At 64.8% G+C, this 89,425-nt stretch carries 81 protein-coding genes and 6 pseudogenes (1 of these 87 cut by a window edge); 38 read left to right on the plus strand and 49 right to left on the minus strand.

All coding sequences use genetic code 11. The features are described from left to right. The 11 genes from ACODTB_RS19505 to ACODTB_RS19555 all read left to right on the plus strand — a co-directional run. On the plus strand, positions 1 to 2,298 hold the 3' portion of the coding sequence (locus ACODTB_RS19505) for a winged helix-turn-helix domain-containing protein (protein WP_488929645.1). 402 nt of this gene lie to the left of the window's left edge; only the last 2,298 of its 2,700 coding nucleotides appear in the window; its start codon lies beyond the left edge, outside the window; it ends in the stop codon at positions 2,296 to 2,298. A 147-nt stretch (positions 2,299 to 2,445) separates the two neighbouring features. After that, positions 2,446 to 3,405, plus strand: coding sequence for a Bug family tripartite tricarboxylate transporter substrate binding protein (locus tag ACODTB_RS19510; RefSeq protein ID WP_488929646.1), 960 nt, complete (start codon positions 2,446 to 2,448; stop codon positions 3,403 to 3,405). A 62-nt stretch (positions 3,406 to 3,467) separates the two neighbouring features. Next, entirely contained in the window at positions 3,468 to 4,910 is a 1,443-nt protein-coding gene (locus tag ACODTB_RS19515; RefSeq protein WP_488929647.1) for a 3-oxoacyl-[acyl-carrier-protein] synthase III C-terminal domain-containing protein, read from the plus strand. A 14-nt stretch (positions 4,911 to 4,924) separates the two neighbouring features. Further along, positions 4,925 to 6,124, plus strand: coding sequence for an acetyl-CoA acetyltransferase (locus ACODTB_RS19520; RefSeq protein ID WP_291112828.1), 1,200 nt, complete (start codon positions 4,925 to 4,927; stop codon positions 6,122 to 6,124). Positions 6,125 to 6,155: 31 nt separating this feature from the next. Then, positions 6,156 to 7,073, plus strand: coding sequence for an SDR family NAD(P)-dependent oxidoreductase (locus tag ACODTB_RS19525; protein WP_488929677.1), 918 nt, complete (start codon positions 6,156 to 6,158; stop codon positions 7,071 to 7,073). A 12-nt stretch (positions 7,074 to 7,085) separates the two neighbouring features. Next, complete coding sequence (locus ACODTB_RS19530) at positions 7,086 to 7,943, plus strand: MaoC family dehydratase (RefSeq protein WP_488929648.1); 858 nt, start codon at positions 7,086 to 7,088, stop codon at positions 7,941 to 7,943. Then, positions 7,940 to 9,112, plus strand: coding sequence for an acyl-CoA dehydrogenase family protein (locus ACODTB_RS19535; RefSeq protein WP_488929649.1), 1,173 nt, complete (start codon positions 7,940 to 7,942; stop codon positions 9,110 to 9,112). Before ACODTB_RS19530 ends, ACODTB_RS19535 begins: the two co-directional genes overlap by 4 nt. A 5-nt stretch (positions 9,113 to 9,117) precedes the next feature. Beyond that, positions 9,118 to 10,254, plus strand: coding sequence for an acyl-CoA dehydrogenase family protein (locus tag ACODTB_RS19540; RefSeq protein WP_488929650.1), 1,137 nt, complete (start codon positions 9,118 to 9,120; stop codon positions 10,252 to 10,254). A gap of 27 nt (positions 10,255 to 10,281) precedes the next feature. Continuing rightward, positions 10,282 to 11,832, plus strand: a complete 1,551-nt coding sequence (locus tag ACODTB_RS19545) for an acyl-CoA synthetase (RefSeq protein WP_291112832.1) — start codon at positions 10,282 to 10,284, stop codon at positions 11,830 to 11,832. Further along, a complete protein-coding gene (locus ACODTB_RS19550; RefSeq protein ID WP_488929651.1) occupies positions 11,829 to 12,917 on the plus strand; it encodes an MBL fold metallo-hydrolase in 1,089 nt (362 codons plus the stop codon). The genes ACODTB_RS19545 and ACODTB_RS19550 overlap by 4 nt, the downstream gene beginning before the upstream one ends. 3 nt (positions 12,918 to 12,920) lie before the next feature. Then, the gene (locus tag ACODTB_RS19555; RefSeq protein ID WP_488929652.1) at positions 12,921 to 13,751 is read left to right on the plus strand and encodes an enoyl-CoA hydratase/isomerase family protein; all 831 of its coding nucleotides are present in this window, start codon (positions 12,921 to 12,923) and stop codon (positions 13,749 to 13,751) included. A 4-nt stretch (positions 13,752 to 13,755) separates the two neighbouring features. Here the strand turns inward: ACODTB_RS19555 and ACODTB_RS19560 are convergent, their stop codons facing one another. Genes ACODTB_RS19560 through ACODTB_RS19585 form a run of 6 tightly spaced genes read right to left on the minus strand, consistent with a single transcriptional unit; the run spans position 13,756 to position 20,074 of the window. Then, positions 13,756 to 14,493, minus strand: a complete 738-nt coding sequence (locus tag ACODTB_RS19560; protein ID WP_291112835.1) for an IclR family transcriptional regulator — start codon at positions 14,491 to 14,493, stop codon at positions 13,756 to 13,758. A gap of 52 nt (positions 14,494 to 14,545) precedes the next feature. After that, the gene (locus ACODTB_RS19565) at positions 14,546 to 15,544 is read right to left on the minus strand and encodes an HpcH/HpaI aldolase/citrate lyase family protein (protein ID WP_488929653.1); all 999 of its coding nucleotides are present in this window, start codon (positions 15,542 to 15,544) and stop codon (positions 14,546 to 14,548) included. A 10-nt stretch (positions 15,545 to 15,554) separates the two neighbouring features. Next, on the minus strand, positions 15,555 to 16,646 hold the full coding sequence (locus ACODTB_RS19570) for a MaoC family dehydratase (protein WP_488929654.1): 1,092 nt from the start codon (positions 16,644 to 16,646) through the stop codon (positions 15,555 to 15,557). Beyond that, positions 16,643 to 17,809, minus strand: a complete 1,167-nt coding sequence (locus tag ACODTB_RS19575) for an acyl-CoA dehydrogenase family protein (RefSeq protein ID WP_488929655.1) — start codon at positions 17,807 to 17,809, stop codon at positions 16,643 to 16,645. The genes ACODTB_RS19570 and ACODTB_RS19575 overlap by 4 nt, the downstream gene beginning before the upstream one ends. A 23-nt stretch (positions 17,810 to 17,832) precedes the next feature. After that, entirely contained in the window at positions 17,833 to 19,050 is a 1,218-nt protein-coding gene (locus ACODTB_RS19580; protein ID WP_488929656.1) for a CaiB/BaiF CoA transferase family protein, read from the minus strand. Between the two features lie 13 nt (positions 19,051 to 19,063). Further along, a complete protein-coding gene (locus ACODTB_RS19585; RefSeq protein ID WP_291112843.1) occupies positions 19,064 to 20,074 on the minus strand; it encodes a Bug family tripartite tricarboxylate transporter substrate binding protein in 1,011 nt (336 codons plus the stop codon). A 140-nt stretch (positions 20,075 to 20,214) separates the two neighbouring features. On the opposite strand from ACODTB_RS19585, the gene ACODTB_RS19590 reads away from it, so the two are divergent. The 8 genes from ACODTB_RS19590 to ACODTB_RS19625 all read left to right on the plus strand — a co-directional run bounded on the left by ACODTB_RS19590 (position 20,215) and on the right by ACODTB_RS19625 (position 27,869). Next, positions 20,215 to 20,967 carry an IclR family transcriptional regulator gene (locus ACODTB_RS19590; protein ID WP_291112845.1) on the plus strand — a complete coding sequence of 251 codons (753 nt, stop codon included), beginning with the start codon at positions 20,215 to 20,217 and terminating at the stop codon, positions 20,965 to 20,967. A 16-nt stretch (positions 20,968 to 20,983) separates the two neighbouring features. Continuing rightward, complete coding sequence (locus ACODTB_RS19595) at positions 20,984 to 21,733, plus strand: SDR family NAD(P)-dependent oxidoreductase (protein WP_488929657.1); 750 nt, start codon at positions 20,984 to 20,986, stop codon at positions 21,731 to 21,733. Continuing rightward, a complete protein-coding gene (locus ACODTB_RS19600) occupies positions 21,726 to 22,895 on the plus strand; it encodes an acyl-CoA dehydrogenase family protein (protein ID WP_488929658.1) in 1,170 nt (389 codons plus the stop codon). The genes ACODTB_RS19595 and ACODTB_RS19600 overlap by 8 nt, the downstream gene beginning before the upstream one ends. A gap of 19 nt (positions 22,896 to 22,914) precedes the next feature. Continuing rightward, complete coding sequence (locus ACODTB_RS19605; protein ID WP_291112851.1) at positions 22,915 to 23,418, plus strand: MaoC family dehydratase; 504 nt, start codon at positions 22,915 to 22,917, stop codon at positions 23,416 to 23,418. Continuing rightward, positions 23,361 to 25,556, plus strand: coding sequence for an acetate--CoA ligase family protein (locus ACODTB_RS19610; RefSeq protein WP_488929659.1), 2,196 nt, complete (start codon positions 23,361 to 23,363; stop codon positions 25,554 to 25,556). The genes ACODTB_RS19605 and ACODTB_RS19610 overlap by 58 nt, the downstream gene beginning before the upstream one ends. Next, positions 25,550 to 26,320 carry a citryl-CoA lyase gene (locus ACODTB_RS19615; RefSeq protein ID WP_291112853.1) on the plus strand — a complete coding sequence of 257 codons (771 nt, stop codon included), beginning with the start codon at positions 25,550 to 25,552 and terminating at the stop codon, positions 26,318 to 26,320. The genes ACODTB_RS19610 and ACODTB_RS19615 overlap by 7 nt, the downstream gene beginning before the upstream one ends. Further along, positions 26,317 to 27,384, plus strand: a complete 1,068-nt coding sequence (locus tag ACODTB_RS19620; protein ID WP_488929660.1) for a CaiB/BaiF CoA transferase family protein — start codon at positions 26,317 to 26,319, stop codon at positions 27,382 to 27,384. Before ACODTB_RS19615 ends, ACODTB_RS19620 begins: the two co-directional genes overlap by 4 nt. Positions 27,385 to 27,614: 230 nt before the next feature. Further along, positions 27,615 to 27,869, plus strand: coding sequence for a hypothetical protein (locus ACODTB_RS19625; RefSeq protein WP_291112857.1), 255 nt, complete (start codon positions 27,615 to 27,617; stop codon positions 27,867 to 27,869). 116 nt (positions 27,870 to 27,985) lie between these two features. On the opposite strand, the gene ACODTB_RS19630 is transcribed toward ACODTB_RS19625, so the two are convergent. The 4 genes and pseudogenes from ACODTB_RS19630 to ACODTB_RS19645 all read right to left on the minus strand — a co-directional run bounded on the left by ACODTB_RS19630 (position 27,986) and on the right by ACODTB_RS19645 (position 30,470). Beyond that, the gene (locus ACODTB_RS19630; RefSeq protein ID WP_488929661.1) at positions 27,986 to 28,249 is read right to left on the minus strand and encodes a PAS domain-containing protein; all 264 of its coding nucleotides are present in this window, start codon (positions 28,247 to 28,249) and stop codon (positions 27,986 to 27,988) included. A 147-nt stretch (positions 28,250 to 28,396) separates the two neighbouring features. Further along, a pseudogene (locus ACODTB_RS19635) lies at positions 28,397 to 29,026 on the minus strand (site-specific integrase); the annotation flags it as partial. Then, positions 28,995 to 29,690 carry a glutathione S-transferase family protein gene (locus ACODTB_RS19640; protein WP_488929662.1) on the minus strand — a complete coding sequence of 232 codons (696 nt, stop codon included), beginning with the start codon at positions 29,688 to 29,690 and terminating at the stop codon, positions 28,995 to 28,997. The gene ACODTB_RS19640 and the pseudogene ACODTB_RS19635, both read right to left, overlap by 32 nt. Before the next feature lie 39 nt (positions 29,691 to 29,729). Then, the gene (locus tag ACODTB_RS19645) at positions 29,730 to 30,470 is read right to left on the minus strand and encodes an enoyl-CoA hydratase/isomerase family protein (protein ID WP_488929663.1); all 741 of its coding nucleotides are present in this window, start codon (positions 30,468 to 30,470) and stop codon (positions 29,730 to 29,732) included. A gap of 94 nt (positions 30,471 to 30,564) precedes the next feature. On the opposite strand from ACODTB_RS19645, the pseudogene ACODTB_RS19650 reads away from it, so the two are divergent. After that, positions 30,565 to 30,834 (plus strand): annotated as a pseudogene (locus ACODTB_RS19650) (IS21 family transposase); the annotation flags it as partial. Next, positions 30,827 to 30,958: pseudogene (locus ACODTB_RS19655) on the plus strand (ATP-binding protein); the annotation flags it as partial. The pseudogenes ACODTB_RS19650 and ACODTB_RS19655, both read left to right, overlap by 8 nt. Before the next feature lie 282 nt (positions 30,959 to 31,240). On the opposite strand, the gene ACODTB_RS19660 reads toward ACODTB_RS19655, so the two are convergent. The 12 genes from ACODTB_RS19660 to mltG form a co-directional block, all read right to left on the minus strand. Next, positions 31,241 to 32,071, minus strand: coding sequence for a TOBE domain-containing protein (locus ACODTB_RS19660; protein ID WP_488929664.1), 831 nt, complete (start codon positions 32,069 to 32,071; stop codon positions 31,241 to 31,243). Between the two features lie 10 nt (positions 32,072 to 32,081). After that, the gene (locus tag ACODTB_RS19665; RefSeq protein WP_488929665.1) at positions 32,082 to 32,831 is read right to left on the minus strand and encodes an ABC transporter ATP-binding protein; all 750 of its coding nucleotides are present in this window, start codon (positions 32,829 to 32,831) and stop codon (positions 32,082 to 32,084) included. Positions 32,832 to 32,862: 31 nt separating this feature from the next. Continuing rightward, entirely contained in the window at positions 32,863 to 33,537 is a 675-nt protein-coding gene (gene modB / locus ACODTB_RS19670) for a molybdate ABC transporter permease subunit (RefSeq protein ID WP_488929666.1), read from the minus strand. A gap of 21 nt (positions 33,538 to 33,558) precedes the next feature. Next, positions 33,559 to 34,314, minus strand: a complete 756-nt coding sequence (modA, locus tag ACODTB_RS19675; RefSeq protein WP_488929667.1) for a molybdate ABC transporter substrate-binding protein — start codon at positions 34,312 to 34,314, stop codon at positions 33,559 to 33,561. 216 nt (positions 34,315 to 34,530) lie between these two features. Continuing rightward, positions 34,531 to 36,042, minus strand: coding sequence for a tripartite tricarboxylate transporter permease (locus tag ACODTB_RS19680; RefSeq protein ID WP_488929668.1), 1,512 nt, complete (start codon positions 36,040 to 36,042; stop codon positions 34,531 to 34,533). Between the two features lie 16 nt (positions 36,043 to 36,058). Continuing rightward, positions 36,059 to 36,547, minus strand: coding sequence for a tripartite tricarboxylate transporter TctB family protein (locus tag ACODTB_RS19685; RefSeq protein ID WP_291119516.1), 489 nt, complete (start codon positions 36,545 to 36,547; stop codon positions 36,059 to 36,061). 120 nt (positions 36,548 to 36,667) lie between these two features. Beyond that, positions 36,668 to 37,348 (minus strand): ankyrin repeat domain-containing protein, encoded by a 681-nt coding sequence (locus ACODTB_RS19690; RefSeq protein WP_291119513.1) that lies wholly within the window; start codon positions 37,346 to 37,348, stop codon positions 36,668 to 36,670. After that, positions 37,345 to 38,187, minus strand: coding sequence for a TatD family hydrolase (locus ACODTB_RS19695; RefSeq protein ID WP_291119510.1), 843 nt, complete (start codon positions 38,185 to 38,187; stop codon positions 37,345 to 37,347). The genes ACODTB_RS19690 and ACODTB_RS19695 overlap by 4 nt, the downstream gene beginning before the upstream one ends. Before the next feature lie 76 nt (positions 38,188 to 38,263). Further along, entirely contained in the window at positions 38,264 to 38,635 is a 372-nt protein-coding gene (locus ACODTB_RS19700; protein WP_291119507.1) for a PilZ domain-containing protein, read from the minus strand. A gap of 55 nt (positions 38,636 to 38,690) precedes the next feature. Then, positions 38,691 to 39,716 (minus strand): DNA polymerase III subunit delta', encoded by a 1,026-nt coding sequence (locus ACODTB_RS19705; protein WP_291119504.1) that lies wholly within the window; start codon positions 39,714 to 39,716, stop codon positions 38,691 to 38,693. After that, the gene (tmk, locus tag ACODTB_RS19710) at positions 39,713 to 40,372 is read right to left on the minus strand and encodes a dTMP kinase (protein ID WP_291119502.1); all 660 of its coding nucleotides are present in this window, start codon (positions 40,370 to 40,372) and stop codon (positions 39,713 to 39,715) included. Before tmk ends, ACODTB_RS19705 begins: the two co-directional genes overlap by 4 nt. Before the next feature lie 31 nt (positions 40,373 to 40,403). Further along, positions 40,404 to 41,396, minus strand: coding sequence for an endolytic transglycosylase MltG (gene mltG, locus ACODTB_RS19715; RefSeq protein WP_291119500.1), 993 nt, complete (start codon positions 41,394 to 41,396; stop codon positions 40,404 to 40,406). 89 nt (positions 41,397 to 41,485) lie between these two features. Here mltG and ygfZ point away from each other — a divergent pair, with 89 nt between their 5' ends. Beyond that, entirely contained in the window at positions 41,486 to 42,430 is a 945-nt protein-coding gene (gene ygfZ, locus ACODTB_RS19720; RefSeq protein ID WP_291119498.1) for a CAF17-like 4Fe-4S cluster assembly/insertion protein YgfZ, read from the plus strand. 19 nt (positions 42,431 to 42,449) lie between these two features. Then, a complete protein-coding gene (locus tag ACODTB_RS19725; RefSeq protein WP_291119496.1) occupies positions 42,450 to 43,307 on the plus strand; it encodes an NRDE family protein in 858 nt (285 codons plus the stop codon). Positions 43,308 to 43,320: 13 nt separating this feature from the next. Here ACODTB_RS19725 and ACODTB_RS19730 read toward each other — a convergent pair whose 3' ends face one another. Together ACODTB_RS19730 and ACODTB_RS19735 are read right to left on the minus strand one after the other, a co-directional pair. Next, positions 43,321 to 44,184 (minus strand): YbgC/FadM family acyl-CoA thioesterase, encoded by an 864-nt coding sequence (locus ACODTB_RS19730; protein WP_291119493.1) that lies wholly within the window; start codon positions 44,182 to 44,184, stop codon positions 43,321 to 43,323. Between the two features lies 1 nt (position 44,185). Beyond that, complete coding sequence (locus ACODTB_RS19735; RefSeq protein WP_291119491.1) at positions 44,186 to 45,169, minus strand: alpha/beta hydrolase; 984 nt, start codon at positions 45,167 to 45,169, stop codon at positions 44,186 to 44,188. Positions 45,170 to 45,276: 107 nt separating this feature from the next. Between ACODTB_RS19735 and ACODTB_RS19740 the strand changes: the two genes are divergently transcribed. Next, positions 45,277 to 46,413 (plus strand): iron-containing alcohol dehydrogenase, encoded by a 1,137-nt coding sequence (locus ACODTB_RS19740; RefSeq protein ID WP_291119488.1) that lies wholly within the window; start codon positions 45,277 to 45,279, stop codon positions 46,411 to 46,413. Here the strand turns inward: ACODTB_RS19740 and trhO are convergent, their stop codons facing one another. The 5 genes from trhO to ACODTB_RS19765 form a co-directional block, all read right to left on the minus strand. After that, positions 46,414 to 47,346: an oxygen-dependent tRNA uridine(34) hydroxylase TrhO gene (gene trhO / locus ACODTB_RS19745; RefSeq protein WP_291119485.1), complete on the minus strand. Its 933-nt coding sequence runs from the start codon at positions 47,344 to 47,346 to the stop codon at positions 46,414 to 46,416. A gap of 21 nt (positions 47,347 to 47,367) precedes the next feature. Continuing rightward, entirely contained in the window at positions 47,368 to 48,462 is a 1,095-nt protein-coding gene (locus ACODTB_RS19750) for a patatin-like phospholipase family protein (RefSeq protein ID WP_291119482.1), read from the minus strand. A 40-nt stretch (positions 48,463 to 48,502) separates the two neighbouring features. Next, complete coding sequence (locus ACODTB_RS19755; protein ID WP_291119479.1) at positions 48,503 to 49,336, minus strand: HDOD domain-containing protein; 834 nt, start codon at positions 49,334 to 49,336, stop codon at positions 48,503 to 48,505. A gap of 82 nt (positions 49,337 to 49,418) precedes the next feature. Then, positions 49,419 to 50,246, minus strand: coding sequence for an HDOD domain-containing protein (locus ACODTB_RS19760; RefSeq protein WP_291119476.1), 828 nt, complete (start codon positions 50,244 to 50,246; stop codon positions 49,419 to 49,421). A 129-nt stretch (positions 50,247 to 50,375) separates the two neighbouring features. Next, a complete protein-coding gene (locus tag ACODTB_RS19765; RefSeq protein ID WP_291119473.1) occupies positions 50,376 to 52,748 on the minus strand; it encodes a Tex family protein in 2,373 nt (790 codons plus the stop codon). Positions 52,749 to 52,845: 97 nt separating this feature from the next. On the opposite strand from ACODTB_RS19765, the gene ACODTB_RS19770 reads away from it, so the two are divergent. Next, positions 52,846 to 53,907, plus strand: a complete 1,062-nt coding sequence (locus tag ACODTB_RS19770) for a DUF72 domain-containing protein (RefSeq protein ID WP_291119471.1) — start codon at positions 52,846 to 52,848, stop codon at positions 53,905 to 53,907. On the opposite strand, the pseudogene ACODTB_RS19775 reads toward ACODTB_RS19770, so the two are convergent. Together ACODTB_RS19775 and ACODTB_RS19780 are read right to left on the minus strand one after the other, a co-directional pair. Then, positions 53,881 to 55,104, minus strand: a pseudogene (locus ACODTB_RS19775) (MFS transporter); the annotation flags it as partial. The gene ACODTB_RS19770 and the pseudogene ACODTB_RS19775 sit on opposite strands and share 27 nt — an antisense overlap. Before the next feature lie 496 nt (positions 55,105 to 55,600). Then, positions 55,601 to 56,584, minus strand: coding sequence for an IS5 family transposase (locus ACODTB_RS19780; RefSeq protein ID WP_159607470.1), 984 nt, complete (start codon positions 56,582 to 56,584; stop codon positions 55,601 to 55,603). Between the two features lie 206 nt (positions 56,585 to 56,790). On the opposite strand from ACODTB_RS19780, the gene ACODTB_RS19785 reads away from it, so the two are divergent. The 4 genes from ACODTB_RS19785 (at position 56,791) to ACODTB_RS19800 (ending at position 60,365) form a co-directional block, all read left to right on the plus strand. Beyond that, positions 56,791 to 58,047, plus strand: a complete 1,257-nt coding sequence (locus tag ACODTB_RS19785; protein WP_488929669.1) for a PAS domain-containing sensor histidine kinase — start codon at positions 56,791 to 56,793, stop codon at positions 58,045 to 58,047. A 61-nt stretch (positions 58,048 to 58,108) separates the two neighbouring features. Further along, positions 58,109 to 58,534: a hypothetical protein gene (locus ACODTB_RS19790; RefSeq protein ID WP_488929670.1), complete on the plus strand. Its 426-nt coding sequence runs from the start codon at positions 58,109 to 58,111 to the stop codon at positions 58,532 to 58,534. Between the two features lie 375 nt (positions 58,535 to 58,909). Beyond that, positions 58,910 to 59,149 carry a hypothetical protein gene (locus ACODTB_RS19795; protein WP_488929671.1) on the plus strand — a complete coding sequence of 80 codons (240 nt, stop codon included), beginning with the start codon at positions 58,910 to 58,912 and terminating at the stop codon, positions 59,147 to 59,149. Positions 59,150 to 59,273: 124 nt separating this feature from the next. Then, complete coding sequence (locus ACODTB_RS19800) at positions 59,274 to 60,365, plus strand: MCP four helix bundle domain-containing protein (RefSeq protein WP_488929672.1); 1,092 nt, start codon at positions 59,274 to 59,276, stop codon at positions 60,363 to 60,365. Positions 60,366 to 60,367: 2 nt separating this feature from the next. Here the strand turns inward: ACODTB_RS19800 and ACODTB_RS19805 are convergent, their stop codons facing one another. The 9 genes from ACODTB_RS19805 to ACODTB_RS19845 all read right to left on the minus strand — a co-directional run bounded on the left by ACODTB_RS19805 (position 60,368) and on the right by ACODTB_RS19845 (position 70,517). Beyond that, positions 60,368 to 63,361 (minus strand): Tn3 family transposase, encoded by a 2,994-nt coding sequence (locus ACODTB_RS19805; RefSeq protein WP_488929673.1) that lies wholly within the window; start codon positions 63,359 to 63,361, stop codon positions 60,368 to 60,370. Between the two features lie 42 nt (positions 63,362 to 63,403). After that, positions 63,404 to 64,717, minus strand: a complete 1,314-nt coding sequence (locus tag ACODTB_RS19810; RefSeq protein WP_488929674.1) for a site-specific integrase — start codon at positions 64,715 to 64,717, stop codon at positions 63,404 to 63,406. Positions 64,718 to 64,869: 152 nt separating this feature from the next. Next, positions 64,870 to 65,775 carry a universal stress protein gene (locus tag ACODTB_RS19815; RefSeq protein ID WP_382157903.1) on the minus strand — a complete coding sequence of 302 codons (906 nt, stop codon included), beginning with the start codon at positions 65,773 to 65,775 and terminating at the stop codon, positions 64,870 to 64,872. A 36-nt stretch (positions 65,776 to 65,811) separates the two neighbouring features. Further along, positions 65,812 to 66,102, minus strand: a complete 291-nt coding sequence (locus ACODTB_RS19820) for a P-II family nitrogen regulator (protein WP_210931548.1) — start codon at positions 66,100 to 66,102, stop codon at positions 65,812 to 65,814. A 28-nt stretch (positions 66,103 to 66,130) separates the two neighbouring features. Beyond that, a complete protein-coding gene (locus tag ACODTB_RS19825; protein ID WP_210931550.1) occupies positions 66,131 to 67,069 on the minus strand; it encodes a sodium-dependent bicarbonate transport family permease in 939 nt (312 codons plus the stop codon). A 174-nt stretch (positions 67,070 to 67,243) separates the two neighbouring features. Next, positions 67,244 to 67,750 carry a universal stress protein gene (locus tag ACODTB_RS19830; RefSeq protein WP_210931552.1) on the minus strand — a complete coding sequence of 169 codons (507 nt, stop codon included), beginning with the start codon at positions 67,748 to 67,750 and terminating at the stop codon, positions 67,244 to 67,246. A gap of 383 nt (positions 67,751 to 68,133) precedes the next feature. After that, the gene (locus ACODTB_RS19835) at positions 68,134 to 69,144 is read right to left on the minus strand and encodes a TerC family protein (protein ID WP_210931554.1); all 1,011 of its coding nucleotides are present in this window, start codon (positions 69,142 to 69,144) and stop codon (positions 68,134 to 68,136) included. A gap of 306 nt (positions 69,145 to 69,450) precedes the next feature. Next, positions 69,451 to 70,131: a Bax inhibitor-1/YccA family protein gene (locus ACODTB_RS19840; protein WP_210931556.1), complete on the minus strand. Its 681-nt coding sequence runs from the start codon at positions 70,129 to 70,131 to the stop codon at positions 69,451 to 69,453. Next, entirely contained in the window at positions 70,128 to 70,517 is a 390-nt protein-coding gene (locus ACODTB_RS19845) for an HPF/RaiA family ribosome-associated protein (protein WP_382157905.1), read from the minus strand. The genes ACODTB_RS19840 and ACODTB_RS19845 overlap by 4 nt, the downstream gene beginning before the upstream one ends. Positions 70,518 to 70,656: 139 nt before the next feature. Here ACODTB_RS19845 and nhaR point away from each other — a divergent pair, with 139 nt between their 5' ends. The 3 genes from nhaR (at position 70,657) to ACODTB_RS19860 (ending at position 75,840) form a co-directional block, all read left to right on the plus strand. Then, entirely contained in the window at positions 70,657 to 71,589 is a 933-nt protein-coding gene (nhaR, locus tag ACODTB_RS19850) for a transcriptional activator NhaR (RefSeq protein WP_210931560.1), read from the plus strand. 198 nt (positions 71,590 to 71,787) lie between these two features. Then, a complete protein-coding gene (locus ACODTB_RS19855) occupies positions 71,788 to 74,754 on the plus strand; it encodes a Tn3 family transposase (RefSeq protein ID WP_382157907.1) in 2,967 nt (988 codons plus the stop codon). Positions 74,755 to 75,015: 261 nt separating this feature from the next. Continuing rightward, complete coding sequence (locus tag ACODTB_RS19860) at positions 75,016 to 75,840, plus strand: hypothetical protein (RefSeq protein WP_382157909.1); 825 nt, start codon at positions 75,016 to 75,018, stop codon at positions 75,838 to 75,840. A gap of 254 nt (positions 75,841 to 76,094) precedes the next feature. On the opposite strand, the gene ACODTB_RS19865 is transcribed toward ACODTB_RS19860, so the two are convergent. The 6 genes from ACODTB_RS19865 to ACODTB_RS19890 form a co-directional block, all read right to left on the minus strand. After that, positions 76,095 to 77,411, minus strand: a complete 1,317-nt coding sequence (locus ACODTB_RS19865; RefSeq protein ID WP_382157911.1) for a site-specific integrase — start codon at positions 77,409 to 77,411, stop codon at positions 76,095 to 76,097. 191 nt (positions 77,412 to 77,602) lie between these two features. Further along, a complete protein-coding gene (locus ACODTB_RS19870) occupies positions 77,603 to 78,526 on the minus strand; it encodes an MBL fold metallo-hydrolase (protein ID WP_382157913.1) in 924 nt (307 codons plus the stop codon). A 9-nt stretch (positions 78,527 to 78,535) separates the two neighbouring features. Further along, positions 78,536 to 78,991 carry a chromate resistance protein ChrB domain-containing protein gene (locus ACODTB_RS19875; protein WP_382157915.1) on the minus strand — a complete coding sequence of 152 codons (456 nt, stop codon included), beginning with the start codon at positions 78,989 to 78,991 and terminating at the stop codon, positions 78,536 to 78,538. Then, entirely contained in the window at positions 78,988 to 79,905 is a 918-nt protein-coding gene (locus tag ACODTB_RS19880) for a Fe-Mn family superoxide dismutase (RefSeq protein WP_382157917.1), read from the minus strand. Before ACODTB_RS19880 ends, ACODTB_RS19875 begins: the two co-directional genes overlap by 4 nt. An 11-nt stretch (positions 79,906 to 79,916) precedes the next feature. Continuing rightward, positions 79,917 to 81,263 carry a chromate efflux transporter gene (gene chrA / locus ACODTB_RS19885; RefSeq protein ID WP_382157919.1) on the minus strand — a complete coding sequence of 449 codons (1,347 nt, stop codon included), beginning with the start codon at positions 81,261 to 81,263 and terminating at the stop codon, positions 79,917 to 79,919. Next, the gene (locus ACODTB_RS19890) at positions 81,260 to 82,201 is read right to left on the minus strand and encodes a chromate resistance protein ChrB domain-containing protein (RefSeq protein ID WP_382157921.1); all 942 of its coding nucleotides are present in this window, start codon (positions 82,199 to 82,201) and stop codon (positions 81,260 to 81,262) included. The genes chrA and ACODTB_RS19890 overlap by 4 nt, the downstream gene beginning before the upstream one ends. A gap of 379 nt (positions 82,202 to 82,580) precedes the next feature. Between ACODTB_RS19890 and ACODTB_RS19895 the strand changes: the two genes are divergently transcribed. From ACODTB_RS19895 to ACODTB_RS19905, 3 genes are all read left to right on the plus strand, one after another. Next, the gene (locus tag ACODTB_RS19895; protein WP_382157923.1) at positions 82,581 to 83,051 is read left to right on the plus strand and encodes a hypothetical protein; all 471 of its coding nucleotides are present in this window, start codon (positions 82,581 to 82,583) and stop codon (positions 83,049 to 83,051) included. 606 nt (positions 83,052 to 83,657) lie between these two features. Beyond that, positions 83,658 to 83,930, plus strand: coding sequence for a hypothetical protein (locus ACODTB_RS19900; RefSeq protein WP_382157925.1), 273 nt, complete (start codon positions 83,658 to 83,660; stop codon positions 83,928 to 83,930). Between the two features lie 19 nt (positions 83,931 to 83,949). Continuing rightward, the gene (locus ACODTB_RS19905; RefSeq protein ID WP_382157927.1) at positions 83,950 to 84,816 is read left to right on the plus strand and encodes an energy transducer TonB; all 867 of its coding nucleotides are present in this window, start codon (positions 83,950 to 83,952) and stop codon (positions 84,814 to 84,816) included. A gap of 76 nt (positions 84,817 to 84,892) precedes the next feature. On the opposite strand, the gene ACODTB_RS19910 is transcribed toward ACODTB_RS19905, so the two are convergent. Together ACODTB_RS19910 and ACODTB_RS19915 are read right to left on the minus strand one after the other, a co-directional pair. After that, the gene (locus tag ACODTB_RS19910) at positions 84,893 to 85,222 is read right to left on the minus strand and encodes a helix-turn-helix domain-containing protein (RefSeq protein ID WP_382157929.1); all 330 of its coding nucleotides are present in this window, start codon (positions 85,220 to 85,222) and stop codon (positions 84,893 to 84,895) included. Beyond that, positions 85,219 to 85,602: a type II toxin-antitoxin system RelE/ParE family toxin gene (locus ACODTB_RS19915; protein ID WP_382157931.1), complete on the minus strand. Its 384-nt coding sequence runs from the start codon at positions 85,600 to 85,602 to the stop codon at positions 85,219 to 85,221. The genes ACODTB_RS19910 and ACODTB_RS19915 overlap by 4 nt, the downstream gene beginning before the upstream one ends. Positions 85,603 to 85,870: 268 nt before the next feature. On the opposite strand from ACODTB_RS19915, the gene ACODTB_RS19920 reads away from it, so the two are divergent. From ACODTB_RS19920 to ACODTB_RS19930, 3 genes and pseudogenes are all read left to right on the plus strand, one after another. After that, positions 85,871 to 86,962 (plus strand): DNA-binding protein, encoded by a 1,092-nt coding sequence (locus ACODTB_RS19920; protein ID WP_382157933.1) that lies wholly within the window; start codon positions 85,871 to 85,873, stop codon positions 86,960 to 86,962. 42 nt (positions 86,963 to 87,004) lie between these two features. Then, positions 87,005 to 87,553 (plus strand): annotated as a pseudogene (locus ACODTB_RS19925) (methyl-accepting chemotaxis protein); the annotation flags it as partial. Between the two features lie 164 nt (positions 87,554 to 87,717). Then, positions 87,718 to 88,058: pseudogene (locus tag ACODTB_RS19930) on the plus strand (transposase); the annotation flags it as partial. A gap of 58 nt (positions 88,059 to 88,116) precedes the next feature. On the opposite strand, the gene ACODTB_RS19935 reads toward ACODTB_RS19930, so the two are convergent. Then, positions 88,117 to 89,247 carry a cation efflux transmembrane domain-containing protein gene (locus tag ACODTB_RS19935; RefSeq protein WP_488929675.1) on the minus strand — a complete coding sequence of 377 codons (1,131 nt, stop codon included), beginning with the start codon at positions 89,245 to 89,247 and terminating at the stop codon, positions 88,117 to 88,119. Positions 89,248 to 89,425: the final 178 nt, after the last annotated feature.

Raw genomic sequence — 89,425 nt, forward strand, 5'->3', positions numbered from 1 at the left:
CTGCAGCACGTGCGCGACCCGCGCATCTTTCGTGCCATCCAGTGGCTGCTGGACTACGCACCGGCGCATTTCCATCTCGCCCTGAGTTCGCGCAGCGCGCTGCCGCTGTCCTTCGAGCGCATGCGCGCCAAGGCGCTGGTGACCGAGCTGGACATGCGCGACCTGCGTTTCAGCGCCGAAGAGTCCGAGCGCTACCTGCGCGAGCAGCTCGGCAGCATCGACCAGCACGACGCCCTCGCGCTGCACGAGCTCACCGATGGTTGGGTGGCTGGCCTGCAGTTGTTCGCGCTCGACCTGCGCACCCGGGAAGGTGGCAGCACCGCCGGTTACGCGCCGGTGCGCGTACGGGACGCGCAAGCCTTCGCCCGCTATTTCGAGCGCGAGGTGCTGGTGCGCCTGGCGCCGGAGGAGCTGGACATCTTGACCCGCGTGTCGGTCTGCAGCCGCTTCAGCGTGCCGCTGTGCGCCTCGCTCCTGAGCGACACCCAGCCCCTGCCGCGCGTGCGGGCCCGGCTCGCCCGGCTGGAGAAGGACAATTTCTTCATCACCCCGATCGCCAGCGGCGAGCGCGAGCCATGGTACCGCCTGCACCCCCTGCTGCGCGAGACCCTGCTCGCTCGCGTCGCGCAGTGGCCGGACGAGGATCGCCGGGCGCTGCACGTGGCCGCCTGCCGATGGTTCAACGCCCGGGGCGACGTGGAAGACGCGGTGTTCCACGCCGTGCAGGCCGGTGACATGGTGCAGGCGGTGGCCCTGGTGGAAGCCAGCGCGCACGACCTGCTCTCCAGCGGCGAGCTGTTGCAACTCGGGCAACTGCTGCACCACTTGCCGGCCGAGGCGATCGTTCGGCATTTCGACCTGCACCTGGCCCAGGCCTACCTGGCCATGTACGCCCGTGACTTCGACGCTTGCGAAGCCAGCCTGCGGCGCATGGAAGCACGCCGCGACACACTCGATACCCGCCAGCGCTACGACCTGTTGCTGCTGCGCTGCGGTCTGGCGGTGCAGCAGGACCGGCTCGACACGGTGCTCGAGCGCCGCGAAGCCTTGCAAGCGATCCCGCCCGATGCCGAGGACCTGGCCTGGACCAGCCGTGCCAACCTGCTGGCCTGGTCCTACATCCACCAGGGTGCGTACGAGCAGGCGAGGCGTGTTCTCGAAGAGGCGCAGGGCCGCAGCGGCGCCCAACTCAGCGCCATGCTGGGCCGTTGCATGGTTGCGGTGAGCCTGGGGCGCCAGGGCCGTTATAGCGAGGCCGAGCACCTCGCGCGCGAGGTGCTGCGCAGCGCCGAGCAGCGCGACACGGGGCATGGCGGTGTGGGCTGTATGGCCGCGGCCGTGCTGGCCGACGTACTGTACGAGACCGACGAGGTCGAGACAGCGCAAGCCTTGCTGGAGCCGCGCATTACCGCGATCGCGCGGCTAACATTGCCGGGCTTCGTGCTGCATGCGCTTTCCACGCTGGCCAGCGGCCACCGGTTGGCCGGCCGCACCGACCAGGCCTTGGCCAGCATCGAACGGCTGGAGGCGTACGCAGGGCGGTACCGTTTTGACCGCGTGCGGGCCCAGGCGCTGGGCCTGCGGTTGCGGCACCATCTCGCGCTGGGCGAGATGGACAACGCGCTGGGTGCCATGCAACGGCTGGAGCAGCTCGCGCAAGCGCATGCCGGCGACCGCTCGGTCACGGCGCGCATCGCCGACGGCCTTCAACGTGCCCAGATCGACGTGGCGCTCTACCAGCGGGATTTCGCCACGGCGGCGCGGCTTTTGAAAGCGCGTTTTTCCTCGAGCCGGCACGGGGGCGACAGGGCATCGGCCGCGCTGGAACTGCAGTGGGCGCTGGCGTGTTTCGGGTTGAACGAGCCCGGCGAAGCGCTCCAGCACCTGCTGTCTGGTTTGCGCACCGGCCACGCGTTCGGCCTGGTGCGCTCCATGCTCGACGTGTCTGCCGAGGTGCCGCGCATGCTGCGCGAGCGCCTTCCCCGGGAAAACCTGGAGCCAGTGCTGGCGTTCTATGTAGGGCGCCTGCTGGCAGCGGCCGAGCGGCCTCGCATGGCGCTGCCGAGCGGGGCAGGACAGCCGTCCGCCTCGCGCGCTGTGCTAGCCCTGCTGAGCGAGCGCGAGCACGAGGTATTGACGCTGGTGGCGCAGGCCATGCCCAACAAGAAGATAGCGCTCCTGCTCGGCGTGTCGCTCGACACCGTCAAGTTCCACCTCAAGAACATCTACGGCAAGCTGGGCGTGAGCGCCCGGGGCCAGGCCGTGGCGCGTCTGCGCGATCTCGACACCACGCGCTGATCCGCTGGCGCAACCCCGGGGCCTACCCCGCACACCTACACCAAAGGGGTAGTGTGTCGGGCTACCCAGGTGGCGATCATGCAGTCCTCGCATACGGACAGGACGGTCCTGCAGGCGAGAGTCCACAACACGGAATTGGAGACAACGATGAATCGCATTGCAAAAGCGGGCGTTGCCCTGCTGCTTAGCGTCGCGGCCAGCCTGGCTTTGGCCTTTCCAGACAGACCGGTGCGCATCGTGCTGCCCTACCCGGCGGGCGGCCCGACCGACGCCGTGGCGCGCAGCGTAGCCGAACGGCTCAGCGCGACCTGGGGGCAACCGGTCGTCGTGGAAAACCGCCCGGGCGCGAATGGCGCGATTGGCACGGAACTGGTGGCGAAAAGCCCGGCGGACGGCTACACCTTGCTGCTGCACTCGCCGGTCATGCTGTCCACCGAGATGACGCGGCCCACGGTGCGCTACCGCACGCTGAAGGATTTCAAGCCCGTTTCGCAGCTGTTCACGACGGCGGTGTTTTTGATGGCGAGCAATCTGAACACGCAGGGCGACCTGAAGGCGGTGGTGGCAACGCCGACGGCGCGCGCCGGTGAGCTGAACTACGGTACGCACGGCCCGGGCACCACCGGCCACTACATGGGCCGCCGCCTGGAGCGCACGGTGGGCGCGGAGATGACACATGTGCCCTTCACGGGCGACGCCACCATCCTCGCGGCCCTGCTGGGCGGGCACATCAAGCTGGGCATTCTGAGCGGTACCGGTGCGAAGAAGGCGCTGGAATCGGGCAAGGTGCGCGGCCTGGCGGTGGCCAGCGCCGAGCGCTCGCCCCTGATGCCGGAAATCCCCACGTTCCGGGAACAGGGCTTCCAGGGCTTCGACCGCGACAGCTGGGGCATGTTGCTCGCGCCCACCGGCACACCCGACGCGGTCGTGAACCAGATCGCCCGCGAGGTGGACCGTATCGTCAGGCAGCCCGAGGTGGCGCAGCAGTTCCTCGGCTTCGGCCTGAGCGCCAAGGGCGGCACGGCGGCCGATGCGCTGCACGTGGTCCAGGGCGACTTCGCCTACTGGAGCCGGCTGATCGAAGAGTTCGGCGTGCTCGCGCAGTGAGCTTTCGGCGCCACCCGCGGCATGGACCGCGCGGGGTGCCTCTTCCTCTGAAAGAAACCAAGATGTACGGAATCACCGGGCATGGCACCTACGTGCCCCGCCTTCGCATGCGCCGCGAAACCATCGCCGCCGCCCACCGCTGGATGGCGCCCGGCCTGGCGGCGGGCGCGAAAGGCCAGCGCGCCTTCTGCAGCTGGGACGAAGACAGCACCACCATGGCCGTGGAAGCCGCGCGCAAGGTGCTGGACGCGCAGGCGCGTTCCGCCGTGCGCTCGCTCACGGTCGCCACCACCCGCGCGGCCTTCGAAGACCTGCCGACCTCCAGCCTCGTGGCCAATGCCCTGGCACTGCCCGAGGCGCTCCGCGCGGCCGACCTGGGCCAGTCGCAGCGCGCTGGCGTGAGCGGCCTGCTGGCCCAGCTGCGTGCGGCCGATGGCCCAGCGCTCGTGATCGCCAGCGACCACCCCGGCGCCAAGGCAGCCAGCGCGCAGGAACTGAGCTACGGCGCGGGCGCGGCGGCCTTCTCGTTGGGCAGCGAGGGCGTGATCGCCCAGCTGATCGGCGCCCACAGCGTGTGGAACATGTTCGTCGACCACTTCCGCTCCAGCGAGTCGAAGCACGACTATTACTGGGAGGAGCGCTGGATCCGCGACGAGGGCTACGCCCGCATCGTGCCGGACGCCGTGGCCGCCGCGCTGAAGTCGGCCAACCTGGCACCCGCGCAGGTGAAACACTTCATCTTCGCCTCGCCGCTCAAGGGCAGCGGCGCGATGGTCGCCAAGCGCTGCGGCATCGCGGTGGACACGCTCGACAGCACGCTCGACGAGCAGTGCGGGTATGCCGGCGCCGCCCACCCGGCCCTGATGCTGGCTGACGCGCTCGAACGCTGCCAGCCCGGCGAGGTGCTGGTGCTGGTCGGCTTCGGCCAGGGATGCGACGTGCTGGTGCTGCGCGCCACCGACGCGATCCAGATCTACCAGACACGCGGCAGCGTGCGCGCCGCCCTGGCAGACGCCCAGGTGCACGGTGACTATCTGCGCATGCTTTCGTACGACAAGGGCATCGAACTGGAATGGGGCATGCGCGCGGAGAAGCCGATCAAGACGGCGCTGAGCGAGCAACATCGGTCGGCCGACCAGCTCGGCGCGATGGTGGCTTGCAAGTGCACGCGCTGCGGCACCGTGCAGTTTCCGCGCCTGGCGTACTGCGTGGGAGAAGGCTGCGGTGCACCGGCCGCCGAGAGCGCGCCTGTGCCCCTGAGCGACGTGCCGTCGAAGCTGCTGACCTGCACCGCCGACTGGCTGTCCTACCACCCCGCGCCCCCGCTGCACGTGGGTTTCGTGCAGTTCGACAACGGCGCACGGGTGCTGATGGAGATCGTCGATGTCGGCGCGGCCGGGCTCGACGTAGGCACGCCGCTGCGCATGACCTACCGCATCAAGGACGTGGACACCGCACGCGGCTACACACGCTATTTCTGGAAAGCCACGCCCCTGGCGGCGTGAGGAGCAGTACCACCATGGCAACAGGTATCAAGGACAAGGTCGCCATCATCGGCATGGGCTGCTCGCGCTTCGGCGAGCGTTACGACGCGGGCACGCACGACTTGATGGCGGAAGCCTTCAACGAGGCGCTGCAGGACGCCGGCATCGAGCGCAAACAGATCGACGCCGCGTGGTTCGGCTCCTGCCTCGACCAGATCAACATCGGCAACTCGGCCATTCCTGCGTCGCTGGCGCTGCGGCTCGACGGCATTCCCGTGAGCCGTATGGAGAATATGTGCGCCACCGGCACCGAGGCGCTGCGCGGCGCGGCCTACGCCGTTGCCTCCGGCGCGGTCGACATCGCCTTGGCCATCGGCGCGGAGAAGCTCAAGGACACCGGCTACGGCGGCCTGCCGCCGACCTACAAGGGCACGTTCAACGACCTGTGGATGCCGCTGGGCTCGGCGCCCGCCGGCTTTGCGCAGCTGGCCGATGGCTACCGCACGCGCTACGGGATTTCGAAGGAAGAACTCAAGCGCGCCATTGCCCGCGTGTCCTGGAAGAGCCACCAGAACGGCGTGCTCAGCCCCAAGGCGCACCTGCGCAAGGCCGTCACCATGGAGCAGATCCTGGGCGCGCCGATGATCGCTGACCCTCTCGGCCTGTTCGACTGCTGCGGCGTGAGCGACGGCGCGGCCTGCGCCATCGTGACCACGCCCGAGATCGCCCGCGCGCTCGGCCGCAAGGACATGGTGACCATAAAAGCGATTCAGTTGAGCGTGAGCTCGGGCATCGAGTCGACCACCCACACCTGGGACGGCAGCCACGTGCGCAACACCCGCAACGCCGCCAGCCGCGCCTACGCCGAAGCCGGCGTGACCGACCCGCGACAGCAGATCTCGCTGATGGAGGTGCACGACTGCTTCTCCATCACCGAGCTGGTCACCATGGAAGACCTGTTCATCTCCGAACCCGGCCGCGCCGTGCACGACGTGCTCGACGGTTTCTACGACCGCGAAGGCGGTGGTGTTCCCTGCCAGGTCGACGGCGGCCTCAAGTGCTTCGGCCACCCTATCGGCGCCTCGGGCCTGCGCATGGCCTACGAGGTCTACAACCAGCTGCAAGGCCGTGCGGGCGAACGCCAGTTGGCCAGCCCGAGCCTGGGCCTCACCCACAACCTGGGCGGTGTGCCGTACCAGGGCGTGGCCGCCGTGAGCCTGCTGGGCTTGCACTGAGTTTTCATATCTCTCGAACCGTTGAATGGACATGCACATGAAGTCGCTTGAAGGAAAAGTCATCATCGTGACCGGCGCGGGTGCCGGTGTGGGGCGCGGCATCGCGCGCGAGGCGGCACGCCAGGGCGCGAAGGTCGTGGTGAACGATCTGGGCGTGAAGATCGATGGCTCCGAGGCCAGTGCCGGCCCCGCGCAGGAAACCGTGGAGCTGATCCAAGCCGAAGGTGGTGTGGCTGTTGCCAACACCGACAGCGTGGCCGACTGGAGCGGCGCCCAGCGCATCGTGCAGCAGGCCATGGACCTCTACGGCCGCGTGGACGGCGTGGTGAACAACGCCGGCAACCTGCGCGACGCACTGTTCCACAAGATGACCGAGGACGAGTTCGACGCCGTGATCCGCGTGCACCTCAAGGGCAGCTGGAACGTGGCGCGCGCGGCCGCACCGCACTTCAAGGAACAGCAGAGCGGTGCCCTCGTGCACATGACCTCCACTTCGGGCCTGGTCGGCAATCTGGGCCAGGCCAACTACGCGGCGGCCAAGATGGGCATCGTCGGCCTGTCCAAATCCATCGCGGTGGACATGCAGAAGTTCGGCGTGCGCTCCAACTGCATCGCACCGTTCGCCTTCACCCGCATGGTCGGCAGCATCCCCACCGACACGCCCGAGAAGGCCGCGCGCATGAAGACGCTGATGAGCATGGAGTCCGACAAGATCGCGCCCTTCACGCTGGCGCTGCTGAGCGACGCGGCCAGAGATGTGACCGGGCAGATCTTCGGCGTGCGCAACAACGAGGTGTTCCTGTTCTCGCAACCGCGCCCGATCCGCACCATCCACGACGCGGCCGGCTGGACCGTGCAGGGCTGCATCGAGCGCGCCATTCCTTCGTTCAAGCCGTCGATGTCGCCGCTGGAACTTTCGCGCGACGTGTTCGCCTGGGACCCGATGTAAATCGAGCGCCGCATGATCGACCTCCACACCTTACTGCATCACCCCATTCCACAGGGGCGGCAAAAGCTCTCGCGCCACGCGGCCGCGCTGTACGCGCTGTCGGTCGGCCTGGGACAGGACCCGCTGGACACCCGGCAACTGGCCTACGTGGACCCGACCCGGGCCGATATGCCGATGCTGCCCTTCATGGCGGTCGTGCTCGCGCCTAATGGCCCGTGGATCGCGGACCCGGCGCTGGGCATCGACTACGGCAAAGTGGTGCACGGTGAACAGTCCATGCAGTTCGAGGCGCCGCTGCCCAGCGAGAGCGAGGTGGTCTCGACGCTGCGCGTGCTGAACGTGATCGACAAGGGCGAGAGCAAGGGCGCGCTCATGGTCACCGAAAAGGAACTGCGCGACGCGGTGTCGGGCCAGCGTTATGCGGTGCTGCGCAGCACGCTGTTCCTGCGCGGCAACGGCGGCTTCGGCGGACCCACGGGCCCGGTCCCACCGCTGGACGTGCCACCCGAGCGGGCACCCGACCACATTCTCGACATGCCGACGCGGCCCGAACAGGCGCTGTACTACCGCCTCAACGGCGACTTCAACCCGCTGCACGCCGACCCGGCGGTGGCGGCCAAGGCCGGCTACCCACGGCCCATTCTTCACGGCTTGTGCACCTTGGGCCTGTGCGGCCATGCGCTGCTGCGCACGCTGTGCGGGCACGACCCGGCGCGCCTGTTGTCGCTCGGCGCGCGTTTCAGCGCCCCGGTGCTGCCCGGCGACACCGTGCGCGTGGAGATGTGGGACGACGGCTCCTTCCGCGCGCGCGTGCTTGAACGCGACGCGCTCGTCATCAACAACGGCAAGGCCAGGATCCGCCCCGCATGAACCTCGACCTCGATCCCACCCAGGCGGCCTTCCGCGAGGAAGTGCGCACCTTCATCCGCGAGAACCTGCCCGACGAGGTGCGCCAGCGCCTGCGCCGGGGCCACGCGCCGCGCAAGCAGGACTCGGTGATGTGGCAGCGCCTGCTCAACACCCGCGGCTGGGCCGCGCCGCACTGGCCCAAGGAATACGGTGGCGCCGGCCTGGACGTGCCGCGCCGCCTGATCCTGATCGACGAGCTCTACCGCGCGCCCGCACCCCAGCCGATCGGCTTCAACATCAACATGCTGGGCACGGTGCTGCTGCGCTACGGCACCGAGGAACAGAAGCGCTTCTTCCTGCCCAAGCTGGCCAACCTGGACCTCCTGTTCTGCCAGGGCTTCTCGGAGCCGGGGTCGGGCTCGGACCTGGCCTCGCTGCGCACCCGCGCCGAACGCGACGGCGATCACTACCGCGTCAACGGCCAGAAAATCTGGACCACGAACGCGCACGTGGCCGACTGGATCTTCGCGCTCGTGCGCACCGAGCAGGCTGCGCGCAAGCAGGATGGCATTTCCTTCCTGCTGATCGACATGAAGAGCCCCGGCATCACGGTGCGCCCGATCGTGTCGATCGACGGCCAGCACCACCTCAACGAAGTCTTCTTCGACGACGTGCAAGTGCCCGTGGGCAACCTGGTCGGCGAAGAGGGCCGGGGCTGGGACTGCGCCAAGTTCCTGCTGGTCAACGAGCGCATCTCGGTCGCCAGCGTGGGCCAGTGCTGGGAGCGGCTGGACTATGCGCGCGAGCTGGCGAGCCAGCAAAAATCGAACGGCGAACGCCTGGTGGACGACCCCAAATTCGCCGCCGAACTGGCGGTGCTGGGCGCCGAGGTGCGCGCGCTGGAACTCACCGCCTGGCGCTGCCTGCTCGACCCGGACATCGACCGCACGCTGCCGGGTTTTGCCTCGGTGCTCAAGCTCAAGGGCTCGGAGCTGATCCAGGACATCACCATGCTGCTCGCCCGCGTCTCCGGCCTGAGCGGGCTGGAGCGCCGCAGCAACGACGGCGATGCCGCCCTGCACGGCGACGCGGCCACCGTGTCGCGCTACTTCTTCCACCGCGCCACCTCCATCTACGGTGGATCGAGCGAGGTCCAGAAGGACATCCTGGCCAAGACCATCCTGGGTTGAACCACATGAACTTTCACATCAGCGAAGAACACCAGCTCCTGTCGGAGAGCCTGTCGCGCCTGTTGGGCGACCAGGTCGGCTTCGAGCAGCGACGCGCCATTGCCGCGTCGGCCGAAGGTTGGAGTGCCGAGGTCTGGCGCCAGTTGGCCGATCTGGGCGTGCTCGCGCTCGGCATTCCCGAGGCCTACGGCGGCCTGAGCGAGGCCGCGGCCGACCGCCTGCCGGTGGCCCAGACTCTGGGCCGTGCGCTGTCGCTCGAACCCTACCTGGCCTCTGCGGTGCTGGGCAGCACCGCCGTGCTCCAGGCCGGCAGCGAGGCACAGAAAAACGCGCTGCTGCCCGCGCTGGCCAGCGGCGGTTTGCGCCTGGCCTGGGCGCACGACGAAAGCGGCGAGCGTCACAACCCGACGTGGGTGGACACCCGCGCCACGCACGAAGGCGCGAGCTGGCGGCTCGACGGCCACAAGGCGCTGGTGCTGCACGCGAACGCGGCCGGTCGTCTGGTGGTGAGCGCGCGCGTGGCAGGGCAGGGCGGTGCCACGCAAGGCATTGCGCTGTTCCTGGTCGACCCCGGCGCTGCCGGTGTGGCGTTGCGCCATTTCCGGCTCGTCGACGACACACCGGCGGCCGAGCTGACGCTGCAGGGCGCGGCCGCCGAGGCGCTCGGCGATCCCGCGGACGCAGCGCGCCAGGCCGCGGCCCTGCGGGCGGTGCTCGATGCCGGCACGGCGGCCGCCTGCGCTGGCATGGTCGGCGCCATGGAAGCCGCCTTCGAACTCACCACTGGCTACGTGAACACGCGCAAGCAGTTCGGCCGTCTTATCGGCGAATACCAGGCCCTGCGCCACCGGGTCGCTGAGATGCGGGTCGGCCTGGAGGTCTCGCGCACGATGGCTATGGCCGCCGCGCTGGCGGCCGACGGGGCCGGCTCGCCCGAGGCCACCACCGAACTGCTGCGCGCCAAGCTGGTCATTGGCCGGCAGGCCCGCATGGTGGGTCAAGCGGCCATACAGTCGCACGGGGGCATCGGCATGACCGAGGAATACGCGGTCGGCCATTGCCTGCGCCGCATCCACGTGCTCGACCAGCTCTTCGGCGATGCCGATGCGATGGCCGCGCGCCTGGCCCGCCTGGGCGCCTGACGACAACCACAGGAACCGAGTCTCACCATGTCTCTCACGCTCAGCCTTCAGCGCTCCATGCAGCTCACGCCGACGAAGACGGCGACCATCTTTGGCTCGCGCCGCCGCAGCTTCCAGGTCTACGGCGAACGGGTCGCCCGTCTGGCCGGTGCCCTGCGCGCGCTGGGCATGCAGCCGAACGAGCGCGTCGGCATCCTGGCGCTCAACTCTGATCGCTTCCTTGAATGCGTCATGGCCGTGTGGTGGGCTGGCGGTGTGCTGAACCCGGTGAACATCCGCTGGAGCGTGCCGGAGATCGTGTATTCGCTGGACGACTGCGACACGCGCATCCTGATCGTGGACGATGCCTTCGCGCCCCTGGCACCCCGGATCAGTGCCACCGCAAGGCACGCGCCGCTGTTCATCCATGCCGACGAAGACCAGACGCCCGTGGGCATGCACGCGTACGAAGCGCTGATCGACGCCCACGACGCCGTGGAAGACGCCGGACGCGGTGGTGACGACCTCGCCTGCATCATGTACACCGGTGGCACCACGGGCCACCCCAAGGGCGTGATGCAGTCGCACATGAACCTGTGGGCCGCGGCGGTGCAGCGCCTGGCGGAAACCCCCATCCTGCGCAACAGCACGGCGCTGCATGTCGTGCCGCTGTTCCACATTGCCGGGCTGGGCCGCATCGTCATGCAGTCCATTGCGGGCGAATGCCAGGCCGTGCTGCCGGGCTTCGACGCGCGCCAGGTGCTCGAGATCATCGAGCGCGACAAGGTCACCGACACCGTGATGGTGCCGACCATGATCCAGGCGGTGCTGAACCACCCCGATTTCCACAAGTTCGACCTCAGCAGCTTCAAGCGCCTAGGCTACGGCGCTTCGCCAAGCGCCAGCGTGATGGTCGAGCAGGCGGTTCGCCTGTTGCCCCATGTGGAGCTGTCCCATGCGTATGGGTTGACAGAGGCCTGCCCGGTGGTGTCCTCTAGCGGACCGGCGCACCACAGCGAAGCCGCGCGCAAGAGCGGCTTGTCACGCTCGGCCGGCCTGCCGGCCTTCGGGGTGCTGGTGCGCATCGTTGACGCCGATGGCAACGAGGTGCCGCGCGGCGTGGTGGGCGAGATCACGGCGCGTGGCCCGAACATCATGCTGGGATACTGGAACAAACCGGAAGAGACCGCGAGGGCCCTGCGCGACGGCTGGCTGTTCACCGGCGACGGCGGTTACATGGATGCCGAGGGCAACCTCTTCATCGTCGACCGCATCAAGGACATGATCGTCAGCGGTGGCGAGAACGTCTACTCGGCCGAGGTTGAAAACGCCATAGCCCAGCACCCGGCCGTGGCGATGTGCGCCGTGATCGGCATCCCACACGAGAAGTGGGGCGAGGCGGTGCACGCCGTGGTGGTGCGCAAGCCTGGCACCGAGCTGGACGAGGAGGCCGTGCGCGCGCACTGTCGCAAGCTGATCGCCAGCTACAAATGCCCCAAGACGGTGGTGTTCCGCGACGAGCTGCCGTTGTCGAGCGCCGGCAAGATCTTGAAGCGCGACCTGCGTGAACCGTACTGGCCTCGGAAGGCTGCGGTATGAGCGAGGTGTGTGTGTCGGATCGCGCGTCGCAACGCAAGGACCGCTTGCGTTACCCGTGCGGCGAGGCCCCGGCACCGGGCAGCGCGCTGGAGGTCGCACCCGGCGTTCTCTGGCAGCGCATACCGCTGTACAACGGCCAGACCATCAATGCCTGGGCGCTGCGCGACGGCGAAGGCTGGACGGTGGTCGACACCGGCATGTCGACCGAGGCCGGGCTGGCGGTGTGGCAGCAACTGCTCGCGCCGGAGGGGCCGCTGCAAGGCCGACCGGTCACCCGCGTGATCGCCACCCACCTGCACGCGGACCACGTCGGCATGGCGGGCTGGCTATGCAGCAAGTTCGACTGCGAGCTCTGGATGACGCAGGGCGAATACCAGCAGGCCAACCTGATGCATGCCCGCGCGGCGCAACCCATGCCGGTGCAGGATCTGGCCTTCTATGAGCGCGCAGGCTGGGACGCGCAGGCACTCGCCACCGTGGCACCGATGGGCCGCTACATGTCGCCGCTGCCGGCGTGCTACCGCCGCATCCGCGAAGGCGAGCGCATCCGCATTGGCGAGGACGACTGGCAGGTGCTGATCGGCAACGGGCATTCCAGCGAGCACGCCTGCCTGTACTGTGCGCCGCGAGGGCTGTTCATCTCGGGCGACCAGGTGCTGCCGCTGATCTCGTCCAACGTGTCGGTCTGGCCGCTGGAGCCGGCCGCCAACCCCATGCAGGACTGGCTCGCCTCGCTGGAGAAGGTCAGCCAGGCCATTCCCGATGACGTGCTGGTGCTGCCCGCGCACGACGATCCCTTCCACGGTTTGCACGCGCGCCTGGCGCAACTGGCGCGCAAACGCCACCGCGCGCTGGACCAGTTGCGCGAGGCTTTGCAGCGGCGCGAGCTGCGCGTGGTCGACACCTTTGACGCGGTGTTCGGGCGATCGAGCTTTGCCAACGCCTTCGTGCAACAGCTCGCCACCGGCGAGGCGGTGGCCTACCTCAACTACCTGATCGACCGGGGCGAGGCCTGTGCGCGCGAGGACGAGCGCGGCATCGCCTGGTATTGCGGTGCCGAGCCACATGTCTTGCAGAAGGCCTGACGCATGAACACCCCAAACACCATGGACCTGCGCGAAGCCACGCTGCGCATCGGCGAACACGGCGTGGCCGAGTTCACGCACCAGCGGCCGCAAGCGCGCAACGCGCTGAGCATGGCGATGCGGCAGGACTACCGGGACATGCTGGAGCGTGTCGAGAACGACCGCGCTATTCGCGCCCTGATCATCACCGGCTCGGGCGGCAGTTTCTGCGCCGGTGGCGACGTGAAGGGCATGGCCGCAATGCAGTCGGCCGAGGGCGCGGGGCCGAGCGGCGAGGCCCGCAGCCGCATCGGCGCCGACCACCATCGCTGGCTCGACCGTCTGCGCTCGCTGGACGTGCCGGTGATCGCGGCGGTGGACGGCCCGGCCTTCGGTGCCGGCGCGTCGCTCGCACTCATGGCCGACTTTGTGCTGGCCTCAAACCGCGCCACCTTCTGCATGGTGTTCGCCCGCATGGGCATGGTGCCGGACTTCGGCGCCTTCCACACCTTGCCCCGCCTGGTCGGGCTGGCCAGGGCCAAGGAACTCATGCTGACCGCGCGGCGCTTCGGCGCGGAAGAAGCGCGGGACATGGGCATCGTCTACGCGGTGCACGGGCCGGAGCAACTGCTGGACGAAGCGCGCCGGCTGGCCACGCGCTTGGCGAACGGCCCGCGCGATGCCATGGGCATGATCAAGAACACGCTCAACCGCAGCTTCGACAGCGACTACCGCACCCTGGCGGAGATCGAAGCGCACCAGCAGGCCGTGGCCATGTCACTGCCGTACCACGCGGACGCGGTGCAGCGCTTCGTGCGCAAGGAGCCGCCGGCGTACGACTGGGACCGGGCTTAGCGCATCACCCCGTCATCAGCGTCGCCGCCACCGCCTGCAAGGTTTTCAGGTAGTCGTCGCGGTTGCGCTGCATGCGCTCGTGCGGACCGGCCAGCGCCAGGCCCACCGGCAGCTCGTCGATCCAACCCGCCACCGCCAGGCCGTCCACGCCCTCGGTGCCTTCGCCCACGGACTCCGCCCAGCCTTGCTGGCGGCTCTTCGCCACGGCATTGCGGAAGCGCTTGGGGTCGGTGATGGAGCGCGGCGTGAACGCCTTCAGGCTCATCTTGTCGATGGTGGCCGCGAGGTCTTCGTCGGCCTGCAAGCCCAGCAAAGCCTTGCCCATGGCCGAGGCGCTGAGGCCGATCCGATCGCCCACCTCCACCACGTAGCGCAAGGACTGCCGGCTCGCCTGCGCGGCCACCACCTTGGCGGCGTTGTGGTCGAGCACGCCGAAGAACGCGCTCTCGCCCGTCTTCTCGGCCAGCTGCTCCACCGCTTCGCGGGCGACGGTGGTGAGGGGGTCGCTCTCGTTGATGCGCTGCGCGGTTTCCCACAGGCGCGCCGTGGGATAGTAGCGCAGCGTGCGGGGCGTGCGCATGAGATAGCCGACCGCGTGCAGCGTGTGCAGCAGGTCCAGGCTGCTGCTGTCGGGCACGGACAGCAGGCGCGCCACTTCCGAGTTGGACAAGGGGCGTTTCTCGCGCGAGAAGATTTCGAAGACGGTGAGCGTGCGCGTCGCGCCGGTGACCAGGGCAGGCATGGGTTCCTCCAAACGAAACGCGTAGTGTCCTCAATTTTGGCGGAGCCTCGGCTCAGGCGCGGTCGAAGAAGGCCTGCCGGGCGCGCTCGGGCACCGACATGCCGGTGGCGTTGGCCTTCTGCAGGACGCCCCAGAAGTAGCGGTAGGTGGCGCGGTCGTGCAGCTCGCCCTGGTACTGGATCGGGCCCCAGTCGGCCGCCTGGGCGGCGAGCAGGATCTCCGCGCCGTCGTGCACCTCCCGGAAATCGGGCTGCATAGCCTGCACGATCGGGGCGATCTGGGCCGGGTAGATGCTCCACATGCGCTGGAACCCGAACGCGTGGCGCGCGCGCGAGGCATCGCCGCTGATGACCTCGGCGTCCTTGAGGTTCAGGCACACGTTGTGCGCCGGCACGACACCGTTGGCCAGGGCGGCGGCCGACACCTCGGCCTTGGCGCGCGCCAGCAAAGGATGCTCGAACTGGCCCGGGCTGCGCATGGCCGATGCCGGGATCGCGCCGTGGTGGCCGCTCACGAAATCCATCAGGCCGAAGTCGAGCACCTCGAGGTGGGGCAGGGTGGCGATCGCGTGCACGTCGCGCAAGGCGCCATGGGTTTCGATCAACACGTGGATGGGCACAGGGGTGCCGCGACCGGATTGGCGGGCGGTGCTTTGCACGTATTCGATCACCTCGGCCACTTGTTGGGTCGCCGTGGCCTTGGGGATGGTGACGTAGGCCAGGCGTTGCGCGGCACCGCCGACGACGATCTCCACGTCCTGCCGCCAGGCCGGGTGCGATGGGTCGTGGATGCGCACACCGAGCTTGCCGTGGCGGTTCAGGGGTGACGCGATCACGCGCGCCACCATCTCGGCGTGGGCTCGCTCCTCACCGGCACGCGCGCCGTCTTCGCAGTCGCAGGTGATGTCGAACACGGGGCCCATTTCGTCCTGCAGCGTCAGGGCTTTGACGATCAGCTTTTCGCTGCCGGCGAAGTGCTCGCAGGCGGCGAGCGCGGGGAAGGTTTTTTCGCCGGAGAAGAGGGCGTCCTTGGGGTGCACGATGGTGGTCATGGTCTTGTGTTCAGAGGTTGGGGGTGGCTGCGCCGCGCTTGGGCAGGGCGATGGTGAAGTCCAGATCAAGCACGGTCTCGGGGGCGTGCTTCTGGCCGGCGGCGGGAAAAACGATCTGGCTGGCGCTCTCGAGGTTCTTCGCACCGACCATGCGCAACCGCACGCCGCCCACGGACGCGCCGCTCCCGGCATCGAAGGTGTCGAGCACGGTGGTGGCGCAGCAAATCGTGTCGCCCGCGAAGGTGGGCGACACATGGCTGCCGCCGTGGATGGCGAGGATGGCCAGCGCGTTCTCGGTGCCGTCGTAGGCCAGGGCCTTGCACACCGAGATGATGTGCCCGCCGTAGACCAGGCGCTGGCCCATGGGCGAGCGCGCCATGCCGTGCGCATCGAAGTGGGCCTTGGCGGTGTTCTGGTACAGGCGCGTGGCCAGGCTGTGGTCGCTGTGGTTGATGGCCATCGCGGCGGGGTGGTCGATGCGCTCGCCGACGGCGTAGTCCTCCCACAGATCGGTGACGCCGGTGGACTGCGTCACCAGGGCCGCGCGGTGGTCGAAGCGCTCGGCCGCGAGCGCGGCCAGGGCGGCGGTGTCCACTTGCGCTTGCAGCGTCGGAATCACCGTCTCGCCGCACGCGGCGGTGGCGTCGCGCTTGTGCACCATCACCCAGCGCACCCAGCTCAACACGGTCTGGCCGTGCTGGTTGCGCGCGGTCGAGCGCACGTAGACCACCCCGGACCGGCGGTTGGAGTTTTCCTTCAGGCCGATCACATCGCTCTGCACGCTGAGCGTGTCGCCGTTGAAGACCGGCTGGTTGAAGCGCATCTCCGCATAGCCGAGGTTGGCGACGGCGTTGAGCGAGAGGTCGGGCACGGTCTTGCCGAAGGCGGTGTTGAACACCAGCAGGTCGTCGAGCGGGCGTCCGCGCTGGCCGGCGGCGCGCGCCACGGGATCGGCGCTGTGCAGGCAGGCGCGGCTGCCGGTGAGCGCGATGTAGAGACTCTGGTCCGCGTCGGTCAGCGTGCGCGGCGTGGCGTGCACGAAGCGCTGGCCGAGGCGGAAGTCTTCGAAGTAGTTGCCGGTGCGCGTCTTGCCGCTGCTCATTGCGGCACCTTGCCGAGCAGGGCGTCGGAAATGATGCGCTGCTGGATCTCCGAGGTGCCCTCGAAGATCTTGGTGAGCCGCGCGTCGCGCCAGTGACGCTCCACCGCGAAGTGCGTGGTGTAGCCCGCGCCGCCGTGGATCTGGAGACCTTCGCTGGTCACCTGCTCGGCCATCTCGGTGGCGAAGAGCTTGACCATCGCGGCCTGCGTGTCGCAGCGCTGGCCCTGGTCGATCTGTTCGCACACCGAATACATCAGCGCGCGCGAGGCTTCGATCTGCGTCGCCATGGTCGCGAGCTTAAAGCGGATGGCCTGGAATTCGCCGATGGAGCGGCCGAACTGGTTGCGCTCTTTCGCGTAGACCAGCGAGTCTTCCAGCGCGCCCTGGGCCAGGCCGATGGCGCGCGCCGCCGTGTGGGCGCGCGCGGTTTCCAGGCCGGCGGTGGCGAGGTAGAAGCCGCGCCCTTCCTCGCCAATCATGTGCGTGGCCGGCACGCGGCATTTGTCGAACGCAAGTTCCCAGGTGGTCCAGCCGAAGTAGCCGATCTTGGGGATGGTGCTGCCCTTGCAGTTCTCGGGCAGCTGGCCGCGCGGCTTCTCGACCATGAAGGCCGACAGGCCCTTGTGGCGCGCCTTCGGATCCACCTTGGGGTCGGTGCGCGCGATCACCACGATGAAGTCGGCCTGGTCGGCGAAGGTGCACCAGTACTTGCTGCCGGTGATTTCCCAATGGTCGCCGTTGCGCACCGCGCGGCAGGTGATGTTGGCCACGTCGGAGCCCGCGTTGGCTTCGGACAGCGAGAACGCACCGAGGTATTCACCGCGCGCCATGCGCGGCAGGTATTCCTTCTTTTGCTCGTGCGTGAGGTGCTTGAGCGCGCCGATCAGCCCGTTGCCGCGCGCGATCAGGCTGGCCACGCTCATCCAGCCGCGCGAGAGTTCCTCGGCGACCATGCAGTATTCGGTGGCGCCCAGGCCCAGGCCGCCGTATTCCTCGGGAATCAGGATCGAGAAGTAGCCGAGCTCGGCCATCTCGTCGATCAACTCGCGCGGGATCATGCCCTTCTCGGGGTCCAGTTTGTTGGCGATCGGCAGCACGCGTTTCATGGTGAATTCGCGGGCCGATTCCTTGATGAGCTTGCGCTCCTCGGTGAGGATTTGCATAAGGGTTCTCCAGAAATTCGTGTTCAGGCGATGGCGCCTTCGCGGCGCAACCGGGCGATGTCGTCGTCTGCCAGGCCCAGGGCGTGCAGAACGCTGTCGGTATGTTCGCCCAGCAGGGGCGCGCGGCGTTGCACGCCACCGGGCGTTTCGCTGAGCTTGATGGGCACGCCGGCGATGCGCACGGGTGCGGGACATCCCGGGTGCTCCACCTCGACCAGCATCTCACGCCGCGCGAAGTGCGGGTCGTCGAAGATGTCGCGCGCGGTGTAGACGGGCCCGAAGGGCACGTGGCCACCCAGCGCTTCGGCCAACTCGGCCTTGGTGCGCGTGCGGGTGAAGGCCTCGACCGTTTCGATCACCTCATTCGCGTGCTCCACGCGCGACGGGTTGGTGGCGTAGCGCGGGTCGGAGGCCATCTCGGGGCGGCCGATGATGCGGGCGAGCTCGGCCCAGAGCTTCTCGTTCGCGCAGGCGATCGACACCCAGCCATCCCGTGCCGGGAACAGGCCGAAGGGGCAGAGCAGCGGATGCCGGTTGCCCTCGGGACCGGGTGTGCGGTCTTCGTAGGACTGCTGGTACACGATGCGCTCGCACAGCGCGAGCACGCCGTCGGCCATGGCCACGTCGACGAACTGGCCCTGGCCGGTGCGCTGTGCATGATGCACCGCCGAGAGAATGCCGATGCCCAGCATCAGGCCCGGTACGATGTCGCCCACGCCCGGGCCGATCTTGGTGGGCGCACCACCTTGCGGGCCGGTGATGCCCATGATGCCGCCCATGGCCTGCGCGACCACGTCGTAGGCCGGCCAGTCCGCGTACGGGCTTTCACCCGTGCGCGGATCGCCGAAGCCGCGGATGGTGGCGTAGACCAGTCGCGGGTTGAGCGCGCGCAGGCTTTCATAGCCCAGGCCCAGGCGCTCCATCACACCGGCACGGAAGTTCTCCACGATCACGTCGGCATCGCGCACCAGGCGCATCAGCAATGTGCGCGCTTCGGGGTGCTTGAGATCCAGCGCGATCGACGACTTGTTGCGGTTGACGCTCTGGAAGTAGCCGCCGAAGGCGCGCAGCGTGTCGTCGGGGTGGAAGGGGCCGGAGCTGCGGATGCCGTCGCCCGCGAGCGACTCGACCTTGATCACCTGCGCGCCCTGGTCCGCGAGCACCTGGGTGCAGATCGGGCCGGCGAGCATCTGCGAGAGGTCGATCACCCGCAGACCGGACAAAGCGCCTTGTGGCTGCATGGCTGCGTGCTCCTCAGTCCACTTTCGCGCCCGAGCGCTGGATGGCGGTCTTCCACTTGCTGCGCTCGGCGACCACGAAATCGCCGAACTTTGCGCCGCCCAGCGCCAGTGGCAGGCCACCCATGCGGCCCAGCGACTCGACCACGGCGGGGTCTTGCAGGGCCTGCGCCACTTCGGTCTGCCAGCGCTCGACGATGGCAGCCGGTGTTTTCGCGGGGAAGAACAGGCCAATCCACGAGGTCGACTCCGCGCCAGGGTAACCGGCTTCGCCGATGGTCTGCACCTGCGGCAGGGCTGGCAAGCGCGTGGGGCCGGTGACGGCCAGCGCGCGCAGCTTGCCGGCCTGGATGTGGCCCAGCGTGGTGATCGGGTAGTCGACGCTGATGTCGACCTGGCCGCCGAGCAGATCGTTGATCGACGGTGCGCTGCCCTTGTACGGGATATGCACAAACTTCACGCCGGCTTCGGCCTGCAGCAGCTCGCCCGCCAGGTGCGTGCCGGTGCCGTTGCCGGCCGACGAGAACAGCACCTTGCCCGGGTTCTGCTTCGCAAAGGCGACCAGCTCGGTGATGTTGCGGTACGGGCGGCTGGCGTTCGCCACCACGATGTTGGGGATGGACATGAGCGCGTGCACCGGCACGAAATCCTTCGCCGGGTCGAAGGGCAGGGACTTGTAGAGGTACTGGTTGGTCGCCTGCGTGCCCTGTGTGCCCAGCAGCAGCGTGTAGCCGTTGGGTTCGGCGCGGGCGACGGCTTCCGCTGCGAGGTTGCCGCCTGCGCCCGCGCGGTTCTCGACGATCACGGACTGTCCCAGGCGTTCGCCCACTTTGAGGGCGATCAAACGCCCGAGCTGATCGGTGATGCCGCCGGCCGGTCCGGGCACCACGATGGTGAGGGGCTTGGTCGGGTACGCGGTTTGCGCCAGTGCGCCGGGCAGTTGCGCGAGCAATGCAAAGCCGGCAGACAAGGCCAGTGCCACGCGCCTGGCGCGCTGGTTTTTCAGAGAGGAACAGGTCGGTTTCATGGTGTCTCCAGAGGGTTGCTTCGACGGTGGGGCCGGGTGGCAGGTAAAGAAACTTCTCGAAATCGCTTGGATTTTGAATCCGAGATAGCGTATAGTAATCCGCAATCTCGGATGAAGCGAAGTTTTTTTTGAAGCCCACCATGTCCAGCCTCATGCCCGTCGTCGGTCGCACGCTGTCTGTTTTTGAGGTCTTCGCTCGCGAGCGGCGCGAGCTGAGCAACCTCGAAATCGCGCGCTTGCTCGGCGTGCCCGAGAGCAGTTGCTCGGACCTGCTGCACACCTTGCACACCATGGGTTACCTGCGCCGCAGCCCGGGGTCGCGCCGCTTTTATCCGAGCGGGCGGCTGCACGAAGTGGCGCGGCAGGTGAAGGAGAACGACTCGTTCACGCTGCTGGCGCGCGAAGCCGTCGACCAGCTCGCCCAGCGCACCAACGAAAGCGCCTTCTTCGGCGTGCTCGACCGGCATGCCGCCAAGGTCGCCGCGGCCCAGCCCAGCCGTTTGCGCCTGCGCTACATCCTGGACGAGGGCGAGCGCGTGGCGCTGCATGCCTCGGCCCTGGGCAAGGCGCTGTTGGGCGCGCTGCCGCCCGATGCGCTGGCGGCGGAACTCGACCATTTGCGGCTGCGCGCCGTCACCTCCGACACCGTGCTGCGACCGGACACCCTGAGCGAACAGCTCGCGCGCGGCCGTGAAGCCGGTTGGTACGAAACCCGCGGCGAAGGCATCGAGGGCGTGCGCGCCCTGGCCGTGTCCGGCTGGCTCAACGGGCAGCCGGTCGCGCTGTCCCTGGCCGGTCCTATCGCGCGCATGGACCGCCACCAAGAGATCTACCTGCAGGCGCTGCAAGAAGCACGCAGCGCACTGCTGGCCGATGACGAAACCACCACTTGACACAGGAGAACCACATATGGACCTCGGATTGAAAGACCGCGTCGCGATCGTGACCGGCTCGGCGCGCGGCATCGGCGCGGAGACGGCGCGCACGCTGGCGCAAGAAGGCATGGCGGTGGTGATCACCGACCTGGACGGTGACGCTGCGCAGGAAACTGCCAAAGGCATCGTGGCCCAGGGCGGCCGCGCGATTGCCACGGCGTGCGACGTGCGCAACGAACAGCAGGTGAAGGCCATGGTGGCCGCCGGCCACGAGGCCTTTGGCCGCATCGACGTGCTGGTGAACAACGCCGGCCTGGTCAAAGACCGCACGCTGCTCAAGATGGACGAGGCCGATTGGGACCTCGTGCTCGACGTGACTCTGAAGGGTGCGTTCCACTGCTGCCGCGCCGCGCTGCCGCACATGATCGAAAAAGGCTGGGGCCGCGTGATCAACATCAGCTCGCGCGCGCTGTTCGGCAACCCGGGCCAGGCCAACTACTCGACCGCCAAGGCCGGCATCGTCGGCTTCACCAGCGCCATGTCATACGAGGTTGCGCGCAAGGGCGTGACGGTCAACGCCATCGCGCCAGGCTACATCGAAACCGAGTACATCAAGAGCCTGCCGAACTTCGACACCATCCAGGCCAACGTGCTGGCCAAGAACCAGGTGAGCTTCCCGGGCCAGCCTAGCGACGTCGGCGACGCGGTGGCCTTCATCGCCTCCGAGCGCGCGCGCTACATCACAGGCACCACGCTCTTCGTCACCGGAGGCCGCTATGGTTGATGCGGTCGACGTCGACGGCTTGAACGCGGATCAGATCCTGATGCGCGACAACATCCGTCGCTACCTGAAGGAACAAGTCTCGCCCCTGATCCGCCAGGCGGAAGCCGACAAGCGCTTCCCGTACGAGGTGCTCACCGGCCTAAGCGAGTTCGGTTACCTCGGCGGCACCTTGCCTGAAGAGGTCGGCGGCCTGGGCCTGGACTTCCCCACCTGGGCCGTGATGATGGAAGAGGTCGGCTACTGCTGGCTCTCGCTGCGCGTGATGGTCAACACGCTCAACATCGTGTCGGGGCTCATCAACGCGTACGGCAGCGAAGACCAGAAGGAGCGCTTCATGCGCCCGCTGCTGCGCAATCAGCGCAAGACCTTCGTCTCCATCTCCGAGCCCGATGTGGGCTCCAACGTGGCCGAGATCAAGACGCGTGCCGACAAGCGCGGTGATCGCTATGTGCTCAACGGCGCCAAGCTGTGGATCACCGGCGGCCAGTTCGCCGACTTCGGCGTGGTGGTGGCCCGCACCTTCAGCGAGAGCAGCAACGGCGAGCTCTCGCTGTTCCTGGTCGAGCGCGACCAGATCCCGCAGGCCGCGTGGAAGACCGAGCCGGTGGAAACCATGTTCGTGCGCCCCACCGGCACCTCCGCCTTCACCTTCGAGAACGCCGAGATCCCGGCCGTCAACCTGCTCGGGCAGGAAGGGCAGGGCCTGCGCCAGATCCTGATCGGCCTGAACTTCGGCCGGCTCAACGTGGCCATGGGCGCGATCGGCGCTGCGCAATGCGCGCTGGACCTGTCCACGCAGTACGCACGCGACCGCAAGCAGTTCGGCAAACCCATCGGTTCCTTCCAGCTGGTGCAGAAGCACATCGTCGACATGACGATGCGCGTGCAGGCCTCGCGCGCGCTCGGCTACCGCGCCGCGCGCGCCATGCAGCAAGGCACCGCGCGCACCGAATGCTCGATCGCCAAGCTCTACGCCACCGAGTCCGCCTTCGAAGTGGCCAACCTCGCGCTGCAGGTGCACGGCGGCATCGGTTACGCGACCGAGCTGCCGATCGAGCGCATCTTCCGCGACACCCGCGGCGGGATGATTCCCGAAGGCACGACCGAGATCCAGACGCTGATCATCGGCCGCGAAATTCTGGGCATTTCCGCCCTTGTCTGACTTCACGAGACCGCACACCATGTCCACTGCTTCTTCTTCCGTCGTCAACGACGTCGCCCAGGCTTCCATCTACTGGGAAGACCTGCCCGTCGGCACCACTTACACCACCTCGTCGCGCACCATCACGGAAGCCGACGTGGCCGCCTTCGCGGCCCTCACCGGCGACTTCAACCGCCTGCACGTCGACGCCGAGTACGCCAAGGCTTCGACGCACGGCCAGCGCATCGCTCACGGCATGCTGGTCGCCTCCTTCATGGCAGGCCTGACCTCGCGCTCCATCCCCAACCAGCTGATGGAAAACGCGCTCTTCGGCGTGCTGGAGAACACGGTGAAGTTCCCGCGCGCGACCTACATCAACGACACCATCCGCGTCGAGATCGAGGTGGTGGAGCAGAAGCCCACCAGCAAACCCGAGCGCGGCCTGATCAAGTTCGTGCGCAAGGCGGTGAACCAGCGCGGAGAGGTGTGCTGCGAACTCGGCGCCACCTGCCTGCTCAAGCGCCGCGCACCGGCCGCCGCGTGATGGACCGCGAGGGCACCGTGTTCCAGGACCTTTCACACCTGGTGCTGCCACGCTCGATCGTGGTGGTCGGCGCGTCGGACAAGCCCGACAGCATCGGCGCGCGCACCATCGAGAACCTCACGACCTATTCCACCTGGAAGGGCGAACTCACACTGGTCAACCCAGGACGCCAGACTGCGGCCGGCATGCCGTGCCTGCCCTCGGTGCTCGACCTGAAGACCGTGCCCGACGTGGCCATCGTCTCCGTGCGTGCCGAGCACGTCGTGCAGTCGCTGAACGAATGCGGCGAGCGCGGCATTCCCTTCGCAATCGTCTTCACCTCGGGCTTTGGCGAAATGGGCGAAGCGGGCCACGCGGTCGAAGCGAAAATGCGCGAGATCGTCGCGCGCACCGGTCTGCGCATCTACGGCCCCAACTGCCCGGGCCTGAACAACATCAACGCCGGTCTCGGCATGAGTTTCTCGCCGGCCTATCGCATCGACCGCATGCCGGGCCCCATCGGCGTGGCCACACAGGGCGGTGGCGTGGGCCGCAGCTTCATGCAGAGCGCCATGGCGCGCGGCGTGGGCACCGGCCTGTGGTTCTCGGGCGGCAACGAAGCCGACCTGCAGGTCAGCGACTACATTCACTACATGGCCGACGCGGACGACATCCGCGTGATCTACACCGTGCTCGAAGGCGTCCGCGACGGTCCGCGCTTCATGGCGGCTGCGCTGCAGGCTGCGCGCCGCGGCAAGCCCATCGTGGCACTGAAGGTGGGCAAGTCCGACTACGGCGCGAAAGCCGCTGCCTCGCACACGGCTGCCATCGCCGGCTCCGCCGAGATCAACAGCGCGGTGTTTCGCGAGCTGGGCGTGGTGGAGGTGGACGACATTGGCGAGGCGGTGGACGTGGCCACACTATTGGCGCGCGGACAGCCCACCGGGCGCGAAAAGATCGCGGTGTATTGCTTCTCGGGCGGCAGCGGCGCGCTGACATCCGACCGCATCGGCATCGAAGGGCTGGAGATGTCCGAGCTGGCGCCGGCCACGCTGGACAAGCTCAAGAAAGTCTTGCCGCCCTACGCGCCGCTGGGCAACCCGGTGGACGTGACTGGCGAGGTGCTGGCCGACGCGAACATTGCGCACGCCACCATCGAGGCCACGGTGAAGGACCCCAACACCCAGGTGGTGCTGGTGCCGATCCCGGTCGAGTACGGCAAGACCACACAGCTGCTGGCCGAATGCATGGTGAAAGCACAGGTCGGCGAGAAAACACCGATCGTGCCGATCTGGATGAGCGACCGCGAGGGCGAAGGTCACCGCCTCATGGTCGAGGGCGGCCTCGCGCCGATCCGTTCGGTGCGCAACGCGGTGCTGGCGGTGAAGCGCCATGTCGGTTACGGCCGCTGGCTCGCGGGGCGCGACGTGGCCTGGCAGCCCTTGGGCCAGCCGCAGGCCGCTCCAGGCGAGCGCACCGCGATGAGCGAAGCCGCTGCCAAGAAGCTGTTGCAGGCGGCCGGTGTGAACGCGCCGGTCGGCACCGTGGTGCATTCGGCTGCCGAGGCGGCCGATGCCTTCGCGCAGATGGCGAGCAACCGCGTGGCCATGAAGGTCGTCAGTGCGCAGATCACGCACAAGACCGACGTGGGTGGCGTGCAGCTCGGCATCGAGAGCGCGTCGCAGGCCGAGGCCGCCTTTGAGGCGATCCGCCAGAACGTGTCGGCCCACCACCACCCTTCGGTGATCGAGGGTGTGCTCGTCGAGCCGATGCTGGATAAGCCTTTCGTCGAGGCTGTGGTCGGCATCCACCGCGACTCGGTGTTCGGCCATGTCTGCACCTTCGGCCTGGGGGGTGTGAGCATCGAGCTGTTCAAGGACGTGAGCCGACGCCTGCTGCCGCTCACGCCGGCCTCGGCGCGGGCGATGGTCATGGAAACACGTTGTCACGACCTGCTCGTGGGCCACCGGGGGCAGACCGCCTTCGACGTCGATGCCCTGGTGCAGACGCTGGTGCGCTTGAGCGACTTCGTCGTGCAACACGCCGAGCGGATAGAGGAACTGGAAATCAACCCCCTCGCGGTGCGTCCGCAAGGGCAGGGCGTGGCCGCGCTGGACGCGGTGCTCACCCATTCATCCAAGGAGAACTTCAAATGGTAAAGACAGAGATCGGCTACACCACCACCGACACCATCATGGTCCGGGGCAAGAACCTCTCGACCGAGATCATCGGGCAGTTCGACTTCATCGACATGATCTTCTTCACCACGCTGTCGCGCATGCCGACAGCGCAGGAGAAGACCATGGTCAACGCGCTGCTTGTGACCACCGCCGACCACGGCATTACGCCCAGTTCGCTGGCCGCGCGCCTGACCTACATCGGCGCGCCCGAGTCCTTGCAAGGCGCCGTGGCCACCGGCCTGCTGGGCGCGGGCAGCGTGTTTCTTGGCACCATGCAGAACGCCACCGAGATGCTGCTGCAGGGCGCGGCCGACCTGACGGACGACGCCACCGACGAACAACTGCGCGACACCGCGCGCGCGCTCATCCAACAGTACAAGCAGGAGCGCCGCTCCATTTTCGGCGTGGGCCATCCGATCCACGTCGACGGCGACCCTCGCGTGCCGACCTTGCGCGCGCTCTCGCAGGCCAACGGCTACTACGGCAAACACTGGCGCCTGATGGAGGCCATCAGCGATGTCTTCACGCGCGAGATGGGCAAGAAGCTGCCGCTCAACGCGGTGGGCGCCATCGGCTCCATCGTGGCGGCCATGGGGCTGGACCCGATGGTCGCGCGCGGCCTCGCCCTGGTCGGACGCTCGGCGGGCATCCTGGCCCACTGCATGGAAGAGAAACAGGCGCCGATGGCGCGCGAAGCCTGGGAGCATGTGCTGCGCGCCGATCCGCGCAACGTATTGCCATGAGCACGCCGACGGCCCCGCTCGACGGCCTGAAGGTCGTCGACTTCTCCGAGCTGCTGCCCGGGCCGTTCCTCTCGGACTGCCTGGTCGAGATGGGAGCGGAGGTGGTGAAGATCGAGCGGCCGCCGCACGGCGACAACGCCCGCGTCCTGGTGCCCGGTGTGTTCGCGGCGATGAACCGGGGCAAGCGCAGCGTCTTCCTCGATCTCAAGAACGATGCGCAACGCCGGCAGGCGCTCGCTTTGGTGGAAGAAGCGGACATCGTGCTGGAGGGCTACCGTCCCGGCGTGATGACCCGCCTGGGCCTGGACCACGAGACGGTGCGCAGGACCAACCCGCGCGTCATCTATGTGTCGCTCACGGGCTATGGCCAGACCGGTCCGCTCGCGGCGCTGGCGGGGCACGACCTCAACTACCTGGCCGCTTCTGGTGTCACGGCCTTGTCGGGCCGCGCCAGCGAGCCACCCGAACACGGCTACGGCATTCCCGTGGCCGACCTGTCGGGCGCCTTGTACGGTCTGGCCGCGACGCTGGCCGCGCTGCAACAGCGGCACCGCACCGGCCAAGGCCAGTGGCTGGACGTGTCCATCACCGACTGTCTGGTGCACATGATGAACCCGCGCATCGGCCAGTTCGTGGCCAAGGGACGGGCCGACCTGCAGGCCCAGCGCAACGAGGCCCTGCTGCGCCCAGGCTACGGCGTGTTCCAGACGGTTGACGGCGCGTCCCTCGCCATCGCGGCGGTGGAAGACCACTTCTGGACCCGGCTGGTGAAGCTGCTGGATCTGGAGGTTGAGGGTCTGGATGGCGCAACATTTGCCGAGCGCACCGCGCAGGCCGAGCACGTCAACCGGTGCCTGGCGGCGCGGATCGCCACGGTGGACGCCGCTACGCTGCGCACGCGTCTCACCGAGGCGGACATTCCCTGGTCCGACATGGTCGAACCTTCGCGGCTGGCCGAGCACGCGCAGCTGCGCGCCAGAGGCAAGCTGAAGACGCACGCCACGCCGTCGGGCGAGATGATGCTGAGCCGGTTTCCCGTGCATCTGGAAGGCATGGTGGGGTAATGGAGCCGGCATGGGATGGGCCCGTGACCCGCTGGGTCGGACCGCCGCCGTTTGCCTCTTTGATGGCGTCGTCAACGATCGAGAAGCGGACCCGTCCCCGTAGGGAAAGCCCCGCGCGCCGAGCACGCGCCAAGCCGCGGGCCGGGGTTGAAGCCAGAGCGCGCCGTCCCATTGCCGAGCGCGTGGCGACCGCGCCTGCTGTGGGGGTGGCACCTGCCCCGGCCAAACGCGTGAGCCCGCCCCAACCACAAGCACGGCCGCCTACAACGGCGCAGGTGCTGGAAGCATCGCTGCGCCAAGACTTGCGGGACGGCCACTGGCGCGCCGCCGTCCGCCGTCTGTACATGCTCGAGCATTGCGACCGGGAGCGCGCCTTGAAGCTGCGCCATGACGTGGAGGTTTTCGCCAAGCGCCTGCTACCGCGGGAGGAGGAACGGCTGCGCACGAACGCCCGCGCGTGGGCGGCTCAGGTTGCGCTAGGGTGAGGCGTTGTGGTGGGGAGCACCGCGCCCCCCATCTGCTCCCGCTTGCGTTGCTTTCGCAGCCCAATCATCGACAGCGGTAAGTTGAAACAGGTTTTTCGCTAGTTGGCGCTACTCCGTTATGTCTCAAGTGATCTTGGCGTGGCCGAGAGGATTCCATCCTCGCCAACGATTCGACTGCCAATGATGGTGGCCCAAAAAACAGAGCGGTCTTTGCGCACGCGCCGGCCTTCTTCCTCAGTCCTTCCATGCAAGCATGCTCGCGCCAGTTTCCGTTGCGGCAGACCCTGAGCCACGTCTTGGGGGCGAAAGAACATGCTGTAGGAATTGCCCATCACCTCCTCAGCTTGGTACCCCTTGAGCCGCATTGCACCTGGGTCCATGACTCGATGCGCCCATCCGGATCCAACATGTAGATTGCGTAGTCCTCGGTTGCCTCAACGACAAGCTGGAACCGATCCGCCCTCTTGGTGAGCAATAGAGCGACGTTTTCGGCAGGCCATAAGCGCAAGCAATGTCATTTCGGGACTCTATTCAAGCAGTCGAGTGCCACGTGACTTGAAATGATTGCCCTGACGGTGATATCCGAGAACCACGGCAATGGATTGGTGGCCCGTCATGGCCATCGTGTCAGCGAGCGAGACGTTTTGCGCGGCCGCTTCGGTGACGAAACCAGCGCGCAAAGAGTGCGCAGAAAATGCCCCCTCAACCCCTGCCAATAAACATCGCGCCTGAACGATGTCGCGCACGGCCGCGGCCGACAGCGGACCACCGAGGTGGCCGCCTTTGAGCACCCGGCGGAAGAGGGCGCCTTCGCGGATCCCACTCACCGACAACCACTCTTCCAGCGCAGCACCAGCTTGCCCAATCACGGGTTTGTGGTTCTCGGGCCGATCAACGCCACTTTGATTGGTCTTTGAGAAGGCCAGCTCGTAAGAAAACTCCCCAGGCCCGGTGTTCTTCAAAAACTTCATGTCGGCCGCAGCCACCTCGGAGCGCCGGCGCCCACCACTGGCCCAGGCGAAGAGGAGGAGGGCGCGATCGCGCTTGCCTTTCAATGAGTCGTCGCAGGTGGCAAGGACAAGCTGCAGCGGATCCTTGGTCAGCGCGTCCTTCTTTTTGGGCAGCTCACCGCGCTTGGCGTACCCGTTCTGGAAACGGTCGAAGCGCGGGTGCAGGGATGAGGCTCACTGACTGCTCTCTCGCAATGTCCATCTGAATTTCATGGGCACGCCGGTATCCTCGTCGCTGCTGGAGAAGGTCCCAGTAGCTCTGCACTCGGCTTGTGAACGACGTATGTAGGTCGAGATGCTGCGCCAAGAGCAATGCGTAGCCGACCGCAACATCCGCTGCTGTGAACCGTCCAGCACAGAGAAACGCCTCGTGCTCAAGAGCTGAATCCACTGCACGCAGTCTCCCGAGAAACCACTTTTCATAGTCCGCTGCGACCTCCGGTTGTCGCCGCTCATGCGGCTCAAAGTGTCGGTAGCGAAGCACAAGAGTCTGCGGAAAGGTCAGCGTGGCGTCGCTCATGTGCAGCCAGTTCAGGTAGGCACCATAGTTTTCGTCCTCTACGCCGACATCCAGACCCGCTTCGGAAAAGCGGGTGGCCAGGTACTGGCATATCGCCGCGGACTCTGTCATTCGCACATCGCCATCGCTGAAATAGGGGACGGTGCCCAGAGGATTTTCCTGAAGAAAGTGCTTGGCGCGCGCACGCGGAGGAAACTCCAGCATGCGCAACTCGTAGGGCACGCCCAGTTCTTCCAGCATCCACAGCGCCCGGAACGAGCGCGCACTCATGCAGTGGTGCAATACCATCATCGCGTCACCTTCCTCGAAATTGCGCTGTGCTGGCTGTCTTCAGGACCACTTCTTCGAAGTGAAATTCTGGATGCGCTCCGCGGTATCTGCGTTCCCAAAGCAGGCCATGGCGGCCTGACGCTCCAACTCCAGCGCGGAGGAAAGGAACGGGCTCAGTTGCGAGGTCAGCATTTTCTTGAGCAGACCTGTGGAGAAGGCAGACCTGCTTGCTACTGCATTGGCCAGCGTCATTGCGGTATCGAGCATCGCGTCCTTCGGGACCACCCGATTGACTAGGCCCAGTTGATGGAGCTTGGCTGCGTCCACGCGGTCCCCCAGAACCATCATTTCCATGGCGCGTTGATAACCAAGGGTCTGCGGAAGAAGATGCGTGACACCGCCCGTGACAAAGTGACCGAGCTGCATCTCCGGGAAGAAGCAGACCAAGTCATCAGCGGCGACCACCATGTCGCAGTTGAGCACCCATTCGAAGCCTCCGCCGACCGCGTATCCGTGTACTGCCCCCACGACCAACTTGTTTCCAAACATGATGTCGCGTGTAATCTGTTGGATGTCATCGCAAACGCCGGCGATGGCCTCGGAAGATGTGGTCTGCTCATCGAACTCCTTCAGGTCGTCACCCGCGCAGAATGCGCGGCCGGCTCCAGTGAGAACAATGGCTCGGGTGTTCGGGTCTGACTGGGCGGACACCATCGCTTCGTGGAAATCGCGCAAGAGCTCTTTGCCGATGGCGTTGAGACGTTCAGGTCGATTGAGGGTGACAACGCTGTTGTCTTCCACTGAAAACTGACCCAGTTAGAGCAGCAATTTCCATTGAAAGCTGACCCACGTAAGAACCCTATCCTGCTGCTTTTGGCAGCAGGAGATTTCAGGAGTGATAGACGTGGCGACTTTGAGTGTCATAAGACGCTGGGCACTGCGCGAGCAGATGTCCATCCGCGAGATCTCCAGGCGTACAGGCCTGGCTCGCAACACCGTTAAGAAGTACCTGCGGGCGGGCGATGAAGAGCCCCGCTACGCCAAGCGTGCGAGCTCCAGCAAGCTCGACCCTTACGCTGAAAAACTCTCCACGTGGCTGTCGATCGAGGCAACAAAGTCGCGCAAACAGCGGCGCACTTTGCTGCAGCTCCACACAGACCGCGCTCTTGGACCGGCTGACTCACCGATGCCACATCCTGGAGACCGGAAACGACAGCTATCGGTTCAAAAACAGCTCAGCAAGCCCTAAGTCTGAAAAGGAGAAAACGAAGCACTTATCCACACCGTGAGCTGCTTTGCTCACAAAGCGGGTGGGTCAGTATTCGATGGAAATCTCGGGTCAGAGATCAATGGAATTCAACAGTCCGAAAACCCCCCAGTAGCCTTTTTGTGTCGCGGGCGTGCAGATTCACGCTGATACTTTGTGTCGGCTCACTCGAACCAATCGCAGGAAAAGCGCCCGCAGGTAATTTGACATAATATACATCGTGGAATATTCAAGGGATGGCTGAAACCCAGCATCCCAGGCCCCGAGGCCTCTGTCCCGGGCCGAAAACGGCCCCGCCTCGAACTCAGCTCGCGACAGCCAGAATCACATCCGAAGCTTTCACCAGCGCCGTTGCGGATGCACCTGATGTCAGCGCAAGTTCGGCGACAGCGCCTTGCGTGACGATCGCGACGACCTCCAGGCCATCCTCGGTCTTGAGGGTGACTTCCGCGTTCACCGCGCCCGGCACCAGCGCGTGCACCTTGCCTTCGATGCGGTTACGCGCCGAAATCCTGGCACCTTGCAGGTCGGTGGCCAGCAGCACGGACGAGGCTTTCACCAAAGCGATCACCGTTTGTTCGGTCTTGAGTCCAAGGGCTTGTGTGCTTTCCCGGGTGATGATGGCCGCGAGCCGCTGTCCACCAGGCAAGGTCACTTCGACCTCGTCGTTGACCGCGCCCGAGCGCACCGCCGTGACTTTTCCCATCCACTGGTTGCGCGCGCTGGTCTTCATGTTCAGTACCTTCAAAAGGGAGAACGCCTGATCCAAGTCCATCGCGCCCTGGTCCAGAAGTTCGACAAAACGTTGGTGAATGGCATCCACCTGTTCATAGCGCTCGATCAACCTTCGGCCGTGCTCGGTCAAGCGGGTGGACCCACCTCCTCTGCCACCGACGGCGCGCTCGATCAGGGGCGTTCGAGACAGCTCGTTCATCCTGTTGATGGCATCCCAGGCGGCCTTGTAGCTCATGCCGAAGGCCTTGGCGGCCTGTGTGATGGAGCCGTGCTGGTCGACGGCGCGGAGCAAAGCCACCCGCCCATGCCCACCCAGGCTGTCTCCACCGACCGAGATCCAGATCGATCCGCGGACATCCAGCCGATCGCCGCCTTTGCGCCTTCTTGTCACCATGCCCATCCCTGTTTGTCTAAGCCGTCCAGACCTGATTCTGCGGCGTTCGGGGACCGTCGACGACCCGACCTCCGTCGATGCAGATCACCTGCTCCGCCAGGCAGTTCACGTCGTCGTCGTCGTGGGTGATCAGCAGCATCGGCAGCTGGATCTGTATCTGCAGCGCCTTGAGTTCGTCTCTCAGGCGCTGCCGCAGTCCCTTGTCCAGGGCCGCAAACGGTTCGTCCAGCAACAAGGCGCGCGGGCTGGTGACCAAGGCCCGGGCCAGCGCGGTGCGCTGTCGTTGCCCGCCGGAAATCTGGTGGGGATAGTGACCCGCCACCGATTCCAGGTGGAACGTTGAAATCCAGCGCTGCACGCTTTCGTCCGCGATGGCCTTGTTCGGGTTCTTCCAACCCCGTCGCAAGGCGAAGGCCACGTTCTGGACGACGGTCAGGTGGGGAAACAGTGCGTACTCCTGGAACACGTAGGCGAGATGCCGTTCCTGTGGCGCAGCGACCAGGCCTCGGGCGGTGTCGCAGAGCACCTGCCCAGCCACCACCACCCTCGCCTCGTCCGGTGTTCCAAGGCCCGCGATCATGCGCAGCGTCTGGGTTTTGCCGGCCCCCGATGGGCCAAAAATCACCACGCGTTGGGCCGAGGTCTGGAAGCTCACATCGAGCTCGAACTGCGAGTCTCCTTGCCGCAGGAGCTTGCGCAGCCTCACGTCCCACACCGTGGCCGGCGCCTGTGCATCGGTATCGCCATGCATGCGGGAGGATGCCATGGTCAGAGGAAGCGTGTTGTTCCGGTGCATCTCAAGCCCGCGCGGCCACGCGGCCCGGCACCAGGCGGCCCGCGCTCAGCAGCACCACCATGCAGGTGATCGAGGTCACCGCCACGAGAAAGTTCGCCGTTTGATCCTGCCCGGCCTGCACGGCTTCGTAGACGGCGATGGAGAGGGTCTGCGTCTTGCCCGCGATGCTGCCGGCCACCATCAGCGTGGCGCCGAACTCGCCCAGCGCCCGGGCGAACGACAGCAGCAGGCCCGCGAGAATGCCGCGCCACGCCAGAGGCAACGACACCCGGAAGAACACCGCCCATTCGTTGATGCCGAGGGTGCGGGCCGCATCCTCCAGTTGAGGGTCCACCGTTTCGAAAGCCGCGCGCGCGGCCTTGAACACCAGGGGGAAGGACACGATGGTGGCCGCGATGATGGCGGCCGGCACCGTGAAGATGAGACGCAGGCCGAAGTGTTCGAGCAGCCAGGCACCCAGCACGCCGTGGGTGCCGATGACCACCAGCAGGTAGTAGCCCAGCACCGTCGGTGGCATCACCATGGGCAGCGTCAGCGCGGCGTCGATCACCTCGCGGCCGGGGAAGCGCCACCGAGCCAGCGCGTAGCCCACGCCCACACCGAGCAGCAGGTTGATGGCGGTGGCCCAGCCCGCCACTTTGAGGGTGAGCGCGAGGGGTATCCAGGCTTCGGCCACGGGGCGTTCCGGTTCTCGAAATCAGGGCTTGCCGAAGCCGTGCTTGCTGAGGATGGCCTGGGCCGGCGGCGTGAACAGGAAGTCGACGAACTTCTCACCCTGCGTCGCATTGGGACCAGCGGGCAGCGGTGCCACGGGGTACAGGATGGGCTTGGGCGTCGGCACCGTGAGCGCGACCTTCACCTTGTCCAGCATGATGGCGGCGTCCGTCGAATAGACGAAGCCGGCGTCAACCTCCCCTCGCGCCACGTAGTCCAAGGCCTGGCGGACGTTGGTGGCGCCGATCATCTTGGGTTCGATCGCGCCCCAGAGGTTGGCGGCTTGCAGCACGCCCTTGGTGTAGCGGCCCACCGGCACGCTGGCGGGAAGACCGATCGCGATGCGGGCATAGGCCGGCTGGGTGAGATCGTTGGTCGATTTCGGCACGTTGGCGCTGGCGCTGGGCACGATGACCACCAGGGCGTTGGACACGAAGTTGCGGCGCCGGGCTTCCTTCACCAGACCCTGGGTTTGGGCCTGGTCCATGGTTTCCTGGTCGGCGCTGGCAAAGACATCGGCCGGCGCGCCCTTGGCGATCTGCTGCAGCAAGGCGCCCGAAGCGGCGAAGTTGAGTTGCACCTTGGTGCCGGGATTCGCCGATTCGAACAGGGGCGCGATTTCGCGGAAGGCGTTGGTCAGGCTGGCCGCGGCCGAAACCGTGACGTCGGCCGCGTGCGAGGCGAAAGCCAAGCCGGCGGCCAGAGCGAAGGCCAGAGAGCGGGCGGCAAAAGTTTTCATGGGCATCTCATGGAAGGCGGTGAATCGCAATATCAAAGTATATATAGCGGTGAGCACATTCTTCTGCATGAGGTTGATTTTCAAGGGAAATACGGTGGCCTTATCGAAATTTCTACATCTAGCTTTCGAACGAAGATCATGGCCAAAAAAAGCCCGGGCCACTTTGCAGCGGCCCGGGCTTGATGAAGAGATTGGGCGCGCGGTGCGCCCGGTGCTTCAGTCCTCGACGAAGGCTTCTTCGCGCTTCTTCTTGATCGATGGCAGCAGCACGATGAGCAGCAAGGCCACGGCCACGGCCAGCAAGGAGGCGGAGATCGGGCGGGTCACGAAGACCGACCAGTCGCCACGCGAGATCAGCAGGGCGCGGCGCAGGTACTCCTCCATCATCGGGCCCAGGATGAAGCCGAGCAGCAAGGGCGCCGGCTCGCAACCGAGCTTGATGAAGATGTAGCCGATCACACCGAACAGCGCCACCATCCAGATGTCGAAACTGTTGTTGTTGGTCGAGTACACACCGATCGCGCAGAACAGCACGATGGCCGGGAACAGCCAGCGGTAGGGCACGGCCAGCAGCTTGATCCACATGCCGATCAGCGGCAGGTTCAAGATGATCAGCATGGCGTTGCCGATCCACATGGAAGCGATCAGGCCCCAGAACAGTTCCGGGTTGCTGGTCATGACCTGCGGGCCCGGCTGGATGTTGTGGATGGTCATGGCACCGACCATCAGCGCCATCACGGCGTTGGGCGGAATGCCCAGCGTGAGCAACGGGATGAACGAGGTCTGCGCACCGGCGTTGTTGGCGGACTCGGGGCCGGCCACGCCACGGATGTTGCCCTTGCCGAACGGGATCTCTCCGGGCTTGAGCTTGACCTTCTTCTCGATCGTGTAGGCCGCGAAAGCCGACAGCAGCGCACCACCGCCAGGCAGGATGCCCAGCGCCGAACCCAGGGCCGTGCCACGCAGGACCGCCGGCAGCATGTTCTTGAAGTCCTCCTTGGTGGGCATCAGGCCGTGCACCTTGTCGGTGAACACCTGGCGCTCGCCTTCGGGGTGGGACAGGTTGTGGATGATCTCGCCGTAGCCGAACACGCCCATGGCGATCACGACGAAGCTGATGCCGTCGGTGAGCTCAGGCACGTCGAAGCTGAAGCGCGCCACGCCCGAGTTCACGTCGGTGCCCACCAGGCCCAGCAGCAGGCCCAGCACGATCATGGCCAGCGCCTTGACGAGCGAACCCGAAGCCAGCACCACGGCGCCGATCAGGCCCACGATCATGAGCGAGAAGTACTCGGCGGGGCCGAAGCTCAGGGCCACCTCGGTCAGCGGCGGCGCGAACGCGGCCAGCACCAAGGTGCCGACGCAACCCGCAAAGAACGAACCCAGACCAGCGGCCGCCAGCGCAGGGCCTGCCCGGCCCTTCTTCGCCATCTGGTGGCCGTCGATCACGGTCACCACCGACGACGATTCGCCGGGCAGGTTGACCAGAATGGCGGTGGTGGAACCACCATACTGCGCGCCGTAGTAGATACCGGCCAGCATGATCAGTGCGGCCACGGGCGGCAGGCCGTAGGTGGCGGGCAGCAGCATGGCGATGGTGGCAACCGGGCCGATGCCGGGCAGCACGCCGATCAGGGTGCCCAGCAAGCAACCCACCAGGGCGTAGAGGATGTTCTGGAAAGTGAAGGCGACGCCGAAGCCCAGCGCCAGATGGTCAAAAAGTTCCATGAAAAGAGTCTCCGGATCAGGCGGTCAGGAACGCAGGCCACACCGGGAACTGCAGATTCAATGCGTAGACAAAGGCGCCGTAGCTGCCGACGGCAAGGATGGTCGCGAGGATCACCGACTCCTTGAGGCTGGAGTTGGGGCGCGCGTAGCCGGCGATGAGGACCAGTGCATAGATCGCGACGATCAGACCGAAGGCGGGAAGGCCCACGCTTGGCAGGCCGACGAGCAGGATGCCGAAAGCCAGGTTGGCGCCGATGATGAAGCCCAGGGGGCGCCAGGCAATGCTGCCGATGGGGTCACCATCGATGGCCTTGCTCTTGAACGACTGCAGCGTCACGATCAGTCCCAGCCCCGCCAGGACGATGCCTAGCAACAGTGGGAAGTAGCCTGGGCCCATGCGCGCCGCGCTGCCAACCGTGAAGTTGGTCGCTCCGATGGCAAACGTGATGCCAACGATGGTGAACATGAGTCCAGAGAAAAAGTCCTTTTGGCTTGCCAATTTCACGGCGTCTCCTCAATTTGTGGGTGTCGGGGGCGATTTTGATGCGGCCGCGCCATTTGGCGCATGTGGGTTACACCTACTCCAGGCCAGTTCGACCAGAGCCTGCGGGTCGCAGGCCTGGCTTCACCACTTGCCTTTGGGCTGCTGGGCGCGCACAAAGGCCGCAATGATATCGGCGGAAGCCTGCCGATTCGCCTGCCGCGCGAAATCAATCGCGGTCAGTCCCCGTTCGTTCCTGAGCAGCGGGTCGGCGCCCTCCTCCAGCAACAGCTTGACCACGCCCGCGCTGCCGTATTGGGCGGCCATCATGAGGGGCGTGGTCTTGTTGGGCGACTCGGCGTCGATGTAGGCGTGGTGTTCGAGCAGCAGCCGCACCATGGCCGCGCTGTTGTCGCCGGCGTGGCTGGCGGCATAGTGCAAGGGCGTCCAGCCCGGCTTGTTGACCTCGGCCTTGCGCGCGATCAGCCGTTTGGCCAGATCCAGCTGGCCTTTGATCGCCGCGATCATCAGGGGGCTCTCATCCTTGCTGGTGCGAGCCTCCACGTCCACCTTGTTCTGGCTCAGCAGAAAGTCGGTCACCTGCGGCGCGTCGCCGCGAATCGCAAGGTACAAGGCATGCTCGCCTGCGGCGTTGCGGGTGTTCAGGTCGAAACCCCGCTGCCCGAGCTGCCGCACGGTGGCGACGTCGTCTTTCGCGATGGCGATGAAGAAGTCGTCGAACGAGCTGGCCCAGACCGAACCCGTGCACGCCAGGATCAGAGCAGCGATCCATTTAAAAACAATGTACTTTTTAAGATTTCTCATGTATTGGATGAGGAAATTTGTGCCGATGGAGCAGCGGTCACCTGGTCAAACAGCTGCTCGAAATTGCGGCTGGTGGCTTCCGCCACGGCCTCCACGCTGAGTCCCTTGAGCTCGGCGACCTGCTTGGCGACCCAGGGCACGTAAGCCGGCGTGTTTGTCTTGCCGCGGTAGGGCACGGGTGCGAGGTAGGGGCTGTCGGTTTCGATGAGGGTGCGGTCCAGCGGCACATAGGCGGCCACCTCGCGCAGATCGGCCGCGGTGCGAAACGTCAGGATGCCGGAGAAAGAAATGAAAAAGCCAAGGTCGAGTGCGGCACGGGCCACCGTCATGCTTTCGGTGAAGCAGTGGAAAACCCCTTTTGCCGGCGCCAGCCCGGCGGCGGTGCCGGAGGCGAAACCGCCCTCCTCGCGCAGGATCGCCACCGTGTCGTCGGACGCGCTGCGGGTGTGGATCACCAGGGGCAGCGCGGTCTGGCGGGCGGCGCGGATGTGGACGCGAAACCGCTCGCGCTGCCATTCCATGTCGGCCACCGTGCGGTCGCCCAGGCGGTAGTAGTCCAGCCCGGTTTCACCGATGCCCACCACCCGAGGGCGGGCCGCGCGTTCCAGCAGGTCGTCGAGCGTCGGCTCCTGCACCTCGTCGCTGTCGGGGTGCACCCCGACAGTGGACCAGAGGTGGTCGTGGTCGCGGGCGAGGCTGTAGACGTCTTCGAATTCTTCCAGCGTGGTGCAGATGCACAGGGCCCGGTCGACCTGGGCTTGCGACATGGCGTCGAGGATGTCGGGCAGTTGGGCCCGGAGCTCGGGAAAGCTGAGGTGGCAGTGGGAGTCGGTGAACATACGGAAAAGGTGCCGGCATGAAAAAGCCGATGGGCACCGCATTGTGCGCCGCATCGGCTGGCCGGGAATCGGTGTGTCAGAGTGTCTGGGTGGCGCGGTCGGAACCGAGGCTGGAGCCCAGGATCTCCTCGATCTTCAATTTGAGCTGGCGCGACTTCTCGTCTGCCGGGAACCGGATGCCCACGCCCTGCGTGCGGGCGCCCTGGGCCTTGGCGGGGGTGACCCAGGCCACCTTGCCCGCGACCGGGTAACGCTGCGGGTCGTCGGGCAGGCTGAGCAGCACGTACACATCGTCGCCCAGGCGGTACTCGCGCGAAGAAGGGATGAAGATGCCGCCGTCGGCGAACAAGGGGATGTACGCGGCGTACAGCGCCGCCTTTTCCTTGATGGAGAGCTGGATCACGCTCGGCCGCGCCGCCGCAGCCGATGGAGGGGGGGAGGTGCTCATGGTTGGCGAGTTTAGCGGCAATACCCTGCCGCGCGGGTGGTTTTAAGGCCGTGCGTCAGCCCTTGCGCGCCGCCCCGCTGGCCAGCACCTGCCGGGTGCGCGCCGCCCAGGCTTCCTGCATCAGGCCGGCGTTGTAGGGGTGTTCGACCGAGCGTGCGGCGCTCATGAGCTCGCGCGACCACTGCGCCAGCGCACCCCAGCGGGGTGCGGGGGGCAGTTGATCGGTCTGGAAAAAGCGCGCGGGCGCGCCTGCGGCCCGGGCCATGAGGTCGTGGCACAGCTTCTGCAGCACGGCGAGTTGCTGGGCCGGCGGCCATCCATTGAGGGTGCCCCAGTCGCCCCGGGCCAGCGCCTGGGGCAGTTGTGCCCAGGTCGCGCCCTGCAAACCGGTGGCCGCCCAGGCCAGGGCATCGTCGGGCCGACCACCGGCGGCCTGCAGCCACACGGCGGCCTGCGCGCGGTCCACCGCCTTGTTGCCGTCGGTGGCCTGTTGCACCAGCCAGTCCAGCGCCTCGGCCTCCTCGGGCCACACCATGCTGTGGGTCTGGCAGCGGCTGCGGATGGTGGGCAGCAGCTGGTGCGCGGCTTCGGTGGAGAGCACGAAGCGCACTTCCCCCACCGGTTCTTCCAGCGTCTTGAGCAAGGTGTTGGCCGACTCGATGTTCATGCGCTCGGCCGGGTGCACCAGGATCACCTTGGTGCGGCCGCGCGAGCGCGTGAACTGCGTGAAGCCCACCGCCTCGCGCGCCGCCTCCACCCGGATGAGCTTGCTGGCCTTGCGCTTCTTGTCGTCGATTTCTTTCTGCGCGCCCTCGTCCAGCGGCCAGCCGAGTTCCAGGCTCAGGGTCTCGGGCATGAGCGCGCACAGGTCGGCATGGGTGCGCACGTCGATCGCATGGCAGCTGCCACAGACGCCGCAGGCCCCATCGGGGGTCGGCTGCTCGCACAGCCAGGCGCGGGCCAGCGCCAGCGCGAGGTCGTACTGGCCCAGGCCCGACGGGCCGGACAGCAGCAAGGCGTGGCCGCGCTGGGCCAGCAGGCCGCGCAGCTGTTTCTGCAGCCAGGGGGCGAGCTGGCTCATGCGCGGGCCTCGGTGGGTTGAAGCCAGCCACGCTGTTCGAACGCCTGACGCACCTGCTGCCAGACCTCGGCCTTGGGCTGGTCGGAGGCGATGCGGGCAAAGCGCTCGGGCGCGCCTTCCATGCGTTGGGCGTAGCCCGCCGCCACCCGCTCGAAGAACGCCTGCGGCTGCGACTCGAAACGGTCGGGCACGCGGGCGCAGGCCAAGCGCTGCGCGGCCACGGCGGGCGGCAGGTCGAACCACACCGTGAGGTCGGGTTGGCGAAGCGCGTCCGTGCCAGGCTGCCCCTGGACCCAGCGCTCGAGTTGCCGCAGGACCGCGAGGTCGAACCCCCGTCCGCTGCCCTGGTAGGCGAAGGTGGCGTCGGTGAACCGGTCGCACAGCACCACCTCGCCACGCATGAGGGCGGGTTCGATGACCTGTTGCAGGTGATCGCGGCGCGCCGCGAACATCAACAAGGCCTCGCTCAGCGGATCCATGGCGTCGTTCAGCACCAGTTCGCGGAGCTTTTCCGCCAGCGGGGTGCCACCGGGCTCGCGGGTGAGCGCAACGCTGCGGCCCGCCGCCCGGAAAGCGTCGGCCAGCGCGGCGATGTGGGTGGACTTGCCCGCGCCGTCGATGCCTTCGAAGGTGATGAAGAGTCCGGCGGAGTGCATGTTCGGAAATCTGGTGAGCGCCTGCACGGGGTCAGCGGCGCAGGATGTAGCGCTGGACCGCGGCATTGTGCTCTTCGAGGGTGGCGCTGAACTGGCTGGAGCCGTCGCCGCGCGAGACGAAATAGATGGCGTTGGTGGGCTGGGGACGCACGGCCGCCAGCAGCGAGGCCATGCCCGGAATGGCGATGGGCGTGGGCGGCAGGCCGGCGCGGGTGTAGGTGTTGTAGGCGGTGTCGGTCTGCAGGTCGACCCGGCGCAGGTTGCCGTCAAAACGTTCGCCCAGGCCGTAGATCACCGCCGGATCGGTCTGCAGTCGCATGCCGATGCGCAGGCGGTTGGAGAACACCCCCGCGACGCGCCGGCGGTCGCTCTCGAGGCCGGTTTCCTTTTCGACGATGCTGGCCAGGATGAGCGCTTCATCGGGCGTGCGCAGCGGCGATGCCGGGTCGCGCTGCTCCCACACCTGGGTCAGGCGCTGCTCCATGGCCTGCGCGGCCTGGCGCAGCACGCTGGAGGCCGGGGCGCGTGTGACCACGCGGTAGGTGTCCGGGAAGAAGCGCCCTTCGGGATGCCGGCCCGGGTAACCGATGAGCGCCATGATGTCGTTCTGGCTCATGCCCTCGATGTCCTGCGTGAGGTCGGGCGAGGTGCGCACGGCCTGCAGCACCTGGCGGATGTTCCAGCCTTCCAGCAGGGTGATGCTGCGCAGCGCCTGTTCGCCGCGCACCAGCTTGGACAGCAACGCGCGAGGCGTGGTGCCGGGTGCGATTTCGTAGGTGCCGGCCTTGATGTCGCGGGCCTGGCCGGAAAAGCGGAACCACGCATACAGCAACTGCGAGGGCGTGTTCACGCCGGAGGCCTGCAGGGTGTCGGCCACCGACTGGGCCGAGGCCCCGGGCTCGATCGTGACGAGCAGCGGGTTCTGTGCCGAGGTGCTGGCTGCCAGGGGCAGCGGTTGCTGCAGCCACCACATGCCGCCCGCGGCCAGCAGCATGCCCAGCAGCAGGGACACAACCAGCAACATTTTCAGGAGACGGATCACAGGCTTGGGCTCGGCAGGGACAAGGCGTGGAGGGGCGGCGGGGAACCGGGCCGGCCATGATAATCGACGCCATGAGCACCTCGACGATCCCCTCCAGCATCCCCGACGGCCTGGCCACAAGCGGCGTTGCCCCGCTGCCGCACCTGGGTGTGATCCGGGTGGAAGGCGAAGACGCCGCGAAGTTCCTGCAGGGTCAGCTGACGCAGGATTTCGCCATGCTCGGCCAGTCCGAGGCCCGCCTGGCCGCGTTCTGCTCGGCCAAGGGCCGCATGCAGGCCAGCTTCGTGGGCTTCAAGCGCAGCCCCGACGAGATCCTGCTGGTCTGCAGCCGCGACCTGCTGGCCACCACGCTCAAGCGCCTGTCCATGTTCGTGCTGCGCGCCAAGGCCAGGCTCAGCGACGCCAGCGAGGCCTACGCCCTCTTCGGCCTCGTGGGCAGCGCCGTGCCGCCGGCCCTGCCACCCACCTTGTGGAGCCAGTGGCGCGATGGCGAGGCCAGCGTGGTGCGCCTGTACCCGGCCGAAGGCCTGGCGCGAGCCCTGTGGGTTGCGCCTGTGCAAACCCAGGCACCGGCGGGGGACGCCATGGCCGAGCCGCTGTGGCAATGGCTGGACGTTCGCAGCGGCGTGGCCACCGTGAGCCAGCCGGTGTTCGAGGCCTTTGTGCCGCAGATGCTGAACTACGAATCGGTCGGGGGCGTGAACTTCAAGAAGGGCTGCTACCCCGGGCAGGAGGTGGTGGCCCGCAGCCAGTTTCGCGGCACACTCAAGCGCCGCGCCTATCTGGTGCATGGCCAGACACCCATGGCGGCCGGCCAGGATGTGTTCCATGACGTCGACGCCGAACAACCCTGCGGCACCGTGGTGCAGGCGGCGGCCCATCCTTCGGGTGGTTTCGATGCCATCGTCTCGCTGCAGACCCGCGCGGCCGCGCAAGGCAGCCTGCACATCGGCGGCGCGCAGGGCCCGGCGCTGCAACTGCTGCCCCTGCCCTACCCCTTGCTGGACGACATCTGAGCAACGCGGCGGGTGCGCCATGTGTCTGATCGCCTTTGCCCTGCATGCCGACCCGGGCTGTCCCCTGCTCATCGCGGCCAACCGCGACGAGTTCCTGGACCGGCCGACCGAAGCCCTGCACCGCTGGACCCTGGCCGACGGCACCGAGATCGTGGCCGGGCGCGACCTGCGCGACGGCGGTACCTGGCTCGGTTTGAGCCCTCGTGGCCGGGTCGCCATGCTCACCAATGTGCGGCAGACGCAGGCCGGCCCGGGCCCGCGCAGCCGGGGTGAGCTGGTCACGCGCTGGCTGCAGGGCCAGAGCGACGAGCACGACGCGGACCAACTCGCCACCACGATCGATCCCGGCGCCTACGGCGGCTTCAACCTGGTGGTGGGCGACTTCCACCGCCACCGCTGGACCTGGCTGAGCAACCGCCACCCCGATGCACCGCACGAGGCGCGCTCGCCCGGGCTGTACCGCAAGGCACTGGAGGCTGGTGTCTATGGCCTGTCCAACGCCAGCCTGGACACGCCCTGGCCCAAGACCCAGCGCCTCAAGCGGGCCGTGGCCGACGCGCTGGTGGGCCTGCACCAGCGCTGCGCCTCGGACGACTGGCTGCAGCCGCTGGCGCGCACGCTCACCGACCGCGCGCAGGCCGAAGTGCGCGAACTGCCGCACACCGGCGTGCCCGACGACATGGAGCGCGCACTCTCCAGCCCCTTCGTGCACATGCCCGACCGTGCCTACGGCACCCGCAGCAGCCTGGTGGTGAGCGCGCGGCCCGGCGCCGACCAGGGCTGGGAGGTGCGCATGGACGAGTGGACACACGACCACGCGGCACTGGGCGGCCCGTTCGAGGCCGTGCCCCACCGGCGCGAAACGCTGGTGTGGTGAAGGGCCCGCCGGTTCAGAGCTTCGCGACCATTTCCTGGTGCGGGATGCCGGCCTCTTCGAAGGCCTCTCCCCGGCGGTCGAAGCCCAGCCGGGTGTAGAAGCCCTCGGCGCTGCGCTGGGCGTGCAGCATCACTTCGGTGTCGCCGCGCTCGCGGGCCGCGCCCATCAATGCGTGCAGCACGTCCCGCCCCAACCGCCCGCCCCGCAACGAACGCTCCACCGCCATGCGGCCGATGCGCGCCACGCCCGGTTCGTGCGGCAGCATGCGCCCCGTGGCCACCGCGCGGCCCAGGCGGTTGTAGGCCACGGCGTGCAGCGCGACCGCATCGGCTTCGTCCCATTCGAGTTCCTTGGGGATGCGCTGTTCCTCCACGAACACCGCCGTGCGCAGGCGCTGTGCGTCGGGGCCGAGTTCGCTCCAGGGTCCCACGCGCACCGAGCTCATGGGCTCGCCGGCCTCGTAACCGTTGAGGGCCTCGCGCAGCGCGGGCGGCACCGGGCGGGACTTCTGCGTGGCGGGGTCGGCGAACACGTAGATCAGCTCGCCGCTGATCAGGTGCTCGTCACCGCGAAAGATCGCGCCGGTGAAGCTGAGCGACGAGGTTCCGATGCGGCTGCACTTCATGGCCACGTCGATCTGGTCGTCCACCCGCGCGGAGGCATGGAACTCCACGGTGGCCTTCACCACGTACAGATCGCCTTCGAGCTGCTCCATCGTCTCGTGGTACGGCAGGGCCAGGGCGCGCCAGTAGTCGGTGATGGCGGTGTCGAAGTACATCAGATAGTGTGCGTTGAACACGATTTTCTGCATGTCCACCTCGGCCCAGCGCACGCGCAGGCGGTGGAAGAAGCGGAAGTCGGACCGGGTCAAGCTCATCTCAAGCGGCTCCAAAAGCGTTGCGCAGCGCCAGGGCCGCGTGTTGGTGGGCGGTCCTGGCCTGGGGAATGGCGCGACCGAAGTTGATGAAGCCGTGAACCACGCCGGCGTAGATCTCCAGGTCCACCGCCACGCCGGCATGGCGCAGGCGGTCGGCGTACATCACGCCCTCGTCGGTGAGGGGGTCGCATTCGGCCAGGCCGATCCAGGCCGGCGCCACGTCGTCGAGATCGCGCGGGTGACCGCTTTCGTCGACCCCGTCCAGCGGGGCAAAGCGCCAGTCGTCCCGGTCGGCCGCGTCGCGCAGGTAGTGGCCGAAAAAATAGCGGATGTCCGCTTCTTCGAGCAGGAAACCCTGGGCGAAGGTCTTGTGGCTGGCCGTGTCCTGGTGGCCCGCGCAACCGGGGTAGAACAGGCATTGCAAGGCCAGCGGCCAGCCCGCATCGCGCGCGGCGATCGCCGTCACCGCGGCCAGGGTTCCACCCGCGCTGTCGCCACCGACCGCGATGCGCCTGCCATCCAGTCCGAGTGCGCTGGCGTGTTCACGCAGCCAGGCCAGGCTGTCCCAGGCATCGTGCACCGCGGTCGGAAATTTCGCCTCGGGCGCGAGCCGGTAGTCCACCGAGAGCACGGCACAGCCCGCGAGATGGGCCAGCTGGCGGCACAGCGGCCCGTGGGTGGTGACACTGCCCACCGTGAAGCCTCCGCCGTGAAAGTACAGCAGCACCGGCAGCGGGCTCCCTGACTCGGGCGCGAAGAGGCGCGCCGGCAGGTCGACACCATCGCGTGCGGGGATGCGCAGGTCTTCCACACGGGCCATGGGGTGCGAGGGCACCTCCAGCACGCCGGCACCGGCCTCGTAGGCCGCCTTGGCCTTGTCGGGGGGAAGCGCATGCAGCGGCGGGTGCCCGGCGCGGGCGATGCGGTCGAGCACCCCACGCATCATGGGCGTGAGCAGGTCGCGGGGATCGGGTGCATTCGACATGGCATGCGATTGTGGCTGTCTTTTGCGCGACCCGCGCGGGCAGCGCGCCATAGGCAAGGCCCCGGGTCAACCGTATAGTTTTCTTCGCACCACGGAGACAGACCCACATGGCCCAGATTCTTTACGTCACCAACATCCTGATCGATTTCGGCGCCCTCGCGCAGTTGAAAGCGGAGTGTGAGCGCATCGGCATCGCCCGCCCACTCATCGTCACCGACGCGGGCGTGAAGGCCGCGGGCCTGCTCGACAGGACCCTGGCGGCCCTGCCCGGCTTGCAGCCAGCGGTGTTCGATCAGACGCCATCCAACCCGACCGAAGCGGCCGTGCGCGCCGCCGTCGAGGTCTACCGGCAAGCCGGCTGCGACGGCCTGATCGCGCTCGGCGGCGGCAGCGCCATCGACTGCGCCAAGGGCGTGGCCATCGCGTCCACGCACGAAGGCCCGCTCAAGACCTACGCCACCATCGAAGGCGGTTCACCGAAGATCACCGACCGCGTGCCGCCGCTGATCGCCGTGCCCACCACCGCCGGCACCGGCAGCGAAGTGGCGCGCGGCGCCATCGTGATCGTGGACGACGGCCGCAAGCTGGGCTTCCACAGCTGGCACCTGGTGCCCAGGACCGCCCTGCTCGACCCAGAGCTCACGCTGGGCCTGCCGCCCATGCTCACCGCCGCCACGGGCATGGACGCCATCGCCCACTGCATGGAGACCTTCATGGCGCCCCCCTTCAACCCACCGGCCGATGGCATAGGCCTCGACGGCCTGCAGCGCGGCTGGGCGCACATCGAGCGCGCCACCAAAGATGGCCAGGACCGAGAGGCCCGCCTGAACATGATGAGCGCGTCCATGCAGGGCGCGATGGCGTTCCAGAAGGGGCTGGGCTGTGTGCATTCGCTCAGCCACAGCCTGGGCGGCGTGAACCCTCGCCTGCACCACGGCACGCTCAACGCGGTGTTCCTGCCCGCCGTCATCCGTTTCAACGCCGAAGCCGAGTCGATGAAGAAGGACCACCGCCTGCAACGCATGGCCCACGCCATGGGTCTCGCCAGCGGCAGCGACGTGCCCGAGGCCGTCAAGGACATGAGCGCTCGCCTGGGCCTGCCCAGTGGCTTGGCGGCCATGGGCGTCACGCCCGACCTGTTCGACCGCGTGATCGAAGGCGCGCTGGCCGACCACTGCCACAAGACCAACCCGCGCCTGGCCAGCGCGGACGACTACCGCGCCATGCTCCAGGCGTCGATGTGATCAGCCTTCGGGCATGCGCGCGCCCACGTGCACCTCGCCGCGCGCTTCGGCCAGTTCCACCTGGCGCTGGCGCTCGGCCAGGCGCGCCTTTTCTTCCGGGCTGCGCTGGTCGTGGCAATGCGCGCAGCTCACGCCCCTGACGTAATGCGGTGAGGCCTTGTCCTCGGCGCTCAGCGGCCAGCGGCACGAGCGGCAGAGCTCGTGTGGCCCGGGCACCAGGCCGTGGCCCACGCTCACGCGTTCGTCGAACACGAAACAGTCGCCCTGCCAGGTGCTTTGCTCAGGTGGCACCTCTTCCAGGTACTTGAGGATGCCGCCTTCCAGGTGGTAGACCTCGTCGAAGCCGCGCATCTTCATGAGCGCGGTCGACTTCTCGCAGCGGATGCCGCCGGTGCAGAACATGGCCACCTTGGGCTTGCGGCCTTCGGCCTGCAAGGCCGGTTGTGCGTCCAGCCAGGCCGGCAATTCGGTGAAGGTCCTGATGTTCGGGTTGATCGCGCCCTGGAAGGTGCCGATCGCCACCTCGTAGTCGTTGCGCGTATCGATCAGCACCACGTCCGGGTCGGCCAGCAAGGCGTTCCAGTCCTGCGGCTTCACGTACTGGCCCACGGTCTGGTTCGGGTCCAGCCCGGGCACGCGCAGCGTGACGATCTCCTTCTTCAGCCGCACCTTCATGCGGTGGAACGGCGGGTGGTCGCTCCACGAGGTCTTGTGTGGCAGTTGCGCCAGGCGCGGGTCGGCGCGCAGGTGGGCGAGCACCGCCAGCACACCTTCTTCCGGCCCCGCGATGGTGCCGTTGATGCCCTCGCGCGCCAGCAGCAGCGTGCCCTTGACGCCATGGGCCTCGCAGCACGCCAGCAGCGGCTCGCGCAGGTCGGCGTGGTCCGGCAGGTCGACGAACTGGTACAGGGCGGCGGTGAGATAGGCAGGCATGGGGGGATTATCCCGCGCTCCCTAGAGCGGGTCGATGCGCGAGAGGTCGGGCTTCTCCACCCACTCGGCGAACTCGTCGGCCAACTGGCGGGCCGCACCGGTGGCGCCGTTCCAGGCTTTCATGCGCGCCGGCAGGTCCTGCCCGTAGCGGCTGAAGTCGTCCCGGTCGGGCAGCTTGCCGTTGGGCAGCTGTTTCACCCAGTCGGGATCGGGGGCGATCACCAGCATCGCGTCCAGCGCCGGGCTGCTGCGGTGCCGGCCTTTCCAGGCCTTGTCGAGCCATCCCGGTACCACCGCCTTCTGGAAGTGGGGGTACAGCACGATGGGCGACGCCGCCGGCGGCTGGTACTGCAGGTGCAGGTGGTAGTCGGTGAGACCACCATCCCAGTAGGTGCCGGGTGGCGCGCCCGCGATGTTGCGCACTGGGCGCAGCATGAACGGGATCGAGCAGCTCGCCTGCAGCGCGTCCATGAAGTTGTCGGCGAACATCGGCACCTGCCGCGTGCGGTAATCGAGCGTGCCGAACGGCAGCGGACTCACGCCGCCCGAACCCTCGGGCACGGACGAGAACACCACCCTCTCCAGCCACGCGCCCAGGGCCTTGCGGTGCAAGGCGTTGGCGGTGAAGGCGCCCAGGTAGCCCAGCGGCGTGCGCAGGTGGCCCTCGTGCCGCAGCAGCAACCGCCCGCGCGAGGTGACGATGTGCAAACGGTACCGGGGGTGGTGCAGCGCTTCCTCCACCCGGCCGCCGTAGAACAGCTGCAGGTTCTCGCCGAAGCGCTGGCTGATCTGGCTGGCCGTGGCTCGCTTCTGCCCGGGCGGCAGCTCGTAGTGCTGGGCGATGTAGTCGCGTTCGAGTCGCTCGAAGGCGTCCACGGGGTTGCCCAGGCAGGCCGTGGCCATGCGCCAGGCGCCGATGGACGCACCGACGAGGTGCACAGGCTGCTGGCTGCGCGGCAGCCACTCCCCGAACAGGAAGCGGTCGATGGGGCCGAGGATCAGGCCCTTGGGGCCGCCCGCTGCGGCGGGGATGATGCCGACGTCGTGGGGACGCAGGCCGTGTTGTTCGATGTGCCGCCGGGCCGTGGGGCCGGCGTAGAAACGGAGCGCGGACATAGGGCTGCGATTGTCGCGCAGCCCCTTAGGTTCAAAAAGATCAGTTCGGCTCGGACGCCTCGGTGACTTCCGAGTGGCGCGAGATCGACGGGATCTCTTCGGCCACCACGGTGTCGGGGTCGATGCCGAGCACCAGGCCCACCGGGTCCGGGTAGGTGTTGATCAGCAGCTCCGAACGCATCTGCTGCTCTTCCGCGCGAGCGCGCCAAGAACCGATGTGGATCACGCCGGCGATGGGCTCGTACACGTCGTTGTCGAACGGCGCGGTCTGGTGCAGGATCGCGTTGATCATGCGCTTGGGGAAGTGCCATTCGCGGGCCAGCGCGGCCCCCACCTCGGCGTAGCTGTAGCCGAACAGGCCGCGTTCGGCCTTGGCGCGCTTGAGGTCGAGCATGGGCACGCTGCGGTCGAGATCGATCATGGCCTCGGGCATGCCCACGTGCATGACGAGCTCACCGATGCCGTGGATCAGGCCGGCCGTGAACGCGGTGTTCTCGTCCATCTTGATCGGCAGCGCGATGTAGCGCGAAAGATTGGCGGTGTTGAGGCTGTAGCGCCAGAACTGGTTGAGGTTGACGCCCCCCACGGTGTGGAAACCCTCGCCGAGCGAAGCCGCAATCACCAGCGCGCGCACCTTGATGAGGCCCAGCACATTGATCGCGTCGCGGGCATTGCTCACCGAGCGGTGCAGGCCGAAGAAGGCGGAGTTGGCGGTCTTGAGCAGCTTGGCGGTCAGCACCGGATCGTCTTCGATCAGCGAGGCCGCCAGCATGGCGTCGACATCTTCCTTGTCGAAGGTCTCGATCAGCTTGCGCACGACCTTGGGCGCAGACGGGAGTGCATTCGGTTGCTTGAGGAGCTTTTCGAGTTGCATGGTGACCTGCCTTTGCTGAGACGTGACTGCAAGAAAGTTGTCCCTGTGTCATCGTCGCAAAGGCGACGCACTTTAGAACTTTTCAGTCAATGAAGGCGCTGAGGGCCTGGCTGAATGACCATTCCGTGGGATCCTTGCCCAGCACGCTGTCCAGGTCCAGGCCCAGCGTGAGGCCGATCATGTCGGGGAAGGTGGCCACCAGGCCGGCTTCGTCGAGCTGGATTTCCTCGGCGCGGGCGCGCCAGGACGCCAGGTGAAGCACGCCACCGAGCGCGTCGTACACCTCGCCATCGAACGGCGCGGTCTGGTGCCTGAGCGCGGAGACGATGGTGGTGGGGAACTGCCACTTCTCGGCCATGCCTGCGCCGACCTCGGCGTAGGTATAGCCCAGCACCGAGCGCTCCACCTCGGCGCGGCGCAGGTCCAGCGGCGGCGTGCCCATGTCGATGGGGCCGATCAGGTCAGGCATCGCGATGTGCATGATCAGGTCGCCGATGGCGTGCACCAGACCGGCGGTGAAGGCATTGCCCTCGTTCTGGCGCAGCAGGCTGGAGAGCGAGCGCGAGATGTCGGCCACCCGCAGGCTGTAGCGCCAGAACTGGACCATGTCCACGCCCGGCACGTTCTTGAAGCTTGAGCCCAGCGCCGCGGCCATCACCAGCGAACGCACATGGGTCATGCCCAGCAGGGCCACGGCCTCCTCGGCGCTGCCGATCTGGCGGCTGACGCGGAAGAAGGCCGAATTCGACAGGCGCAGCACGCGGGTGGTGAGCGCGGGATCGTGCGCCACCAGGCTGGCGACGCGTTTGGGGCTGGGGTCTTCCTTGTTCATCTCGGCCAGCAGGTCCGAGACGGTGCGCGACATCGCGGGCAATGCGCGCGGGTAGTTCAGGAGGGCTTCGAGTTCCATGGGGTGGTGGTGAAGGCCGTGCGTGCAGAAGGATTTCCGATTTCCCTCCTTATCGGCGACTCAACCGAAGACTTGAGGCCGGTGGGCCTCAAGTCTGTCGCCCCTGCCCGACCGGGCCCCGGCGCGGGCTCAGGCGCCTTTTTTCAGCTTGGCGAAGGCCGAGGCCATGGCCGATGGCGCCGGTGGCGAGACCGGGCCGCTGGAGCGGCCGTGGCCGCGCGAGGCTTCGAAGCGGTTGTCGCGCGGCCCATCGCGCCGGGCCGGCGCGGCGTCGAGTTTCATGGACAGGCCGATGCGCTTGCGCGCCACGTCCACCTCCATCACCTTGACCTTGACGATGTCGCCGGTCTTGACGATCTCGCGCGCGTCGTTCACGAACTTGTGCGACAGCTGGCTCACATGCACCAGGCCGTCCTGGTGCACGCCGAGGTCCACGAAAGCGCCGAACTGGGCCACGTTGCTCACCGTGCCTTCCAGGACCATGCCCTCGCGCAGGTCGCTGATGTCGTCCACGCCTTCGTTGAAGCGGGCCACCTGGAAGTCCGGGCGCGGGTCGCGGCCGGGCTTTTCCAGCTCGCCCAGGATGTCCTTGACCGTGATGACACCGAAGCGCTCGTTGGCGAACAGCTCGGGACGCAGCGTCTTGAGCATGTCGGCGCGGCCCATCAGCTCGGCCACCGGCTTGCCGGTCTTCTCCATGATCTGCTCAACCACGGCGTAGGTCTCTGGGTGCACGCCGGTCATGTCCAGCGGGTTCTCGCCGCCCCGGATGCGCAGGAAACCCGCGCTCTGCTCGAAGGTCTTGGCGCCCAGGCCGGCCACGTCCATCAGCTGCTGGCGGCTCTTGAACGCGCCATGCGTCTCGCGCCAGCGCACCACGGCCTTGGCCACGCTGCCCGAAAGGCCGGAGACGCGCGAGAGCAGCGGCACGCTGGCGGTGTTCAGGTCCACGCCCACGCCGTTCACGCAGTCTTCCACCACGGCGTCGAGGGTGCGCGCGAGCTCGCTCTGGTTCACGTCGTGCTGGTACTGGCCCACGCCGATGCTCTTGGGGTCGATCTTCACCAGCTCGGCCAGCGGGTCCTGCAGGCGGCGCGCGATGCTGGCCGCGCCGCGCAGGCTCACGTCCACGTCGGGCATTTCCTGCGAGGCGAATTCGCTCGCGGAATAGACCGAGGCGCCCGCCTCGCTGACCACGACCTTCTGCACGCCGCTCAGGTTGGCCTTCTCCAGCAGCTTGATGAGGTCGGCGGCGAGCTTGTCGGTCTCGCGGCTGGCGGTGCCGTTGCCGATGGCGATCAGGTTCACGCCGTGCTTGCGGCCCAGCAGCGCCAGGGTGTGCAACGCGCCGTCCCAGTCGCGCCGGGGTTCGTGGGGGTACACCGTGGCGGTGTCGACGAGTTTGCCGGTGGCATCGACCACCGCCACCTTCACGCCGGTGCGGATGCCCGGGTCCAGGCCCATCACCACCTTGGGGCCGGCCGGCGCGGCCAGCAGCAGGTCGCGCAGGTTGTCGGCGAACACCTTGATCGCCACCGCCTCGGCGCTCTCGCGCAGGCGGGCGAACAGGTCGCGCTCGCTGGAGAGCGAGAGCTTGACGCGCCAGGTCCAGGCCACGCACTTGCGCAGCAGGTCGTCGGCGGCGCGGCCCTTGTGGCTCCAGCCCAGGTGCAGGGCGATGCGGCCTTCGGCCAGCGACACCACCGGCGCGGCCTTGCCCGGCGTGGCGGGCACCACCTCGGGCTCAGGCAGCACCAGCTTGGCGTCCAGGATCTCCAGCGCGCGGCCGCGGAACACGGCCAGTGCCCGGTGCGACGGCACGCGGGCGATCGGCTCGTCGTAATCGAAATAGTCGCGGAACTTCGCCACCTCGGGCGCGTTTTCGTCCTTGCCGTTCACCAGGGTGCTCTTGAGCAGGCCTTCGGTCCAGAGCCATTCGCGCAGGTTCTGCAGCAAGGCGGCGTCTTCCGCCCAGCGCTCGCTCAGGATGTCGCGCACACCGTCAAGCACGGCCGGCACAGTGGAGAAGTCAGCGCCAGGCTTGCCATCGTCCAGCACCTCCGGCGGACGGGTGAACGCGGCGGCTTCAGCCGCTGGGTCCAGCGTGGGGTCGGCGAACAGCTTGTCGGCCAGCGGTTCGATGCCGAATTCGCGCGCGATCTGGCCCTTGGTGCGGCGCTTCTGCTTGAACGGCAGGTAGAGGTCTTCCAGTTCCTGTTTGGTCGGCGCGGCAGCGATGGCGGCTCGCAGCGCGTCGGTGAGCTTGCCCTGTTCGTCGATGCTCTTGAGCACAGAGGCACGGCGGTCCTCGAGTTCGCGCAGATAGTCCAGGCGGTACGACAGCTCGCGCAGCTGGATGTCGTCCAGGCCACCCGTGACCTCCTTGCGGTAGCGCGCGATGAAAGGCACCGTGGCCCCTCCATCCAGCAGCTCGACCGCCGCCAGCACCTGTCGTTCTTCAACCCTGATTTCTGTGGCGATCTGCCGGATGATCTGCTGCATGCACCGTCGATGTGAAAACAAGAAGCGCGCGAGTTTGCCACAGCCGTTGGGGCTACCATGGGCGCTGTTTGTGGTAGGCGCCTGACCCGTTTCCACCATGCAAGACGACCTCTTCGGCGACCCGCCTCCTCCTCCCGCGCCCTCGGCGCCCTCACCCGCCCCGGCCGCGCGCAAAAGCCTGGGCCGGGTGAATCCCGCGCCGCCCGATCCGGTGCTGCAGGCACTGGCTGCCGCCCTGCCCGCTCGCGTGCGGCTGGGCAGCTCGTCCTGGACCTACCCCGGTTGGGCCGGCCTGGTGTGGGACACCGAATACCCCGAAACCCTGCTGTCCAAGGAAGGCCTGCGCGCCTACGGCCAGCACCCGCTGATGCGCTCGGTGAGCGTGGACCGCAGCTTCTACCGCCCCCTCACACAAGACCAGTACGCACGCTACGCCGCCCAGGTACCGGACGACTTCCGCTTCGTCGTGAAGGCGCCCAGCCACGTGACGGACGCACTGGTGCGTGGCGAGGACGGCCGGGGCCTGCAACCCAACCCGGCCTTCCTCGATCCCGCGCTGGCCACGCAGGACTTCGTGGCGCCCTCGCTCGCGGGCCTGGGCCACAAGGTGGGCGCGCTGGTGTTCCAGCTCAGCCCCCTGCCCCGGCACCTGCTGCACAACCTGCCGCTGGTGCTGCAGCGGCTGCGCAAGCTGCTGCTGGCCCAGCCGCCGCTGGCACCCACCGCGCCCGACGGCGTGCTGGCGGTGGAGGTGCGAGACCCGCAGTGGCTGGATGAACCCTTCGTGCACGAGCTCGCCGCCGTTCTGCGTGAAACCGGCGCCACCTGGTGCTTGTGCCTGCACGCCAAGATGCCCCGCCTGGAGCAGCAGCTGCCCCTGCTGCGCATGCTCTGGCCCGGCCCCATGGTCTGCCGCTGGAACCTCAATCCGCTGCACGGCGCCTACGGCTACGAAGACGCCCAGCGCGAGTACAGCCCCTACGACCGCCTCCACGACGTGGACCAGGACACGCGCGAGCTGCTGGTGCGCACCATGGCCGGCATCGCGGGCGCCGGCCAGAACGTCTTTGTCACCATCAGCAACAAGGCCGAGGGCTGCGCACCGCTGTCGGTGCGGGCCCTGGCCGAAGGATTAGCGGGTGGCTCTCACACGAAGTGAGCTGCTCAGCCCGGCCAGCAGCGCGCAGCCCGCCGCCAGGCACAGCGCGATCGTTTCGGCCCGGCCGTCATGCTGGTTCCAGACTGCGAAGATGGCCGCCAGAATCACCGCGCCCAGCGTCTGCCCCGTGAGCCGCGCCGTGCCCAGCATGCCGCTGGCCGCGCCGCTGCGATGCACCGGCGCGGTGGTCACGATGGTGTGGTTGTTGGGCGACTGGAACAGCGCGAAACCCGCGCCGCACAAGGCCAGGCGCCAACCCATCTCGAAGCTGGTGGCGTGGTCGGGCCGCAGGCCCACCAGCAGCAGGCCGGTGGCGAACACCACCATGCCGATGCCGCCCAGCCAGCCCGCGGGGTAACGGCCGATCAGGCGGCCGGCGATCGGCGCCACGACCACGGTGGCCAGCGGCCAGGCCGTCATGATCAGGCCCGCGTCCATGTGCGAGCGGCCCTGCACTTCCAGCAGCAGGAACGGCAGGCTGAGGAAGGCCAGCATCTGCGCGCAGAAGGCCCCGAGCGACGAACCCATGGACAGCGCGAACACCGGAATGCGCAGCAGGTCCAGCGGAAACAGGGGCGCCGTCAGCCGCCGCTGGCGGCGCAGGTAGGCCAACCCCACCACCACCCCGGCGGCCAGCAAGGCCCAGCCCAGCACCGGGGCGCTGTGCGCCGCGCCGCTGCGCACGCCCAGGTAATCGGCGCCGACGAAGACCAGCGTGAACATGAGCACGTTGAGTGCCACGTCGATCAGCGAGAACTGGGGCGCGGCCTCGGCGCGCGTGGGGTTGTAGGGCAGCGCGCGCCGCCCCATCCACAGCGTGAGCAGGCCCAGCGGCAGGTTCAGCGCGAACAGCCAGGGCCACGACGCCACCGACAGGATGGCCGCCGCCACCGCCGGGCCAGCCATGGTGGAGGTGGCCACCACCATCGAATTGAGCGCGATGCCGCGCCCCAGGCGCGAACTCGGGTAGACCAGGCGCACGAGCGCGGTGTTCACGCTCATGATGCCGGCAGCGCCCAGCCCTTGCAGCGCCCGCGCGGCGGTGAGCATGGCCAGCGAATCCGCCAGCATGGCGGCCACCGAGGACAGCACGAACAGCAGCATGCCCACCAGGTAGACGCGGCGGTAGCCCAGCCGGTCGCCCAATGCGGCCAGGGGCAGCAGCATCACCAGCGAAGCGATCTGGTAGGCGTAGATTGGTGCTACTGAAAAATATAATAATTGTTCTCTGACACTAGGTTAGCGTCAGACGCATCACTTTTGGCGCCTCGACACAGCAAGTTCTCCTGATCAACACATGCAAGCATGTGGTGCGTGGTCAAGAATCTCACCATGCCGGTCGCCTACAACAGGTGAACGGCAAAAAAGTCGCCACCCCGCCCGGGTGTGACCGCTTGCGATGAGTCCTTCAAAAGCGGCAGCATCGGCACCCTACTCGGGTGCTGCTGCATCCAGACCGTCTACCGCAAGAATGACATGCTCGCGGGGAGCGCTGCTCTGCGGCAGATCACCCGCTGGCGGGCCAACACACCCAAGGTCTGCCCATGCCTACGCTAGGGAAGGTCTGCACAACACCCGCCGCAATGGGCACTGATGCGCGATGTTTTAGATGGCGACAGACGCAGCGCGATTCTGGTCATTTCAGAGCCGATTTGCGGCCCGTTGGCGGCCTCTTGGGCCGTTGCGGGCGCACTCATCCCCGGGCCTCTTGCAAAAGCGTTCGGCGCACCATCCACAAGTTGCTCAATGCGAACAGCGTGTGCAACTGCGCCGTGTTCTTCGCCAGGCCGCGATAGCGCACCTTCACATGGCCGAACTGGCGCTTGATGACCCGAAACGGGTGTTCCACCTTAGCCCGGATGCTGGCCTTGACGTGTTCGAGCTTGTCCACGACCGCGCCCAGCGGTGTGCCCTTGTCCAGGACCTTGCGTTTGCCCGGGCGCAGCGCTACGTGCCAGTTCACATCAATGCCTTGAGTCTCTTTGCGCTTGGCAACGCCCTGGTATCCCGCGTCAGCGAACACATCTGTTTCTTCGCCATGCACCAGCGCACTGGCTTGCGTCACGTCGTTGACGTTGGCAGCCGTACCCACCACGGTGTGCACCAAGCCCGAATCGGCATCAACACCGATGTGCGCCTTCATCCCGAAGTGCCACTGATTGCCCTTCTTCGTCTGGTGCATCTCGGGGTCGCGCTCGCCGCTGCTGTTCTTGGTCGAACTGGGCGCGGCTATCAGCGTGGCATCGACCACCGTGCCCTGCTTGAGCAGCAGTCCCTTGGCCGTGAGCGTGGCGTTGACCGTGGCCAGCATCTGCATGCTCAGGTTGTTCTTCTCCAGCAGGTGACGGAACCGAAGAATGGTGCTCTCGTCGGGCAGGTTCTCCTCGCCCATGTCCAGCCCGGTGAATTCCCGAAACATCGGCGTGTCGTACAGCGCCTCTTCCATCGACGGGTCCGACAGGTTGAACCACTGCTGCAGGAAGTGGATGCGCAACATGGTCTCGACCGCAAACGGCGGGCGACCGCCTTTAGCTCCAGGGGCAGGTGCATGCGGGGCAATCAACGACACCAGCTCGGCCCACGGCACCACCAGGTTCATCTCATCGAGGAACTCGCGCTTGCGCGTCCTCTTCGTCTTACGCTCGTACCCGCTCTCGCCAAGGCTCATTTGTTTCATGTCGTCAATGTCTCACATCACGTGGACAACGCCGGGGTTGTGCAGACCTTCCCTAGCTCAAAGCCGTGCTCGCGAGGCAAATCAGAATATTTAACAAGGGAAAACCCGTCTCATTGCAAGGCCAAAGCCAGTCGATGATGTAGATACTCGAATGAGCGACACCGTAGAAATCCTTGCAGGTTCCTTCTGCCGACCGAAGAAATCATATGAGCGACAAAAACAATGCCGACTCGTCGGAAGTGCTTTTGGTGAGCATTGAGACGATCAAGGATCAGCAAAATGATGTGGTCGGGTTTTACTGTGTTCTACAGGACATCTTGACCGAGAAAACGCCGCTGAAGGAGAAGCAACTGCTGGTCGCACAGCTTGAAGTGCTCAAGAAGCTGGCTGGCGCCATGACGGTCTATCGCCGCCCTGGTGAGAACCACTACGTTCTCCCCAGAGAGGCTCGCACGTTGTTCCAGCTGCGCGATGACAAGCAAGAATGGACTGTTGAGGAAATGGGGGAGTTTGTCTTCAAAGGCGATGCTCGCGACGTGGCCAAAAAAATTGCGCGTTCTGTGAAGTTTGGCGCGCCAGTGGATGTCGAGTTTCGGGTGTGGGGTGAAGACAAGCAAGTTCGCTGGGTCCGGTGCCACAGCATTCACACTGACCACGATCAAGCGGGTGAAATGCCGCATTGCTGGTCGATCCAGGATGTCACGCTGTATCGCGCCCAGATGACCACGCTGAACAACCACCTTGAACTCCGCAATCAACAACTGGCGCAGGTTAACCGTAGTCTGACCGAGTTCGCCCACGCGCTTTCGCACGATCTCAAACGCCCTGTGCGTCACGTCCGCAGTTTTGCCGACCTCATCAAGGAATCATTGCAGACTGGAGACGTCGCGAATGCGGTAGGTTATGTAGACCGAATACAGCATGCGGCAGCCAACATGGCCAACTTGATTGATCGGATGCTTAGTTTCTCGCAAGTTGGACATCACTCTCTCGAATACGTTGATATTGATCAACACGAGTTCATTACCGAACTCATGAATCTGTCGTGTGCTGGGCACAGTGGGCTTGCGATCCGGTGGAGCATTCAGGGCCAGTTGCCAAGAGCATTTGCTGACAAGGTATTGTGGCAAACACTGTGGCTCAACCTCATTGACAATGCGATCAAATATTCACATATCCGCGATGTGATCGAGATTGATTTCTCCGCTGAACAGGTTGGAGACTATAGCATTTATCGCATCGCCGACAATGGGATTGGCTTTGATCCTGATGGCGCAAAGCGGATGTTCGAGATTTTCCAGAGACTGACTTCAGATGTTCGCTTTGAAGGAAGCGGCATTGGTCTCGCGCAGTCGCGCCGCATCATAGAGACTCATGGGGGCTCCATTCATGCCAATTCGCAATTGGGATGCGGTGCGACCTTCAGCATCCTATTGCCGATTCTTGACACAAAGTCAACCTAAATATTGAAACACCCGTCATGCGCGCTGCTTGAGCTAACGAACCGAACTGGATGCAATCTCAATGGACAAGGAGTTTGTACTGTTTCATGATGCTTGTAGGCAACTGCGGGAGTTGCTCATTGTGACGAAATATCTGCAAGATGATATTCGACAGCTCACGAGCAAACAAATCAAGGTTGACGCAAAAGCGCTCTTGCAAGTTCTAGAGGAGATTCAATTGCGGAGTTTAAAGATCACAAACTCCATGCAAGATTTCACCTCCGGAATTCAGGCGAAAAACTTGTATATTCGTGTCAATCAATCCGATGCGACTGTCGAAACATCATGCCATGAACTTTTGAATGCCGTACACACTATTATCCAGTCGTCGTCGAAGGTTGCTCAAACATTTTTGGGTGATGCAGACCTAGCCCGAGGTTTTGACGAAATTGTCCCTTATATTGCTTTGATCCGAAATCGGCTGATGAGGAAATCGCTAGCTGATTGATGCGTATGCAGCAATGCCTTCAGGACAGTCGACATTTCAGAGACGAGAAAAGATAATGCAGTTAGGTAAATTTTTTATCTTTGAGGCAAGGCTTATTTGACAATGAAAATGACAATGACGATAAAGCCGTTCTTGAAAATTCTAGCAAACCACATGACAATTGATGCTTTTAGTTGATTGCAAATATTCCTATCCACAGGGGGAGCTTCAGCACGCATCAGAAATTTCAACCATGAGTTGAAAGTGGTGAGATAAAGAGCCCAATGCCTATTCTTCCGAAATGGATCGATGAGCAAAAGTTTGTTATGAGCAGCTGAAATCTTCTCAAAAATAAAACAGCTGCAAGCAGAGAATTTCCCGCAATGGAGTCTCTACATGAAGAAATCCAGACTCCGTGCAAGCCAAATATTCGGCTTGCACGTGCGCGGATGGAGGTTCCTTGCACACGCCCATTTGTTGTCAGAAGTGGGCCGCCATGACGCAGAAATTCCAAGCGGAAACCATCCGGCATTAAGGCCAGAAAATGAAAGGCTTTTATTAGTCTTTTCAACCGGTCAAGTTGATATGAACTGTGCCGAAATGTATGGCAGCGATCCGAGACACTTCAAAGTGTGAACGAAGGCCCGTTGCTTCATCCACTGCGTAGGCGCCAAAAGCGCTGGTTGCTCGGTCGTTAGGCTCTCTACGCAGGTAACTGCGAGCCAACCCAACAACTTAAAAACGACACTTGGAGCGTTGCATGAGCATTTTTTCTTCTTTTGGAATCGCCAGGCGTCTGTACGCGGCAGTCGGTCTGGTTTCACTGTCCCTGGCCGGGGTGGTTGTCTTTGCCTACCTCGAGCTGCAGGTGGTGGTGAGGGATGCCGACTACATCGCGGAGCGCCGTTTCCCGCAGATGCAGCGGATTGCAGACATCGAACTTGACATCACCCGCACGTCGCTGCAGCTGCGCCATGCCATGCTGTCGCGCACGCCTGAAGAGCGCGCGGCCACCCTAGCCGATGTCGCCGAGAAGCGCAAGCAGATTGCCTTGAGGATGGCTGAATACGAAAAGGCCATCTACTCCCCTGAAGAACGTGCCCGCTCCGCGGCCATATCGCCTGTCCTGGAGAAGTTCTGGCAGATAGGGGAAGCCAATATCGACTTCATTCAGAAGGGGCAGATGGGAGACGCATTTGCCTTCCTCGTCGACAAGACCATCCCCGTCCGCAACGAGCTGCTCGGCAAGCTCAACGATGGGGTGAACTACTATGAGTCGGCACTCAATGCCGACGTCGCCGAGATCAAGCGCGAGTCACAGATCACCTTGAACTGGCTGATCGGACTGTCCATCGCAGTGGTAGTCACGCTCGTGGTCAGCACCTGGTATGTGGCACTCGTGCTGCGCAGGCGGGTCGCCGAGTCGCTCGCGGTGGCCGAGCGGGTGCGCGACGGTGACTTCACGCTTCCCGTGGTGGATGCGTCACGGGACGAGTTCACCCCGCTGATGGCGGCGCTGGCCGCGATGCAGTCTGCATTAAGCAACATCGTGACCGTGGTGCGCGGCAATGCCGACAGCGTGGCCACCGCCAGCGCGCAAATCGCCCAGGGCAATTCAGACCTGAGCCAGCGCACCGAAGAACAGGCCAGCGCCTTGGAGGAGACTGCGGCTTCCATGGAACAGTTGGCCACGACCGTCAAGCAGAATGCTGACAATGCGAGCCAGGCCAATCAATTGGCGCAAGGGGCGTCCGTCGTGGCGCTGCGTGGCGGAGAAGTCGTCACCCAAGTGGTCGAAACCATGAAGAGGGTCGGCAGGGATTCATGTAAAAGACAGCAGAAATGGATATAACTCTATGATTTCATTGGAAATATGCTGACATCAAAATCCAACGGCCCGATTTTCCGCCGGAAGTCGAGCGTGTAGTCCCCAAACCGGTTGATATGTGCCGTGCGGAACGGAGCGAGACCACCCAGGATCTCCGGCGTGATCTCGGTACCTTCGTCGCGAAGCTCTCGCAGTACACGTGTCATGCCCACCACGTTGTGCAGGATGATCATGTTGGCCACGAGGTGGTTGTACTTGATCACCTTGCGCTGCTCGTGTCGGATGTTCTCGGCAATGATCCCCTCGCCCCCAAAGAAGGACCAGCCGGCAAAGCCGTTGAACTGCTCGCTCTTATTGGTCTCGGCGTGGATCACCTTGCGCAATCCGACATCGCCGATGTAGCTGAGCAGGAACATGGTGCGGATGACTTTGCCGAGTTCGACGAACGCAAAGTACAGCTTGTTCTTGCGGCTGTAAGTGCCGAGCCGGCGCAGGATGGCCGACGGCGTTATCTTGCCGGTCTTGATGGACACAGCCACTCGCAACATCGCCGGCAAATGCAGTTCAATCAGCGCCCAGTCGATCACGTCGCTGAACAACGCATTGATGTTCTGGTAAGCGGCGCTCGACTCCGGGCGATGGAATTTCAGGTCCTGGATGCCCCGGATGCGCGGCATGAGCTGGATGCCAAGCAAGTGAGCCAGCGCAAAAACCGGGTAACTCTGGGCCTGTGTGTCCCCGTGGATCGTGTCGGGCCGGATGTCGGACTCGTTGCTCATCAGTCCGTCGAGGATATGGATGCCCTCATAGGTGCCACACGAGATGAAGTGGCTGAAGAGCGCGATGAACTTGTCGGAGACATGGTAGTAGCCGATGCCGCCGTAGCCGCCATAGCGGATGTGGTGCTCAGACAGCAGGTTCTGCTCGTACAGGTTCCATTTGGTGCCATCGGCCGATGCGTGTTTGCCCGTGCCCCAGTACCCGGGCAGTTCAAACTTGTTGTAGGCGTTGATCACCTTGACGATGGCACTGTCCAGAAGGTCTTCGCTGACGTATTTCAGGTTCAACCAGGAGATCTGGCGCCGGCTCAGCCCTTTGATCGATTTCGCGGTCTGAACGGGGCCCAGGTTGCAGCCATAGCAGAACAAGGTCGTGATCACCCGCATGCGCAAGTCCTCAAGGCGGCTGTCGGTCCCCGCCAGTGGGCGAAACAGCTTGTGAAGGTCCAACCAGCGCTCGGTGTCGATCATGAGGTCCACGATGCTGGCTGCTTTCATCCTTTCGGTGATCATGCCGTCGATGCGCGCGGCCGCCTCGACGATGTCGGAGCGCGGCGGCTTGCTGAGGATCAGACGTCCATCGACGATTTCTGCATGGGCGTTCTCCGGAAAATTTGCATCGATTTCCTTCGCTCGCTGAGACAGGGCTGATTTCAGCTTTGACACAAAGACGCTGGGATCTGTCTCGATGCCCGTAACCTGACCATAGTCGCCCACTTCCTTTTCATAGGTTTCGTCATCGACCAACTGCTCGCGGTAGTCGTCGTAGCGCTCCCCGTACTTGATGAAGAGGTCGCCCGACTTCAGGTCGTCCTTGACCGCATGCATGACCGCCAGCTCAAAATACCGGCGGTGGACAGCCTCGGGCCGGCCCTTGCCGACTGGCTTGACCAACACCAGTTTTCTCCACTGCGCTGACATCCAGCGAATATCTTTCTCTTCGCTCAGGCCCAGCATGGCCAGGGGCACGGTGTCAGCACGGTTGTCGCGCAGTGTGGCAAGGGCCTGAATCAAACGCTCAACCACCAGGTCCTCGCTGCTGGCTTTGGGGGAGGCGATGTCGATGCAGTTGAGCAACTGTGCTCTCACCATCTTGAACGGCTGCAGCAGGAACGGTAGGTGGTTGCGTCCGGCGTAGGCCAGGTGCTGGTCGCATTCGTTGAGCAACTCGTCCACCTCGCCCACCAAGGCCGTGCTGATGGCTTGCACGCGCTGTTCGTCCGAGCCCTTCAACTGATACGCGCCCAGGATGTCCCGGAGTTGGCCAACCAGCATGTCGGTTTTGTGGACGCGCTCCTGCTGGAACGACAGCAGTTTCTGCCTGGCATTGTTCTCCAGGTTCTGCATGAGGCGGATGAACAGGTCTGCGGCATCGTCCAGAGACTGGGCATGCTGAGCCCGGATCAAGATTACCGCCAGCGCATAACGTTTTTGTGGCTTGAGCTCGGCCATCTCGGTCGCATTGAGGGCACGCGCCAGGAGTCGGAACTGCTTGAGCTTGGGCACCGGCACGTCGGGTTTTGGAAGCTGCTCTACCAGGTGCTGCAAGCGTCGGATGTGCTGGATGTAGGTACGCGTCTCCTTGTTGGTGGGCCTCTTGGGCTCGCGTTTGAGCATCTGCCAGGGAGACACCGACTCGCCCGTGGAAGTTTTGAGCAAACCGTCGATCAGGGCCCTGGTCTGTGCGGTCAGCTGACCCGCGATGGCGGAGAAATACTGGTTGTTGCTCTTTTCCCGGGCGCGAAACGCCATCCGGTCCAGCGTCGAGAAGGCGGGCAATTCATAGCGATGGTGGACCAACTCCTCCAGCATCACGTTGATGATGTCGGCCACGGCATGTTTCGTCTCGGCCGCTGCGTCCGCCACGACGGCCAACCAGTCATGGCCTGCAGGGTCCAGCGGCCTCACATTCAGGTGGCGGCGCAACGCCATGAAAAGCGCCGAGCGAGCGCCCGAGGCCTCTACGCGCTTGAGGTCTGCCATCAAGGGTGGCCGAATCACGCCCGCCTGCAGCGCAATGTGCTCTCGAATCACCTGGGGCACCTCGGTCAGTGGGATGAAATATCCCAGACGCTGAAATACCTTCAGGTGGATCAGCGCCGCCATGCGCAGCAAGGCGCGCTTGCCGATGTCGCAAGCCAAGCGTTGTTCCTCTGCGGACGGCGTGTAAAGCTCCGCCAACTCACGGGGTGTCGGATCGGGCCGCAGGCTGGGATAGGCCGTCTCATGGAGCGTGGTCATGGGCGGGGACTGCCCCGCCTGGATGCTTGTCTACCCATCGCCTCAATCCCAGTGCGAATCGGTCGCCGGCTCATGAAACGAGGTTTCCAACAGGCACTGGTTGTCTTCGGCGATGCGGTACATATCGTCCAAAAGCGTGGCGATGACCTCGTCCAGTGCGTCGCGGGACAAATGAGGAATCGAGAGCTCGTACAGCGTGCCTTCCTTGTTCAGTCGCTGCATCGCAAAACGCTCAAAGCAGGTCTGCTCGATCAGCCGGTGGGAGCGGGCCAGGCCGCGCGAGTGTTTGCTGAACCGAGCCAAGGTCATCGTGACATGCAGGACAGCCACAGGCATTGCTTCTTGGGCGGGTGGGTGTGCAGCGCCCGCTTGCGAAGTCACCAGGAGCAATGGTGGCGGTAGCAACTGAGCTTGCTGCGCCAATGCAGTCAGTCCCTGCTCGAAACGCGCCTGCAGACTTGAGCTCGATGCATCCAGGTAGCGCATGGCCGATTTGACATCCTTCCAGCCGACGTACTCCATCAGCTCCTTGATGTCCCAGCCGCTGGCGCGGGCCCATCCGGCAAAGCCGCGGCGCATGGAATGGCTGCTGTATTCTTCTGGCGACGCAACGCCGGATACGGCGAACAGGCTGCGCAGCAAGGGGATCAGGCTGTTGACGTGCAAGCTCCCCTCGGCCACATGACCCCAGCGGTCAATCTTTCGGAACACAGGGCCCCCGGTCAATCCAGCGAGACTGATCCAGGTATTGAATGCCGTCACGGGACACAGGCGGGTCAGCGCCGTGCATTTGAAGACACGGCCCTGCAGTTGCCTGTCGCCTTTGCTGCGGCCCAGGTAGCAGGCCATGCCCTGGCCAGTGGTGATCTCGATGTTCTCCACACGCAGATTGACCAGTTCGTCGGAGCGGAACCCACGCCAAAATCCCAGCAGCATCAGGCTGCGGTCGCGCGTGTGGCGCAGAACGGCTGGCCGGTCGCCGGACCGCTGCGCATTGCTGATGGCGGTATCGAGCCACTGATCGATCTGCTGAAGCACGGTCAGTTCCAGCGGGCGGGCACGCTTTTCTGGCACGCTGTGGACAGCGCGAATGCCTTTGAGGACCTGGCGCACCAAGGCCGATTTGGTGGGATCGGGAAAGCCTTGATCGGTGTGCCACCTCGACAACGCTGCCAGCCGCTGGCGCAGGGTGTTGATGGCCAGGGTAGCCGCGTGGTCGGCCAGGTAGCGGGCCATGGCGTCCGCTGTGGATGGCAGCAAACCTTTCCACTCGACTTCAAAGTGGCGAATCGCCGAGGCGTAGCTTCGGCGCGTGTTGTCGCTCTCGGCTGCCTCGATGTATTGGGCAAGACCCATCGTCAGGGATGTTGCTCCGTCAGTACGTCCGGCGCCTGTCGATGGTTTTTGCGGAGCCATCGCATCAGGCTATGGAGCGCACTTGCCGAAGCAAGGCGTAACCACGCAACTTTGCATTGGCTTCATGTGGTCATGAGTTGGGGCCAATTCCGCTACTTCTCCCGCACCAATAGAAGCGCCGTCTTGCAACGTGAGGCCACGCGTGATGCAACCGAGCCCATTAAGGTGTGCCGTGCTGTTCCAAAGCCGAGTGAGCCCATCGCCAGCACATCCCATCTGCTTTTGCCGGCCTGTGCGGCAATTGAAGCGCCTGGATCTGCCCCGATCAATCGCACTTCTCCCGCCGTGATGCCGACGCGGGCAAGCAGTTCATGGGCCGGCTTGAATACATTCTCGAACGCAGCCATTTGCATGGCATTGACCTGCTCCGGCTTGATGCCGGTCGGAACCTCCCGCTCTATCCACCCTGGCACAGTGATCTTCGTCAGGTCAGGAACGACGTGGATCAGGCTCACCGAGGGCGACGCGCCGAAAAGGTCGCGGTTGCTGGCCACAAAGCGCGCGACGGCCAGTCCGTAGGGGCTACCATCCAGCGCAATGCCGACTTTGAGTGAATCGCGCTTGTTCATTGCGGCCCCGCGCATGATGAGCAGCGGCTTGGTGCACGAGAGCGCCACCGCGCTAGCCACCGAGCCTAGCAGCAGCTTTTTCAGCCCTGTATCGCCGTGTGATCCCATCACGATCAGATCGGCCCGGTCGTTTGCAACGATTGACGTCAGCTCCCGCGCGACGTTGCCAACAACGTACCGTGCCGTGGCGTTCGCGCCGGCGCGTTTTAGTGTCGCTACTGTGGATCTCAGCGCCTTAGCGGCCTCTGCCTCGTGGAACGAGTGCACCATCTCTCGCCCCAGTGCACGCGCCGCGCGTGGGGGCACGGGATACTGAATATTGACCAGTTCAACTTCGGTAGGCGTTTTTAGCAAGGTGGTGCGCGACGCGACGAACGCTACGGAAGATTTGCTGTACTCGCTGCCATCGACAGGCATGAGGATACGCATCGGAACTCCTTTGGTTGATTGGATGGAATGGACGGCCTAGAATTTTTCGGGTCGAAGCACCTCGACGTCGGCGATGAACATCACCATCGAGTAGTTGTCGTAGTAGCGCTCCCGCAGTGCCTCGCCGATTGCGACGGCGATGTGCGCACTGCATAGCACCTCAATCCGGATGTTGGCGTGCGGGCCCCAGGTGGCGTCGCGCCGGCCTCGACTTCCCTTGCCGCGAGCCTCTGTCACCGTGTAGCCACGCGCACCCAACGTCTCCAAGTCGCGCAGGAGTGTGGTCTCAAGCGTGGCTTCACACACGACGGTCACCAGTTTGATCATTCAAGTCTCCTCAATTGGCCGTGCGTCCTCACTGTACGACTTGCTGTGCGAGCCGGTGATACAGAGGGATGCCGACCAACAGGTTGAAGGGAAAGGTAATGCCCAGCGCCGCACCGATTGATAGGGCTGGATTGGCCTGTGGAACTGCCAGACGCATGGCAGCAGGTGCTGCGATGTAGGACGCGCTGGCGTAAAGCGTGGCCAGCAGCGTAACGCCACCGACGGACAAGCCCAGCAACGTGCCGGTCACCAGTCCCAGGCCGGCGGAGAAGAGTGGCATAACGGTCGCGAAAACAAGGAGGAACGGCCCGGCACGGCGCAACTCGCCGAAGCGGCTCGCTGCCACCAAGCCCATCTCGAGCAAGAAGAAAGCGAGCACGCCTTTGAACAGGTCGAAGAACAAGAGGTCCAGTGGCTCGATGCCACCTGGCCCAGCGATCCAGCCGATCGCCAACCCGCCGAGCAGCAACACAATACTTTTGCCCGCGAACACTTCATGAAGCACCTTGCCCCAGGGTGTGCCAAGCTCGCCGCGCCGCGCGAGCAGGACGCCGATTACCAGGGCCGGAAACTCCAACAACACCAGAAGCACCGTCATGTAGCCTTCGAACTCCTGGCCAAGGCGGGCGAGGTAGGTTGTGCCGACTGCAAACGTGACCACGCTAACGGATCCGTAGTGGCCGGCGATCGAACCGGCGTCGGCGCGGGACAGCCGACCCAGGCGGCGCAGCACCGGGTAGGCCACCAGCGGGATCAGCGCGCCCGCAGCGACCACTACCAGGGTGGGCAGCGCAACGGAAGAGAGCGGATGGCGCGCCAACTCCACCCCGCCCTTCAGGCCGATGGCCAGGAGCAGGAAAATGCTCAGCGACTCGTAGAGGACGCCAGGGATGCGCAGGTCCGACCGCACGAAACCGGCCAGCACCCCAAGGAGGAAGAAAAGGATAACGGGTTCGAAGTGCGGCATCGTGTAGCGATCAACGCGCGATCAGCACCGGCAAGATGCCGAGATACGCGACTATGTAGGCCTCCGAGTCGGGGTGAAGCGACTTCGTAGCTATCAAGCTGTACGAGAACATGGGAGGCGAAGATGGTGAAGACTGGGATCGGAAGATAACGGCCCGTGAGGCGAGACGCGGGTTCACGATTCACCCACCCATGCCAATGCCATGCCTGTGCCCACGCTGGCGGGGATCCCGACTCGCTCCAGGAGTCCCGCGGGTGCCCCGCTGATCACCTCGACAGGCACCGTGCAGTTCTCCATGAGCTGGCTGGTGAGCGAATTCTGGACAGCGCGCACGAATGCACTCTTGCGCGCCGTGCCGATGACGATGCGGTGGCAACACAGGTGGCGGGCGGCGGCGGCGATGCAGTGAGCCTTGTCACCAATTTCCAGATGAGCGCGGTAAGGGACGCCGGCAGTATCGAGAAGCTGCCGCGCGACGGCGAGCGCCTCATCCGCGCGCTCTTGCTGGAATTCAGCGCATTGATCGCGACTGATGTGGCGAACAACGTTGGGAGAGAAAGGCGGCTGCACGTTCAGCAAGTGAATCATCCTCACTTCGCCGCAAGAGTATGCAGATATGACATGCCGCACGGCAAGCAGCGCGCTGGCTGTTCCGTCGCAAGGTAGCAGGAGCGTGGCCATGGAGATCTTTACATAAGCTGTTTATTTGGTTGGGTGCTTGCCCCACGATCCCATCGCTGTAGGTGAGCTCACGCCGCCGTTATTGGCAGCGTGATCGCAGGCATCCAATTGCTGCTGTCGCCGAAGGTTCTGGGGCAGCGCCCGCTTGTCAGTGAAACCGTGAGCCTGAGTGTTCATCGTCTCTCTACACCTTGCGATTTGTTGACTGTGCTGTCTGGTTGAATTTAATGTGATCGGGGGATCATGAAAATCAGATTGTTCTGATGCAAGTATCCGAAAAAGCAGAGCCATCAATCGTGGCTGCGCGACATGGCTGCTGGCGGCTCATGTCAAGCATGGAGGATGCGCGCGCGTCACGAACGCTACCGCGCGTCCGTCGGTTCTTATGCCTGGTCATCCCGCTTCTTCACATCAAACGGATAGGCGCCGCCTGGTGTCCCCTTGGGCGGAATCTTGAGTGACAGGATCATCGTCACTGCCAGCGTGACTGCGGTGAATCCGAGCGAAAAAACCACCGGGATCTTATAGACGTCGATCAACAACATCTTTGCACCGATGAACACCAGTACGATCGCCAGCCCATAGCTGAGCAGGTGGAAGCGCTCGTGCATGTTGGCCAGAAGAAAGTACATCGCGCGCAGGCCCAGGATCGCAAACACGTTGGAGGTGAGCACGATGAATGGGTCGGTCGTGATCGCAAAGATGGCCGGGATCGAGTCCACTGCGAACACAATGTCAACGATACCGATGAGCAGTATCACCACCAGCAAAGGCGTGGCCATCCTGACGCCGCCAAACATGGTGAAGAATTTCTCGCCGTCATAGTCCGGCGCAATCTTGAAGCGGCTGCGAATCCACTTGAGAGCTGGATTGTTGTCCAGGTCGGGCTCTTGGCCGGCGGCCCACCACATCTTGATGCCAGTGAACAGCAGGAAGGCGCCAAACAGATACAGGATCCAATGGAACTGAGCAATCAGCCAGGCGCCCACGAGAATCATCACCGCGCGCAGCACGAGCGCGCCGAGGATGCCGATCATGAGTACGCGCTTTTGGAACTCTGCCGGCACTGCGAAGTAGGTGAACAACATCAAGAACACGAAGATGTTGTCGACAGCAAGCGCCTTTTCGATCAAGTAGCCGGTCAGGAACTCCAGCGATTTGGCATTGGCCAGCGAGCGCGCGGCCTCATCCGTTCCGGTGCCGCCAAGGTGCCACCACAGCCATCCCATGAAGACGAAAGACACGCCGACCCAGACGAGCGACCAGATGGCAGCCTCGCGGGTGCTGACGCGGTGTGCGCCCTGTTTGCTCATCGCAAAGAAATCGACCAGCAGTGCGACCAGCACAAAAGCCGTGAACAAGGACCACATGAGTGGAGAGCCGATAGATTGCATGACCGCCATTGAAGTGAGTTGCAGAGAGTCGCCCAGATTTGAGAACGACGACGGGGACAGGGCGGGCGATTATGCAGGTTCGTGGCCCAAGCGCTGACTCTTGGGTTGCACCCGCGATATGCGCACACCAGTATGCGAGGGACCCATCTGTCACGGCGCAGATAAGAAATGTGTCGCTCAGCCAGCAATGCCTGCGCTGTCCTGCCGACTTCGGCGGTGCTCAAAGCAAGAATCCGCGAACGGCAGTTGTGTGAGCACCGTGTCAGGGCGGGTTGCGCATTTCAAGTAACACTCCTTCTGGAGGGATCATTCATTCGAGCCACCCATGCCGAAGAGGCTAAGCAGACTCGTGAACAGGTTGAAGATGGCGACATAGAGCCCGACGGTGGCCAGGACATAGTTGGTTTCGCCACCGTGGACGATGCGACTGGTCTCGAACACGATCAGACCGCCCATCAGGAGAACGAAGGCGGCTGACACGGTAAGCGACAGCGCTGGCACGTCAAGAAGCAGTGCTCCCAGGCCAGCCAGGAATGCCACCACGATGCCTGCCAGCAGGAACCCACCCATGAAGCTGAAGTCCTTGCGGGTGATCAGTGCATAGGCTGACAGCACGAGGAAGATGGTCGCAGTGCCACCCATGGCCATCATCACTACCTGATGCCCGTCGGGCAACGCCAACTGCTGCCCGAGGATCGGACCCAGGGTGTAGCCCATGAAGCCTGTGAGCCCGAACATCGACAGCACACCCCAGCCGCTGGCACGCAGCTTGTTGGTCAGGTACAGCAGGCCGAAGAAGCCAACCAGCGTCAGCATCAGGCCGGGGTGCGGGAGCCCCAAGCTCGCGCTTGCCCCAGCCGTCGCGGCGCTGAAAATAAGCGTTAGGGACAACAGGCCGTAGGTGTTGCGCAGCACGGCATGCGTGCTGATCAGGCTCGGCGTGTCCTGCCGGGAAACAACCAAAGTTTGGGCGCGCTCACTGGTCATGCCCTGTCTCCTTGGAGGTAGACGGTATCAAGGGGCACGTACCGGTTGCGTGAGGGCCGAGGACCTTGGCGTGAAGTGTTTCGCAGCGGATGGGTGCGATCGAGGTGCTTGACCACCACCCGCCCGACGCGCTCGGCGGCCCGGTCGATGGTGGCGTAAAGATCGACGCCGACCTCTTCGACCACGGCGGCCGACGCATTGAGCAGGTAGACCTGCATTCGGCAGAACTTGTCGGGCCCGCCACGCGGCCCGTTCTCGTCCCCGATACGGACCAGGACCCGTTTGATGCGGTGGCTGTGGCGTGTCAGCATGAAGCCAAGCCGACGCCGCACGTGCTGGGCCAACGCATCCGTCATCGCAAATCCTTGAGAATGAATGTCAACCATCAATTTGCACCTCGCGTTTCGTCGTTAGTGAAGATGCCCAGAATTTAGGGCCGGGCGTTGCGCTTGAAAATCAGATTGTTTTGTAGCCATCATCCGAAAAAACGGCACAATTGCGTCAGCAAGCGTCCGGGCCCGGATCATGAACTACAAGCACCTCCACTACTTCCTGCAGGTCGCCAAACTCGGCAGCGTGCAGCGTGCCAGCGAGCGGCTGCACCTGTCACCGCAGACCATCAGCGGGCAGATACAGTTGCTTGAGGAGGCGCTTGGGAAGCCGTTGTTTTCCAAGAGCGGACGCGGCTTGGTGCTTACCGATGTCGGACGTGTGGCGCTTGGCTATGCCGAGGACATCTTCTCGACGGGGGCCGAGCTCGAGGAAGCCGTGCGTGAGCACCCCCGCAAAGACATGCTGCTTGAGTTTCGAGTGGGTGTGGTAGACGCTGTACCGAAGACGATCGCCTGCCGACTGATCGAGCCAGCCTCTCAGTTGCCAGAGCCGGTTCGCATCGTATGCCGCGAGTGGAAGCTGGACACGTTGCTGGGCGAGTTGGCCTTGCACCGTCTCGACCTCGTGATCTCCGATGCGCCGATTCCCTCCACCGTCAGCATCCGCGCCTTCAATCACAAGCTGGGCAGCTGCGGAGTGAGCTTCTTCGCAGCGCCTTCGATACTCGCGTGGTGCACCGGAAGATTTCCGGGCTGTCTGGACGGCGCACCCCTGATCATGCCAGCGGAGGAATCCGCAGTTGGCCAGCGCCTTCGTGCCTGGCTGCATGCGCGGTCGCTGCACCCCAGGGTGGTGGGCCAGTGCGATGACAGTGCCCTGGCCAAGGAGTTTGGGCGACGAGGAATGGGCATCTTCGCGGGTCCAACCGTGCTCCAACGAGACATCGAAAAGCAATACGGCGTTCGCGCGATCGGCGCGACGCACGAAGTCGTTGAGGAGTTCTTCGCAATCTCCGTCGAACGCCGCATCACTCACCCGTGTGTGACCGCCATCACCGAGGCGGCACGCAATGAGTTGTTCGCGCCTCCGACGCGGCGGCGCCCGTCCGCCCGAGCGTCGGCCTGAGCGCGTCAGGCACCAGTGCCCACACAAGACTTAGCAAAAAGGCATCGCACAGGAGAGGACCATCCGGTTCGGGGTGACCTCATTTCCGGTGCAGAAAGCCGGTTTAGCCGCCAAGGGTTAACCCGCGATCCCTCAAACTTTCTGGAACCAACGAGAACAACTCCGTAGACTCCGGCAAGGCTTGGAACTGCGCAGGCCATGGGGGGAACCAGCTTGCCAAGCTTTTATCTGCGTTTTGTCGGATCCGACACCCTTCCCAAGTCTCTGTCCAGGCGCGAAGTCGAAGAATGCTTTGGCCTGAGCGCTGAAGACATCCACGAGCTTCGCCCGCCCCGCTTCCGGGGTACAGCTCGCTTGGGTGCGGCCGTTCAACTGGTGATGCTGCGCGCCACCGGACGCCACCCAGATGCCCTCTCGGGCCTGCCACCTGTGCTGCTGCGGCACCTGACATCAACACTGGGCATGGGAGCGACGGACATCGCATCCGTGACGTCGCTGTACAAGGACCGGGACACCCGCTTCGAGCATCAGCTTTGGGCGCGGCAACGCGTTGGCTTCGCGGTCGTGGACGACACCACAAAAGCGCTGCTTGCCGATGCCCTCCGCGAGCTTGGCACCACTGCGGTCTCTGTGAACGATCTGGTGCAACAGTCGGAGCACTGGCTTTTCGACCGCCGCCTCGTGCTGCCTGGCGATCGGGCCCTCAGGGACGTGGCCCGCACGGCATTTGCCGACCAGGAGAATGCGGCGCTCGAAGCGATTCGCGCAGGCGTGCCGCGCGAGCACATTCACAGGGCACTTTTGCACGCGTTCTCAAAACGATCTGGACCGGGCGGGCACACCGTGTTGGAGTGGCTGCGCACGCCACCGGGCAAGCATGGTCAGCTCACCCTGAGTGAGGTCACAAAAAAAATCGAGTGCCTGAAGGCATTGCACGTCCACGAGTGGAAGCTGTCGGCGATTGCGCTGAATCGGTTGAAGGCCTACAGCCAGGAGGTGGTCAATCGACCTCCCTCAGCAACGAAGAACCTGTCCCCTGAGCAGCGCGAACTGGAGATGGTCTCATTCCTGCACGTGACTTTGCTGGAACAGACCGACCTGGCTGCGGAGATGGGCGCGCGACGCCTCACCGATCTCTACCGCAAGGCCTCCGGCAAGGTGCTCAAGAAGCAAGCGGACAGCTCCGTCGATTTACGCGCTGAGCGTGTGAAGCTCAAGGCGGTCCTCTACGACAAGAAGCTGACCTCCGCGCAAATCGTCGCCGCGATGCGCGAGCTGGTGCCCCAAGACGAGCCCGACTTTGCGGGCACGCGTGCCCAATTGGTCCGCGAAGCACTGGTGAAGGAAGAAGCGCCGCGTGTCTCAGCGCTCCTCAACTCACTGGGCATCCTGGAGATCAGAGGCGAGGCGTCGGACAAGGCGCTGAGGCAACTCAAGTTGCTGCGCGATCTGGCCAAACGAGGGGAAACCAGCCTGCCTGAGGGACTTGACGTGTCTTTTGCCGATCCCGGCTGGCATCTGTTGTTGCAGGGCCCAGACCGCAAGCTCGCCCTTGCTGCACTGAAGGTCAGTGCTGCGACAGCACTGCGCAAGGCCATCAAGGGCGGCAAACTCTGGCTGGCGCACAGCAGCCGCCACCGCAGCCGCGCCGATCAATTGATGTCTGAGCAGGAATGGGCGGACAAGAACAAGTCACTCATCCGCGCGCTGAGCCTCACCGACGATCCGGACAAGTTCCTGGATCGGGTGTTGGAGCGCGTCGACGCAGGCCTGGCCCAACTTGCCAAAGCTGTCGAGGAAGGCGCGCTCACCATCGACAACCAGGGCCACATCAGCATCGCACCCATCCAGACGCTTGAAGTCGAACCCCAGGTCACGAAGACCCGAGAGAGCATGTTCAACATGATCGGCGGCGCGCAGTTTGCCGACATGCTGGTTGAGGTGGATGCCAAAACCCGCTTCAGCCAGGCGCTGCTGGGCCGGATGGCCAAGGACATTGGTGAGCTGAAGGCGGTCTACGGCGCCCTGTACGCACATGGGACGGAGAACAACGCCAAGGGGGTCTGCGCCATGATCCCCGGCCTGCAAGTCTCACAAATCTCCATGGCCATGCGCGCTCTGGAGGCCAGCGGGCGCCTGAGGGAGGCGAACACGCGCATCATCGATTTCCAGCAGAGCATGCCGATTGCGATGCTCTGGGGCCAAGGCGACAAAGCATCCTCAGATTCGATGACGCTCGATACATCGCGGCACCTGCACTCGGCGCGCATGGAGTACCGCCGCAAACAGCATGGGGTGGGCATCTATGTGCACATGCTCGACACCTGGGCGCTGTTTCACGACCAGCCCATCGTCATCAACGACCGGCAGGCAGCGCCCGCGGTGCACGGCGTTGAAGCGCACAACTGCACGCGGCGCGAGGATCAGATCCGCCTGTCCCTGCTGGCCGTCGACACCCACGGCTACACCAATGCAGCCATGGCGATCGCCAAGCTGCTGGGCTTCGACCTGTGTGTTCGCTTGCGCCAGCTGTCCGAGCGCAAGATGTTCATGGCCTGGGGTGCTGCGCCGCCTGAATCGCTGGAGCGGTTGATCGTGGGCAAGGTCTCGCTGCGAAAGATCCGTGCCGGCTGGATGGAGCTGCTTCGCCTGATCGCCTCCATCCGCCAGGGCCGCCTCACGGCCGCAGAGGCCATCGCCCGCCTGGGCAGCGCCGCCAGGGGTGATCCTGTGCATGCCGCCGCAGATGAGCTGGGAAAGCTTCTTCGCACCATTTTTCTGTGCGACTACTTCACCATCCCTGAGTTCCGCCGCGAAATGCACGCACTGCTGAACCGCGGCGAGTCCATCCATCAATTGCAGCGCGCCGTGTACCACGGGCGTGTGGGCGTCTCGCGCGGCCGGCGGGCCGATGAACTGCGCGCCATCTCGACGTCGCACACCCTGCTGACCAACGTTGTGATCGCCTGGAACACCATGAAGATGCAAGATGTTGTGGACCGCTGGAAGGCGCTCAAGCACCCCATAGAGGACCACTGGATCAGGCGCATCGGGCCGGTCCATTTTGAGCACGTGAACTTCAAGGGCACCATCACCTTCGAGATCGATTCGTACGCAGACGCCCTGATTCAGCGTCAGTCCAAGCTGCGCGCGCGCCGGGTTTGATCCAGGTCGTCCGGAATACGGGGAGGTCGAGGCACCTGTCGGCCGGTGTCGAGGGGCACATGTTCGGGAAGGGTGGATTTTCGGAATCGGCTCTTTTCATGTGCAATTCACCGGGTTAGCGGCTTGCTTTGATCAATGAAATCAATGACTTAGCGGATTTCCGAAAAAACAGCCAGCTCTTTTCCCGTGCGATTCACCGGGTTAGGTTTTGGCACTGACAATGGTCTGTCACCTGACAATTGGTCATCACGGAGAAGAACGATGGGACAAGCCAAGCTCAAGCAGCGCGCGGCCTTTGCGCCGGTGTTGGTCGATGAGTGGGAATCGGAAGATTGCGTCAACTTTGCAGTGGCGCTCGCGCGAGTGACGGGCTGGCTGCTTCACGTGGATTGGTGGGTGCCATCGCTTGATCCGGACAACAACATCTCTCTTGAGGCTTGCAGGCCGCTGCGCGTCTACGTGGCGGACAACGGAACCCGGATTTTTGATGTGCGAGGCAACCGGTCTCTCGGTGACTTCATTCACCGAACGATTCGGCCCATGGCCGTGCGGCACGGCATGGGTGGTGTCCGGACGCGCTATTACGCTGAGAGCACGCTCGCGACACTGCCTCTGCGTTGCGTACCCGACCCGGCCAAGATCAGTAGCGCAGTCAAAGCGATCGAGACCAACACAGCCTATCTGGCTTCTATCCCCAAACGGCTGGAACCCTGCATTCCGGCCGCCGAGGCGGCTGAATACACATTCGGCAGGTGTTCCGCGTTCGCGGAAGCGATGCGTGAGTTGGCAGGTTTGGACCCCGTGGCGCTGCTGGCCATCCGATTCGAGCAGGGCGCGGAAGGAACCGAGCGCGGCGCAGATGGCTATGTCCACAGCTTCGTTCTGCATCCAGACGGGTTGGGGGAAGACAGCTGGGGCAAGGTGGATGTCAGGGACATCGCCCAACGATTCGGAATCGTCGAGTTCCGGCTCAGTCGCGAGGCGCACGGTCGCGTTGTGAACAACCTGCAGCGAAACTCGCCAGATCTCTACGAAGCGGCATTCGCCAAGGCCAAAGAACTCATTCAGACCTATCGACAACAGTGATTTGCCCTCGGGCTGCAGCGCAGTGTGCTCTCGGATAACCGGGGGCGCCTCGGTTTCAAGTGGATCAGCGCCGCCATGCACGGCAAGGCGCGCTTGCCGACACCTGCAGCCAGGAGTTTTTCATCCTCGGTCGGTGTGTAGAGCTCCGCCAGCTCACGCGGTGTCGGATCGGGTTTCAGGCTGGGATAGGCCGTCTCATGGAGTGTGGTCATGCGCGGGGACTACCCCGCCTGGCGTCTTTGCTACCCATCGCCTCAATCCCAATGGGTGTCGGTGGCGGGTTCGTGAAACGAGGTTTCCAGCAGACACTGGTTGTCCTCGGCGATGCGGTACATGTCATCCAGCAACGAGGCGATAACCTCGTCCAGCAAGTCGCGGGTCAGGTAGGGAACCACCAACTCGTAGAGCGTGCCCTCGGTATTCAGGCGTTGCATGGCAAAACGCTCGAAGCAGGTCTGCTCGATCAGCCGGTGGCCGCGGGCCAGGCCGCGTGACTGCTTGCTGAAACGGGACAGCACCATCGTGACGCGCAGGACCGCCACGGGCGTCGTCCCCTCGGCTGGCGGGCGGGGGCCTTCGACCTGTTCGGTCAGTAACAACAAAGGCGGCGGGGACTGCGGAGCTGCCTGCGCCAACGCAGGCAATCCCTGCTCGAACCGGGCTTGCAGGCTGGAATCCGACGCATCGAGGTAACGCATGGCCGATTTGACATCCTTCCAGCCGACGTACTCCATCAGCTCCTTGATGTCCCAGCCGCTGGCGCGGGCCCATCCGGCAAAGCCGCGGCGCATGGAGTGGCTGCTGTAGTCCTCGGGCGACGCAACACCGGATTCGGCGAGCACACTGCGCAGCAAGGGGATCAGGCTGTTGGCATGCAGGCTTTCGTCGGCCACATGTCCCCAGCGGTCAATCTTGCGAAACACCGGTCCCTCGGTCAATCCGGCCAGATCAATCCAGGCATTGAAGGCCGTAACGGGACACAGGCGGGACAGCGCCGGGCATCTGAAAACACGGCCCTGACGCTGCCTGTCGCCTTTGCTGCGGCCCAGGTAGCAGGTCATGCCTTGGCCGGGGGTGACCTCTATGCTCTCAACGCGCAGGTTGACCAGTTCGTCGGAGCGGAAGCCGCGCCAAAATCCCAGCAGCATCAGGCTGCGGTCGCGCGCGTGGCGCAGTGCGGCTTGCTGGTCGCCGGACCGCTGCGCATGACTGATGGCGGTATCGAGCCACTGATCGACTTGCTGAAGCACGGCCAGTTCCAGTGGGCGGGCGCGCTTTTCTTGCACGCTGTGAACAGAGCGAATGCCCCTGAGGACCTGGCGCACCAAGGCCGATTTGGTGGGGTCGGGAAAGCCCTGGTCGTTGTGCCACCTTGATAGCGCCGCCAGCCGCTGGCGCAGGGTGTTGATGGCCAGGGTGGCCGCGTGGTCGGCCAGGTAGCGGGCAATGGCGTCCGCCGTGGAAGGCAGCAAACCTTTCCACTCAACTTCAAAATGGCGAATCGCCGAAGCGTAGCTCCGGCGCGTGTTGTCGCTCTCGGCGGCCTCGATGTATTGGGCAAGACGGGTCATCACACTGTCGTCAGACTGTCTCAATTCTGCTGCAGGGTTGCACCGGCCCCGGCCCAATGACCGGTTACGCGCGGCAGGTAGCGCGACGCTTGACTGTTGGGGCCTGGGCGATTCATACCGCGATGCGGGCGAGGTCAATGGCGAGTCGCTCATCCATTTCCTGCTGAGCGAGGCTCGGTACCCAATGCTCTCTATTCCCGTTCAACTTCCAAGTAGGTCCTGCTTGCGTTGCCCGGGTGCAATTCGTCTGCATTCGCAAGCGTCTTGAATGGCGAAAGATCGAAGCGTAGCACCGACTGACTGATGTCCTCGTAGCGTTCAACGGCATCCTTCATGTGCGCCCGCAATGCTTGCAGGTAGACCTGAGTGTGCGCTTTCGCTGTGGCCAATTCGGTGACGCGGCCGTGTCCTGGCACGATACGCAAGGGCTGGAGCTTTTCCACTTCGGCAAATGCCACCAGCCACAGCCGCGTGTTGCTGACCGGGATGACTGCCAGCAATCGGTCCACGTAGATGATGTCCCCAGAGAACAGGACCTTGACATCTGGCAACCACACCATCATGTCCCCCGGGGTGTGCCCGCCCCCGCGATTCAGCAACTCCACCGTTCGGCCACCAAAGTCCATCCGTAAATCATTGGTGTCAACGACACGAACGGGATAGACCGGAACGGTCCCCTGAAGCTTGTCACCCAGAATCGGCCGCAACGCGGCCAGTTGGTCTCCTGATCGCACCCGCATGTCCGCCGCCGCAGCGGCATGGGAAATCACTTCAGCGCCTTGCTCCTTGAAATAGCCATTGCCCAGCCATCGGTGGTCTTGACCCCCGGTGTTGATGACCCAGCGCACCGGCTGCGGGGTGATCCTCTTCACGGCCTCATGGATGGCTTTCGCACTGGCGTATGAGGCCCCACTGTCGATCAGAACCGCGCCTGCAGGGGTGACCACCAGTCCGATATTGGCATTGAGGCCTTCGTTCTCGGCGGTACGTCCTCCGATGTCCCCGATGTGGGCGTAGACCCCTTGCGCGACGGCTTCGAACTTCACTTCCAGCGCATGACTGATCGTCATGCTGCACAGCGCGATGATCCCAAGAATTGTCTTTTTCATCATCATGTTTCAGTCTCATTGCATGACCGGTGGCCATGCGTGGGTTTCTTCCTGGGCATCGCGGCACCAGGCGTAGAGCGCGTCGTAGAGCACCATTCCGTGGCGCAACATCTCGTGGTCATTGGCAAACACCCGCGACAGACCCAGCGAGATCGCGTAGAGGCCGGCCGATTGCGGTGTGAGATCGAGCCGCGAGGTGTCGGCACCGCGCACGATACCGGCGAGCCGGGCCAGCGCCGGATCGTCGAGCCGGTACTTCGCCAGAAAGGCGTCGAAACTGCATTGCTCACCCACGTGGCTCATCTCCACGCCCGGGATGTCGTAGGGCGTGGCACCCGTCGCAGCGGCCACGCGTTGCACCTCACCCGCCGGCACGTAGAGGAATTCAGCCGCCGGGTCGATGAAGCGCTGGATCAGCCACGGGCAGGCAATGCGGTCGATCTTGGGGCGTTCGCGGGTGACCCATTTCATGGTGCGTTCTCCTTCGCCACCAGGGCCTGCCCGGCGGCCTGCCAGCCGTCGAGGCCACCATGCAGGTAGCGCGCATCCACGCCGGCCGCGCGCAAGCGCAGCGCCGTGGAGCGGCCCACTTCATGGCCGTAGACGCAATAGACCACCACGGGCCGGTCGTGCGGCAGGTCGGCGGCCCACTGCGCCACGGCGGCGGGGTCGCGCCAGCGCGCGCCCGCCATCATCTGCGTGGCCTGCTCGAACACGCCGGCCCGGCGCACGTCGAGCACCAGAGCGCCCGACACGTCCGAGTGGCCACAGCCGAAGGGTTCGCTCGCCGCGTGCACCGCCGACTGGTAACGCGCGTACACGCCGGCCCAGTCGATGCTGGCCATGAAGGCATCGACGTAGGCACCCGCCGCAGCGCCGAAGTCCAGATGGTAGGCGTGTTCGTACATGTCCAGTGCCAGCAGCGGCACACCACCGGCCAGGCTGTGGGTGTGGTCCGCGGCCCACTGGTTGACCAGCGTGCCTTCACGCGGCTGGAACACCAGCAGCATCCAGCCCGAGCCACCGCCCAGCGCCTTGGCACAGGCCGAGAACTCCTCGCGCCAGCGTTCGAAGCCGCCGAAATTGGCATCAAGGGCGAGCTTCATCGCCGGCTCCATGGTCTGACCGTCACCGCCCAGGCCGCTGAAATAGAGTTCGTGCAACAGCATGGAGTTGGTGGCGATCAGCTCCTCGCGCTTGAGGCCGTTGAGGGCGTAGCCCGGCGCGGTGCCAAACGCCATGCCCGCCAACTGGGCGCGGATGGCGTTGAGACGCTTGACCGCGCCGCCGTAGTTGTTCTGGTGGTGGCTGCTGAGCAGCCGCTCCGAAAAGCCCGCGACCGCGCCAGCGGCAAACGGCAAAGGCAATGCATTCACATGGTTCATGAAGTTCTCGATCAGCGCAGCCACAGAGACACCACCAGCCCGGCGGCCGCGCAGGCACCGAGCAGGGGCAACACACCCAGCTTGAAACGGAACAGCGCCAGCGCCGCGACCACAGCGATCACGGCCGAGCCGGCGTCGAACGCGCCGTCGAAACCCTGCGGCCACAGCACGTGGTACGCGAAGAACAGCGCGAGGTTGAGGATCACGCCGACCACCGCGGCCGTGATCGCCGACAGCGGCGCGGTGAAGCCCAGCTTGCCGTGCGTGGCCTCCACCGCCGGGGCGCCGGCCAGGATGAAAATGAACGAGGGCAGGAAGGTGAAGAAGGTCACCACGCTCGCGGCCAGTGCGGCACCGAGAAACAGCGCGTCCGAACCCAGTACTTCCTTGACCCAGCCGCCCACGAAGCCCACGAAGGCCACCACCATGATCAGCGGCCCCGGCGTGGTCTCACCCAGTGCCAGGCCGTCGATCATCTGCGCGCCGCTCAGCCACTGGTGCGTGTCCACCGCACCCTGGTAGACGTAGGGCAGCACCGCATAGGCGCCGCCGAAGGTGAGCAGCGCGGCCTTGGTGAAGAACCAGCCCATCTGCGTGAGCGTGCCCTGCAGGCCTTGCGTGGCCAGCAAGGCGGCCATGGCCAGCAGCCACAGGCCCAGGCCGGCGGCGAGCACCTTCACCAGATGCCGCTTCGAAAAGCGTGCGTGCGCGGGTGTGGGCGTGTCGTCGTCGATCAGCGCGGGGCCATAGCCCGCCACCTGCGCACCGTGCCCACCTCCGAGCGCGAACACCTGCGGCCAGCGCCGCGCGCCGAAGTGGCCGATGAGGCCGGCGGCGAGCACGATGGCCGGGAACGGCGTGTTGAACGCGAAGATGGCCACGAAGGCCGCGGCCGCGATGCCCCACATCCACGGGTTGCGCAGCGCGCGCGTGCCGATGCGGTGCGCCGCGTGCAGCACCAGCGCGGTCACCGCCGGCTTGATGCCATAGAAGATGCCGGCCACCACCGGCACGTCGCCAAAACGGATGTAGACCCACGACAGTCCGATCAGGATGAACAGTGAGGGCAGCACGAACAGCGCACCGGCGACGATGCCGCCCCAGGTGCGGTGCATCAACCAGCCGATGTAGGTGGCGAGCTGCTGCGCTTCGGGGCCCGGCAGCAGCATGCAGTAGTTCAACGCGTGCAGGAAACGCTTCTCGTTGATCCAGCGGCGGCGCTCGACCAGTTCGGTGTGCATGATCGCGATCTGCCCGGCCGGACCACCGAAGCTGATGAAGCCGAGCTTGAGCCAGAAGCGGAAGGCCTCCATGAAGCCCACGGGTGCGGGCCGTTCGTTGGGCGCTGGGGTGCTCATGTTTTTCTTCCTTCGGTGGGGGTGGCCAGTAGCGCGTCGAACACCCCGGCCGCGGCGGCCTGCAAGCGGTCGTCGTCGTTGTGCATCTCGCGCAGCCCGGCCAGCACGGCTTCCAGGCCGACCGCCTCGGGCACCGGGATGCCGCCCGCGTCGAGGCAGTGCACCATGGCGCCGATGCGCACCAGCCGGGGATCCTGGTCCAGCCCGAAGCTGGCCAGCAGCACTTCAAAAGTGACGCGCGCACCGACGTGGCTGAAGCGTGCGCCATCGAAGTCGAAACCGATGGCGCCGCGCGGCAGGCGCGCCACATCGGCGAGCCAGACGAACTCGGCCCGCGCATCGATGAAGCGCGCGATCAGCCAGGCGCTGGCCAGACGGTCCACCCAGGGGCGTGCGCGGGTGGCCCAGCGCTTGCCCTGGAACTGGCGCGCGTCGAGCGGCGCGATGCCGTGCTCGGGCAAGGCCCGGGGTTCGCCCGCCGAGTAGTGCGCATCCAGCGCGTCGCGCAGGTCGGCCAGCGTGGCCTGGGCCTGCAGCGAGGCCTCGCCGGGAAAGTAGTCGATGCGCTGCACCTCCTCCAGCGCCTGCGCCAGGCCGCGCCAGCGCCGGCGCGCCACCGCTTCGCCGAGCGCGCCCAGCTCGGCATGCAGCGCATCGGCCGTGGCGCGCCACGCCGCATAGGCCTCACCGCGATCGAACAGCCCCAGCATCTCGATGCGCTGGGTTTCGTCGGTCGCATCCAGCCGCAACACCATGGCCGAGCCCCCGTGCTCGCGCACCTCGTCTGCGAGTGGCTCGAACAGCGCCTGCTGGGCCTCGGGCAACAGGTAGGCCCCGTCGCGCAGCGCCGCACAGCCCATGGCCTTGAGCGCGCGCCAGACGCGCACCCGCACCGCGCTGGGCTGGGTGGGCAGGGTGACGAGCAGCATCGAGAACATGCATTGAAATATACATCACATTATTTGCAACAACAATTGCATAGAGGGCTGGCTCCCCCGGCTTAGGGGTATGGGGCAACCAGACCGCTTGCGCGGGTTTAGATACGGGCCTTCGAGCCGCAACACGTCTCGCAAAAGAAATCGGAAGACGAACGAGCCGTGCTATTTGAACGGCCGAACTGCCTGAACGACGCCCTGCACATGCCCGACCAGGAGAGGCCATTTCTGTGGTTTCGCGCTCGCTCATTGGCCCCTCGGCAGAAGTGCCTTTTGAGTCAATGCCGTTTGATGGGTCTGCGTCCGGCCATCCCGCTTTTACAAAACGACAACAACCGTGTTCATCGGTGCGCGATATAACAAGCAGGTCTAGGAGACCCGAATGAACACACGAATTGCATTGACGACCCTTACGTGCCTGCTGCTGCTCGGCGCGGGTGCTCGTGCCGATGAAGGCAAGGATGAGTCCGGTAAGGGCAAGCAGCGATACGAGGAGCGCTTCGAGCGTTCTGAGCGCGGCGAACGCTCCGAACGTTCTTATCGCGACCATCGAGATGGCAACTCGCACTTCCATCGTCAGGGCCAAACTCGAATTCCCAATGGGCATCTGCCGCCTCCGGGCGAGTGTCGTGTCTGGTACCCGAATCGTCCCGCCGGACAGCAGCCCCCGCCATTCAAGTGCGGCCTGTCACCGGGTCGGGTTGAGCCAGGTGGTTGGGTATTCTCACCAGGGCCTCGCCGGCAAGAGATCGAAGTAACTGTGTATGACGAACGTCGCCCAGGCATCGTGATCGATGTAGGCATATTCGATGCGCGCACGGGTTCTCTCCTCCGTGTAACGGGCGCGCGATAAATGGTTGGTGGACACCATCGTTGCGGCTACGCCTGCATCACCAGGGATGGGATGACCGGACCCTTGTTTCGATTGACCTCAATCGTGATGTGCACAAACTCTTCATGGACATGCAGTAGCTGTTTGAAATAGTCCGGATCGACATGTTCAACCGTCGGGAGTGAGAGGATGCAGCCTGCACATTGAGTCTCGCGCCCTGGCCGGTGGAACGACGGTGCTAACCGTGCTCGCGAGGAAGGTCGAGGCCACGGTGGTAGACGAACCTGAGCCCGATTCCCACACGGTGTTCGCCCACGCTCCAAGCGAACCGCCTACGTCAGGTACGCCGGTCCTGGACAGTGCAAACTGGTACGACGCCACGCAGATGAAGTGGCTGATTGAGTACCTGCCTGCTGTTTGCGCGAATAGGATGGGCATGCATAAATGACCAGGCGCTATGGATCAACTGGCGACAGGCACCGAAAATCCGTATATTCGCATTTATGAATTAAATGCTAGCAGTGTCGACGCTGCAGAACGCATCCGGTCCCCTCGACATCGACGGCAGGAAGGTGCTCACGCTGGTGAGCAACGACCAGCCGGGTCTGCTGCAACAACAACATCTAGGTGGCCGCCGAACTGGCCAACACCTACAAAGTGCCCATCCCAATCTACCCAGTGTCCTTTATGCCTGCCGACACAAAGGCGCCCATGATCCGGTTCGGCGGCGAGAACATCGCGCAGAGTGGCCGCAGGTCCAACGGGATGATTTCGCACACCGAACTGGACGACTGGTTCGTGGTTGAAGGGGTAACGAAGCAGGACAAGTCGAGTTTGCTGATGACGTCTGCCGTCAAGAGCAGCTTCGAGGCGCTCGAGCAGAGCATCCAGGGCCAATAAATAGGCAGGAACAGCCTTCATGCAACACGATAGCGACAAAATCCTCCTGGCAATTTTCCTGTCAGTGGCACTGCATGCCCTGGCGTTGGTTCTGGTCAGCGACCATCCATTCAGGTTCATCGACCGTCCGGACGCACCGCAGCCAGAGGCCAAAATCATCCTCGTGAAGCTCTCACAGGCCCCTCCTGAAAAGATCGCCCCTGAGACGGTTCAGCCGGCAGCGACGCCAGCGCCATCATCGTCCGTCGCTACCGATATCCAAGTCACCCAGAGCAGCACTGCTGCAACACCTGCCTCAGAGCGCCAGCCCATCTCCATGACGGCACCCCCTGCACCAACCGCAGAAGAGTGGGCCTTCGCTGCCAAGTACACGCTCAAGAACAGCAAGGGCTACCGCTACACCTGGGGCCAACAGGTCCGCAGCATGATGGGCACAGCCTTCGAAGGTTCAGACCAGGGCGTGGTCCGATTCCGGGTTGAAATTGCTCCCAATGGATCCATGGCCAAGCTGGAGACGTTGTGGACCACATCCGCATCTGCCGAACAGCTAGCTCGCGAGGCCATCGGGAGCATGCCGCCTTTGCCACCGACTCCTACTGGCAAGCCGTTGATCTTTGAGAAGACAATCTCGTTCTCACCCTTCGTGTCGGATATTCCGCCAATCTACAGGGACGACTGCCTCCCTGACCCGCCAACGTTCCTCAACCGGTTTGCGTGGGGTGGACAGGGTCAGCCAGTTCATGCCGATGCGACAGCTAAAGAGAGCCCAGACCCTCTCCCCCTGAAGGAATGCCTCAAGCTACTGCCCCAGGACTCCATAGAGGCCGAGGCCGCTCGCGATCAGCAGCAGTTGAATCGGTGGGGATCGAGCAACCTAGGGCGCTAGACATGGTCGCTCGTCAATGCAGGGTGACGTCTCCCCCCTTATCCGGTCAGTTCTAAACTGGAGTCACAGCACCGCTTCAAGCGAATTGCAGTTCGATCTTGCCGGCGCGGCGCCGCACCGGACCGACCACGATCTTCACGTCGTGGCCCAACCTGGCCACCAGCTCCAGCAGCTTGGCTTCGCTGACGCCGCGGAACTGGCCGCGCGTGATGCGCGAGATCTTGGACTGATCAATGCCCAGCAACGTCGCCGCATCCTCTTGCGTCAGGCGGCGCGCCTTGATCGCACGGGCAATCTCGCCGGCGAGCTGGGACTTGCGCTGCATCTCGGCCGCGTCGGTGTAACCCAGGTCGGCATAGACGTTGGTACTGCCTGCTTCGATGGTGATGCTTGTGTGTTCATTCATTTGCGTGCTCCTTGCTGTGCCTGCCAAACCTCGAAATCCTGCTTCGCGGCCTTCAGACGGGTGTTGATCAAATCCAAGTCCGGCTTGGGCGTGGCGATGCCGCTTTTGGACTTCTTCTGGAAGCAGTGCAGGACATATACCCAGCCAGCGAACTTGACGGTGTAGACGGCCCGGTAGGTGTCGCCCTGGTGGTCCTCGACCACCTCCAGCACGCCGGCCGAACCGAAACCCGTCATCACCTTTGCATCCTGGTGCTTGCCGCCGGCCTGCGCCAGGTCGATGGCATGGCCAAAAACGTCTTTGACATCCTCCGGCATCGCATCGAGGTCGCGCTTGGCGGAACTGACCCATTTCACGGGCTTGCGGGTTTGCTTCGACATCGCCTCGATTATGCCTATTTAGACATATTTCCGTCAACCCACGTCGCCAGGCTGGGGGCCGCAGGGCTGATTTTTTCGCTAACGTCTACAAGGGCCGATCTACGCCCACGCATACCAGGGCGCAGGCCGGATCAGCGCAAAACTGGCGTCACATTGGATAATCTCCCATTACCCAATGTGAGATGTAGATAACCCCTCAATTCATGAGGTCCTAAAATAGTATGTAATATCATGGTACATACCGTAGTACGAAAAAAGAGGTTAAGCCATGGCCAGAGCCGGGATCTACAAATCTGAAGTGCTGCGCGCACGCGATAAATTGCGGGCCACGGGGCGCAACCCGTCCATCGATGCGGTGCGCGAAGAGCTGGGTACCGGCTCCAAGAGCACAATCCATCGCTACCTGAAGGAGATCGAGGAAGAGGAAGGTGGGGCCACCGGCACCCGAGTAGCCATCAGCGAGGCGATCCAGGATCTGGTGGGCCGCCTGGCCGAGCGCGTCAACGAGGAAGCGGAGGAGCGGGTCACTGCGGCGCAGGCCCGGCACGCCGAGCAGCTCGCGCAGCACGAGCAAGTCGCCGCGGCCCTGAAAACCGAAGCGCAGTCCACCCGCCAGCAACTGGAGCACACCCAGCGCTCCTTGGCCGAGGAAAAGACCGCTCACGGCAAAACCAGCGAAGCGCTGAGCCACAAGACCCTGGAATGCACGCAGCTCACGCAGCAGGTGGTCGACCTGCAGGAGCGGCTCGCGGCCGAAGAACGCCATCGCCAATCCCTGGAAGAAAAGCACCAACATGCGCGCCAGGCGCTGGAGCATTTCCGGCAATCCAGCAAGGAGCAGCGCGACCAGGACCAGCGCAAGCAGGAGCAGCAGGTGCAGTACCTGCAGGCCGAGGTGCGCACCGTGAACGAGACCTTGACTACCAAGCAGCAGGAAGGCGTGCACGCCCTTCAGGATAACGCGCGCCTGCTGGGCGATCTGTCGCGTGCCCAGGGTGATTTGCATCAGGTCAGGGAAGAGGCGCGGGGCCTGCGGCCGCTAAAGGATGAACTGGGGTTTGCGCAAAGGCGTATAGAGGAGTTGGGTCGGCGCCTGGTGGAGCAGGATGCAGCGGTCCAGCAGCTCAGCACTTCGAATGAGCAGTTGCAGGCCAAGGTCGACGAGTTGCTCACCGCGAAGCAGCAGCTGGAACTGGCGCTGGCGACGGCCAGGTCCAGCGTCACCGCGCAAGAGCAGGTCGTGGCCAGCATGCTGGAGCGGCTGACTGCGATGCCGGTCGAGCCCGATTTGGCTACTGTGAAGGATGTCGAAGTGGGCGGGAGGAAAATGACAAAAAATCCCACCGTGACAGGGACTTAGGTCTGTTTCTGCTGAGTTTTACATGAATCCCTGCCGACCCTCATGAAGGGCATCAACGCGAGTTCGCGGCGCATCGTCGACATCATCGGCACCATCGACGGCATCGCTTTCCAGACCAACATCCTGGCGCTCAACGCCGCTGTTGAAGCGGCACGAGCTGGTGAGCAGGGCCGCGGGTTCGCCGTGGTGGCGGGCGAGGTGCGCAACCTCGCACAGCGCAGCGCCGAAGCAGCCAAGGAAATCAAGGGGCTCATCACCGCCAGCGTCACCCAGGTTGAACAGGGTTCAATGCTGGCCGACAAGGCGGGCACGACGATGCAGGAGGTGGTCAACTCCATCCGCTCTGTCTCGGATCTCGTGGGCGAGATCAGCTCGGCCAGCGTCGAGCAGAGTTCCGGGGTCTCGCAGGTCGGCCATGCGGTGAGCCAGATGGACCAGGCTACGCAGCAAAACGCGTCGCTGGTCGAGGAAAGTGCAGCTGCAGCGGCCAGTCTCAAGAGCCAGGCGGAAGAACTTGTGGAAACGGTGGCGGTGTTCAAGCTGTCAGGCGACCCGGCTGCAAGATGTGTCTCCGCCAATCTGAACGGGTGAGCTCCCCCGAATGGGCGATGTGACGGGGGTGGCTTCGGGCGGTGTTGTTTTTGTTGGTTGAGGTCGTGAAAGCTTCAGTGATGAGGAGTGAGACCCGAGTGTGACCTTGCCTCGATTTCACGTACAGCAAGAAGTTGATAACTTCAAAGGTACGGAGAATCGAGATGAAAGAAGGCAAGCTGCCCAAAAGGCAGTACACACAGGAATTCAAGGCCGAGGCTGTCAGGCTGGCGGCGTCGGTTGGCGGGCACGAGGCCGCACGTCGCCTTGGCGTGCCGGTGGCCACTCTGGGCAATTGGTCCAGACGGGGCATTGCAGCAACCGGCGTCGGCGGCGCGGTAGTGTCGCCCAGTGAGGCACCCACGCGGCGCCCGGTGAGCGAATTGGAAGCGGAGAACAGCCGCCTGCGCAGAGAACTGGCCGACGCGAAGCTGGATGTGGAAATCCTTCGAAAAGCGACGGCGTACTTCGCCAGGGGGTCGCGATGAAGTACGCCTGGATCGACGTAAGCGGCCGGCCATCCCACCTTGGCTAGGCATCGGTGTGGGATGCCGCTAGATTGGCTATCGGAGGTTCAGGATGCGCCGGGCACCGCTGAGCACTATCAGCGCAATGACTGCGCCAATCACGAGGTCAGGGTACGAGGAGCCCGTCCAAGCGACCAAAACACCAGCGACTATCACCCCCGCGTTTGCGATCACATCATTCGCAGAAAAAATGTAGCTTGCCGTCATGTGGGCGCCCCGATCCCGCTTCTTGGCGATCAGCACCAGGCAGGTGACGTTGGCGATCAATGCGACCAGCCCGATACTCATCATGAGCATGGACGCCGGCTCACTTCCCACAACTGCCCGCCGAACGACCTCCAAAAGCGCGCCAAGCGCAAGCACGACTTGCAACCAACCAGCGATGTGCGCTGCCTTCATCTTCAAGGCGGCGGCGCGGCCCACCGCATAGAGCGCCAGTCCGTAGACCGCCGCATCGGCGAACATGTCAAGCGAGTCCGCTATGAGACCTGTGGACTGGGCGATCAGGCCAACGATCAACTCAAAGACAAACATCGCACCGTTGATAGCGAGCAGCAGCTTTAAGGTCCGAGCCTCAGAGGCATTCCCCTCTGCGTCTGGGGCCGTAGACTCGTCGCTTTGCACGCTGTCCAACACTTGCGCGCCGAGGTTGAGAGGGATGAGACGGCCCAGCAGCTCTTGCGTACTTCCCCCATGCTGCACGGTGAGTACACGGTCCTTCAGATCGAAGTCCAGTGCCGCAACAGCCGACGCATCGGCCAGCGCCATCCGAATGAGATTCTCCTCCGACGGGCAATCCATCTTCGGCACGGAGAAACGCGTCTTCCACTGCCCGCCTTCGGTGCGCCTCTCGCTTGTCAGCAGAACCGCACCCAAGTTCAGGGGCGTCAGCTTCTGGGCGATCATGGCGGGCTCGCCCGAGTGCACCACCCGGAGCTGCCGATGGGCCAGATCGAAGGTCATCGGCCCAACCCCGGTCAGACCACCCAGCGCCATGCGAATGAGGTTCTCCTCGGAGGGGCAGTCCATTCCCGGAACTGAAAATGTGCTCTCCACGGAAGCAATGGCGCTTGGGGCCTCGTCGACCGTCTGCGAATTGCAACTGCTCGAGCAGCTAGGGGTCTCCTCGTTTTCAGTGCAATAAGTGACGGTACGCAAAGCTAGCACTGGCGCGGGGGTGGTCTGGGTAGACCGTTGATTTCATTGACTTTCCTGTTCGCTTTGTAAACGGGTATGGTGGCCTCCCACTTTTGAGGTTCACGATGCAGGGTTGGCACACAACGTTTTTGGGGATGCGTGGGCTCCCCCGCGATATCAGCGACTTCGAGATGAAGGCATTTTTCAC

Source organism: Hydrogenophaga sp. FG152 (assembly GCF_057809615.1).

Excerpts from the sequence above, each read along its gene's own strand:
- ACODTB_RS19510 (WP_488929646.1), top strand. The coding sequence starts at position 2,446 with ATGAATCGCATTGCAAAAGCGGGCGTTGCCCTGCTGCTTAGCGTCGCG.
- ACODTB_RS19515 (WP_488929647.1), top strand. The coding sequence starts at position 3,468 with ATGTACGGAATCACCGGGCATGGCACCTACGTGCCCCGCCTTCGCATG.
- ACODTB_RS19520 (WP_291112828.1), top strand. The coding sequence starts at position 4,925 with ATGGCAACAGGTATCAAGGACAAGGTCGCCATCATCGGCATGGGCTGC.
- ACODTB_RS19525 (WP_488929677.1), top strand. The coding sequence starts at position 6,156 with ATGCACATGAAGTCGCTTGAAGGAAAAGTCATCATCGTGACCGGCGCG.
- ACODTB_RS19530 (WP_488929648.1), top strand. The coding sequence starts at position 7,086 with ATGATCGACCTCCACACCTTACTGCATCACCCCATTCCACAGGGGCGG.
- ACODTB_RS19535 (WP_488929649.1), top strand. The coding sequence starts at position 7,940 with ATGAACCTCGACCTCGATCCCACCCAGGCGGCCTTCCGCGAGGAAGTG.
- ACODTB_RS19540 (WP_488929650.1), top strand. The coding sequence starts at position 9,118 with ATGAACTTTCACATCAGCGAAGAACACCAGCTCCTGTCGGAGAGCCTG.
- ACODTB_RS19545 (WP_291112832.1), top strand. The coding sequence starts at position 10,282 with ATGTCTCTCACGCTCAGCCTTCAGCGCTCCATGCAGCTCACGCCGACG.
- ACODTB_RS19550 (WP_488929651.1), top strand. The coding sequence starts at position 11,829 with ATGAGCGAGGTGTGTGTGTCGGATCGCGCGTCGCAACGCAAGGACCGC.
- ACODTB_RS19555 (WP_488929652.1), top strand. The coding sequence starts at position 12,921 with ATGAACACCCCAAACACCATGGACCTGCGCGAAGCCACGCTGCGCATC.
- ACODTB_RS19560 (WP_291112835.1), bottom strand. The coding sequence starts at position 14,493 with ATGCCTGCCCTGGTCACCGGCGCGACGCGCACGCTCACCGTCTTCGAA.
- ACODTB_RS19565 (WP_488929653.1), bottom strand. The coding sequence starts at position 15,544 with ATGACCACCATCGTGCACCCCAAGGACGCCCTCTTCTCCGGCGAAAAA.
- ACODTB_RS19570 (WP_488929654.1), bottom strand. The coding sequence starts at position 16,646 with ATGAGCAGCGGCAAGACGCGCACCGGCAACTACTTCGAAGACTTCCGC.
- ACODTB_RS19575 (WP_488929655.1), bottom strand. The coding sequence starts at position 17,809 with ATGCAAATCCTCACCGAGGAGCGCAAGCTCATCAAGGAATCGGCCCGC.
- ACODTB_RS19580 (WP_488929656.1), bottom strand. The coding sequence starts at position 19,050 with ATGCAGCCACAAGGCGCTTTGTCCGGTCTGCGGGTGATCGACCTCTCG.
- ACODTB_RS19585 (WP_291112843.1), bottom strand. The coding sequence starts at position 20,074 with ATGAAACCGACCTGTTCCTCTCTGAAAAACCAGCGCGCCAGGCGCGTG.
- ACODTB_RS19590 (WP_291112845.1), top strand. The coding sequence starts at position 20,215 with ATGTCCAGCCTCATGCCCGTCGTCGGTCGCACGCTGTCTGTTTTTGAG.
- ACODTB_RS19595 (WP_488929657.1), top strand. The coding sequence starts at position 20,984 with ATGGACCTCGGATTGAAAGACCGCGTCGCGATCGTGACCGGCTCGGCG.
- ACODTB_RS19600 (WP_488929658.1), top strand. The coding sequence starts at position 21,726 with ATGGTTGATGCGGTCGACGTCGACGGCTTGAACGCGGATCAGATCCTG.
- ACODTB_RS19605 (WP_291112851.1), top strand. The coding sequence starts at position 22,915 with ATGTCCACTGCTTCTTCTTCCGTCGTCAACGACGTCGCCCAGGCTTCC.
- ACODTB_RS19615 (WP_291112853.1), top strand. The coding sequence starts at position 25,550 with ATGGTAAAGACAGAGATCGGCTACACCACCACCGACACCATCATGGTC.
- ACODTB_RS19620 (WP_488929660.1), top strand. The coding sequence starts at position 26,317 with ATGAGCACGCCGACGGCCCCGCTCGACGGCCTGAAGGTCGTCGACTTC.
- ACODTB_RS19630 (WP_488929661.1), bottom strand. The coding sequence starts at position 28,249 with ATGGACCCAGGTGCAATGCGGCTCAAGGGGTACCAAGCTGAGGAGGTG.
- ACODTB_RS19640 (WP_488929662.1), bottom strand. The coding sequence starts at position 29,690 with ATGATGGTATTGCACCACTGCATGAGTGCGCGCTCGTTCCGGGCGCTG.
- ACODTB_RS19660 (WP_488929664.1), bottom strand. The coding sequence starts at position 32,071 with ATGGGCATGGTGACAAGAAGGCGCAAAGGCGGCGATCGGCTGGATGTC.
- ACODTB_RS19665 (WP_488929665.1), bottom strand. The coding sequence starts at position 32,831 with ATGGCATCCTCCCGCATGCATGGCGATACCGATGCACAGGCGCCGGCC.
- modA (WP_488929667.1), bottom strand. The coding sequence starts at position 34,314 with ATGAAAACTTTTGCCGCCCGCTCTCTGGCCTTCGCTCTGGCCGCCGGC.
- ACODTB_RS19680 (WP_488929668.1), bottom strand. The coding sequence starts at position 36,042 with ATGGAACTTTTTGACCATCTGGCGCTGGGCTTCGGCGTCGCCTTCACT.
- ACODTB_RS19690 (WP_291119513.1), bottom strand. The coding sequence starts at position 37,348 with ATGAGAAATCTTAAAAAGTACATTGTTTTTAAATGGATCGCTGCTCTG.
- ACODTB_RS19695 (WP_291119510.1), bottom strand. The coding sequence starts at position 38,187 with ATGTTCACCGACTCCCACTGCCACCTCAGCTTTCCCGAGCTCCGGGCC.
- ACODTB_RS19700 (WP_291119507.1), bottom strand. The coding sequence starts at position 38,635 with ATGAGCACCTCCCCCCCTCCATCGGCTGCGGCGGCGCGGCCGAGCGTG.
- ACODTB_RS19705 (WP_291119504.1), bottom strand. The coding sequence starts at position 39,716 with ATGAGCCAGCTCGCCCCCTGGCTGCAGAAACAGCTGCGCGGCCTGCTG.
- tmk (WP_291119502.1), bottom strand. The coding sequence starts at position 40,372 with ATGCACTCCGCCGGACTCTTCATCACCTTCGAAGGCATCGACGGCGCG.
- mltG (WP_291119500.1), bottom strand. The coding sequence starts at position 41,396 with ATGTTGCTGGTTGTGTCCCTGCTGCTGGGCATGCTGCTGGCCGCGGGC.
- ygfZ (WP_291119498.1), top strand. The coding sequence starts at position 41,486 with ATGAGCACCTCGACGATCCCCTCCAGCATCCCCGACGGCCTGGCCACA.
- ACODTB_RS19725 (WP_291119496.1), top strand. The coding sequence starts at position 42,450 with ATGTGTCTGATCGCCTTTGCCCTGCATGCCGACCCGGGCTGTCCCCTG.
- ACODTB_RS19730 (WP_291119493.1), bottom strand. The coding sequence starts at position 44,184 with ATGAGCTTGACCCGGTCCGACTTCCGCTTCTTCCACCGCCTGCGCGTG.
- ACODTB_RS19735 (WP_291119491.1), bottom strand. The coding sequence starts at position 45,169 with ATGTCGAATGCACCCGATCCCCGCGACCTGCTCACGCCCATGATGCGT.
- ACODTB_RS19740 (WP_291119488.1), top strand. The coding sequence starts at position 45,277 with ATGGCCCAGATTCTTTACGTCACCAACATCCTGATCGATTTCGGCGCC.
- trhO (WP_291119485.1), bottom strand. The coding sequence starts at position 47,346 with ATGCCTGCCTATCTCACCGCCGCCCTGTACCAGTTCGTCGACCTGCCG.
- ACODTB_RS19750 (WP_291119482.1), bottom strand. The coding sequence starts at position 48,462 with ATGTCCGCGCTCCGTTTCTACGCCGGCCCCACGGCCCGGCGGCACATC.
- ACODTB_RS19755 (WP_291119479.1), bottom strand. The coding sequence starts at position 49,336 with ATGCAACTCGAAAAGCTCCTCAAGCAACCGAATGCACTCCCGTCTGCG.
- ACODTB_RS19760 (WP_291119476.1), bottom strand. The coding sequence starts at position 50,246 with ATGGAACTCGAAGCCCTCCTGAACTACCCGCGCGCATTGCCCGCGATG.
- ACODTB_RS19765 (WP_291119473.1), bottom strand. The coding sequence starts at position 52,748 with ATGCAGCAGATCATCCGGCAGATCGCCACAGAAATCAGGGTTGAAGAA.
- ACODTB_RS19770 (WP_291119471.1), top strand. The coding sequence starts at position 52,846 with ATGCAAGACGACCTCTTCGGCGACCCGCCTCCTCCTCCCGCGCCCTCG.
- ACODTB_RS19780 (WP_159607470.1), bottom strand. The coding sequence starts at position 56,584 with ATGAAACAAATGAGCCTTGGCGAGAGCGGGTACGAGCGTAAGACGAAG.
- ACODTB_RS19785 (WP_488929669.1), top strand. The coding sequence starts at position 56,791 with ATGAGCGACAAAAACAATGCCGACTCGTCGGAAGTGCTTTTGGTGAGC.
- ACODTB_RS19790 (WP_488929670.1), top strand. The coding sequence starts at position 58,109 with ATGGACAAGGAGTTTGTACTGTTTCATGATGCTTGTAGGCAACTGCGG.
- ACODTB_RS19795 (WP_488929671.1), top strand. The coding sequence starts at position 58,910 with ATGAAGAAATCCAGACTCCGTGCAAGCCAAATATTCGGCTTGCACGTG.
- ACODTB_RS19800 (WP_488929672.1), top strand. The coding sequence starts at position 59,274 with ATGAGCATTTTTTCTTCTTTTGGAATCGCCAGGCGTCTGTACGCGGCA.
- ACODTB_RS19805 (WP_488929673.1), bottom strand. The coding sequence starts at position 63,361 with ATGACCACGCTCCATGAGACGGCCTATCCCAGCCTGCGGCCCGATCCG.
- ACODTB_RS19810 (WP_488929674.1), bottom strand. The coding sequence starts at position 64,717 with ATGGGTCTTGCCCAATACATCGAGGCAGCCGAGAGCGACAACACGCGC.
- ACODTB_RS19815 (WP_382157903.1), bottom strand. The coding sequence starts at position 65,775 with ATGCGTATCCTCATGCCTGTCGATGGCAGCGAGTACAGCAAATCTTCC.
- ACODTB_RS19820 (WP_210931548.1), bottom strand. The coding sequence starts at position 66,102 with ATGATCAAACTGGTGACCGTCGTGTGTGAAGCCACGCTTGAGACCACA.
- ACODTB_RS19825 (WP_210931550.1), bottom strand. The coding sequence starts at position 67,069 with ATGCCGCACTTCGAACCCGTTATCCTTTTCTTCCTCCTTGGGGTGCTG.
- ACODTB_RS19830 (WP_210931552.1), bottom strand. The coding sequence starts at position 67,750 with ATGGCCACGCTCCTGCTACCTTGCGACGGAACAGCCAGCGCGCTGCTT.
- ACODTB_RS19835 (WP_210931554.1), bottom strand. The coding sequence starts at position 69,144 with ATGCAATCTATCGGCTCTCCACTCATGTGGTCCTTGTTCACGGCTTTT.
- ACODTB_RS19840 (WP_210931556.1), bottom strand. The coding sequence starts at position 70,131 with ATGACCAGTGAGCGCGCCCAAACTTTGGTTGTTTCCCGGCAGGACACG.
- ACODTB_RS19845 (WP_382157905.1), bottom strand. The coding sequence starts at position 70,517 with ATGGTTGACATTCATTCTCAAGGATTTGCGATGACGGATGCGTTGGCC.
- nhaR (WP_210931560.1), top strand. The coding sequence starts at position 70,657 with ATGAACTACAAGCACCTCCACTACTTCCTGCAGGTCGCCAAACTCGGC.
- ACODTB_RS19855 (WP_382157907.1), top strand. The coding sequence starts at position 71,788 with ATGGGGGGAACCAGCTTGCCAAGCTTTTATCTGCGTTTTGTCGGATCC.
- ACODTB_RS19860 (WP_382157909.1), top strand. The coding sequence starts at position 75,016 with ATGGGACAAGCCAAGCTCAAGCAGCGCGCGGCCTTTGCGCCGGTGTTG.
- ACODTB_RS19865 (WP_382157911.1), bottom strand. The coding sequence starts at position 77,411 with ATGACCCGTCTTGCCCAATACATCGAGGCCGCCGAGAGCGACAACACG.
- ACODTB_RS19870 (WP_382157913.1), bottom strand. The coding sequence starts at position 78,526 with ATGATGATGAAAAAGACAATTCTTGGGATCATCGCGCTGTGCAGCATG.
- ACODTB_RS19875 (WP_382157915.1), bottom strand. The coding sequence starts at position 78,991 with ATGAAATGGGTCACCCGCGAACGCCCCAAGATCGACCGCATTGCCTGC.
- ACODTB_RS19880 (WP_382157917.1), bottom strand. The coding sequence starts at position 79,905 with ATGAACCATGTGAATGCATTGCCTTTGCCGTTTGCCGCTGGCGCGGTC.
- chrA (WP_382157919.1), bottom strand. The coding sequence starts at position 81,263 with ATGAGCACCCCAGCGCCCAACGAACGGCCCGCACCCGTGGGCTTCATG.
- ACODTB_RS19890 (WP_382157921.1), bottom strand. The coding sequence starts at position 82,201 with ATGTTCTCGATGCTGCTCGTCACCCTGCCCACCCAGCCCAGCGCGGTG.
- ACODTB_RS19895 (WP_382157923.1), top strand. The coding sequence starts at position 82,581 with ATGAACACACGAATTGCATTGACGACCCTTACGTGCCTGCTGCTGCTC.
- ACODTB_RS19905 (WP_382157927.1), top strand. The coding sequence starts at position 83,950 with ATGCAACACGATAGCGACAAAATCCTCCTGGCAATTTTCCTGTCAGTG.
- ACODTB_RS19910 (WP_382157929.1), bottom strand. The coding sequence starts at position 85,222 with ATGAATGAACACACAAGCATCACCATCGAAGCAGGCAGTACCAACGTC.
- ACODTB_RS19915 (WP_382157931.1), bottom strand. The coding sequence starts at position 85,602 with ATGTCGAAGCAAACCCGCAAGCCCGTGAAATGGGTCAGTTCCGCCAAG.
- ACODTB_RS19920 (WP_382157933.1), top strand. The coding sequence starts at position 85,871 with ATGGCCAGAGCCGGGATCTACAAATCTGAAGTGCTGCGCGCACGCGAT.